The following is an 89,698-nucleotide window of genomic DNA, read 5'->3' as shown; positions in this document are numbered from 1 at the left end:
CTTTGTACAAAGATGGCCTTCCTTTGATGAAACGACTAATTCAAGCTCGTTGCTCTATTACTGCTCCTCCTACTCTTCCGATACCTCTCTAAACCTGACCAAACGTCTTTCCAAAAGAGCCACACCCAAATAAATTAGCGCTACCGTTTACTCCCAAGGTCCCGAGAATTTGAGAGAGGGTGCTACCGGTGACACGAGTCAAAATATTGGTAATGCCATCGGGATTAGCAAAATACACTCGCTGACCATTACCTACATTAAATTCCAGAAAACTGTGGAATAAGTTACTATCTCGAATCGCTCCCCCTTCGATTAAATCCGCTGCTGCACCACGGATAGTCTGATTGGGAGTAACTTGAGAATTTTCATTCCCCAAGGTACTATCTGGGGTAATTTGAGCAAGGGTGGGTGAGGCGAGTAATAAACATAGACTACTAACTTCGAGCAATCCCACTAAGCCTATTTGCATTAGTGAAATGGTATCTTTGGGTAGCCTTTCTGTGAGGAGATTAGTCCTGTAGTCGGAGCTAGATATCGGATGAGCTTTGTGGGCAAAGGGGAAGCTTACGCATTTCATGGAATTGTCTGGCCGATTACTCTCAGTCTTAGAGTTCCCGGCACTGTTGGTCAGAGTAACATCTGTTTATAGTGCTACGCGCAAGTCAGAAGTCACAAGTCACAAGTCAGGTATGACTAAGTTTCGGAGTTTAGGAATGTCAAACACCTTAATGCGTAGTGCTATTTTTTCAAAAAACAACCAAGTATATCTAATGTTTAAAAAAACTATAACTTATTATCTTTAAGCATTAGATATACTATTTTTAAGTAATTGTAAATAGTGCAAAATATCAGTATTACCTGTCCCCTATCTCCCCACACTCTTACCCCGATTCCCGATTCCCGATTCCCGATTCCCGATTCCCTGTTACCTGTTACCTGTTCCCTTTGGTATAAGTAGTGATTGATGTTCAAGCAAGCATGGAAGCCTTGACTGAGATGGTAGGAAATCAAGACCAGCAACATCCTCAGGAAAAACGCGATCGCGAAATAGTTAACCGTCTTTTACAACAACAACCCAATGAATACAACTTGGCGGAATTAGCCCGACTGCGGATTCGCTATGACAGCTTTCCCGGTGCTAGGGCCATTCAAAGAGACTTGGATTTATTGCTTCAGCGATGGCAACTGACAGAACAACAGCTTTTTGAGAAAACCCTTCAGATTCATCAAGCCGGTCTCGCGTATAGACGAGACAACAGTTGTGGGAGCCAGGATGACTGGACTTAAGACTTCTTTGCTGAAGTCGGGAATAGGGAGTAGGGAGTAGGGAGTAGGGAGTAGGGAGTGGGAAAAAATCATGTTGGTTTTTCAGTACCTTTTATGATAAATTTCCAGTTAAAAAACTCAGAAAGCTTACTGTAAAAACAAAATTAGGCTCTTCAACTAACAAAATTTACTGAATACGGCCTCTTACCACTGTTCCCTGCTCCCTGCTCCCTGCTCCCTTTACTAGATTAATTTCATTTAACCGATTTCCTAGGGGCTGGGGGTAAAAGCTTAAAGATCTGTTTTTCTTGATTCGGTTTAAGGTTCTGATCAGCGGGAGCTATTGGATCTATCTTAGGTAGATCGATCTTAGGGGGGGACTTAGGGATGGGAGGAGTTTTAGCCAGCTCATTAGACGAAGCTGTATCTATAGCAGTATTGAGAGCTTCCAGTTGTTGAGATATCAGAGCCTGCTGTTGCAGCTGCTCGGTAGAAGACACTAAGCCGCTGAGTCCATTAACTAAATCCTTGACATTGCGGCGAAACGCTGGATCCCCAGTCAGATCATCTAGGTCAGCGGTAATCTTTTGGGCATTTTCAAAGGTAACTCGTGCTGAGTCGAGGGTTTGTTGCAATACCAGTAAATTAGTGGGACTGTTGAGAGTATTGGAAACATTACGTAAGTTAGCAGATGCTTGGGCAGCATTAGCTGATAGGTTTTCTAAGTTCCGCAGCATTTGTGATACATCCGTTTGATAAACCGCTGAGTTAACCCGATTCGCGGTAACGGTTAAGTTGCTGGTCAGTATACGCAGATCTTCACTGGCCTGAGAGATGCTATCCAAGGTGGTGACCAAATTTCCCCGATTGCTGACCAATAGTTGATTGGCAGAGGTGATCAACTGATTGAGTTCCCTTGCCGTTTGGCTGTATTGCTCGGAGGTACTAGAAATGCTACTGGTTGCCAACCCGATTAGACTAGATGTTTGATTGGCCGCACTGGTCACAGCATTCGTTGCGTTGGACAAGCCTGCTACCTCTTGCCGCACGATGCGGGACAACTGGGTCATCTCTTTGCTAAGTTCTGAAACGTCTCTAGCTGCATTGGAGGCATTTTCCGCAAGGCTATTGATTTTGTCAAAAAAGGCTGGATCACCGAAGAGTTCAGCAATGCGATTTCCGTTCCGTAGAAGGTCAGCAAAGGTGGAACCCACATCACCATTAATCTGATCTTCTTCACAAATAACTAGGGCAGAATTACATTGTGCTCCGAAGGGTGTAAGACTTTGAGCAGTTGCAGGTAATTGTCCTAGGGGCATGATATCCACATTGGTAGCACCAATTAAACCCGATTGATTAGCTTCAACCTGGACTTTGCGGGGGATTAACAATCCAGGGTCATCAATTTCAACGGTGACATTGACCCCATTAGTACCGGGTTCAATCTTAGTGATTCTCCCAACTTGGACACCGCGATAGCTGACCGATGCCCCCACTTGCATCCCAGCAGCGTTCCCAAAATTGACAATGAATTTATAGCTCTTTCGACCTAAGCTAATGCCACTAATCCATACAACAAGTCCACCGAAAACAGCAAGTCCTGCTACTATTAATAAGCCAACGGAGCCTTCTCGAATCGTCCGCGATCGCATAGTTTAACCTTTTTTACCCTTTCCCCTCACATTTACCATCATGCCTCACCAACCACTGACATCCAAATTGGAACCCACTTGAGCAAGTTTCGAGTAGTCCATTGGGTCAGATAGATGAGGTAAAATCCCCAAAACCTTAACATTGGTTAGAGTCTCGATTAACCTAATCGGAGCCAACTGAGTTATTTCTTCGGAGGTACGAGGTTGGACGCAATTGAGGACAATGCCTTTGAGGTCAACTCGTGATGAGCGTGCCAGGGCAACATTAGCAACCACTTGTGCGATCGCTCCTAATTCTATCGGCGCAACCAATACCGTTGGCAATCGCCAATCCCTTGCCAAATCTGCCACAATCAGTTCATGAGTCACCGGTGAACCTAGTCCTCCCAAAGCTTCCACCAAGACCACATCCCGCTGACTGCGCAGAGTATTGAAGCCTTGCCAGACCTTTTCGAGGTCAACCTGTCTTCCTTCTAGATCTGCAGCAACTGGTGGTGCTGCAGGGGTTTTAAACTCCACGGGTGTGATCTCCTCCAGGGTTTGAGCCAAGTCAAATAGTTGCTGGTAAATTTCGCGATCGCCAATTCCGGTTTGAATCGGCTTGAATATCCCCAGACTCTCTTGAGGACGGTAAGTCTGCCAATAAGCAGCGATCACAGAAGTCAAAACCGTTTTGCCGATGCCTGTATTGGTGCCAGTAATTAGTAATACGTTCAAGATTGACTCACTTTAAGTCTGAAAGGCTAATATCTAAAGCAAACTTTCTTTCCTGTTTAGCAATTACATCTACTATATACTCACCAGAACTAGGCAGCTGACCTTGCCACCTTTGCACCCCTGAAGCCTGTTCCACTAACTTCCCATTGGGATAGCGGATAGTTAAAGCCACATCACTTTCAATCACCTCTAGCTTCAATTGCTTACCCTGTTTAGCCTTCACCAAGTAGCGCTGAATCTTCTGGGGGCTAGTGCGACCCAGTAGCTGCAAACCCTTGCTTCCCTGCAATAAATTGACCCTTTCTATGTTATAATCAGCAGTTGGTTTAGGTTTAGGTTTCGGCTTCGGTGCTTCTGTTAACCTTAATCCTAGCTGATAATCGCTATTCGGTAGACCCTTAACTGGACTTAGTTGAATCGTGTAGTTGCCAGTGAAAGGAAATTTCCCTTCCCATTGCCGTACCCGTTTAGCTCGATTGTCCACTGGTTTTCCGTCCGGGCCAAGCACTGTCATCAAGACCCCTTCGTCACTGAGATATGTCTTCAGGGTTTGGTATTGTTTACCCTGGATAATGTAGTTAATAGTGTGATTAGCCTTTAAATTCCTGGATTTTGAAAGGGTTTTACCAGCAGAAAGCTCTAGACGCTGACTGTAGATTTGAGGTTTACTCGGGGTTGGACTAGCGCTAGGGGTTGGACTAGCGCTAGGGCTCGGAGTGGGAGTCGGACTAGGACTAGGACTAGGACTCACTGACACCTTAGGACTTGGAGATTTGCCAGTGTCCTGCTGATTAAAATTGCTCACCCACACCCAAGAGCCTATTCCTGCCAGCACTGCTAGTCCTGTAGCTATCCCAAGCAGCGGCCAAGGACTATTCCAGATAGAGCGACCCGTGGCTTGAGACATCACCGGTTCACTCGGTTCTCCACCTCTAGCCTCCCTGGGTGTTCCACCTTGAGCTGATGCCACTGTCGTGCCGGGTATTGGCTTGGGTTTTGGAAGTTGGGGAGTTAACCCAGAAGCTTGAAAGGCATACAAGACTTCTCTAGCGGATTGGTAGCGATCGCTTGCTTGATAACTAAGCATCCGATTTAATATCTCAGCTAACTCATCGCTAACCCTAGCCCAGGGACGCCAGTTCCAAGTCAGATTAGTATTATCCACCAGTTCTTCTGGTTCTTTCCCAGTCAGTAGCACTATCGCAGTCACTGCTAGGGAATATAGGTCACTACTTGGATACACCTGACCGGTCTGAATTTGCTCCCTGGGAGCGTAACCGCTTTTGCCAATACTAGTTGTTGGTGTGGGAGTATCGGGCAATTGAAGACGAGTTGCCAGTTCCTGTACCACACCCAAATTAATCAACACCGGTATACTGTCCGTCTCCCGCATGATAATGTTATCCGGTATGATATCTCGGTGAATAATCCCTTGGCTGTGGATGTAGTCCAAAACTGGCAAAGATTGCTGCAATAGCTGACGCACTTCCGTTTCTGATACGACTCCCAACTTGGTCGGGCTAGCCATTGGGGGTGATTGGACTTCCCCATCGGGATTAGAAGATAGAGGTTCACTTTGATTCTGAAGGGCTTTCCGTTGTTCTAGTAGTTCACCATAGGTTTTTCCCTCTACGTAGTCTCGCACCAGAAACAGCCGTCCTTGCTCTTCAAAGGTAGCTCGGAACTGAGGAATTTGGGGGTGTTCAATTTTATACAGGATACCTGCTTCTTGTTGAAACAGTTGCCTTGACTTATCTAAATTATTAGTTTCTGTCTGAGGGGGAATAAATTCTTTGAGGGCACAAGGTTCATTGAAACGCCCTTGATCCTCTACCAGGTAAGTCCGATTGAATTCTCCTTGGTCAAGGACACGGAGCAGATGGTAGCGATTTTGCAGAATAGTTCCAGAGGCAATCGGTGGTTCCATCGGTGGTAGATCAGTTGTTACGGACAATGAGGCAGGAGGAGTATTCTTGAAGTTTAGACTTATTTCGGTTGCTTTGGAACTCCACCGATGGATTCCAACTGTTCCTTTGAGTAACAGTTGATAAGCATATAAATCAGCGCTTACCCAAGACTGGACTCCAAACCCGCTTATGGTGTAGAGTCAGAAGCTATACCCTACAAGTATAGTTATTGCGTAAGTCCTGTAGGGAATTTGGAATAGGAAATAGGGAATAGGGAAAAAATCCTGTGTAGTTAATCAATATCACAACTGCTAAGCACCTAAACAAAATTAATTACCTACTCTGGATCTCTGTAACCCTTACATTGCATGGCTTTGATTTTCGGTAAATGTGCAATTAATTTTGTGCACCTGCTTATATAGGTTTTTCTGGTTTATTATAACATCACGACATGTTCATTGCTATCTTATTTTCCTGTGGAATTATCTCAAATAACTACCTTAATTGAATAGATGTACAGTTGAACATCAAATTAGGGACAATAGTTTATTTTCGGATTTGACTAAGAAACTTAAAAAAAATTCTTGATTTATGACCTTAGTTTGATCACACTACACTATATAGCAATCCTAAATCATTTGTAAAATCACTGAAATTTTTAAAAACTCGATCCTTTTCCCTTACATTCTGCCATCTGCCTCCTGCCTCCTGCCTCCTGCCTCCTGCCTCCTGCCTCCTGCCTCCTGCCTTAAAGCAGCCCATTTCTTTCACGAATCAGATCGGATTGCAATATATTGTGTCTTGCGGAAAGTACTGTATGAGTTAAATGCTATAAAAATTAATAAAATATTAATCAAATTTAAATAAATAATTATAAAAATTATTATAAAAAGGATATTCTTAGAATGTTAAGATCGCGTTGAAATAAGCTTCGAGGGTTTGCTGTGAGCAGTTCAGTTACTTTAGAGCTTCAACCTATTCTGCCCCAGATAGCCGATAACAATCGTTTAAGACTATTTTCTGGTTCGGCAAATGTTTCCCTTTCTCAGGAAGTGGCACGCTATCTAGGCATCGACTTGGGACCGATGGTACGGAAACGATTTGCTGATGGGGAGCTCTATGTCCAAATTCAAGAATCCATCAGGGGGTGTGATGTTTACCTGATTCAACCGACTTGCTATCCGGTGAATGATTACCTGATGGAGTTACTCATTATGATCGATGCTTGCCGTCGAGCCTCAGCACGGCAAGTTACTGCTGTGATTCCTTACTATGGTTATGCTCGAGCAGACCGTAAAACGGCGGGGCGTGAGTCCATTACAGCGAAACTGGTGGCTAACCTGATTACTGAAGCTGGTGCTAATCGGATTTTGGCAATGGATTTGCACTCCGCTCAAATTCAAGGTTATTTCGATATCCCCTGCGACCATGTCTACGGTTTACCAGTATTACGACAATACCTGGCTTCTAAGGAACTAACCGATCTGGTAGTAGTTTCGCCGGACGTTGGTGGTGTGGCTAGAGCCAGAGCGTTTGCCAAAAAGCTATATGATGCCCCCCTTGCCATTATCGACAAGCGCAGGCAAGCTCACAATATCGCTCAAGTCATGAATGTGATTGGGGATGTGAAGGGTAAAACTGCGGTGTTGGTGGATGATATGATTGACACTGCTGGCACGATTTGTGAAGCGGCCAAAGTACTGCGTCAAGAGGGTGCTCGTCAAGTCTACGCTTGTGCAACCCATGCCGTGTTTTCGCCACCATCTGTAGAGCGCCTCTCTAGTGGGGTGTTTGAAGAAGTAATTGTTACCAATACTATTCCACTTCCGGAAGCGAAACAGTTTCCACAGTTGACAGTGCTTTCAGTGGCTAACTTATTGGGTGAAACCATCTGGCGTATTCATGAAGACTCTTCTGTCAGCAGTATGTTTCGTTGAAAATCCCCCCTGCTCCCGGGGGGATTTTAATTTTAAAAAGTTGTATTGAGTGTTGAGTGTTGACTAGATACAAGCAATGGTTAACAGTCAACCAATAACGCAACTGGGTATCAGCCAAGATTAAATTGGCCACTAAAAATTATTCGTTTGGATAGGAGGTGGAGAGAAACGGGAGATAGGGAGATAGCGGTGCTGAACGCGCACCGTGGGGTAATTTTTATTAATAAAAATGGGAACCGTGGCGAATTTAATTCTTAATGGATCAAGCGCACCTTAGGTATTTTTAACCTAAAAAAAACTCTCCCCAGCACCCCACCTCCCTTTTAACCCATTGACATACCTGCCCACTAAGGGGGTGATTATAAACGGTTTTCAGGTGTTATGAATTGAGATTCAAATCGTGAAAACCCCTTGAATAAAAGCTTTCAGGTTTATTTTTTGATTATGAGTTTTAAGGTTTATTTATCCCCACCTAAATGATATTATTATATATAAATTCAAAGAGGCATGATTTTTATGGGAAAACAAGAATCTTCTGATTTGGTGTCTGTGGACAATACATACACAGAACTCGCCAAGTATTATGATAACTTGATGACATCTGGCTATTATGACCATAAGGGTTATGCCACATCATTGCAGAAAATTTTGGGTGAAAGAAGAAAAATTCTGGATATGGGGGTGGGAAGCGGCTTATTAACGGAGCAGATGTTGTTATTGGAGAATTATAATATTACAGGTATTGATTTCTCGCCTGCGATGCTTACACAAGCAGAAAAAAGACTCAAGGATAATTCGGTGAGGCTCGTATGTGCAAGTATTGAAGATTATGAAACCAGCGAGACTTTTGAGGCTGTTATTTCGACTGGGGGAGTTTTCTGTTTCTCCTACAGAGAGCAAGAACAACAATATCGGCTGTATAGTTATTGCCCTAACAAAGATGTGCAGATGAAATCCCTGAACAAACTGTATGATATTTTAGATAAGGATGGTATTTTATGTATGTCGATTCAAGGGGATCATACCAATTCTGAAATGCCAATCAAAGATGGAATCGTGTATACGCAAAAAACCGACTTTGGAGAACAATCATTACAGAAGACTTATACATTTTCAGCAAATGGCAAGATCCTTTCTCAACAACAAATGCGATTAATATTTTTCGATGAAACAGAGTATCTTAGCTTGTTCGAAACCGCAGGGTTTTCCTTGGTTGGGCAAGAGCGGACGCAAAAATTCTGCATTTTTCGGAAAAACGAATTGAAAAAAGGGTAATAATTCAGGTGAGGGCCGGTTGAAAAAATCTTGAAATACGCTATTCTGACGGCATGAGCTTAAAACCGAAACCCGAAAAACTATAAAAACTAAAGCTATCAGCTATCAGCTAAGTGCGTTTGTATTTGAGATGTAAACCTGTATGGTCTTTTTTTTGGCAATAAAACTGAGGAGCTCTTTCCCCTCTTGGCTTTTACCTGCCCCCCTTCCGAGCCAGGGTTTAGGGGAGATTCCTTTGGCATTTTTTGGTAATTCGTGTGTTTACAATCGAGCTCCAAACGCTATATATTCTATTAATATAGCTTAACACCAATATCATTAATCTAGAATTGCCAAAAGAATAAGAAAAGGTAGTGTTTTTTGTTTGGTCTCCCTAACCCTACCTATTATAGGTGGGGTTAGGGAGAGATTTTGTTCAATTTGCCACAGTAAATTATTCGTTGCTCCTGTAGGGACTAACGTCTAACTCGCCATTATTTTTAAAGACTACTCGGAAATGAGCAAGGGGCTTCTGGGGTACTAACCCAGTCCCTTCGCTACCAATTCCAGCTGCTGCTGGCTTCATTAGGCGTTCTAAAGGAGTTTCTTGGGAGTAATCCCAAGACTCTTTATCAATTGCTTCATAATCAGCAATGATACCCTCTTCAGTCACAGCTACTCGATAAGTTAAATCTTGAGGATAGCTGGAGGTTTTATTCCAACTGTCACGAATTGGCTGAGACACTTTGTCTTTCAAATCATTAATGACAGCGATGTCAGTAATTTCTGGACCTAGGGTAATCTTACCCATATAACCATCCCAAGGACTGATTTCGAGAATCCCTTCGTTTTCCCCTGGTTTAAATAACACCTGGAACTGAGCAATAGGTTCTTGGGTAGCAATATTGTCTGTAGTCTTGGTGTAGAGCAATTCAGGCAGGGGGGTTTGCTCTGCCCCATCCAAGGGTGTGCCATTAACGGGTTTGTAGCCTAAAATCGCACCATCTCTGCCAACACTAACCTGGTATTTTAAATTCCCAGCAAACTGTTGCCGGTTCCCCCAAGCTCGAAAAATTCGCTTTTGCAGGCTTCTTTGTATATAGCGCAACTCTGTGGGATCAGTAATTTCTGGTGCAGTTGTGAGCACTTTTTCTAGCTCGTCGATGGAGAGTGGTGTTCCCTTTGGTGTTGGTGTTGGTGTTGCCTGAGGGTCACTCTCCCCAGTTGGGGTGGTGGTTTCATTAGTATTTTCCCCTGTTCGGGAAGGTTCGGGTTCCCGTACTTCTGGAATCGGTACAAAGAAAAATGCGATCGCAGCTAGAGCCAAACTTGCCATTCCCAGTGCAGCAGGTCCAGTACGCTCGGTTACTGGTTTTTCAGCTTGGCGATAGTGCTTAGAAACAGGCTGCAACGAAACACTAATATCTGGTAGGGTTCGTCCATCAGCCAAAAACTGGTCAATCGCCTCCACCAAGTCAAACAACTGCACTGTGTTCAAATCTACATGGAGAGGTTTGCCTGAGTTAGTCATTGCTCCTGACTCAGCAGTATTTAGCAGTATCAGTCGATGCAAATTCTTGTCCTCGACTTTCTGCAGATGCACCTTAGCTGGTTTCTCAGCATGGGGTTGGGGGTGAGGCACTTTAGACAAAAATTCCTGAGCATAGCGGCTTACACTATTTACCAAGTCCTCAAAAAAATCCCGCCCACCGCTGAGGGGTTTGTCCATAGCCCCTACATAGCATTCCGCATTACTTAGAGTTGTCAGCAATGGTCGGGCATCTGGCTGTAACCCATCCCCTGTGGTACTATTACTCCAACCCTCCAGGATTAGGGTACAGTTGGGAAGACTGTACTGGCGTCGAATTGTCATCGGCTGTTCCTGCTGAAAAATCCCCTTCAACCTCTTAGACTAGCATTGAGGGAATGGGTAATTGGTAATGGATAATGGGTAATCGATAATGGATAATTGATAATTGATAATGGGTAATTTGTCAATCAGCTGACTATACTTGATACTTGATGGCATGGCTATAGTCAGAAACGCCAACATTCAAGGCAATTCCCCATCAAACAGACTAGTCCATAATCTTTGCCTTCCAGAAGTGCCTGTACAGAACAGAAGCTGACTCAATAGAGAAATTGCGAGTTCATTCAACTTTTCTTGAGAGTTATAGGCAGCCACTTTAGAGCGACGGGGATTCATCCGGCTGCGAAAATGAGCCTGGAACCTTTCCAAATACTTAGATAAGCGAAAATGTTGTTCTAGAGGCACCTGCTTTTCCAGTAGTTGTTGATAAGCCGTCAACAACTGCCTAATCAGAACCGTCATTCGCCGTGCCATATGACTAGCAATCACCACTAAAGCCTTAGCTTCCTCTGGAGTTAGAGGACGTCGTGTGTAAGAGCGCCGCCAGGGATTGGTAGAGCGCATACGCCACAGGACAACACGATTTTTAATAATGTCCTGAAGTTCCAGCTCTCTAGCCGCCAATAGCATCGCCTCAGAACCTCCCAGTTCGAGAGCTTCAATGGCTAGTAAAATTAGGTCAATATGCAGCCGAGTTCGTGGTGGACAGCCCTGAGCTGGAATCCTGAAATCAGGTAGGCTATCTAAAATTATTGGCTTTGACTGGGAAGCAGGACTATTGGTCAGCATTACGGTCCGTCGAAAGATTCACTCTAATAGCGCTTATCCTACAGCGAAAACCTTTTGAATAGATTTGTTCCAAGGAATCACACAAGGTTCAGCTTTCTAGTGTACGCTTTTACAGAAAGGGAATGGCAAGCTATAGTTTGAGTCAAACCCCATTGATAACTAAGTTCACCTACTGATGGATTTAAAATCTCTGATTCGCGATATCCCTGACTTTCCCAAACCAGGGATTGTATTTCGGGATATCACTACCCTCCTGAGCAATCCAGAAGGACTACGCTACACTATCGATACCTTAGCTCAAAAATTTCAGGAAGCAGGAGTAAGGGCTGATTATGTCGTGGGTATGGAGTCTCGTGGTTTTATATTTGGACCACCTATAGCTTACCAACTCGGGGCTGGGTTTGTCCCAGTGCGCAAACCGGGTAAACTACCAGCAGCGGTATACTCGGCTGAGTATGACCTAGAATACGGCACAGACAAGTTGGAAGTCCATCAAGATGCTTTCACACCTAACTCCCAGGTTGTGATTATCGATGATTTAATTGCTACTGGAGGAACAGCAGCAGCTACAGTCAACCTGGTAGAACAAGCAGGCGGTCAAGTGGTAGCTCTTGGCTTTATCATCGAATTACGGGATTTAGGTGGACGTCAGCAACTGCCTGATGTACCAGTTATAACCCTGGTTGACTATTAGTTATTAGTTATTAGTTATTAGTCATTGGTCAAAAGAAAGTTTCCAATTAATAAAGGACTTTCAAGGAATGACAATTTTTGAATTCAAAATGACGTAAGCATTCAGCTATCAGCTATCAGCTATCAGCTATCAGCTATCAGCTATCAGCTATCAGCTATCAGCTATCAGCTATCAGCCATAGGCCAACGGCTGACGGCTGACGGCTGACGGCTGACGGCTGAATGCTTACAAAATGACTAGCTTTATAATTGGCAATTGTTTCCACCGGAAACAACCCCCTGAATTCAGGTATGGGATAATTTTGAATTTTTAATTGATAATTTTGAATTGGAGCGAAGCGATTGACTTCTTCTACTAGAGATTCTAGCATTATCAATCGGTTTGATGGGGCTTGGCATAGACTAAAACTTCTGGTCACCAGTGAGACCTTTCTGTACGTGGTAAAGCGACTGTTGCAAGGTCTTTTGACCTTGCTGTTGGCATCTGCTCTAAGTTTTGCCATTATTCAGTTTGCACCAGGAGATTTTCTGGATACCCTCAGGCAAAATCCCAAAATTTCCCCGGAACGAATCGAGGAACTCAAGGAGCAATTTGGTTTAGATCAGCCAGCAATTATTCAGTATTGGCGTTGGCTAGTACGAGTTGTAACCAAGTTTGACTTTGGTACCAGTTTCGCTTACTTCCGTCCGGTGTCGTCTTTGTTATTAGAACGGATACCAGCAACCTTACTCTTAGCCGTAGCCTCAATCTTTATTACTTGGACGATCGCAATTCCTCTTGGTATCCTGGCTGCTGTTAATCAGAATCGCACCACTGACCGATTCCTACAAGTCATTAGCTACACAGGTCAGGGTTTCCCCAGCCTAATCACTGCTCTGTTGCTGCTCATACTCGCCCAGAATCTTTCCCCCTTAGTTCCTGTCGGTAGTATGACCAGTATCAATCATGATGATTTATCCCCCATTGGTAAGGTTTTGGATATTGGCTGGCATATGATTTTGCCAACAATAGCTCTATCCATTACTAGTTTTGCAGGTCTACAACGAATTACTAGGGGTGAATTGCTGGATGTGCTACGGCAAGACTATATTCAGACAGCTCGTGCTAAGGGACTGCCAGAAAATCGAGTTATCTATGTCCATGCTTTGCGCAATGCTATTAATCCTCTAATTACCATCCTTGGCTTTGAGTTTGCTTCTCTACTCAGTGGCTCATTTATTGCTGAAATTTTCTTCAACTGGCCAGGTTTAGGTCGTTTGATTTTACAGGCGGTAACTGCTCAAGACCTCTATCTGGTAATGGGAAGCTTGATGATGGGGGCTACAATGCTGATTTTGGGGAATTTGTTAGCAGACTTGCTTCTAAAAGTAGTTGATCCTCGAATTCGTCTAGAAGATTTGAAATAGAGAATGTAAGCAATCAGCAATCAGCCATCAGCCATCAGCAATCAGACATCAGCAATCAGCAATCAGCCATCAGCCATCAGCCATCAGCCATCAGCCATCAGCCATCAGCCAAAAGCCTATGCTTCACAGCGTCGAAGTCTGTGCCACGCTACTTGAGGTGCGACAGTTTTTGAATAAAATAACCTGACCGCTGACCGCTGACTGCTGAATACTTACTGTCCTAAATGTACTTTTGACGTCAATTTTTGTTAACAACCTAAATAGGCGTTGCAGAATAACGGGATGATGTACCTATTTACTGAAGTTTGAACTGTAGACTATAAGCCACTTTCAGTTATGTGCAAAAAATGGTATCATCCCACAAATGTGCAACGCCCCTAAATAAAATAAAACCTTTTATTAAATCAGGAAAAAAACCTGAAACGATTGTCCATCCTGCCTTCAGCATAGCTGCCTTCAGCATAGCTGCCTTGCTGTAAAGACGCGCCTCAGGAATATTTTCAAGATGTTTACCCAAATTCATTATGTAATTCTTTCTAGAAGGAACGGTCGTTATCTGGTTGCCCAACCGAAAGCTGGTAGCCCAGAGGCTGGAGCTGGATATCTGTTGATGTTTCGCGAACACTTTGATGCCCTGAGTTATCTCAATACCCACGGTGCTGATTTAGCTGACCAATTTTCTGTAGAGTCGGTTTCTGGTAGTCAGTTGAAAAATTTGCTGGAACGGTGGGGGTTTGTTGGTGTGGGTGTTGTTCAAGACCCATTGGTACCTCAAATTGAGTTTTTTTCTTACAAATAAGGGCTATTAGGTGACACAACCAGACTATTCAACTAGTCCAAAAAATAGCGATCGCATTTTGTAAGCATTCAGCCGTCAGCCGTCAGCCGTCAGCTGACGTAACAGAGATTAAACCAATGCTTACTTGTTTTATTCAAAAGCTGATAGCTGATAGCTGATAGCTTACCGCATTTTCCCAAGCTCTCTGGCTTGACTGGGGATAATTGATACTCCTACTAACCGTCGTTCCCTGATTGATTTTTTTGAGCAGGCAATGATTGCGAGGACTGGTTATTCACGGAATTGATATTTCCTCTTGCTTGTCCATCACGACAACCATCACACCGCTGCTGGGCATATTGTTAATATGCATAGATTTTGTTTAAATTTTATTAAGGAGTAAATATAAGGAGTAACTATGAAAGACCTCACTGCTTATCGAAATATAGGTATCTTTGCTCATGTGGACGCAGGCAAGACAACTACAACAGAGAGGATACTAAAACTTACCGGGAAAATCCACAAAATTGGTGAGGTTCACGAAGGTGCAGCTACAACGGACTTTATGGAACAGGAACAAGAGCGCGGTATTACTATTCAGTCTGCCGCCACCAGTTGTTTCTGGAAAGACCACCAACTCAACATTATTGATACCCCAGGTCACGTAGACTTTACCATTGAGGTTTATCGTTCCCTCAAGGTTCTCGATGGTGGCGTTGGTGTTTTCTGTGGCTCAGGTGGTGTAGAACCCCAGTCAGAAACTAACTGGCGCTATGCCAATGACTCAAAAGTTGCTCGGATTATCTACGTAAACAAACTTGACCGTCTGGGGGCTGATTTCTACCGAGTTGTTAAGCAGGTAGAAGATGTACTTGGTGCTAAGCCTCTGGTAATGGTACTGCCGATCGGAACTGAGAACGATTTTGTGGGTGTAGTGGATTTGCTAACCCGTAAGGCATGGGTATGGGATGACTCTGGGGATCCGATGAACTATGAGATTCAAGACGTTCCCGCCAACATGGTTGATGATGTGGAAACCTACCGCGAGCAGTTAATTGAAATGGCTGTGGAGCAGGATGACGAGGTGATGGAACAGTATCTAGAAGGGGAAGAACCAGATCTCGAAAGCCTTAAGCGTTGCATTCGCAAGGGAACTCGTGAGCTGGCTTTCTTCCCTACCTACTGCGGTTCATCCTTCAAGAATAAGGGAGTGCAGTTGGTACTCGATGCTGTAGTTGACTACCTGCCGAATCCCACTGAAGTCAAACCCCAGCCAGAAATCGATCTAGAAGGTAACGAAACCGGTACACTTGCCTATGTTGACCCAGAAAAACCTTTGCGTGCCTTGGCATTTAAGATCATGGATGACCGCTTTGGCGCTCTGACCTTTACCCGTATCTACTCAGGAACCTTATCTAAGGGTGACACAGTACTTAATACCTTCACCGGTAAAACTGAGCGTATTGGTCGTTTGGTAGAGATGCATGCCGATTCTAGGGAAGAAATTAACTCTGCCCAGGCCGGTGATATTGTGGCCATCGTTGGGATGAAAAATGTCCAGACTGGGCATACCCTCTGTGACCCGAAAAATCCTGCTACTCTGGAGCCGATGGTCTTCCCAGACCCGGTGATTTCCATTGCGATCGCACCTAAGAAAAAAGGTTCCTCTGAGAAAATGGGCATTGCCCTGAGCAAGATGATTCAGGAAGACCCATCTTTCCACGTTGAAACTGACCAGGAAAGTGGCGAAACTATCATTAAGGGCATGGGTGAGCTGCACCTAGACATTAAGGTTGATATCCTGAAACGGACTCATGGCGTTGAGGTGGATGTAGGTAAGCCCCAGGTTGCATATCGTGAGTCCATTACCAAGCGCATCGAAGACAGCTATACCCACAAGAAGCAGTCCGGTGGTTCTGGTCAATATGGTAAAATCGATTACGTTATCGAGCCTGGTGAACCCGGTACTGGCTTCCAGTTTGAGTCCAAGGTGACTGGTGGTAATGTCCCCAGGGAATTTTGGCCTGCTGTGCAAAAGGGCTTTGAGAATAGCATTCAAAAGGGTCTGTTGGCTGGATTCCCTTGTGTGGACTTCAAGGTTACCTTGACTGATGGTGCCTACCACCCCGTAGACTCATCGGCTATTGCCTTTGAAATTGCGGCCAAGTCGGCTTATCGGCAATCCTTTGGTAAGGCTTCACCTCAATTGTTAGAGCCAATTATGAAAGTGGATGTATTCACACCAGAAGATTACATGGGGGATGTAATTGGTGACCTCAATCGCCGCCGTGGGATGATTAAGTCTCAGGAGAAAACTCTTACTGGTGCTCGCATTAAGGCAGATGCACCGTTGAGCGAGATGTTTGGCTATATTGGTGACCTGCGTACTATGACATCTGGTCGTGGTCAGTTCTCGATGGAGTTCTCCCACTACGCCCCTTGCCCAAGTAATGTGGCAGAAGAGGTAATTAAGGAAGTGAAGGAACGTGAGGAAGCTGCTAAATAATCTTTTGATTTAAGTAGAGTTCCTGGCTGGTTTTAGACTGGCCAGGAACATCGTGTGATCAATGATTAAGTCTGTGCCATCACCATCCCCATCAAGGCAATTACCGAAGCATTGTAATCAATAGCATATTCATTAGTAGCCCAAGACCGCTCATCATCTACATAACTCAACATTCCCAAGCCTTTAGGCGCAATCCCATCCTGGGCATCAGTATTAGGACCCCCTACCATCAGACCAGGGATGACAATTCCTTTAGCTCGGGAAATCCGGTGATGAACATGACGCACCGAGTTGCTACCAACACGGGTAATAAAACAAAGATTAAAATGATTGCGCCCCAGTAAATAATCTAACTGCTCAACAGCTGCCTTGTAGTAGCCTCGATTGCCAGTGATGCGGTAGGCATAGAGTAGAGTAATTCCTTCCTCAGCTATCTTATGATTAGATGCCCAATGGAATTTATCAATAGTTAAACGGTAGCCACTACGGTTAATCTTTTCCATCAGAGTATCCGCCCTTCGCATCAGCCTAGCTGTTATTTCTAATTTCAGTTTGTCTGACCCTTTCCTTTGTTTCTGCACCAAATAGTTAACCATTGCTAGAGGAGACGGATCTTTCCAACCAAACTCACCATAGTCAAAGGCCGTGATAGTTTTAGCTAAGTATTTCTCGTAGCTAGTATCCCCTGTAGTAATAAACAGTTCTACGGCTGCCCAGAAGCGGTCATCTTGATCTGTTTTTAAGGATTCTTGCTGATCCCACTCTCCAAAAAGATACTTACCTGAACCGGTGTCATCTCCTTCTTGCCAATCCACCTTCATAGATCGCTGTTTTCGGAGAAACCCCCAGGCTTTCTGAGCTGCTTGTAAGTAGGTTTGAGCCTGTTGCTTGTCAAAGGGACTATAAACTCTAGCAGCCATTGCCATTACTGCTGCAAACTTGCCAGTCTCAGGTGTCGAGATTCCAAAAGTGTACCGTGGCTGAGTATCTTGATTGGGTAGAATTTCCCCTGGCCATTTTTTTCCTGACAGCTTGCGGTAGACAGCACCATCCTCTCGCTGCATCTTCAGCAGCCAATCTAATCCTACTTTGACCTCATCGAGTAGGTCAGGTCTACCATTGCCGCTTTCTGGTATAGTTAATTGGTTGTCCCTAAATAATTTAGGATATTGCTCGTACAAGCTTAACAAGCGTCCGATGGTGACTGTCATTGGCGCAACATATTTACCAAAATCCCCAGCATCATGCCAGCCACCTTGGGCAGATTTGAAGTCTCCAGCTTTATTAATCTCATCGTTGTGGGCAATAATCCCATCTTTGAGATGGCAGGGGGGATGTTTGACTCCAGATACTGAATCATTTACAGCAACACCGCACCGTTGCAAATAGTAGGACCGGAGTAGCTTTGTAAAGGTATCCTTATAAATTTCCTTACCAATGCCAAACGGATAAGACTGACTATAGCCGTATTTGAGGTAATAGCTACCTGATTTATCGTATTTAGTAAAATCAATAACCGTAATTTTATCATTACTGGCTTTATCCTTTACAGAGTTTCCCAGGTTGGTCACAAAAACCGTTTTGTGAGTGATTAAATCAACAAGTTCAACCTGCTTGTTTTCCGAATTGGGGGAATTGATTAAGAACGCCAACTTAGGCCCAGTTGGGTAATAACCTATTTGATTGATAACAATTTTTCCTCTAGCTGCTGGATTATAGGGTTGAGCATTAAGCTTGGAAAAAAATCCATAAGCGATCGCACTAATCCAGCCGATAAAAAATCTTCTATCTATTTTCATCGTCAAGCTTTTACTTCCATGATATCTTGATTATGGGTCTTTTGGAAATTTTCCAGAACGAACCTCTGTAGTAAACTCCTGCACGGCTTGGGTTATTACCTGGCGCAAATTCACATAAGACTTAGCAAAGGGTGGCTGGTGCTCGGAAAGCCCTAGTAAATCCGCTGTCACTAACACCTGGCCATCACAGTGTGGTCCGGCTCCAATGCCAATGGTGGGAATAGTTAATTTTTGTGTAATTGACATTGCCAAATCGCTTGGAATATGCTCTAAAACGATAGCAAAGGCACCAGCTTGCTCCAATGCGATCGCATCCTGCAAAATCCGCTCCCCAGTTTCCGGTGTTTTTCCTTGTTGCCGTAAACCCAGCCGATGAATAGACTGCGGTGTTAAACCTACATGACCCATCACCGGAATTCCCACAGCGCTAAGCCTCCCCACCGTTTCAGCCATGGCAGGATATCCTCCCTCCAACTTCACTGCCACTGCCCCAGTTTCCTTCAACACTCGACCGGCAGAGTGGATTGCCTGCTGAGGACTTTCCTGATAACTCAAAAACGGCAAATCACAAACCACTAATGCCCGTTTAACACCCCGACACACCGCTTTGGCATGGTGAATCATGTCCTCAAGGGTCACTGGCAGCGTTGTGGAGTAACCCAGCGTAACCATTGCTAGAGAATCCCCGACCATGATTATGTCTACTCCCGCTTCATCCAACAGCTGAGCGATCGCATAATCTGCAGCGGTCAGGACCATAATCTGGCGCTCCTGTTGTTTCCATTGATTCAACTGCTTGATAGTAACTGCCATAACCAATAATAGTTTCGGTCAATCCGATTAATAATTCTCAAAGATGCTTATAAAAAAAGTAAACCGAACTATGGAAATCTTTGTAAAGAAGCGTGAACTACTGACTTCAGTGTAATGTGATCGTTAGCTATCAGCTCTCAGCTCTCAGCTATCAGCTCTCAGCTCTCAGCTCTCAGCTCTCACCCAAAGGCCTGTGGCCAAGCTACACCGAACAGTTTTTGAATAAAATAAGCTGACCACTGACGGCTGACCACTGACGGCTGACGGCTGACGGCTGACCACTGAATACTTACATCTCATCTGTGCAACTGATTTATGACCTATTAATACTATATGGGTTAATTACGGTAATCAAGAAGGTTGAAGAATACTGCTTGAGTAGGGAATACTAAAAATGAAGCTTCCTCGATCAGGTTCCCTATGTCAGAGCCTCTAATTTCTGCCATCATCTGCACCCACAATCGCGAACAATATTTGGGTGCCGCCATTGATAGCGTGCTACAGCAGGATTTTGCCGATTATGAAGTAATTGTGGTCGATAATGCGTCAAGCGATCGCACCCGTAACATTGTTGACCAACGCTTGGACAACTCTCGACTAAACTATGTTTATGAACCCGTACTTGGTTTATCGGTGGCTCGTAACACTGGGGCTGCCAGTGCCTGTGCTGGTATTTTAGCTTATCTGGATGATGATGCCGTTGCCAGTCCCCGTTGGCTTAAGACAATTTACGAAGCTTATCAAAGTAACGAAAAACTGGCAATTGCTGGTGGTAAAGTTACCCTATTGTGGCCAGATGGCATTACCTCTCCCTCCTGGTTGTCACCAGACCTAGCAGGAAATTTGGGAGCTTATGACCTAGGGGAAACCCTAATTCAGATCCAAAATCCTGGTTTGACTCCCAGAGGTTTAAATTACTCGATCAGGCGGACTTTCCTGGAGAAAATCGGTGGTTTTGATGTCAATTTAGGTCGTGTGGGGAAAAATTTATTATCTAATGAAGAGTTACATATGACAGAATTAGCTCTCCAGGATGGTTGGCAAGTTGCTTATCTACCTGATGCTCTAGTGGCTCACAATGTTGCCCCAGAACGAATCAATAAACGTTGGTTTTTGAATCGTGGTTGGTGGCAAGGTATTAGCGAGTGTTACCGTGAACAATTGGTTGGTCGTGCTGGTACTGCCCAATTGTTACGGGGAGGTGAACGAATGATGCGAGGAATCTACAAATCCTTCAAGCACTTCCGCAATCCAGCTCTTCGCTTTGATAATTTCGTTTATGCCTATGGTCAAATCGGTTATCTGAGTGCAGTAATTAAAGGAATGCTACCAAAACATCCGGGAACGTGAGATCCCCTCTCTTTTAAGGAGGAGATGAAACGGACGCGACGGGTTTTAACCCGCCGTGTCCCTCTGCTTAGGTTCATAAAATTTGGATATTAGACTTCTGACCAACTCAGATGGAGTCATCCCACGCCGTTCTGCTTCTTGCTTTAATTGCATTTTTTTTAATTTATTAATTCGGATCATCAATCGTTCGTCTTTCATTTTTGGAATACTATTTGCGCGCACGAATGTTACGATTCTAGTAGGAGGCAATCAAATGTACAAGACGATTCCAGTAAAAGCAAACTTGACAGAGGAAGAGCAAGCTTTTTGGGTATTTCAATGCCAACAAGCGAATAGTCTGGTAAATTGTGCTATCTATTACTCCAAACAAAAACATTACACCTGGTTAGAACAGCAAGAAGAAGCTTTTACGACTTACTGGCGAGAGGATGATCTTAGATATGGGTGGAAAACCTATAAATGCAGTGTCAAATATGCCGAACTCTGCAAGAATCTAAAAGAGAATCCTCACTATAAGGCGATGGCAGCTCAGTCGGCACAACAAACTCTCAAGACTGTAGCCGAATCAATCAATAGCTACAATCAGTTAGTCGGCCATTATTACAAGGGAAAAGTCGATAGACCAAAACTGCCAAGATACAGAAAGAAAGGCGGATTGGCAGCTGTAACTTTCCCTAGACAAGCTCTTGGTTATAAGTCAGGGTTGTTCTACCCTTCGATCAGCAAAGAAACAAAACCTGAGTTGATCACCGAGATTACCCTGGAGCCGCCGGACTTTATAGATCCGGACTGGGTAAAACAGATAACTGTTCGTCCGTACCTTGGGCAACTTTGGATCGACTGGGTAATTGATGACGAGAAGCAACCAATCTCTGATAACCCCAACCTCGACTATTCCCAAGCGTGGAGTTTTGATCACGGCGGGACGAACTGGCTGACTGGGCTTTCAACCCTTGGCAAGAGCCTGATAATTGACGGTCGAAAACTCAAGTCAATGAATCAGGGCTACTGCCGGTTAGTCGCCAAGTACAAACAGGGGAAACCAGAGTTTTACTGGGATTCCAAGCTAGATCGAGTGCAGCGGAAACGAAACAACCAGATACGGGATGCGATCAACAAAGCTGCTAGATTCATTATCAATCGGTGCTTAAATGATCGCATTGGAAACCTAATTATCGGCTGGAACGAAGAACAGAAAAGCCGTTCTAATATGGGCAAACGTGGCAATCAGAATTTCGTAGTCATCCCGACCAAGAGACTAATCGAACGGCTGAAACAACTTTGCCCTGAGTACGGCATTAAACTAACAATTACCGAGGAATCGTACACCAGCAAAGCGTCTTTCCTTGACGACGATCCATTACCAAAATATGGTGAAAAACCCAACGGGTGGAAACCGTCAGGATGTCGGGTAAGGCGTGGTTTGTATAAAACTTCTGAGGGATACCTGGTAAATGCCGACTGCAATGGTGCGGCCAACATTGCCAGGAAAGTAGCCACACAGCTAAATATAGACCTAGCTAAGGTGGGTAGAGGGAGCTTGACACTCCCACACCGGTATGAAATTTTCAAGTCACTGAATAGATCGTACCGCACAAGAAGTGAACAGGCGCGGTTTTAATCCGCCTCGTAACAACCTTGTAGAATCCTCCGTGCTTCAGCCGGGGGAGATGTCAAAAAGGAGCAACTCCTCTCTATCCCACAATCAGTCCAGTCATTAATGAGACTGGATAATAGGTTCCCTTTGCTATAGCACAGATAATTTTGGTTGATTGTTGACTGTTAACTGTTGACTGATAAGCCTTAATTTTAGTTAAGGCTTGCTGTTAGTTATTCTAGGCCAATAAACTTTTCATAAAACGTCCACAATTGCAGGTGTTTAATTATGAAATCCCCTAACACTAAACTTCCGGTATCAGTTCTAATTCCAGCCAAAAATGAAGAGGCTAATTTACCAGCTTGTCTTGAGAGTGTTAATAGAGCAGATGAAGTGTTTGTTGTCGATTCCCAAAGCAGCGATCGCTCCCTTGAAATTGTGGAAGAATATGGTGCAAACCTAGTTCAATTCTATTTTGATGGGTTTTGGCCCAAAAAGAAAAACTGGAGCTTAGACAATCTTGAATTCCGCAATCAATGGGTATTAATTGTTGATTGTGACGAACGCATTACTCCAGAACTTTGGGATGAAATTGCTGTGGCAATCGACAATGCTGATTATAACGGCTACTATATCAATCGTAGAGTATTCTTCCTAGGGAAATGGATTCGCTTTGGTGGCAAATATCCAGACTGGAATTTACGGTTATTTAAACACGAAAAAGGTCGCTACGAAAACTTAAAAACGGAAGGAATTCCCAATACTGGAGACAACGAAGTTCATGAACACGTTGTCCTACAAGGCAAAGCTGGCTATCTTCAAAATGATATGCTGCACATTGACTTTAAGGACATTTACCATTGGCTAGAACGGCACAATCGCTACTCCAATTGGGAAGCTCGTGTCTATCTAAATCTACTAACAGGTAAAGATGACTCTGGCACCATCGGGGGAAATCTGTTTGGAAGCGCCGTGCAGCGTAAGCGGTTTCTGAAAAAAATCTGGGTTAGACTACCGTTTAAACCAATACTGCGGTTTATTTTGTTTTACTTTATCCAGCTGGGCTTTTTAGATGGAAAAGCTGGGTACATTTATGGACGCCTGTTGAGTCAGTATGAGTATCAAATTGGTGTCAAACTCTATGAGTTACAAAAGTTTAGCGGTAAGCTGAATGTAGAAAAAACTGAACCAGCACAGACACCAGTAACGCCAAAGCCATCAGTTGTCTCTCCAAATCCCTGAGACTCGATTAAGAATTAAGAATGTAGAATTAAGAATTAAGAATGTAGAATTAAGAATTAAGAATGTAGAATTAAGAATTAAGAATTATCCATTCCGCATTCTCCATTCTACATTCTGCATTCTCCATTCTACATTCTACATTCTAGATTATGACTAATGACTTAAGTAAACTACCAGCGTTAGATTTACCACCCTTAGTGGATTTACGCCAGTACGACCAATCTTGGTTTGACCGAGGACGTCCGGGCTGGTTAATCTTACTCTGGTGGTTGGTGCAAGCGATCGCATTTCCCTTAAGTCCTCATAACTTCAATGGCTTCCGCCGATGGCTGCTACAACTATTTGGAGCCAAGATTGGTACTAATGTCATCATTCGACCCACTGCTCGTTTTACTTACCCGTGGAAAGTAGAAGTTGGTGACTACAGTTGGATTGGAGATGATGTGGTTTTCTACAGCTTGGATCGGATTCGGATTGGTAGTCATTGCGTTATTTCTCAAAAATGTTACCTCTGTACTGGTAGCCACGATATGAAAGACCCAGCCTTTGGTTTAATCACATCTGAGATTAGTGTTGGTAATGGAGCCTGGATTGCCGCCGATTGCTTTGTTGCCCCCGGTGTCCAAATTGGAGCCAATGCGGTTATTGGTGCTCGCAGCACTGTGTTTAGTAATATCCCAGAGCAGCAAGTATGCTGGGGGATACCAGCACGTCCTCGCTATCGACGGGAAATCGAGGAGGTAGGGAGTCGGGAATTTAGAATTTAGAATTTAGAATTGGGAGTCAGGAGTCGGGAGCGGTGCGACCCGTGGCGAATTTAATTCGCCAACGGAAAGCGCACCGAGGGAGTCGGGAGTCGGGAGTCGGGAGCGGTGCGACCCGTGGCGAATTTAATTCGCCAACGGAAAGCGCACCGAGGGAGTCGGGAGTCGGGTGGAAAGTGTGGCTATTCAACCGGAGTTGATAATACAAGGTTAAGCTGAGCAGATCCGGAAAAATTGCTGGATAAGTTTCCGGATTTTCATTTTGCCAAAAGAAAAAGATAGTGGACCACTTTAAGTCAGGATTCCATAGTCATGGTTCACAAATTCATTTTCCAAGGTTCAGCTTACCTGTTGTCAGCGTCCGTGATGTGGCAAGTGCTTCCCGCAACAGCCGGAATAGTACCTGGGAAGCATGACAATAGCAATGTTCGCACCTTCAAGATTGCTGGATTATTCGATGAGCTCCGCCAAATCCGTCGAGATGTCCAAGAAGTAACCAATACCATTCGTGAAGGCAGGCGTATAATCCAAGGCACACGCGGAGTGGTTGATGAGTTTGATCAACTTGGGGACGACCTCAACTCTGGACGAGTGGTACAGTCTTCTAACAATAATCCCTGTCGCAAAAATCGGTCTCGGAAATCGGTTGCTATCAATGAGCAGGTGATTTGCACCAAAGACGGAGCCTATGAGTTAAGTCAGGAATTGCGTAAGGTACTGATGATGACACAAACTCGAAACCTCTATATTGATGAGTTTTACGGCAAGTTTTTGGACAAAGTCTTTAATCGTCCTGTTGAGTTTATGTTCGAGAATAAGGAGGAGATGACCTTAGATAATCTTACGAAAGTGCTTGCTCTCTATGATCAAAAACGGTGGGATTATAGCAAAATCACACAGATTCTTTTCTCTCCCTCGACTAGTAAGGCTACCTTGATGTTTGGAAAACGCACCGAACCGGAAATTGTATCTGTCCCTGATTCTATTGGTGAGTTTTCAGATTCCGTATTTAAAATCAAATCTAAGTCTCCATTTTTGAATCAAGAATAAGTTAACACGTAAGCTATCAGCGGTCAGCGGTCAGTGGTCAGTGGTCAGTGGTCAGCCGTCAGCCGTCAGCCGTCAGCGGTCAGCCGTCAGCCGTCAGCCGTCAGCCGTCAGCCGTCAGCTTATTTTATTCAAAAGGTGTTCAGTGTAGCTTGGCCACAGACCTTTGGCTGATAACTGATAGCTGATAGCTGATAGCTGATGGCTGATAGCTGATAGCCAATAGCTGATAGCTGATGGCTGATAGCTGATAACTGATAGCTGATAACTGATCGCTAATAGCTGATAGCTGATAGCTTATGGCTGATAGCTTATGGCTGATAGCCTTAATCACTAAAACTAATTTGTGGTCCTTTTGGAACAATACCAGAGGGATTAATAAAGGGATGACTCCTATAATAATGCTGCTTAATGTGGTCAATATTACAGGTTTCCTTTACCCCTGGCTGATGATAAAGGTCTTTGAGATAATTCCACAAATTGGGATAATCCAGAATTCGTTGCCAATTACATTTGAAATGGAAATAGTAAACTGAATCAAAGCGTAGCAGAGTGGTAAACATACACCAATCGGCTTCAGTAATGCGATCGCCACAGAGATAACGGTGTTTACCTAACACCCCTTCCCAATAGTCAAGGGCATCAAAGAGGTCAGTTACTCCTTCTTCATAAGCTTGCTGACTAGTAGCGAATCCGGCTCGATACACACCATTATTAATAGGTTGGTAAATGGCATCAATCGTTTTATCAATCTCTTCCCGTAAATTCTCCGGATAAAAGCTGATATCCGACTTAGCAATCCCGTCGAACTCTAGGTCAAACATCCGAATAATCTCACGGGATTCATTGTTAACAATTGTGCCAGTTTCCTTATCCCAAAGTATTGGAACTGTCACCCGTCCGGTACAGTTAGGGTCAGCTTTGATATAAACTTCCCGCAAATAGCGAGCACCATTGACTGTATCAGGGATACAACCAGGCCCATCGGAAAATTCCCATCCATCTTTATCCATCAATGGGTCAACAATGGACAGGGTAATCGCTTCCTCCAATCCCTTTAAGGCTCGCATAATCAGAGTGCGATGCGCCCAGGGACAAGCATAGGAAATGTAGAGATGGTAGCGTCCAGAGGCTGGTTTATAGTCTGTGGAGCCATCAGCACGAATCCAATTACGGAACTTGGTGGGATTACGCATGAATCGCCCTTGGGGGTCTTGCTGATAGACTTCGTTAGTCCATTTTCCGTTAACGAGCATCCCTGTTGCCATAGTTTTCCTCTGTTCGTTTAGCGTGGCCAACGGCCATGGTATTTTTTTTATACTATCTATTGCTAAGGGAGTCGGGAGTCGGGAGTCGGGAGTCGGGAGTCGGGAGTAGGGACTGCATCCCTTAAAACCCTCTTTGCTTTTGGTTTTTAGCTTTCTCGGCATTGCTGAATCTTTGGATAAAACTGAATGGCTAGCTATGAACAGGCGCAGTTATCGTTATGGTAGGGAGCAGTGGAATGGGTGGTGAGGGGCGGTATTGGTTTTTAGCCAGCACCTGTGGTGATAACCCGTAATAATTCTTTACAAAACTCTGCGTCACGTTTCGCTTCCTGTGGTCTCTTATTTATAGAAACCAAGCTTTCCAAGAGCAAGCGCTTTTGAAAAGTAGATCAAGGAACGCCTATTAGATACCTGGAAGTTTGTCACTATGTTTAGTCAATGTGAAATTTTAGAAGATTCCAAAGAACAACTCAAAACAATAGTGCGAGAAGTCTGTGAGCCAGATAATCTTCCGGAACAGCCAGAGCTTTTTGAGTTGGTTCAAGAGTATTACCAGCTCGCGACTCAAAAAGAGCTTGCCCAAGAAGATGGTAAGAGAATGGCACAAATGTTTGAGCTGGCAGTATTAGATCTGCAGTTTGACCAGTGCATTGACAAGGTAGATCAGCTGATCAGCCAGTCCTTGCAGTCTTCTCCCTCTTCAGGTTGCTCTGGTCTCCTTTCCCTAGAAGAGTTTATCTATCAGGTAAATGCCATAGCGCCCCAAGAAATGAGTATGGAGAGGTTCAAAGACCTTGCGGTGAAGCTTAATTTGAGTAAAAAGCTAATCGAGCAATCTATTAGTTTTAAAAAGAGTGACTACCATACCCACTTAGTTTGTACGACCCCTTTTGGTAATATTTCTGTTATTTCTTGGGAGCCGGGTCAGTTTTCACAAATACATGTCCACGAAGATAAAATTACCATAATCCGTGTCTACAAAGGAACCCTTACCCACCGCTTTTATGATCCAGTGGAGCACTTGCACGGAAAACAGGGCTACCGAACAAAGGACGAGAAAAAGTTCATAGAAGGTCAGTTAGTCTGCGTTGGGTTTGATCAGACTCACCAGCTTGCTAACGAGTCCCAAGAGAGACTGGTTACTGTGCATGTTCGGTTCTTCAAACAAAGACTTATATCCTGTGAACCCGTAGAAAATTCTGAACCGGAGTCTTCTCCTGATTTAGTTGACAGGGAACTCCGGGGGTGACAAGAAAGCTGAAATCATTACTGAGTATCGTCAATCTTTTTGGTGGATTAATTGCCTATAGCTATTTAAGCACCTAAACAAAATTAATTTCCTACTACCAATCTCTGTAACCCTTACAGTGTAAGGCTTTGATTTTTTGAAAATGGGTAATTAATTTTGTACACCTGCTTATCCCCAAAGCCAAATCAAGATCTAGAACCATTTGGTTTACCTGCTTTACCCCCTGCTCTGTATTAACAACCCTTCCAACGGAACTTCCCTCATCCAAGTCAAAGTTTATCAGTCCCGATTTTGTTGGCCATAGCCATCCAGGCTGAAGGTCGGCATCCCTGCTCAGTCGGCGATCGCGATTCCATCAAACTCACGTTGAGTAATAATTTCAGCCCATAAGTTACAAAAATATACATGCTGTTTTGGGCGCAACTTTGGACGTAGTTATAAGGGTTTTAGCTTCCAGAAAATCATTCGTAGGGTCAATTTGGGACTGTATCTTCCCTGAGATAATTTGCATCAAATCCTTATATAGTAAGCTTTTCAGGGATAATGTCACCCCCTAAGGCTTACTGGTCACAATTTACACGGCAAACGCATCTAAATTCTAAAAGCCTTACTCAGAAGAGATTCATACGATCAGCATAAATACTTATCGTATGAATCTCATATCCAGTAGGCATTTCAAAATAAGATGCGTTTACCCTGTCACAATTTAGTCCAGCTTTGTCACTCTGTTATAGCACTACGCAATAGGCATGCTAGCAATAGGCATGCTAGCAATAGGCATGCTAGCAATAGGCAATAGTTTACTAGAACTGCTTTTGCTGCTTATATCAATGTTCTAACCTTAATTGGTAGTGCTATATGAGGCAGAGCAGAGACTATTTTTATACCCTGCCCTATCGACCGTGACAATCGTGACAACATAAGTGATTCGATTTATACCAGTTTGCATGATCAGGAGAAGAATTTAAATGGCCAAACCACAACCAGGTGAAAATTGCTTCTACCAGGAGGGAATGATGGAACAGGAAGAACTTGCCAACCTTTTAGATTCACTATCTACTCAAATAGAAGGTCGCTTAAGCCAATTTAATCTTAAGAGCAAGTATACCCATGAAGACATCAAAAGCGATGTATTTTTACTTGTCCAAAAACTAATCGCCTCCGAGAGACTAGAGTTGCATTTAGACGTTGATGAGGGACTTGACCTGGTTTTAATTAAGGGTGATTTAAGAGAGCCAATTATTAATCCAAGGGCTTGGCTGCGAACAGTTGCCTTGAATTACATAAGGGCACTGTGCCGTCAGCATAAGAGGTTTTTAGATATTAGTTCGGAAATGTGGGACAGTTTACCCTCGACTGAACAGAATAATGCGGTCTCTCCCCGTCATACTCACCCTATGCAGTATATAGAGAACTTGGAACTGCGGGAGAATATCAAACAACTTCCTGATCAAGACTCAGAAATTTTGGAGTTATTCTATTTTGAAAAGCTTTCCTGTGCTGAAATTTCAAGTCATTTAGAGCATAAGGGCTATCCCCGGTATACGGAAGAAAATATTCGGCAAAAAAAGTTTCGAGCACTCAATAAACTTCGCAAACTTTATTTATAAACGGGATTGGTGAGCAAAATAAAATTCTAGATAGGGAGCATCTCATCGGGTGCATCTCATTTTTGCTGTTTGACACGGTGGTGCGTTACGGGGCGGGCTATCCAAAGCCTGGCTACGAAGCGGAAAATGAGCCCCCCCTAACGCACCCTACACAACTTTTTTACAAATATGAGATGCACCCCATCTCATCTTTCTAAACAATAAAGTAAGTGTGGTTGTGAGGAGTGTGGTTGTGAGGAGTGTGATTATTGTAGGAATTTTATTATAATTTTTGCCTAATTTCAGGTATTGATATGCACCCTATAAATAACTAGTAATTGTAGTTAAATTACAAAGATGACTGTGAAACTGTTAGTACACAGGCACTTTTGTGCGTTTATTAGCTATGAAAAAAAAATGTTTGAGTTTGTCACGTTGGGCAATATTTTTACTCTCTTTAATAGAAACCTTTAACTAAAGTAAAATCGGGGTAAGGCGACATGAATAGCAAAGAACTCCAAGAAAGGTATGCAGCAGGGGAACGAGATTTTTGTGCTATCAACCTAGTTCAAGCTAATCTGAGTGGTATCAACCTTAGTGGTGTGAATCTGAGTCGAGCAGATTTAAGCGGGGCTAACCTGAGCCGAGCCGATTTGAGTGGGGCTAAGTTGCGTTGTGCGGGATTGGAAAAAGCTAATTTGACTGATGCCAAGCTTCACAGGGCAAATCTAGGTCGAGCGAAACTTGCTGGAACAAACCTAAGTGGAGCAGATTTGAGAGCTGCCAATTTCAAGGGTGGGGATCTCGCTGAAGTAGACTGGAAGGATGCAGAAGTATGGGGTACGGTTATGCCTGATGGTAGGGTTGTTTCCTGATTTACTCAAGATTTAGCTTCCTAGATGCCTACTGGCAATCATCTCCAGATAAAACGCCGTTGCTTAATCATTCCATGATTAAGCAACGGCGTTTTTGACCTAAGAAAGCTTAGTCAGGAATTCTAAAAATGTTTTAGTTCTTGGTGTTAAGAGGGTACGACGATAGGCATCTGCCGCTTTTTTAATGCCTTCTGCTTGAGTGGGATAGGGATGAATTACGCTGGAAAGCTTACTCAAACCAATCTTATGGACAATTGCTGTAGTCACTTCAGAAATCATTTCCCCTGCATGATTTGCCACAATAGTTGCTCCCAGGATTTGATCTGACCCCTTCTTGTGGTGAATTTTTACAAATCCCTCTTCTTCGCCATCTGCGATCGCTCGGTCTACAGTACTAAAGGGAATTTTAATCGTATTAACATTAAACCCTTTGGCTTGAGCTTCATGTTCATACATCCCCACATGGGCAATTTCTGGATCAGTATAGGTTGCCCAAGGCATCACCAAGTTACTCAGCTTATATTTACCGAAGCCAAAGGGAGAAAATAGAGTATTCTTAATCACAATCCGTGCTGCTGAATCCGCTGCATGGGTAAACTTCCAGTCCATGCAAATATCACCAGCAGCATAAATTTTGGGATTGGTAGTTTCAAGGTAATCATTCACCTTCACTCCTTTACGCTGGTCATACTCTACCCCTACCAGTTCCAAATTTAACCCTTCCACATTGGGCGCACGTCCAGCACCAATCAAAATTTCATCTACCGTGACCGACTCTTCCAAACCAGTGCAGCTATTGAAGTGTAAGGTTTTACCTGCCTCTGTCTTCTCGACCCGGTTCAATTGGGCACCCAGGACTAAACGGATACCTTCTTTTAAAAAGACTTTTTGAACAATATCGGCGGCGTCAGCATCCTCTTTATTTAAAATGTGAGAACCGCGATGGAACAGCACTACTTCACAACCTAAACGCCGGAAAGACTGAGCTAATTCACAACCAATTGGACCGCCACCAATAACAGCTAGTCGATTGGGACGTTCTGTCAGAGAAAATACCGTTTCATTGGTGAGATACCCCGCCTCTTCCATGCCCTCAACTCGGGGTCTTACTGCTCTTGCTCCTGTAGCAATTACGGCTTTCTTAAACTTGAGGGTAGTATCGTTTACTTCAATGGTATCATCACCGGTAAACCGACCATTGCCTAAAAATATATCAATACCATAGGTATCTTTGAAGCGTTGAGCAGAATCGTGATGGCTAATCCCTGCTCGTAGCCGACGCATCCGTTCCATCACTGCGGGGAAGTCTACTTCAATATTATCTGGAACTTTAACCCCAAAGGCTCCGGCATTGCGCATCTCAGCCACTACCCGAGATGACCGAATCAAACACTTGGAGGGGACACAACCTACATTTAAACAATCCCCACCCATCAAATGTCGTTCAATCAACGCCACCTTCAAACCAACACCGATACCTGCTGCACCTGCTGCTGTAACTAATCCAGCTGTACCAGCACCAATAACTACTAAGTCATAACAATCAACAGGTTTCGGATTAACCCAATCCCCTGGATGAACGTAGTTAACCAACCTCTGGTTATACTCATCCATGGGTGGGACAGTAACTCTTTGGTATTGAGAACTTGACATTTATAATAACTCCTTTGATAGTTCAAAATTAGATTATTTTTTTAGGGATTAGGGAGTAGGGAGTCGGGAGTCGGGAATCGGGAGTCGGGAATCGGGAGTCGGGAGTCGGAAATCGGGAATCGGGAATCGGGAATCGGGAACAAAAATTATTACAATTCCTAAACGGATCCCTATAACCTATAACCTTTAACTTTAACCTGCTAACCTTAAACTTCCTAACCTTAAACCTTGGCCAAAAGGCCACGCTACGCGAACAACCTTCAACCTTGGCCAAAAGGCCACGCTACGCGAACAACCTTCAACTTCCTAACCTATAACCTTCAACCTTGGCCAAAAGGCCACGCTACGCGAACAACCTTCAACCTCCTAACCTTAAACCTGCTAACCTTCAACTTGTTAACCTTCTAAACTGTTTCCTTAGAAACTCTTTTGTCTAAAGCCTTCTTAGCCAGATTAGTAATAAAAAGTGTTATTGCCACAGTGGCGATAAAACCAATAATCCGAATTGCCCACTGGACAGTGGGATTGGTGGGTGCGTCACCACTACCAAGAGTGGCCAGGTCTCCAGCCAGAGAACCGATGTAAACGTACATTAATGTTCCTGGAATCATGCCAAAGGAGCCTAAGACGTAGTCTTTCAGCGAAACCCCAGTTAGACCATAGGCATAGTTTAAGAGATTGAAGGGAAATACCGGAGATAGTCGAGTCAAGAACACAATTTTCAATCCTTCCTGACCTACTGCTTCATCAATGGCACTAAATTTATCATTTCCAGCAATTTTTTGAGCAATCCAGTCCCTAGCTAGATAACGTCCAACCAGAAAAGCAGCCGTGGCTCCGATAGTGGCTCCGATGAACACATAGATTGAGCCTAAGAAAACACCAAATACTACCCCAGCCCCTAGGGTTAGGATAGACCCAGGCAAAAATGCTACGGCAGCAATGATATAGATTGCGATAAATGCGATCGCTCCGATGGGTCCGAGACTATCAATCCACTGCAAAGCATTGCGCAATATTTCTTGGGGATTGAATCCTCCACTACTAGCGGATTCCTGTGCGAAACTCGGCTCAGCATGTACCACCAGTACCATCACCATTGCCAGTAATGTTAATGAAACTAACTTTAAACCCTTCATGACGTTTCGGGGACGAGATTGACTGCTTCTTCTTGTACTTATCATGAGTTGGGAGCGTTGCACTTGAACTTGAGACATAGTAATCAAATTATCTACAGATATGGTTATCTTAAATAGCTTGTTGGGTAATGAAATTAACAAAAGTTTATAAGTTTACAGGTAAGCTATCAGCTATCAGCTATCAGCTATCAGCTTATGCGCACGCTAAGCGCACAGCTTTTGAATAAAACAAGTAAGCATTGGTTTAATCTCTGTTACCTCAGTTTACGGCTGTTCGTTTAGGGTGACCTAAAAGCTGACGGCTAACGGCTGACGGCTGACGGCTGAAGGCAGTTAAGCATTTAGCCTTCAGCCTAGGGCGATCAGCTTTCTAGAGAGTGGCCAACAAACAATTGCAGTATCAATTGCTTGTTGATGATCATCATACAATAGTTTTTGGGAGCTAAAGCTAGTGAAACTAATTTAAATTTAATAAGAATACTTTTGCTTAATTTTAAGGCTAAATTTAGGTGATACTCAGCAAAAAATCAGGTTTATTTATATAGCTAATATTAACTATTAAAATCAGACGACAGATTAATTTTGTAACAAGGTAACAGCAGCTCTGATCACAGATTTTTTTTAGTTATAGCAAACAATTAACTAGTTCATCTAAATTAGAGCTGGATTTAAAGTTACATAGGGGGCGTTATACGTTAAAATTAATCAAGGATATTAGGTAACTATTGATTAACACTGCATCGACAGCTGGACTGACTTGCACAGAAGAAGCAGATAGAGGATCTTGGACTGGTTATGCTCGAAGTCTTGATTAGGAGCCAGAAGTCAGCAAAAAGCCGTTGAGGTAAAGGACTGACGCCAAACTAGAGACGAAACTCTATCAGTAGTAGGGTGGGTTAATCACACACTCTACAGGTAGATCTACTGGGTAAGTCTTGGGAAACTTGATACTCTCTTGTGACACATGAAACTTAAGTACAATAGAGCTATCCTCAAAGTCTTCTGGGTTCATAGTTTATTAATTAGTTATATATAAATAACTAAAAGTGATTGAGCGATCGCGTTTTAAGGTAGAGCGCAGCGCAGGCAAACAGGCAATCCTATTACATACTCATAAGAGTCAGGACTTCCCCAGCAACCCTACCTGTAGCGGTTTTTATTAATGCATCCTACTATTTATAGGATTTGTTGACCACTTTTACCTAAGTCCTGTAGCTGTTAAAGCCTTTGATGATCAGGATTATTACAGAAGGATACTAAGGGGTTGAGCAAAGTAAAAAATAGTTATTTTTACTGATGTTTAGCGATTGGCAAAACTAAAACAAGACTGCTATACTTTCCGTAAAAGCTTGATAAAAAAAAACATGCAGCTCACAACCATGAATCTTAAATCTGCTCAAGAAGACCATATCAATTGGATCAAAACTCGGCTAGAACAAACCCAGCAAGAACTTGCTGAAGCGGAAGCAAACCTTCTTAAAGTAAAGGATTTAGTGGAGCAAAAGCGGGCAAACGTTGCCTATTTTCAGGATAAGCTTGAAGCCGAAATATCCAGCAATGATATTGATATTGTAGCGGACATAGCGAGCGCATTGCAGGAAAAAGTTGAGGTCAATGGAAATCATTTGTCTGAATCAGTTACCACTGTAAATTCAAATGGCAATGTCGGCAAAGTCACTTTTTTTGATGATGAATCAGAGCAGGAATACTTTGAAAAAAACGAACGGAAAAACCAAGAGGATGAGGAGGGTGATAAGCGCAATCCCAGAGATATGTTATATCCAGAATTTAGAGCTAAAACATTCGGGGAAGCGGTAGAGATTATCTTAGATAACTTGGCTGCTCCGGTTAACCGAAAACAGATTGCCAGCAGACTCTTTGATGCCAAATCTGATCATGAACAACTCCGTGCTACAAACTCCTTAGCTAACCAATTGCATCAAGGTGTAAAAGAAGGGAGGTGGAAGAAAGTGGGACGAGGTCTTTTTGCTTCTAATTCTTTCAAGGAGGAAGTAACTGATGAAGTTAATAACTAAAAGTAATAACTAAGAGTTTTAGGTTCAGATCTCTTTTGCCTCGAAAATCCTCTCATATCAGGAGTGATCGAAATCGAAACAGTACTTAACCCAATTAACCCATCAAAAAAGCTGATTCCCTTTTTGCTAACCTATATGATAGACGTTTGTTAACACCTGTACCTATTTCCCCATGTCTGCTAAGGATCAATTCCATGATCTAGTTAAGGATGCTCTAATCAATGACGGTTGGAGCATTACCCACGATCCTTATCGCATTGATCTGGGTTTTACCGATCTCTACATTGATTTGGGGGCAGAACGCCTGATTGCTGCTGAACGCAATAATGAAAAAATAGCTATTGAAGTTAAAAGCTTTCTATCAACTTCAAGGATTTCAGAATTCCATGGTGCAATTGGGCAGTTTATTAACTATCGTCTTGCCTTAGAAGATGAGGAGCCTGATCGAACACTTTATCTTGCGGTTCCTAACACTATTTACAGTGCTTTTTTCAGTTATCCCTTCATACAAAAGTCGATCAAGCGTAATCAGGTTCCTATTGTAGTTTATGATATTTCGCAACCAAGGATTAGTCAATGGATAAATTAGAGGTGTATCGGCAGCATATTCAGGACTTGCTGAAAAAACGTGCCAGTATTAAGTCGGCGAATCTGGCTATGGAAACCCAGCTCATTTTTGATACGGAACGGGATCATTACCAGATGGTTCATACGGGTTGGAAAGATAACATCACCCGTATTTATGGATGTTCTGTACATGTGGATATTAAAGATGGCAAGATTTGGATACAGCATGATGGGTCGGAGATTGCGATCGCAGATCAGTTAGTTGAGTTGGGCGTACCAAAGCAGGATATTGTCTTGGCCTATCAGGCACCGATTATGAGGCAGTATACCGAGTTTGCGCTGGGGTGAGCGCATCAGCTGATAGCTGATAGCTTTGCTTGACCCCAGTATCTGAGGCTTTTGATATGGTTTTCCCGTTGCCAGATAAATACATTGACCTGCTCACGGATTTCGGTTTTAAGCGCGTCTTTGGCACTGAGCCAAACAAGGCACTGTTGATCGACTTCTTGAATACTCTGTTGCCTCCCCATCATCAGATTCAGGATGTCACCTTTAAGAATCCGGAGTTCTTGGGCAACACCTTAGTAGATCGAAGAGCTATCTTTGATATTTATTGTCAGAGCGAGACCGGTGAACGCTTCATTGTGGAAATGCAGAAGGCCAAGCAAAATTTCTTTAAAGATGGACGAAGTCCCGCTTTCAGCGATCGCAGTGTCTATTATTCTACTTTCCCTATCCAAGAACAGGCTCAACAGGGATATTGGAATTATGAGCTCACCGCAGTTTATACCGTTGGCATTTTAGATTTTCTCTTTGATGACCACAAGCACGAGTCGGAACTGTTGCATGTGGTGGAGCTAAAAAATCAGCGGTGTGAAGTGTTCTACGATAAGCTCAAATTTATCTACGTTGAACTACCCAAATTTACTAAGTCTGTTGATCAACTAGAAACCCATTTTGACAAGTGGTTATTTTTACTCAAACACCTAGCCCAGTTGAATGAACCCCCTGAACCGTTGCAAGAGGATGTATTTGCCCAGCTATTTGAGGTGGCCGAGATTGCCAATTTCTCATCTGCGGAGCAATTCCGTTACCAAGATAGCCTGAAGGTCTATCGGGATATGAATAGTATTGCCGAAACCTTGATTCAGGAAGGCAGACAACAAGAAAAACAGCAGATTGCTAAACAGATGAAGGCGGCAGGGTTACCCCTGAAGGATATTGCCCAATATACGGGGTTGAGCGTTGATGAGATTGATCGGTTGTAGCTTCAAACCGCTTCATCTAATATTCGGATATGCAGAACCTCATTTTTCATTAATGGCTCAATTTGTGACTCGGAAACCACTAAAACGGCGATCGTTTCCCCGATCCCATTGAAAACTTCCAGACTATAACCATCCTCTGCGTCTTCTACTGGATGGTGATCGACAATCGTTGCAATATCCCCTTGCTGCAACTTATGCTTGGGAAAATCTTCCCCCAGGGCCACCCGTGAAAATAACTCAAATGCCATTATCTAGCCTCCTGTATGAGGATATACCACTAGACCGGTGAACTATTTAAAAGTAAGGTTTGCTGGTGCGATCGCATGATCAATACATTCGATCTAGCATATAATCTTACCAGAAAAGCTTCCTGTTTATTGTAAAAGTTCATGGCAAAGGATCGTTTCCACAATGCAGTGAGAACTGCCCTAGAAAAAGAGAACTGGGTAATTACTGCCGATCCCTATCAACTGAGTGTTGGGGAAGTCGATTTTGAAATTGATCTTGCTGAAGAGCTAATCGCTGCGGAACGAGCAGGAGAAAAAATTGCTGTGGAAATCAAAAGCTTTATTGGTCGATCCCTTGTCTCCGATTTTCATACTGCCCTTGGGCAATGCATCAATTATCAATTTGCCCTAAATGAAGTTGATTCTCAACGTAATCTTTACCTTGCTATTCCTGAAACAATTTACCAATCTTTCTTCCAGCGACGCTTTGTAAGATCAGTAATTGAGAAGACTCAAATCAACTTACTGATCTATGACCAAACTCAGGAGGTTATTCAGGAATGGCTGTAGAAGAATCTGTAGAACAATATCGTCAGTGGATTCAGGAATTACTTCTAGAACGAGCCAATCGCAAGCGCACCTTCCCGGAAATCGAAGCCCAGGCGGTTTTGGACACAGAACGAGATCATTATCTGTTGCTGCACACTGGCTGGAAGGATAACCGTCGCACCCACGGATGTAGCCTCCACTTAGATATCAAAAATGTTGACACTCCCCGCCCTGGAAGGACGGGGATTCTTGCTTGGCCGTAGGCCACGCTACGCGAACAACGAGGTGACTTGTTTAACCAGGCCGGAGCCAGGCAAAATAGAGGTCTCCTCGACCCAAGCGTATTTGGTCTATGACCTAGGTTTCGGTGTGCCCCACCGTACCTTTTTTTTATATTATAGATAGATACTTTTTTAATCTAATTTTTTTCATAGACGTTGTCTTGATGCAGTCGCTCATGGGGGAAACCCCCAAGACCGCTTAGGTGCGCTTTCCGTTGGCGAATTAAATTCGCCACGGGTCGCACCTCTGCATCGCTTAAGTCGTTAGACCAAATTACGCAATATGTATCTGATACATATTTTTTACGTTGCCTACTTATTTTTAGATAGTATTTATCTACGTTTTTAGTTTATTGCTTAGATATTCATCCTAACACGCTCTGTGAAAACTGTCAAGTTTTAGCTGAAAAAGAAAGCCGTCGAACGAAGGACGGGGCTTTAGACCCATTATTTTTGGTAAAATCTGGATTGAGCATGATGGCACCGAAATTGGAATTGCTACCCAATTGCTTGAACTCGGTGTTCCAGCTGAGGATATTGTCCTTGGCTTCCACTCCCCCAACATGCGCCAATACACAGAGTTTGCCGTTGATTAACTAGACTTCGGGCGTTGCTGAATCTTTCAATCAATAGGAGTAGAGTGGGCATCCTGCCCGCCCCAAAACATCGCCGAACAGGCAAGATGCCTATTCCACCGGTAGAGTGGGCATCCTGCCCGCCCCAAAACATCGCCGAACAGGCAAGATGCCTATTCCACCGGTAGAGTGGGCATCCTGCCCGCCCCAAAACATCGCCGAACAGGCAAGATGCCTATTCTACAGGATTTTTTTCCTGTTCCCTGTTCCCTAAAACCCAGAAGTTTGTACTTCACCAATTGAAAACCGCTATATTGATAATCATAAAGAACAATAGGAATTAAAGCCATGAGTAGCTCAAATCAAAAACACTATAAAAGAATCGGGAGTATCTATGATGATTTGTGGAGTTACTCAGAAGACTACATTAGATTTATGGGGTTAAAAATTAGTGAATATTTACGCTTGACCTCAACAGATAGTCTTGTAGATTTAGGCTGTGGCACAGGGCTTTTTACCCAAGCAATTCCTAAGGAAATACAGTTAGACAATCCAATTATATGCGTGGATCCTTCTGAAGAGATGCTATCACAAATTCCCTTAAGCCCCCAATACCAAATTAGGGCAGTAGATGCGATTACTTTTGTATCTGAAACTTCAGGTTATAATAAGGTCTATATGAAGGAAGCAATTCATCATATAGATAATAAAGAATTACTATTTAGTAGTTTGTTCCAAAGGCTAAATAGTGGAGGAATGTTTTTGCTGATACTTCTGCCTCCAACTATTGAGTATCCTTTATTCAAGGCAGCTTTAGAGCGATATGAAAGAGGGCAGCCTAACTATAACGACCTCACTAGTTTACTAGAAAAAGTCGGCTTCAACGTTTCAGTTGATTTTGTTGAATATCTTCAGTCAATTCCTAAAGAGCAATACTTGAAAATGGTAGAGAATCGCTATATGTCCTTACTTTCATTCTTTGATGATCAACAGTTAGAGGAAGGTTTAGCAGAAATCTCAGAAAAATATGCTCAACAATCTATCCTTGAATTTCCTGACCGTTTTGTTTTTATTACAGCAAGTAAGTAGTTAAGCAGTCAGCTATCAGCTATCAGCTATCAGCTATAAGTTATCAGCTATAAGTTATCAGCTATAAGTTATCAGCTATCAGCTATCAGCTATAAGTTATCAGCTATCAGCTAATGCGCTACGGATGGTGCTACTTGAGGGGCTTTTGAATCAAACAGGTCAGCATTCGAATAATGCTGAGTTATGTCACAGCGTCGAAGGCTGTGGCACAAACTAGAAGCCTGTGCCACAAAGCTGACGGCTGACGGCTGACGGCTGACGGCTGAATGCTTACGTTAAACGTTATGGATTTACCTTTACTGCCAAAGATATAGGGATTTGCAACAGGTCTAGTTACCGGCCTAAACCAGTAGTTGCGATCGCATCCGCTCTAGCATTCAATCGCTTCAGTAAGGTTGTATGGGAGAGATTGGGATCATCCTCAATAGTGACCAAACCAAAACTAATCGGGGGTGTATGACCGGGCAAATCTACCCAACGATACCAGGTATAACCAACAAAAGCGGGATGAGTCAAAGCCCTGGCTAAGGACTTAGCGCCATTACGCATCATCCGTGACCTTTCGGAAAAGCCGTCTTCTGGTTCATCGGGTAAGGCTCGTTGAGTAAACCTGGTGTGTCCCCAACTAAACTCACTGTTGAGCACTGGCAATTTTGTAGCTTGGTAGTATAGGTCTATCCGCTCATACATGTTGTAGCGATAATTGTTAGCAGATACAACATCTACCCAAGGTCTTTTGATAGCGGAAAATACTGCATCAGAAGGAGGTGCCCCAAACCTACATCCCAGGATTAAATGGTTGTGGTCATAGCGGTGAATTGCTGCTGCAGTTTCCTGAAAATAGCGTCGAGCAAATTCTGCTTGAAACCCATTCTGATCGACTAAGTAGCCTTTAGAAACAATCCCTTGTTTTGTTTTAGTCCATGCTTTAATCGTGTCTCTAGATTCAATTGGGACCTGCCAATCTTTAGCTAACTGCTCTAGACTATTACCATGGCGCTTTAACACAAAATCCCAGGCAGCACTATAGGCAGGTTTTTCTGGATTGAGGCTAAGGCAAAATTGTAGTAAGGATGCCTTGGCGAGATTGGTGAGCAACAACTCTGGGTTAACCTTTCGGTCTGGTGTTTCGGCGTGTGCCCAATTAAGTTCATTGTCAGTAAAATATCCCACTAGCAGCTTACTAGTTGCCACCGGTGCTACGATTTCCTTAGCTTTAGCATCAATCCCTTCAATCCATTTTGGATCAAACACATCGGGTAACTTGAGCTTCTTATCATCAACCCTAAGTTCGCTGTCTGGAGCAGCTTTGACGAAATTTAGTATAACCGTGTAGGGCATACCCTGATCCCACAATTGAGGTGGTGTCCATGCTCCTAGGGCATTAAAATTCCAGCTCCGCAGCCGCTCAAAGGTAGCTTCCCGAAATGCAGCCGGGTCTTGACCATATTTATTCTCGACAACCGGAACATAGGGAGCAGGATAGCCAAAGTTGACGGAGGTGACACCCCGGTAAAGGAAGGGTTTGCCATCGGGGTCAATGAACCACCAACGACCTTTGTGGGATTTGCCAACTCGGAAAAAATCCTGCTGACCTACTACGGTTTCGGTCTTGATGCGTACTTGGGCAAGAGGACTAGCAGCTTGGGAGGCAAGAAGACTATTGGGTAGGGCAGAACTCAGCAGTACGATCACTGCTGAGAGGATGAACAGAATAAATCGGGATAATACTTTCCAATGTCGCATTTCAGTTTTGTTAATGCCTGATTGAGATCCCCCGTTGGTCCCCCTTAATAAGGGTAGGGCTGTTTCATCTCATTTATAAACCCTATATACGCCAAATGATTAAAGAGGGGGTACATTTTTGCAGAGATTGCGATCGCTCTCATCAACATTGGGGTTACTAAGATAGTCTCGCACCCAATCACAACCCTTTACTATTAGTTCATTTAATCCTCCTATACGCCATAACTTGGCAGTTCCGGATATGTCAAGAGTGGCTAATAAACTGCCATCAGCACTAAGACTTATACTTTTGACTCTACTTTTTTTGACTCTACTTTGATTAACGTTACTTTGATGCCCATCTTTAAAAGCAGTCAATAATTTTCCTGACATATCCCATACATAGGTATAATCCTTTTCTTCCGTATTAGAACCATTATACTCCAAATAAGGCCGCTCGGCACTAACGACTAAGCGACCCTGGGTACTAAAACCGATACTATCAAAGCTGAGATTAGCACCCTTAAACTTAACTAATTCCTTACCAGACTCCAATTCTTTTAAAAAGATATTACCTCTCTCTACATAGTGATCCTCGAAAGCATTCTGCGCCACTAACAGCTTGCCATCGGAGCTAAAAGCGATTTCACCCAAGAATAGCTCAGATTTTTTTTCCCAGCTTTTATTGTTCAAATTCAACCGATGGAGAGTTTTATTATAGTCATCAAACTCCTCAATAACAATTAAATCTTCACCATTATTGCTAAAAATAAGCTGGGTAATTGTTTTATTAAATTTTTTAGAAGATTTATACAACTCATTGCCATTCAAATCCAATAAGCGAATCCTATTATCTTTACCAACTCCAGCCAATTGTGTACCATCAGGGCTAAAACTGATTTGCCTTATTGTTGTTTTAAGATCGGGAAATCGCTTCAACTCCTTACCCTTCAAATCCAACAGACGAATAGTGTCATCACTTCCGACAACAGCTAGTTGCTTACCATCGGGGCTGATGCTGATACTTTCTAAGTTCGGAATTAGCTCTAACTCCTCTAATGGCTTCTGATCTAGTTTCCACCAGACCAGAGTATTGTCATCACCTAAACTAGCAAGTTGTCTGCCCTTAGACGAGCTAGAAATAACCTCACGAATACCACCTTGATGCCCTTTCAGTTCAAATTCCAAGGCGTCTGACAAAGAGTCATAACTCTTATATGGCTCATCATAAACACTAATAATACCCTCACCCTCTTGCCCAATAATCAGACGACCTTCGGTATCAAAAATGATACTGCCAGCTCTCCTTATGGGTTTAAACTCATTCCAATCTTCGCTATTTAAACTACCAAAGTAAGCAATTCTTTCATCTGGTCCAAACCATCCTGCTAAGTATTCACCATTAGGACTAATAGGACTAAAAACCAGATTTCCCGATAGTATCTGATGAAAATTTTTAAACTCTGCCAACTGATTACCACTCCTGTAGTCCGACAAGCTGAGGGTATTGCCAAATTGGTTAGCTACTACTAGCTGGTTCTTGGAGTTAAAGCTAATACTATGGAAATTGACTTCTTGTTTCAATAGCTTCGGTTTATCTCCCGTTTCCCACAGGCAGATAGTACTGGAATTGCCCTTCTTCGTTACCCTTTGTAAATAGGCTAGAAGCTTCTTGCTATCAGGACTGAAACTTATCCCTCTGTCAGATACACCGAAACCAGTAGGAAATAGACCTACATCAGTATCTGTAAACCCTGAAATACAGTCTGTAAGCTGACGTGGCTCTTCCTGTTTTCCTTCTAAGTTCCAGAGGCGAAAAGTCCCTTGCTTGTCAGTTGTTGCTAATAAGCGACTATCCGGACTAACATCAAGTTCTACTTGACCCTCATGTCCTGAAAATACTTTGGGTAGTGGTGTGCCTTTGAAGTCTTGTAAGCGGACAGTACCATCCTCTGCTGTAGCAATCATTAAGGTACCATCAGGCTTAAAAAACATCTTCTTAAAACCTTGAGGCATTTCTGTGCGCTTATATTCTCTAGTTAAATAGAATACCTTTCGCAAAGTTTGTAACACTTGAGGTTGAAGCTTACTGTCTGGCTTGAATAAGGATAAGTATCCCGGCCAATCTTGAAGAGATTTTGCTGCCCGTAAACTGGCAAGCAAAGCTTCTAAATCTTGACCTGATTCTAAGTTGGCTTCGGCGGCTTGCTGAGAAGCCTGAATTTGACCGATCAGGGCATCTTTCTGACCAATTAAGGAGAATACTAAACCTGTCCCTAACCCCAGCATGACTGCGATCGCAACACCCCAATTCCGACGAGTATTAAAGTTTTTTCGCCGGACGCTACGCCGCACAAACTCAGCTTCTACTTGGTTAAGCCAGTTATGCTCAGAATTGAGTACCTTTTTCAACAAATCTAGACGTGGGTTAGTATGCCAAAGAAACCTTGCCCTCTGCTGGCTTTCCCACTCCTGTGCCGCCGGAGTCAACCGCCGTTGCAGAAGTAGGCTTTCCTCCTCCTCTTGCTTCCATCCCAGCAATCTTTGCCATCCCCGCACTAAAGCATCATGGGCTGGTTCTACATAGGGATTCCCCTCAGCATCTTGTCCTTCTACTAATAACCGTGCTGTGCTAAAACGCTTAATTACTTCCTTAACTAAATCATTTTTCTGAGGCGGATATTCCAATTCCGATAAAGGTACTTGCCTACGGGCTAACTCACCCCCACCTAGTGCCAGCATCCGCAGCATCACATGACGGATCACTTGGTCATAAGCGGGATTTTCTTGAACTAGCTTCTGATACTCCTCATCCGCCCTTTGAGTTAGCGATCGCATTACTCCCCCCAATTCCATATAATCGGCTTGAGTCAATGCCCGGTCAATAGTAATACCCCCGTATTGTGCTTGCCGTTGTCGCCTTAAATACTTGAGATACAGTTCACTCAAGGCAAAAGACAGCAGGGGTAATGCTCCCGGCATATCCGCCACTTCATCAATTAATTTGTCTACTAATTCGTGGGGTTGAAAATACATCACCCGTGCTTGAGCCGGTTTTTCTATCGCTTCCCTTAGTTCCCCTCGTGTCATGGCTGGTACAATAAATCGTCCACTTTGCCAACGATTTTTCAGCACCGTGGTTCCCAATTGATTTAGTACTTCCGGTGCCAACGTTAAGCCCGCATCTCGGATTTGGGGTTCAAAATCAGAACGTAGGCTTAATACTACTCGTAATTGCTCCCGATAGCCATGAATGGCTGCCAGTATCTGTTGAAAAAATTCCTGCCGCTCCTGCTCATCTTGACAGAGTGTAATGATTTCTTCGCTTTGGTCAATAAAGATTAATAACTTGGATTTGGGATTGTTTTTAACCCAAACCGCAATACTTTCAGTGAGAGTTTTTTGTTTGTTCCCTAACTCGACTTTTGGTAATCCGGCCTCAACCAGGGCATTATTGAGAGCTTGGAAGGGGGTTTCTCCGGGACGAATTGGTGACACTATCGACCATTTATCGGTATTTTCCTGTTTCAACTGGGGAATTAATCCGGCTTTCACCAAACTCGATTTCCCCGAACCGGAAGCACCTAAGACCACAGTTAAGGGATGAGTCTTGACAAAATCCTGTAACTTTTCTACTAGTAATGTTCTACCAAAAAATAGTTGACTGTGTTCCTCGTCAAAGGAGTTTAAACCGCGATAGGGATTTTTCGACTCATCTAATGGTGGTGCGGGGGGTAAATTAAGTTCATGCCCTGGAGACAGAAAGATATACTCGCCTTTATCGTGCTTGTTTAAACACCAAATACCAGGGGTTTGCCGCAGACGGCATTTTTCTGTGGGAATTTCGACTCGATCCCGTAAATATAAATATAATTTTGTGGCTGTAATTACCCCATCTCCAGCCGGTTTGCCATTCGTGGCAGGAGGATAGATATCTCCTGCACCTTCTAGGGCTTCTAATAATGCACTAGCAAAAGGGGAATGATTGCCGATTTGACCGCGTTCGCTATCTAAATTAAAGTTATCTAAAGCCTTTTGATCCGAAGCTGAGGACGTAATGATTTGCCATGCCGGGTCAGTAATAAAACGGTCATAACGCTCTTGGTGAATGACTTCTGGCGATGTGAGTAAATCCCTGGTATTCGACCATTTAAAAGCACCAGCAAAACAGCAGTCTAGGATACCCAAGAAATGACGACAGGGTAATTGATGGAAAGCATCATGTAACTTGGTCATGGGCAGATAACTATTAGTATCCCCCAGTTTGGCATCTTGAGGAATTAGGTAACCAGCCGGGCCATCATCCCCATTGAGAGCTACTCCATGACCAGCAAAGTAAAATAATAAGCGGTCATTTTCAGTGACTTGTTCGGGTAGGGTTTGGTCTAAAAATTTGTTGAAGTTAGAGAGAGTGGCTACTTCGTCTAAGCATTCCCAGACTTCATAGCCATGCTTCTCGTGGAGAATTTCTATTAGTTTTTTGGCATCGTTTACGGCGGTGTTCAGGGGGGAAATGCCGTTTTGGTAGTTGTTGATGCCGATGATCAAGGCGAGATTGCGGGAAAACATACATATACCGTGGGATTTTATTAAGTACAGAATTATGGTTTTTTATGGAACAGGAATTATTAAGGGAGCAGGGAATATAGCAGTTGGCATTCAAACTATTTTTGGCGAGAATGAAACAGCCCTGCCTCCTGGCAGGGGTTAGGGGTGGCTACCCATCTATGTTTTTGCCAGAATGAAACAGCCCTGCCCTTAATAAGGGGGACTTTTGAATCTAATTCCACCCTTTGTTAAGGAAACCGACACCCTGTAAAATACTTTCGTATGTATAACTATCAGCTTACTATGTCTACCGAAAGTAATTCCCAGACTCAAACCACTACAGGTGCTGATGCGGTTGATGACGCGATCGCAAAGGGAATTGATTTAGATGGCTCCCCAATACCGAAAGCTAAGTTAGACCTTTACAACCAAGTCATGGGGTTGGAAGCTCAACGGCAACGGAGCGGTGTCAGCAATACCATGAGATCAAGAATTGTGCGGATTGGAGCGAAGCATATCTCTCAAGCAGAACTCAATCAAATGCTGCTCGATGCTGATTTTATCCCTCTTAAAGACAAAGAGATTGCTTTTTACTACGGGGGTAAGTAGGGAGTAGGGAATCGGGAATCGGGAATCGGGAGTCGGGAGTCGGGAGTCGGGATGCAGCGCTATTGCCTATTGCTAGCATGCCTATTGCCTATTGCCTTCAAAGGATATGCAATGTCGGTCAAACGTTGCTGAGAATTGCTATAAATATCAATAGGGTTGGCGAATTGTTACAGCTCTGAGCTAATTCACCAACCCTATTGTAAGTAACTTTAAACGTAAGTATTAAGCTATCAGCCCTTCCCTTAGGGGTCGAACAGGCTTCTAGCCTGTAAGGTAGCCATTAGCTGATCGCTGATCGCTTACCAGCCAACACCCTAAACTAAGTTAATACTTACCTGTTCCAAAACTGTAGAAATTGTTTGAATCAAAACTTGGGAATTCTCTGCCACAGTTGCAGTTATTTCCCTGGTCATGGGTAAGCTATCTACTACGATACCGGTACACAATAACATCATATAGAGAATTGAGTACTTAAACATAGACCGGGCAAGTTGATTGTCTTTAGGTTCCTTAAGCAGCAACCATGCTTTTTTGATAAAAATACTGCCCAAAAGAATAGCAACTATGCCATAAACCACTCCCGATTCTCCTAAAGGATAGATCAACAATAGGGAAGTGGGGACGACTAATAAGGTGTAATACCAGATTTGACGAACAGTAACCTCTTCACCGGCTACTACCGGTAACATGGGTATCCCAACTTTGGCGTAATCCTCGTGAATCATTAAGGCTAAAGCCCAGAAGTGAGGCGGTGTCCACAAGAACACGATGATAAAGAGTAACCAAGGGGCCCAACTCAATTCTCCTGTCACCGCAGCCCAACCCACTAGCGCTGGAATTGCTCCTGCTGCACCACCAATGACGATGTTTTGGGCAGTGTGGCGCTTGAGGATATGAGTGTATATGAGCATATAGAAGATAATGCCAGATAGCGCTAGCAAGGCACTAAGGAGGTTAGCGAAGACTGTTAGCAGGGTGAACGACAGGATTGCTAATGCGATCGCAAACAGCAAGGCATCACGAGGCTGCACTTTCCCAGAGGGAATGGGACGGTGGCGAGTGCGCAACATTTCATAGTCGATATCACGGTCATAGATGCAGTTAAGTACTTGGGCAGATGCTGCGGCCAAAGTCCCACCGACCAGGGTAACTAGCAATAAGATGGGATCGACTTGTCCATCGGATGCCAACCACATCCCCGCTGCTGTCGTAATTAATAGTAGTGGAATGATTCGAGGTTTTGTTAGTTGATAGTAACTTTGAATAACCTCTCTTAAGTTTTCATGTTGACGGGTTAAACTAGTCCCAAGCATTCAATTCACCGACAATTGTTAGCAAGGGGAGAGCTGGAAGCCCCTGTCGATTCACGCATGGGGAGGAAAGCTCTCCCCTTACATGACAGCAGCGCGACAGCGCATCCTTAGAATACGTAGGCATAGCCATCCCTCCCGTGTATAGTGCTGCAATACTTGTGATTGATTCCAGTGACTCTGCCAGATTTAGTCTGGATGTCGAAGCTACCGGACTTCCGACAGAGAACCCGACCTAAATGGGTTCCCGCTTTCTTGCCTTTGGGTACAACCGCCCTGACGATATCCCCACTTCTGAAACCGAAATGAACTTGCTGACGAGTACGGTGGCGGTATGGGAAGCCATACTTATCAACACCAGCCATCTGTCGGTTTCCATGTCCTGATGCTGTGATGGTTAAACATTGCTTAGTCTCAAGGGTGAGATGGACAACAACTCCTACACAGGCAGCATCAAGCCAGTGAGTTTTAGGAAGATCTAATCGGCAACGGTTATACTTAGTTTGTCCACCTGTCCCAAACTCAATAGGTAAGCCTGTAGCAATCAACTCCTCAGCAATCTTGTTCCGAGTTGAGTTGACCGCTGCCGCATCCAATAACGGTTGCTTAACTTGGCTGAGAATTCGATTGAGTAGGTCAGACTTACCAGAGAGGAAGTCTGTTATATTTCGGTTTCCTTTCGCCTGGTTACAGTCATGGCAAGCAACGGTCAGGTTAGATACTCGGTCAGATCCCCCTTTGGATTTGGGGTGAATATGATCGACTTCCAAACGGGTGTCTGTGGCTTTGCAGTATGCACATTGCCGATTCCATTTCTCTAACAGGTACTCTCGAACTTCATACCCCTGTAGTTCACCCTGCTGGTAGTCAACACCTGAAACTTCAGGGTTGATCATTTTCTGCATGTCAAATCTAACTCGCTCTAATGAGATTCCTGTAACGGGAACAAACTTGGTTAATCGTCTAACCCAGGTCATCGTAGTCAGAACCCGATGGAGCATCGATGGAGCAAGCCAACCTTCTGGACGAGTACGGTTTAAGAATCTAGGTTGACGATACCGGGTTTTACGGTTTCGCCTTCCTCTCCTCAATTTTCGTCTGTCCTCAAGATCAGCCTTAATTTGCTGCCCTCGGTGATAGAGTTCTGCTCCCCATAGAACCTTGTCATCTTGCACCAGAGCAAGCCCAGTTACTTTTGAGCCTGGGTCGATTTTGAGTTGGACTGGTTTGGGGGCATCATCAACTGCTTTGTTGAGGATAATGGTGAATGGATACTGCTTAAATACCGCTGCCTTGCCTGCTTTAAGTAGGCTACGAGCCATCCCAGGTTTGCAAGGGTTGAGCGGTTTTCGGTTGGTATCTAAAACTAGAACGTAGTTTGTAGACATGGTTTCGTCTCTTCTACTTGCGTGTTACTTTTGCCTCGACAAGGTTAGATAGGTTTGTCCTGTTTCAGACACTTCCTTAATCCCTCTACAGATGTTTAATCTGAAACCTCAGAGCCTAGAGCTGGCAAGCACCCTAGGGTGCGATAGCCTATCTAACGTAGCCAGTCGAACTGGCTTAGTCTGGTCAACTACAGGATCTCTTGCCCGTCGATTGATCGGTGGGTTGGAATCCCAGTCGGGATTGTTGACCAATTCCTTCGCTAAAAAGTCTCAAGTATGAAGGATATTTGCCCTTAGGTTTCCCGTAGGATAGACCAATAAAACACTTAATCCTTCATACTTAATCCTTCATATTTCATTCCTTCTCGCTTTGCTTCTACTGACTTTGACACTCCACACTTGTTCGGTCACGTAAGGCGAAGACTGTAAACCCTACCAGTACTCCTAATAATGCTGCTCCCACTGCTTGATGGCAGATAGTTAGTAGTTCCACTTGTAGCCTTAACCGGAAGGTAGCAACACCGAGGAGTATCTGTAAAACTACCAAGCTAGCAGCGAGATTAGCTAACTTTCGCAGTACTGGATGTAGGGCTGGTGTCCGGGATGCTATCACCACGACGGCGACAGTTGCTACGGTCGCTGGCACCACACCAGCAATATGGCTATTCATCACGGTACACAGCTGAGATCCGCCAAAACACTGATGCACTGCCCAGCGGGAAGCGACTAGTCCACCTAATAGACTTTGTAGATAAACAAAAATCACTGCGCTTAAGCTCAGCCAAGGTAACTTCCCAACAGAACCTGTTCCTTGATAGGGGGTCAGCAGTGTACCAATCACGATTAGAGTTGAGAAAAATAGCAGTGCTGTTCCTAGATGAGCAGTGACGATATCAAACCGGAGCAGTTCTGTAACCGTCAGTCCGCCGAGGACTCCTTGGAAAATAATTAGCCCTAGAGCAAATGTGGATATCCAGGGCAGCCAGTTCGGTAAATCCCGCCGATGCCACCAAGATAAGCTAGCGAGAGCGATCGCACTAATACCAATCAAGGAAGCATCAAGGCGGTGAAACCACTCTAAAAATACTTGCAAATTCATCTGCTGGCTTGGCACGAGCTGACCATAGCATAAGGGCCAGTCTGGGCAAGCCAGACCAGCATTCATCACCCTGGTGGCACTGCCTACTGCCATCAACAGTAGGGTAGCGATCGCAATTTTCCACACCAAGCTCCGAATCCTTGCCTGGGGCTGGCTAAGGTTGTTGGAGGTTACATCATTCTGATTCTGATCAAGAGCCGATTGAGCTATAGCCATCTGCAATAGGAAAATGCAAACTAAGTTAATCAAATCCTGAGTAGTGGCTCATTTTCGTTGGTAGAAGATTGCCAATCTCAAAGATCATCTCTATTCCTATACCACTGTAACCAGCCTTTTCCTTAATTTCTGAAGCTTTAGAGATTTTTCAGATTGCCATTCCCCTGCCCTAAAGGGTCACAGTTACTTAGACTCAATGATTTACTATTGATTTACTTTTTTATATTTTTTTTAGCTATGTTAAGTTTTTTTGAAAAAAATCTTAAGTTTTATGAAAATTTTATTGGTGCTGTGCTAGTGATCCTAAAAAAAAGTCTAAAAATCTCAAGGTTTGACCCAATCAATTGTTTAACTGCTTTACCTTAGTTAATAGAGCAAGCCAAGCTAGCTCTATATCCTCTACTCACGCCCCTCACTGCTAGCAGAGCATCAGAATTGTTGTCTTTGTTGTCTCTAATGTGGGAACTATGGGGGGGAGTAGCTCACCAGAAGGCTGATTTTCCTTAAAAATATAGCCATGCCCTGACATTTTAGGACACTAAGTATGTTGGTGCCTCGCCTGCCTTGATAATCCCTGTTAGTTTTGTTGATATAAGTATTCAACCCTAACCTCGTGAACATTCCAAGCCAAATTTCAACCCTTATTGCTGGCATTTTCATAACCCTGATTAGTCTCTGGTACGGTCAGAATCATGGACTTATGCCAGTAGCCGCCTCCTCAGAAGCCGGTGATGTAGATGGTCTGTTCAACCTGATGATGACCATTTCCACTGGTCTATTTATCCTCATCCAAGGGGCACTTATCCTAATAGTCATCAAATTTCGTAGACAAAAAAATGACCAAACCGATGGGCCATCGACCCATGGCAACATCCCCCTAGAGATGCTTTGGACCGCAATCCCGACGGTGATTGTCTTTGTCTTAGCTGTCTATAGCTTTGAGGTATACAACGCGATGGGAGGTCTCGATCCCATGGCTTCTCATGACCACCACCACCAGGAAATTGCCCACAATCATCAGATGTCACCATCTGGGCAAGAGGGGAATGAAAGTCTGATTGCCATGGCTCCGGGTCAAGGAACAGTTGCCCTAGGTATTGGAACGCCTCCAGGGCAAGAAGGTCAAGGTGAACCCCTAGAGGTTAATGTGGCCGGTATGCAGTATGCCTGGATTTTCACCTACCCTCAAACCGGTGTTATCTCTGGGGAAATGCATGTCCCAGTGGGACAACTGGTTAAGCTGAATATCGAAGCTAACGATGTGATCCACGCCTTTTGGTTGCCAGAGTTTCGGATTAAGCAAGATGCTATCCCAGGTCGGACTAGTCAACTAGGGTTTACAGCCACTAGAGTGGGTGATTACCCGATCATCTGTGCTGAACTCTGCGGGTCCTACCATGGAGGAATGAAAACCCGGTTGATCGTTGAAACACCCGAAGAGTATCAAGCCTGGGTTCAGGAAAATCAATTCGCTAGTGCAGACACCATGGAAAAAGCCGTGGCTGTTAATCCTACTACCATGTCAGAGGGTGAGTTCTTGGCTCCCTATGCCTCTGAAATGGGTATTGATTCCCAAACTCTCCAACACCTAGACCACTCTCACCATCATCCTGGAATTATCCAATAAGTTCATTTAAGAATGAAGAATGAAGAATGAAGAATGAAGAATGAAGAATGAAGAATGAAGAATGAAGAATGAAGAATGAAGAATGAAGAATGAAGAATGAAGAATGAAGAATGAAGAATGAAGAATGAAGAATGAAGAATGANCGTGGCGAATTTAATTCGCCAACGGAAAGCGCACCATTACGGTCTTGGGGGTTTCCCCCATGAGCGACTGCATCAAGAAGCGCAAGAGTTTGACTTCTGACAAAGGACTTCTGACAAAGGACTTCTGACTTCTGCTATAGCACCATCTGTAGCCCATAAGCTGATACGCGACACGCTGATAGCTGATAGCTGACGGCTGAATGCTTACCCCTATTCTCTGTTGCCTGTTGCCTGTTGCCTGTTGCCTGTTTCCAAAAATTATGTACTTCACCCCATTTAAAACCGCTATATCTCGATTATTTATACATAGCTAAATTATTGAATTTAAATTATTTACATTCCTATTTATAGCGTTCCTCGCAATTATGATGTACAGTCTTCTTTGACGTTGATTCCCTGTTAGGTGCGCTTTCCGCATCTAATTATTAAATTCGCCACGGGTCGCACCTCTTGATGCAGCGCATCGCTATTCCCTATTCCCTATTCCCTATTCCCTATTCCCTATTCCCTATTCCCTGATCCGCTGTTCCCTATTCCCTATTCCCTATTCCCTATTCCCTATTCCCTAAAATCCCGAAATTGTGTACCTCATAGCTATGATAATTGCTATATAGAATATTTTTTGACGTAATAAATTATCAAAAAGTACCCTTAAGGGTACTGTTGAACCATAACTAAGCCTCCCATCATAGAAACAAGCTGATTGACTGACAAAATTATCCTGAGCAAAGGATAAAGTCATGAAAGATTGAATGGGTAACCTTATGATGGTGAATCCCTAGTAAAGACTGAAAAGCAGACTAGGTAAGATTATCCTGACTTTTGTCAGTCAACCAGTATAACTAGTCAAAAGCGACAGAGTATTATTTTTAAGTAAAGAAAAATTATGGTAAAAATTCAAGCTGAAAGCTTTCCCAATCTAACGAATTTTGTAATTGCTAATAATAGCGATGCTGAGGGTAATTCAGTCATCAGCCTATTTGACGCTGGAAGTGATACTAGTTTCCCCTCTGGTACTGCTACCAGAACCTTTGACCTAGCTACTGGTAACTACGAAGTAAGGCTGGGCTACTTTGATGAGACTGATGGGGATAGCACCATAGATATCACTATTGGCGATACCGAATTGCCAACCTTAACTCTCAATGACCCCCCTGATGGTGCTGGTATTGCCGCTAATGCTGCTGCTTTCGTCAATCAACAGATTAGCAATAGCATATTCATCGAAAATGGAGACCTGATCACAATTAACGGTACTTCTGATGGCGACGAATTTACCCGAATTGACTTCATTGAATTCAATGCACTCAATGTCCCTTCTGCGGATATTTTTTGGCGTAATTCCGAGACTGGAGACAATCGTGCCTGGATCATGGATGGCACCAACTTGGATCAGTCAAATCCGATTCAATCGGAACCAGCTGACAGTCCCTGGGAGATGCGTGGTGCTGGAGACTTTGACGGCGATGAGCAAAAGGATATTATCTGGCGTAATACCGATACCGGAGATGTTGGCTTCTGGTTAATGGAAGGCTTTGAGTTCAAAAGCGGAGCATCTAGCACCCAGGTATCAGACCTCAACTGGGAAATCCGTGGCACGGGAGATTTCGACAGTGATGGAGAAGAAGATATTCTCTGGCGTAATACCAATACCGGAGAAAATGCGGTTTGGTTGATGAATGGCACGGAGCTGGATCAGGGAGTGTTGATTACCAGGCAGAGTAATGGTGAGAATTTGCTGCTACCAGAAGACGGTCTATGGGAGATGCAAGGTGCTGGAGATTTAGATAATGATGGTGACGCGGATATTCTGTGGCGCAATACTCAAAACCAAGAGATCTACTACTGGCGGATGGATGGTACTGAGTATGTAGAGTCAGTGTTCATTGACTCAGCACCAATCAGCGGTGATTGGGAAATTCGTGGTACTATGGACTTTGACGATAATGGTTTTGACGATATCCTGTTGCGTAATGGCTCTGACGGACAAAATGGGATCTGGCTAATGAATGAAACGGGGCTACAGCAGGCAGTTGCCACCGAGTCCTTAACAGGGGACGAGTGGCAAAGCTATGTTTAATATGCCAGTCTGGTTAATTATTCATTAGTGATTCAATAAGCAATTAGCATTCAGCAGACAGCTGAATGCTAATGTGATTCAAAGCCCGATAATTAAAGGGATTAACTGAACTTGATATTAATCGTTTCAACTACTACTTAACTACTACTTACCAGTGGGAAAAGCACCAGGTCGCACGGTCAATTTAGTATCTCGTTGATTGCGGCGCAACTCTAGGATTAAATCACTGCCTACTTTCGTTTTAGCCACAGACTTCTGAACTTCTGTTGCATCTTTGACCGGCTGATCATTGATTTTGCGGATCACATCACCCGCACGCAATCCTGCTTTGGCAGCTGGGGAATTAGCTATTACTTTGGCAATCAATACCCCTTTTTCTTCATCAACCATCAATCCAGCATTGGGATTACTGTTGATCTGTTGTTTAACTTCTGGGGTTAAGGTTACCATCTGGATGCCCAAGTAAGGATGTTCTACTTTACCCTCAACAATCAGTTGCTCAGCAATTCCTTCCACCGTATTAATGGGAACGGCAAATCCTAATCCTTGAGCACCCCGAATAATGGCTGTGTTCATGCCAATCACTTCACCGGAGGCATTGAGCAGGGGTCCGCCAGAATTACCGGGGTTAATGGCAGCATCGGTTTGGATAAATTCCACTCGCTTATCGGGAACACCGACTTGAGAGCTAGAACGACCGGTAGCACTAATGATGCCAGTGGTTACAGTACTATCTAAACCAAGGGGATTACCAATTGCGATCGCCCATTCTCCTGGGGTGAGTTGATCAGAATCACCGAGAGCAACGGTAGGTAAGTTTTCTGCCTCAATCTGGATCACGGCTACATCTGTCAAGGGATCGCTTCCCACTACCGTCCCTTTAAATTGGCGACCATCTTTGAGGATTACATTAACAGTATCCGCACTATCGACTACATGGGCATTGGTGAGAATATAACCATCGGTATCGATAATGAAACCTGAACCGGTACCCTGTTCAACTCGCTCTTGGGGTACATCGGGAAATGGTAACCTAAAAAATTCCCGGAACATCGGGTTTCTAAAAGTATCTGGGACTCTACTGGTGACGGTTCTAGAAGCGTTAATCCGCACCACTGCTGGTCCAACTTGTTCTACCACATTGGTGATAAAGTTGGGATTTTGAGTAACTACAGGTTTAGTGCCTGGAAGCCTAGCTGTTTTGTTCTGAGGGACAATTGCTTGAGGGGATGTGGATTCTGGAACAGAGTTACGTAATGCTACATAACCGCCGGAAAAGCCTAACCCTGCTCCCAGTAACAACAGTGACACATAAGTTCCTGCTTTTTTTAACGGATTACGGGTGGTGTGATTAGATTTGGGGGTTTGATGGTCTAATAGCATAAGATTCTGTTGACAAAAGGGTAGATCGACTGGTATTTCGACTGGGAGGCAGTGGGCTTGATATTGGTTTTGAATCAGTGTCAGCAATAACTGGGCTTTGATTAATTGATGATTTACGCACCAAGATTATTATTAATCAAAGGCTGAAATCGTTGTAATTAGGTTAATAAAGTGGGTTAGCGGTGTAAGTCCTATAATTTAATCTAGACATGTTCTGTTAATTTTCTGTGAGAGCAGTGTTTAACTTAGATTAAAATTATTGAGGGTCGGGACCTGAATACAATTGGCAATACAATTAGCAAGGGAAGCCACCCTTCGCTTCGGGGGCTATACCATAGGGGCAACGAGGCAGAAATAGTCCCTATCCAATATGATTATTAGTCTAGCGCATTCCCCTAGTCATGGAGGTTGACAATACTACCAATCTGTGATGGGTTAACCGAACATCTATACACTTCTAAGATGAAATAGTGTCAGAAATGCTACCTTAGCGTGATTTGGTAATGGATAATGGGTGATTGGTGATTCGCTAACTATTACTGAAACTATTACTGATTACCGATTACTGATTACCTAGGAATTGTGGTCAAGGGTAACTTCGGAGCATTAAAATTCGGAGCATGTAAACGAAAGTTGTTGGATTTTTACCAACATTTCACTATTGAATAGTAGGTTGAATAAGGGTTAAAAATAGTTTGTAAATTGCTCAAGCAATCCATAATACTAAAAATTTAGTAGGTAAGGTATAATATACCTAGCATCTGTTGTTGCTCAAAAAATAAAAACTATAAAGTGTAAGTTAAACACATGTAAATTAAACACATGTAAATTAAACACATGTAAATTAAACAGATGGTGTTAAACTATTATTATGCAGATTCATCGACTTCCAGCCCTTTCTGACAACTATATCTTCTTATTACACGACCCCAAGCAGAATATTGCTGCTGTTGTTGATCCAGCCGAGGCTAAACCGGTGATACAGTGTCTGAAAGAAATGGATGCGGACTTAGTGGCTATTTTCAACACTCACCATCACATGGATCATGTGGGGGGAAATCGACAGTTGATCCAGCAGTTTCCCGATGTCTGTGTATATGGGGGAGCTGAAGACCGGGGTCGGATTCCTGGTCAACAGGTGTTTTTAGAAGAATGCGATCGCGTCGAGTTTGGTGATCGCCTTGGTGAAGTCTTGTTCGTTCCTGGACACACCAGAGGACATATTGCCTACTACTTTCCCCCAGTAGTCTCTGGTGAAACCGGTGAACTCTTCTGTGGCGACACCCTATTTGCGGGGGGTTGTGGCAGACTATTTGAAGGAACAGCAAGCCAAATGGTAGAATCCCTAGGCAAGCTAAGGGATTTACCAGATAATACACGAGTATGGTGTGCTCATGAGTACACCTTAAAAAATCTCCAATTTGCCCTGAGTGTCGATGGTGAAAACCCGGACTTACAAGGGAGATTTGCCCAAGTCCAAGAGGCGCGTCATCGTAAAGAGGCAACGGTACCCTCCCAGTTAGGGGTTGAAAAGCACACCAATCCATTTTTACGTTGGGAAGAGCCTGCCCTACAGTCGGCTGTTCAAGCAAAAGAACCCGTTAAGACATTTGCACGGTTACGGGGGATGAAAGACCGATTCTAAGATTATTGATAAAGCCTTGATCAAGGGACATATTTCCTTGAGGATATGCTCCTTTATTAGTTGGACTATAATCAAGGTTGAGTTAATAAATTTAGTTAATCCAATTGAGCAATAGAAAAAAACCATGCTTAGCGAATTGCAGCAAAGAAAATTGACCCAGTTGTTTAACGTGTACGATCAGCAAACAAACGGTTTTTTAACCCAAGCCGATTTTGAACGGATTACTGATAACCTTGCTGCCATCAGGGGTTGGACACCGGGCTCGCCAGACTATGACAATCTTCTTGCTATTTACATGAGGATTTGGAATGGCGTGCAAAAATTTACCGACGAAAATCAAGACCAGCAAGTGACCTTGGATGAGTGGTTGACTTATCACGAAAATGTACTGAGTGACACCGATGGTAACGAAGCAGTAGTCAATGCTAAAGCGGCAGGGATTATTTACCTATTGGATTCTGATAAAGACGATAAAGTTACTCTGGAAGAATACCGACAGTTTTTTAAGGCTTACGGTATTGACGACAGTCAAATTGAAGAAATTTTTGGACGCTTCGATCAGAACAATGATGGTTACATTGACAAACAAGAGATATTAGATCTAGTTACCGAATTCTATTACAGTCAGGATCCAGAGGCTCCGGGAAACTGGATTTTCGGTTCCTACTGATGATTTAGGTTTGCCTATTGGCGGATATGTCATCCCCGAAATGGTTTAATAAGTGTTTTAATTGACACGGAGCCCTCAGTATTCAGCCCTCAGCCCTCAGCAATCAGCAATCCGCAATCAGCACTAAGTTGCGATCGCTTACAAATTGTCGTAGTATGGAATGTTTGTCGAAGCATTATCATTCACGCTAAACTATAACCGAAACTAAACACTATGGCACAACGTGTACAAGTCGTTTTAAGCAAAGACGTTCACAAACTTGGAAAAGACGGTGATCTGGTAGAGGTAGCTCCGGGCTATGCTCGCAATTATCTCATTCCCCAAGGAATTGCAGTTAGGGCCACCTCTGGTGTTCTCAAGCAAGTTGAGCGGCGCAGAGAGCAAGAACGGCAGCGTATCCTCGAAATCAAGCAACAAGCTGAGTCGATGAAGACTGCTCTACAAACTATTAACCGCTTTACTATCTCGAAGCAGTTGGGTGAAGATAATGCTATCTTCGGTACTGTTACTAGCCAAGACTTGGCAGATGCAATCCAAGAGTCTACGGGCAAAGAAATAGACCGCCGAGGTATTACCCTACCTGAGATTAGTCAACTTGGTTTCTATAATGCAGAAATTAAGCTTCATCCAGAAGTTACAGCTACTGTAGAAATTCATGTTGTTCCCAAATAAGTTAATTAATAGTTTGTTTAGTTTGTTGACACTTGACTGTTGATTGTATCATCCTGTCAACTGTAAATTAAACAACAGGTGCTTAATTTGTTCAGGTTGTATTAGTTGCGCGTAGGGCATAAGCTAATAGCACCTCAAATAGCGTGGCACAGGCTTCTAGCCTGTGACATAGCGCATTAGCATTAAGCTGATAGCTGATAGCTGATAGCTTAATGCTAATAGCTGATAGCTAATAGCTGACCTTTACCCTGAACTCAATAGACGACTAGTTTACTATGACTCAAAAACAAGATTTTTCAGCGTTTGGGAACTCTATACCACCCCAAAATATTGATGCCGAAGAGTCTATTATCGGAGGCATTTTATTAGACCCGGAAGCCATGGGTCGAATTGCTGATTTCCTGAATTCAAAAGCTTTCTACGTCCGGATTAACCAAACCATTTACGAAGCTGCTTTATTACTTTATAGCCAGGGTAAACCGACGGATTTGATGAGTGTTACTACCTGGCTTTATGACAATGACTTATTAGAGAAAGTTGGGGGTCAAGCTAAGTTAGCTCAGCTAGTTGAACAAACGGTTTCAGCGGTCAATATTGACAGGTTCGCTAAGTTAGTGATGGACAAGTATCTGCGCCGTCAGCTAATCGAAGCCGGTAACGAGATTTTTAAGTTGGGTTATGAGACATCCTTGGAATTGGAAACAGTCCTTGACCAAGCGGAACAGAAAATTTTCAGCCTCACCCAATTGCGTCCTCAGCAAGGTCTAATCGCGATTTCTGAAACCCTAGTCCAGACCTTCCAAGATATAGAAAATCGGAATCAGGGTATTGATTTGCCTGGTATTCCATCAGACTTCTATGATTTGGATGCCCAAATTGGGGGGTTAAGTCCGTCTGACTTAATTATCATTGCTGGTAGACCATCCATGGGAAAAACTAGCTTAGCGTTAGGAATTGCTCGTAACGTAGCTGAAAAAATGCCAGTGGCGATTTTTAGCTTGGAAATGTCAAGAGAACAACTAGTGCAGCGGTTGTTAGCTAGTGAAGCGAAAATTGACAGTAACTTTTTGAGAGCTGGGCGCATTGCTCAAAATCAGTGGGCACCCTTGAGCGAAGCAATCGGTGTGTTATCAGAGTTGCCTATTTATATTGATGATACCGCTAACCAGACTGTGATGCAAATGCGATCGCATGCTCGTCGTCTTCAAGCAGCCCAAGGGAGCCAGTTGGGATTAATTTTAATCGATTACTTACAGTTAATGGAAGGCAGTGGTAGTGAAAATCGAGTTCAGGAGTTGTCTCGGATTACTCGCTCTCTCAAAGGATTAGCTCGGGAACTGAAAGTCCCAGTGGTTGCTCTGTCTCAGTTAAGTCGAGCTGTGGAGTCTCGCACCAACAAACGACCAATGATGTCGGATTTGAGAGAATCGGGTTCCATTGAGCAGGACTCGGATTTAATCATGATGCTTTATAGAGATTCCTATTATAATCCAGATTCACCCGATGGAGATACGGCAGAAGTCATCATTGTTAAAAATCGTAATGGTCCGACAGGAACGGTGAAACTTATCTTTAAACCTGGGTTAACCAAGTTCCTGAATATGGCAAATCAAAGAGTGTAACCTACCACAACTGAGGCGTAAGCATTCAGCTATCAGCCATCAGCCATCAGCTAATGCGCTAATTGAGGTGCTACTTGATGTGCTTATGGGCGATTAGGAAGCTACGGAACTTTTGAATCAAACAAGTAAGCAAAAGTTTAATCTGAGTTATGAAAAGCTGACTGCTGACCGCTGTTCGCGTAGCGTGAGCCAAAGCTCACGGCTGAATGCTTACACTGAGGGTTATTTTGGAATTATTATAGGTCAAAAATTAACTTTATTTTATCTAACGTTATTTACAGGACATAGATTTAATCAAATACTATTTAATCGAATGATTGAGTTCTGAACTTTAGTTTTGTACCCAGGTTTTATTAATATTTTGTAACAAAAAGGCGATGCTATTTCTAGTGTTATTCTGTTTACTAAAACTCCCAATCAGCGAGAATTCACCAACTGGGAGCAAGTATTCAGTTCATCGCTGAATTAGCTAATTTATTGCTAATTTACTAGTTAATTTTCAACAATTCCACATCAAAATTCAGCGTAGCATTAGGCGGAATCACCCCACCGGCACCACGGGTACCATAACCTAATTCTGGGGGAATGATCAGCTCACGACGACCACCAACCTTCATAGAACCAACCCCTTCATCCCAGCCTTTAATAACCTGTCCTACACCGATTTTGAAGGAAAAAGGACGATTGCGATCGCGAGAACTATCAAACTTACTACCATCCTCCAGGGTACCAGTGTAGTGAACCACTACCGTCTGTCCCTTCTCAGGCATTGCTCCCTCACCCTCAACCACGTCGATGTACTTCAAGCCCGACGGTGTTGTAACCGTCTCAGCCTCAGTATTGGTTTCGCTTTCTGAACTAGAATCCATAGCTATATCTCGTTTATCATTAACATCTGGGTTAGCACTGTTAGCTGTTGTCACTACTTCCGGCTGAGTGTTGGTAATTTCTCCAGCAGTGGTAGATTTTTTACCCATACCTACTTGAGCCACAACCAAAAGCAACCCAAAGGCTACTATAACGCCTATGCTGATCAGAATTTGTTTCAAAGTCTGTCCTCCTAATTGATTATCAACGCCAGAGCTTATTTTCTAAATCCCGCACCTGACGCTCCAGACGGTCAATACGACCTCGCAATTCATCCATTTCTGATTGGCGAGGAACCCCTAAATCCTGCAACATATTGCGCAACTGCCGTTCCATGTTGCTCTCAAAGTTACCCTGCTCTGACTTGATCTGATTCATCAGATCATCCACAAAAGCGGTGGCTTGGTCGGAGTTTATTTTACCATCTTTGACCCATTCATCACTTACCTCTCGCAGTTTTTCGGCAACCATTGAGGTTGTGCCAACCCCAACCAACAATAACTGCTTGAGCCAGTCGTTATTATCCATAATTGTTATCCTGTTATCCTGTTATCCTGTTATCCTGTCACTCGGCACTTGATGGGGCTGGGATCAACTAGGCTTTCCTATGATTGGAGAAGTTTCATTGATTCCCAGCCTACAGTTCTATTCTGTGACATCTTTCCTAGAACAGGAGAAGAGGGAGAACAGCGGGAGGAGAACGGAGGAGGTGCAAGAAGGTGCTATGTATCAAGCAACCTAATAAAATGCTCTGGTGAATCAGTGGTGATGGTGATGATGGTGCTGTGATGCCTGCACAGCTGCCAACTGGGGATTGATAGATAGAGCATTTTCTGATACAAGTACCTCAATTTGAGGATTAGCCCACTCCGCTGCCATCTCTAAGAATTCTGGATGATCATTAACACAGGGCATCTCTAGGTAGGTAACCTCTGAGTTACGACGTTTTAGACCGTGGACAATGTGATGCACATCTAAGAGGGTTTCGTGATTCTCTGTGGCAAAGCCAATAGGCATAAACACAATCGCCTTAGCCCCTAAGTTAATCAGGTTCTGGGCTGCTAACTCCGCGTGAGGCTGAGTCCACTTAATTAAGGGAGTTTGGTGGTTAAGCCAGCCCACAGAGATTAGGGGATACTTATACATCAACTTTTCCCTTACTGCCTCATACAATGCCTGACTTTCGTCAATCCCAGACACAAATCCTTTAGCTTCGTGGGGACAGCCATGGTTCATCAGGACAATGCCAATTTGGGAGGGGAGATAGGCTTGAGCTAAATCGGTAGTAATTTTCTCTTCCACCAATCGAGCAGTTAGATTAATGTACTCTGGTTCGTTATAGAAAGACGGGATGTAACGCAATCCCTGAACCCAGTGTTGATCTCCATCCTCTAATTTCCCTAGGGCTTTATTGACCTGTTCCACCGCAATGCCGCTAGTAAAGATGGAATCCACCACTAGCAGGGGATAGATCAGCAGTTTTTGGAACCCTTGCTCCTTAATTTCACAGAGGACTTGTTCTGGCAGAAAGGGAGCGCAGAAGTTAAAGGCTTTGAATACCTTGACCTGATCGCCCCATTTAGCTTGCAGGTGTTTTTCAATACCTGCCCGTTGCTGTTCAAAAATATTGTTGTGGGGTGAAATAAAGTTGTCATGCTGGTGCCCCCACTCGTGGAAGTCAAACATTGCCAAAATTTTGGCTAAGGGTGGATAGATCCAGTTGGGGACTGGGGCAAATTTGGCGGTAAGCAAGTTTAAGGCTTGTTCGTTGTAGTTGGCGAAGTCTTCGTAGCTTTCGACTTCTCCATAACCCATGAGTAAAACCGCAACTCGTTCGTGACCATGGGTTGGGGAAGGTTTTACTGATTGAGATTTTTCTGGAGTGGCAACCACTTGGTATTCCTACTGGCTAAACGTCTATTCCTGGGGTATCCCTGCTTTGTCTTGGGTGCAGAATGTACCCCTGGCATTTATTAGGCTAACATCCCCCATGGGGGGATATAGGACATACCACAATAGCCTGGAAAGTTCGGTAAAGATACTAATAACAAAATCTCGATTAGGTTATAATAGGATGTCTGGTCTTAATTAAATCTTATTAAATGAGCTGATCAGTTCGAGATTAGCCCACTAGCCTCTACCAAACGCGCAAGCGTCGTCCTTTGGGCGAAGGGAGTGGGGTATTTTTCGACGGAAAGCTCAGTTCAGGTTTTGTCTAATAAATTATAATGGACATAAATTGGGGTGAATTTATGTCTATTTGATAACCAAAGCCGAAAATGCCCTTGGTTATTGACAGTGGACCAAAAGCCTGATTGGAATAGAGCAATTAAAATCAGATAAAATCAGAAACTTGGCGGTGGGGCATCCCGTCAATAGTAAAGCTTGTCGAGTACCCGAATGCGGATCGGTTTTCGTAAGGAAATGGCGATAGCTGGGGTTGGCGAGAAGCCCACACCTACCCCCGATCCCCAACAGGTGTGGGAGATGTCACAAGTAGGACAACGCAATGTCGGTGTAAGCAGCACAATGCTGACGTGCTTGTACATCAACAGGAGGCATAGTCATTAAAACCAAATCAAACTAGGACAAACAACGCACATGCTCAGTCAGAAAACAAAAACTACAGATATAGGATTCACTCACGAAGATTTTGCTGCCCTTCTGGATAAGTATGATTATCATTTTAGCCCAGGGGATATAGTTCCGGGTACGGTATTCAGTCTAGAGCCGAGGGGCGCTCTGATTGACATTGGTGCGAAAACCGCCGCCTATATTCCGATTCAGGAAATGTCAATAAATCGAGTTGATAATCCTGATGAGGTTTTACAATCCAACGAAACACGGGAATTTTTCATCCTGACCGATGAAAATGAAGATGGACAGTTGACTCTCTCTATCCGTCGCATTGAGTATATGCGAGCCTGGGAGCGAGTGCGCCAACTACAAGCAGAGGATGCTACGGTGCGTTCTCTGGTATTCGCCACTAACCGTGGTGGAGCGTTGGTACGTATTGAAGGGTTGCGCGGTTTTATTCCTGGTTCTCATATTAGCACTCGGGCAGCCAAGGAAGATTTGGTGGCCCAAGAACTGCCCCTAAAATTTCTGGAGGTAGATGAAGACCGTAATCGTCTGGTACTATCCCACCGTCGTGCGCTAGTTGAGCGCAAGATGAACCGCCTAGAAGTCGGAGAGGTGGTGATTGGCTCAGTACGAGGAATCAAACCTTACGGTGCATTCATTGATATTGGCGGGGTCAGCGGATTGCTGCACATTTCCGAAATTTCCCATGATCATATCGATACGCCTCATAGTGTGTTTAATGTCAATGATGAACTGAAAGTGATGATCATTGACTTGGATGCTGACCGAGGTCGGATTTCTCTGTCAACAAAGCAGTTAGAGCCAGAACCGGGAGATATGATTAACAACCGGGAAGTGGTATTCGAGAAGGCAGAAGAAATGGCTCAGAAGTACCGGGAGAAGATGCTAGCACAAAAGCAAGGTATAACTCCAGAAAGTATGACTCCAGAAGCGGTTGAAACCCAAGAGCCCCAAGAGTCCCAAGAGCCCCAAGAGCCTCAACAAGTCCAAGAGCCCCAAGAGCCTCAAGAGCCTCAACAGGTTCAAGAGCCCCAAGAGCCTCAAGAGCCTCAACAGGTTCAAGAGCCTCAAGAGCCTCAAGAGCCTCAACAGATCCAAGAGCCCCAAGAGTCCCAAGAGCCTCAAGAAGACCCAGTGCCAGAGGGAGAGTTTGTAGCAGCTGCCATCGACGAGTAACAACCAGGTGCGGTAACAAGAATTAGCCGTTAGCTGAGGCTAATGGCTAATTTGTGTTTATGGCTGTGTTCCGGAACAAGAGCAAAGAACTTGGCAGGTGCGAATCTTGATCAACTAGCTAGTAGAATGAAGTTGATTACAATAAACAGCGGCATAAACCCTTGGTAACCATTCGTTGTGGGAAGGTGACTTTCCCCAATATTGAAGCAGTCATATTTGATAAAGACGGTACCTTAGAGGATTCACAAGTTTATTTAAGAGAACTAGCCTATAAGCGATCGCGTTTAATCGATGCCCAAATTCCTGGTATTGGAGAACCCCTCCTGATGGCCTTTGGTGTCCAAGATGACACCCTTGACCCTACCGGGTTAATGGCAGTGGGTAGTCGTCGGGAAAATGAAATTGCTGCTGCGGCTTATATTGCTGAGACTGGTCGGGGTTGGCTAGAGTCATTGGAAATCGCTGGGAGTGCCTTTGTTGAAGCCGAGAAGTACTTGCAAAATGCGGCTGGAACTTCCCCAATGTTTGCCGGTAGCCTCGAAGTCCTTAAATTCCTCTCGGAAGCTGGTTTAAAGCTGGGTATTCTATCGGCAGACTCTACGGCTGGCGTACAAGCCTTTGTCCATCGACACCAGCTAGACCCCTATATCCAATTACAGCAGGGTGTGGATTCTGAAATCAGTAAGCCTGATCCCAGGTTGTTCCTACAAGGGTGCCAATCTTTAGAGGTAAAACCTGCTTCCGCCCTAATGGTAGGAGATTCAGCCGGTGATATTGAGATGGCAAAGCGTGCTGGTGCAGCGGGTTGCATTGGTATTTGCTGGGGCAAGCCAGAAGCTTCCCATTTAGAGGGAGCTGATCTAGCGATCGCGAGCCTGGATGAGATTGAAATTATTTAAAGTCAACTATATTGAATCGGCAAGGGGTGAGAGAAGTGTTATTTTCAATTTTCAAGTTTCAATAAGCACAACTCCCGCAGCCTTGGTGCGATCGCACCAATTGGTAAAACCTGTTTGACCTTGACCCCAGACAGAATTTTAATCTTATTGATCAACTCCTGCTGGAGCAACTGATTATCCGTTGTCATTCCTGCCGACGGCTTAGGAAAAATATCCACTGCTCCTGCATCTAAAAGCTGAAAAATCTGATCAGTATCCTCTTGCTGCACCGAAACACTAATCACCAGAATCGGTCTAGGATAGAGCGCCATAACTTCAGATGTCAACTCCAGACCATTCATCTGGGGCATATGGAGGTCTGTACAAATGACATCTGGTTGAACTTTGGGAATTAAGTTCAAAGCTTCTAAACCAGTTCCAGCTTCTCCCACCACTTCAATTTGCTCTGATGAATTCAGAATCCTTTTCAGTACTACTAGAGCAATCGGTGAATCTTCAACTAATAAAACTCGAATAGTCATTGATTATTTAATAATTTTAAATTTTTCATTTTTAATTACCAATTTAACCTTAAAGCTTCACAATTTAAACTTAAATATTAACCTTGTATATTAACTATCACACAAGTATTTGCAACGTTTCGATGAGAAAATCTTGATTAAATTTTCCTTTTGTTATATAGGCATTAGCCCCCGCTTCCATCCCTTTTTTATTATGTTCATCGGAAGCCAAAGATGTTACCAAAATTATTGGTAATTCGTTATACTATTGATGCTGACGAATTATGGCAGTTAGGGAAAATCAGTCTAGATTTGGCATTTCCACATCAGATATTACGGCATCAAAGTAACGGCTGTTTAGTTTGTTATAGCCATCTAATCCATCTACAGCTGTCACTACTTCATACCCAGCCCTTTCTAGTATCCGTTTTTCTTGGGTGCGAACGGTAATCGAGTCATCTACTAGGAGAATTACTGGCGTCCTTTTAACGATTTGCCTTAGTTTGGTTGAGACTGTGGATGTGTTTGACTGATAGGATTGTAATGATGTGAGCAAATCTGGAGGGTTAAGAATCATACAAACTTCCCCTGTACCGATAATAGTTGCTCCACTGACATTACGCACCCGCTTTAATAACTTACTTTGAGGTTTGATCCTGGGGGGGGCGACATGAGAGCTAAAAAGTAGACTGTATAAGCGACCTAGCTCTCATACCTCGTAAATAATTATTGAGCTTATGACGACTTAAGCGCATCAAATCATCAACTAATTACCAACATTTATCCATAAAATTAATCCAATTTTGAGCATATAGTCCAATATAAAAACTGGACGGTGCGCGCCTCCTAGGCCGGGTTCCCCGGCCTTGGGTCGCACCGCTATGTCTTTTAGTTGAACGCCCATATTGTTTGACTCTAGCCACATATTTATGAACTCCTTGTCTTGATGCAGTCGCTCATGGTTTGAAGTTACCGTAAGACAGGCTCGCCTTAATCAATGGAGGCGCGCTTTCCTATGGCGAATTAAATTACGGGGTCGCGCCTCAAGTTTTAACCCTTTTCTGCATAGCCTAACAACCATAAAGGCGAGCCTGTCTAAGGTTTCGTCTCCGGGGGGAACCCCCAAGACCGCGCTGCATCGCTTTTATTAATTATTTATCCTTGTATTGTGGAAATCAGATAAGCGAAAGATATTATAACAACTAAAGAAATAAAGCGTTTTCCAACCACATTGCTGCCTGACATATTATATCCACCGCTCTTATAATCTCGGAACATTTGTTCAATATTAAAACGTTGTCTTGGTGCAGTCGCTCATGGTTTGTTTGCGACTGCACCAAGACATGACTCTGCGATTTTTTCAAGTTTAACATTTTTGGTGTCTTGTCTAATAATTACTACAAGGTTAAGGAATAATAATTGAGATTCGGAAAGGAGATTTTTTAGATGTTTTTGATATAATTATGGTAGCATTTTCAATCTTATTGGTCGTCTTGACAATTTCTGACCTATCTTTTTTTACCATAATTCGCTCAATTTAATATCTATCAAGGGTTACAGGCCGCTTGTCGCCCCCCCCAGGAATCTTTGACTAAATTAACCGTTTTAAACGTGACCATTTTTTGGATACGATTATCGATGTGATAGGAATTGTTAATGAGCCCAAAATAGTCACGCTTTATGTCTGGATTAATACTTCTAAATGACCAAGAACTGTAAATTCCTTTTCTTGCGGTTTCTAAGGCATAGTTATTAATGTCTATCCCAAAAATTTTAACCTTCCATTTTTATAATTCAGGAAGTATTTTATGGAATAAAATAGCAATAGAATAGGGTTATTATCCAGTTGAACATCCTGCAATACAAATCTGAATTATTTTGTGGTTATTTTGTCGTTTAATTATATCTGGAATAATGTGATTTTGTCAGGTTTTAAAATGACATTTATAGCAGTCGCCAGGGTAATTATGACATGACAAAAGTCTCAAACTACAGTATGGCAAGAGTTTAACTTCTGACTTCTGACTTCTGACTTCTGCTATATCTCGCCAAAAGTAACTTTAATTATTAGTCATCATGGCAACTAATTTTTGCCATTATATATTACTTTATATAGTCTTATATAAGAGTTTAGAGTAACTTTATGGTGAACCAAATTTGATAAATTTCATTCTCACAAGGATGGTTTAAATTAAATTGTCTTGGTCTGCTTCTTTAATAACTAATCCTGTCTGCTGGGCAATTAATCGAAGAAAAGCTTGTTTTAGCTCAACACTTAAAGATTCTGTGTTTGACACGTTAATCCCGATTGACTGACAAATCCAATGTGGTTACAGTTATATAGTTCCCAGTCAATCTGCCCAAGTAACACTAATTTAAAAACCTATTGGTACCTATTAATTTAATTCCTTATGTTCGGTTGTTCGCCTTTGGGGGTTGTAGGTTATTCGGCTGAAGGTTAGCAAGTTAGCAGGTTGAAGGTTGAACGCGACGCGCGTGCCTATTGGCCAAGGTTAGCAGGTTGAAGGTTGAACGCGACGCGCGTGCCTATTGGCCAAGGTTAGCAGGTTGAAGGTTGAACGCGACGCGCGTGCCTATTGGCCAAGGTTAGCAGGTTGAAGGTTGTTAGCTTGAAGGTTGAACGCGACGCGCGTGCCTATTGGCCAAGGTTGAAGGTTCAGAAGATAATTTTTAACCAGCTAACCAGCTAACCAGCTAACCTTCAACCAAATAACCAGCTAACCTTCAACCAAATAACCAGCTAACCTTCAACCAAATAACCTTCAACCTTCAACCTTCAACCTGTAACCTGCAACCAGCTAACCAGCTAACCTTCAACCTGCAACCTGCTAACCTTCAACCTGCTAACCTTCAACCTGATCGAGTGATTAGTTCAATCCTGGTAAGTCCAAATTTGCCACGACTTTTGTAATGGCATCCCGACTGGCTTCGGCACCAAACCCCCAAGCCAGGAGGACGCCATAGTCACCCCAGAGGTTAGCGCCAAAGGTGGATTTATAGGTGTATAGCTCAATGAAGCCACTACCAGCAAGCAGGACAATTGCGATCGCATAACTGATCGCAGAGAAAATCCAGAGGCGAAACTCTGCTAGTCTTGGCTCTTGGATAACTATCCGTGGTGTATCGATCCCTGGTGCTTTCTGCAATAATTCAGGTTGGGTGATGAGGAAGCCTAACTTAGTAGAGTTAGCTGGTATTTGTTTGGCTAGTAGAGTGATCGCTTTTTCGATTTGACCATTCAACTCCTGACCAGCTTTTTTATCCGTAGGTTCGAGATTATTCAACTTATTGCGCAAATTCTTTTGCTGACGTTGCCAACTCTGTAACTCTTGTGTTGATATGGTAGTTTCTACCAGCAGGTTGTCCAAGTCCCTGAGTTTAGCATCCAGTTGCAGGTATTTATTAATCTGTTTTGCCAAGTCATCTAACTGCTGATACAAGTCTTGAGGATTTTGGTCAGGTGCCTCTCGGATTGCCAGTTGCAAATTACGGCGTACTGACTGTAGATAAGGGGGGTCAATATCCGGAGTGGCGGGTATTTTTTCTTCCAGGGTCTGACCATAGTTCAGGAGTGCTAGCCAGTCCTCACGACCTTTGCGCCATTTCAGCCACACTGACTCAGCTTGGGTAATTGCCTGATTACCATCGTTCCAACGTTCCCCCTGCAAAGCCATCTCGACATCTAGCAGATGGCCTTCAATTCGGGTCTTGAAGGGATTTGGTATTGAGTTGAATTGATCGGTGAGTGATGTTTCAGCTAACTGGGGGTCACTGCGCAGTTGGATACGCAATTGACCAACCCGCACCAGAATTTTGTCCCGTAGTTTCCCTCGGCTACGGTAGCTGGACACAGCTATGCTCAATATCACCCCAATGGATATGATTCCCAGAGGTATGGGAAAGGGGTCTTTAATTCGGACTGTTAATGGTACGCTTAGTTCAGTTTCTGAGAACTTAATCAGTAATTCACCACTAAATTCTCCACTTTTGGGGGCATCGTCTAATTGAAACTGGATCGGGATAGATAGTAGACTATTGGCCTCAATCTCCTCGTCTGGTAAAGTAGGCTGAATCAATTTGGCGGGGAAAATTTCTTGGCCATCCTGAGTATTGAGGTCTAGGGAGATGATTTGTAAATCGTTGACGGTGTTAGTCGTGCGCAAGAGTAAGCTGCGGCTTGTGCTAGAACCCCTGGTACCTGCTACAGTCATACTTTTAGGGGTGATGGTGAGATCAGGTTGGGCAAGGGCTGGTGGAGCCGATAGAAATATTAAAATTGGGAGTATTAAAGCAATTAGAGCGCGTTGAGCGCATTTTAGCTGTTTAATCATACCTGTCTTAGTCAAGTGTGACCTCCGATTTTTGATCTGGTACTAAAGCTTAATTTGACATCTCCGCGCTTTAAAAAACGGGGATTCTACAAGGTTGTTACGTGGCGGGTTGAAACCGTGCCACTTCACTTCTTGTGCGATATGATTTACTCAGTGAGGTGAACAGATCATATCGGTTTGGGAGTGCCAAAGCTCCCCTACCCACCTTGGTCAGGTTTAGACCTAACTGTGTGGCTACTTTTCGGGCTATGTTTGCAGCGCCGTTACAGTCTGCATTGATCAGCCATCCTTCAGAAGTTTTATACAGTCCACGCTTAACCCGTTTGCCCGACGGTATCCATCCTTTGGGTTTTTCACCATGTTTTGGGAGGCTGTCGTCGTCAAGGTAAGACGCTTTACTCGTGTACGCTTCCTCGGTAATTGTTAATTTAATCCCGTACTCATAACAAAGTTGTTTTAACCGTTCGATCAATCTTCCGGTGGGGATAACTGCGAAGTTCTGATTACCACGCTTGCCCATATTGGAACGATTCTTCTGCCCTTCGTTCCAACCAATTACCAGATTCCCAATGCAATCATTCAAACAGCGATTAATAATCAACCTAGCTGCTTTATTGATCGCATCTCTGATTTGGTTGTTGCGTTTCCGTTGTACCCGGTCAAGGTTAGAATTCCAGTAAAACTCTGGCTTGCCCTGTTTGTACTTGGCTACCAGACGACAATAACCTTGGTTCATTGACTTAAGCTTACGACCATCAATAATCAAGCTTTTCCCACAGGTTGAAACTCCAGTCAACCAGTTGGTTCCACCGTGATCAAAGCTCCAGGCTTGAGTGTAGTCAAGGTTTGGGTTGCTAGCAATCGCTTCTTTCCCGTTGTCGATCACCCAATCAATCCATAGCTCTCCTAAATACGGGCGAACAGTAACTTCTTTCACCCAGTCCGGATCTATAAAATCTGGTGGTTCTAATGCGATTTCAGTTATTAAATGAGGCTTAGTTTCTTTGCTTATTGACGGATCAAACAAGCCTTTTTTGTAGTTGAGTGCTTGTCGGGGAAAAGTTACAGCAGCCAATCCCCCTTTCTTTCTGTACCTAAGCAGTCTTGGTCTGTCAACTTGGCCCTTGTAATAAAGACCTACTAATTGGTTGTAACTGGCAATGGACTCACCTACTGTCTTTAGGGTCTGTTGAGCCGACTGGGCAGCCATTGCTTTGTAATTGGGAGTTAACTTTAAAGTTTTATCTAGTTCTGGGTACTTTGTACTGCACTTATAGGTCTTCCAGCCATACCTAAGCTCATCATCCTTCCAGTAAGTAGTGAATGATTCTTCTTGCTGTTCAAGCCAACTGTAGTGTTTTTGTTTGGTGTAATAAATTGCACAATTAATCAAGCTATTTGCTTGCTCACACTGAAAGACCCAAAAAGCTTTATCTTCATCAGTAAATGACGCTTTAACTGGAATTGTTCTATACAACTTTCTATCTCCTCCTATCCTTTATTATAGACACGGCGGGTTAAAACCCGTCGTGTCCGTTTCATCCCGGAGACGAAACCTTAGAAGAGTGGAGCCTTATTTCATGAGTTTTAACCCTTTTTTGCATAGTCTGTCGCCTATAAAGGCTCCACTCTTCTTACGGTAACTTCTGACCCTCCTTAAAAGAGAGGGGTTCTCACGTTCCCGGATATTTGGATAGACCCAGCATTGAGAGGAAAATTGGTCATGGTAGGTGACAACAGGCAATAGGCAACAGGCAATAGGCATGCTAGCAATAGCCAATAGGGGATAGGGGATTTGACCCATGATTAATCATTAATTATTAATCCATTATATAGCGTTTATCTTCCGGTTCAGGTAGATTCAATACCTTGAAAGCCCCGTGGAAAAAGCCTTTGGCAGCACTACATCCCGACTCCCGACTCCCGACTCCCGACTCCCGACTCCCGACTCCCGACTCCCGACTCCCGACTCCCGACTCCGATTAACCCAAGACGAAAGTCCCTAAACCCATTGATAACTGCTATAATTGTAAGGTTGTGTTCTGCGATATGGGAATTGATTGAGCGCTACACCCTACCCGAGATGGGGGAATTGTGGACGGATACCTACAAGCTCAAAACCTGGCTTCAGGTGGAAATAGCTGTTTGTGAAGCACAAGCGGAACTGGGTAAGATTCCCGGTGAAGCAGTAGAGGAAATTAAGGCAAAGGCGGATTTTGACCTCAAGCGGGTGCAAGAGATTGAGCAAGAAGTCCGCCATGACATGATTGCCTTTCTGACTAATGTGAATGAGTATGTAGGGGATGTGGGACGCTACATACACTTAGGCTTGACTAGTTCCGATGTTTTAGACACTGCCTTGGCACTGCAACTGGTTGCTAGTCTAAATATTATCCTCGAACAGATCGAGAAGCTTGCTCAAGCGATTCGCTACCAGGCACAACAACATCGCTACACGGTGATGATTGGTCGTTCTCACGGAATTCATGCTGAACCAATTACCTTTGGTTTTAAGCTGGCCGGTTGGTTAGCAGAAGTTTGCCGCCATCGCGATCGCTTAGTGGCTCTGCGTCAAAACATATCTGTGGGCAAGATTTCTGGTGCTGTGGGAACCTATGCCAATATTGACCCTCAAGTGGAAGCGATCGCATGTCGAAACCTGTCACTGCAACCTGATACTGCCTCCACCCAAATTATTTCCCGCGATCGCCATGGTGAGTTTGTCCAACAGTTAGCTCTGTTAGGGGCAACCATTGAACGGTTTGCTGTGGAAATTCGCAATCTCCAAAAAACTGATGTCTTAGAAGTAGAGGAATTCTTTTCTAAAGGACAGAAAGGTTCTTCTGCTATGCCACACAAACGTAATCCAATTCGTTCTGAACGGCTAAGCGGGATGGCACGAATTCTGCGGAGTCATGCGGTGGCTGCTTTAGAAAATGTTGCCCTATGGCATGAGCGGGATATTTCTCATTCTTCTGTAGAACGAGTCATTCTGCCAGATGTGTGTATTTTAACTCACTTCATGTTAGTGGAAATCACAGATTTAGTGAAACACTTGTTGGTTTATCCAGAAAACATGAAGCGGAATATGAATGTTTATGGGGGTGTGGTCTTTAGCCAAAAGGTGTTGTTAGCGTTAGTAGAAAAGGGGATGAATCGGGAAGATGCCTACAGTATTGTTCAGTCTTGTGCCCATCAAGCCTGGAATCAACCTGAGGGAGACTTCTACAATTTGATTACTAAGGATCCTGAGGTTACTAGTAAGCTAACTCCTTCAGAAATAGAGGAATGTTTTAATCCCCAGCATCATTTTCAACATTTGGACGAGGTTTATCAACGGTTGGGAATCTAGGCCACTGATTGTAAGCATATGCGCTACGCGCACGCTACTTGAGGTGCCGTCAGCTGTCAGCCGTCAGCTTAAAATAAACCTCGTTTCCCGTAGGGTGACCCAAAGGTCAAGGCCAAGGCTGATAGCTAAATGCTTACTACTTATTTTAGCAGTTCTTGGGTATTTAGAACTGCTAAAATAAGTAGTAAGTATACCTAAATCATTGTAAGTATTCAGCTATCAGCTATCAGCTAAAGGCTGACCGCTGACGGCTATCAGCTAAAGGCTGACCGCTGACGGCTGACCGCTGACGGCTGACCGCTGTTCGCGTAGCGTGCGCGTAGCGCATATGCTTACAAATCATTTCCCAAGATGAGGTTGTCATGACCCAGAGCTTAGAGCGCACAGGTCTAACTATTTCGTTACCGGATCATACTCAACTACCAGAATCCAATGGCGAATTTGTGAAGAACTTCCATGAGCATCCCCAAAGCATTATTTTAACTGATTCTATTGAACCGGTTCTCCAGAAAATTCATCCGGACAGACAATACGCTATTGGTCAAGACTCAGGTATCTATTGGCGGATCACAGAACCTTTAGAAAGAGGAGCAGAAGCTCCGGATTGGTTTTATGTACCGGGAGTACCTCCTCTGTTAGATGGTAAAATTCGTCGTTCCTATGTACTTTGGCAAGAACACCTAGCACCTCTGATTGCTCTGGAATTTGCTAGTGGCAATGGAGACGAGGAAAGGGATTCTACTCCTTTATCTGCTACTGGGGAAGAAAAAACTAAACCAGGTAAATTCTGGGTTTATGAACAAATTATTCGCATTCCCTACTACGGAATCTATATATTTGATACTGGGGAGTTAGAAGTCTATCATCTAGTTAATGGTAAATATCACCAGATGAAGACTAATCAAAGGGGACATTATCCTATTGAACAGTTAGGGGTAGAATTAGGTGTATGGGAAGGCTCATATCAGAATCTTAATCAGAATCACTTGTGGCTAAGGTGGTGGGATAGCGAAGGTAATCTACTGCTGATGGGCAGTGAACGAGCTGAGCAAGAAAAACAACGAGCTGAGCAAGAAAAACAACGGGCTGAGCAAGCTGAACGTTCACAACGAGAGGCTATTCCTAAGCTATTGGCAATGGGACTAACTGTGGAGCAAGTGAGTTCAGCGTTAGGTTTATCTATTGAGGAAGTAGAGAATGAAGAATGAAGAATTTAGAATTTAGAATTTAGAATTTAGAATTTAGAATTTAGAATTTAGAATTTGGAATTTAGAATTTGGAATTTAGAATTTAGTTGGGACAGTCCGTCCCGTAAGGCACCACCGGGTCAAACAGCAAATATGAGATGCACCCGATTGCTGTAGCAATAGTAGAGTGGGTAAAGCTTTTCCTTACCCACTCTATCAGCTCTCCATGGCACGGCTTTTGAGTGCGACACCTAACGGGATTTTACTTATCCGTTAACTGGTTTAACCAATTGGTCAAATCCACTTCAGTTTCAAAATCTAACAACGCTTCTCCTAAATCCTCCAACTGCTCAAAGGATAACTGCTCAATTTGATTTTGTAATTGGGGATTTATCTTACCTAAGCGACGGTTAATTTGACGGATAATCAAATTAAGCTCATTTCTTGATGCAGTCGCTCATGGGGGAAACCCCCAAGACCGCGCTGCATCGCTGCGCTTTCCTTGTTCTAATCCCTGTTCTAATCCTTGTTCTAATCCTTGTTTTAATCCTTGTTTTAATCCTTGTTCTAATCCTTGTTCTAATCCTTGGCGAATAATTCGTTGATAAACTACTGACTCCTGCATCATATCCTCCCGAAAATAAGCTTGAATTAAATGAAGAATTTAGAATTTAGAATTTAGAATTTAGAATTTAAAATTTATAGAACCGAAGTATAGTTTAGAACAGATAATTTTGGTTGAAAGGGAGCAGGGAGTAGAGAGCAGGGAGCAGAAATATCTCTTAAGCTTTACTGCGACTGCTATACCTTCTATCTTCTAAATTCTATCTTGTTAATTCTAAATTCTATCTTGTTAATTCTAAATTCTACCTTGTTCATTCTAAATTCTTAATTCTACATTCTAAATTCTTCATTAGTCATTCACTTAGGAAAAGCAAGACCAAGCCAGTATATAGTATTTCTAACTAATTAATGAATAATATTGCTGATTTACCATAACATTAAAAACTATTCGGATATCGTTTATTCTGTTCCCTGTTCCCTTTTTATATCGCGCAAACTTTCTAGATTCTTACGGATGCTTACAGTGTTAGGATGATTTGACCCTAACTTCTGTTCTGCAATCTCCAAAGCCTGGACAAATAGGGCTTCGGCCTGATCATAGCGCCCCATTGAGTCGTAGAGTAATGCCAGGTTGTTGAGACTAGTGGCTACATCGGGATGGTCGTCACCCAGCAGCTTATATAGCTCCAAAGCCTGTTGATAGAGCTGTTCTGCCTCACCATAGCTCCCCATTGACCAGTAGAGTAATGCCAGGTTGTTGAGACTGGTGGCTACATGGGGATGTTCGTGACCCAGCAGCTGCTTATACAGCTCCAAAGCCTGTTGAATGAGGGGTTCGGCTTGCTCATAGCGCCCCATTGATTTGTAAAGTAATGCCAGGTTGTTGAGACTGGTGGCCACATCGGGATGGTGGTGACCCAGCAGCTGCTTATACAGCTCCAAAGCCTGTTGTAAGAGGGGTTCGGCCTGGTCATAGCGCCCCATTGAGTCGTAGAGTGCAGCCAGGTTGTTGAGACTGGTGGCCACATGGGGATGGTCTTGACCGAGCCCTTGCTTTGTTATCTCCAAAGCCTGTTGAATGAGGGGTTCGGCCTGGTCATAGCGCCCCATTGACTTATAGAGTAAACCCAGGTTGTTGAGACTGATGGCCACCAAAGGATGGTGGTGACCCAGCAGCTGCTTAAAGAGCTCCAAAGCCTGTTGAATGAGGGGTTCGGCTTGATCATAGCGCCCCATTGACCAGTAGAGTAATGCCAGGTTGTTGAGACTGCGGGCCACATCGGGATGGTCTTGACCCAGCAGCTGCTTATACAGCTCCAAAACCTTTTGATATAGGGGTTCGGCAAGATCATAGCGCCCCATTGAGTAGTAGAGTAATGCCAGGTTGTTGAGACTGGTGGCCACATCGGGATAGTGGTGACCCAGCAGCTGCTTATACAGCTCCAAAGCCTGTTTATATAGGGGTTCGGCAAGATCATAGCGCCCCATTGACCAGTAGAGTAATGCCAGGTTATTGAGACTGCTAGCCACATCGGGATGGTTCTCACCCAAGCGGGTTCTAGTTATCTCTAAACATTGCTTCCACCACAGTTCAGCCTGGTCATAGGTACCTTGACCGTAATAGAATTTTCCTAACCCAGTCAAAGGCCAGATTAAATCTTCATCCCTGAGGCAGTCAGTTAGGACTGTGGCAGTTTCAACTAAATGAGGGATGGCCGGGTTAACTGCTGCAATGATTTCCAGAGTTGCTGTAAAAGGAATTTCTTTTGCTACAGCCACCATTGTCTTACAAAAGCTTTGCTTGTAGCCATCGGCCTCTGGTAATTGAGCCAGCTTGCTCTGGAAAAATTCTCGAATTAGTTGATGCAGCCGATAAGTTTGCTGTTCGGTCAGTTGCAATAGATTACGATTAACTAGGAAACTATCCCGTAATTCTTCCAACTCTTCTTGTTCTTCTTCCCATTCCTCCTCATCTTCAGTTTCGATAACACAAGACTCTACTAGGGACCAATCAAAAGGAGCAGGAGCAAACAAACTCAAACGACATCCCAACTGTTGGGCTTCTGGAGACTCTTCCAAATCTTCCCAGGATAACTCAAAGGCTGCTGCTACTCCCAACTGGGCTGTGATCTCCCCTTGTTCTGTTTGATAAAGTAATGCCTTAGCTGCTAATTTCTTTTTCTCTAAACGTTTCTGAACTTTAGCAATGGTTAAATTCGGATGTATATCTAAATATCGTCCGACTAACTCCAAACCTAAAGGCAAATAACCCAACCATTCACATAAGGCTTCTGCTTCGTTTGGTTCTTTCTCAATGCGCTCTTTTCCAACAAGCGATTGGCCGTAGGCCACGCTACGCGAACGCAATAATTCCAATGCTGCCTCTGGGGATAGCACATCCAAATCAATTCGTCGGTAAGAAGCCCCTGGACGCTGACGGCTGGTGACCAGTACTTTGAAGCGGGATTGGGCTGGAGGTAAGTAGGGCTGAATTCTCTGTTTGTAGTCGTTGCTGAAAGAAGGCACATCATCCAGCACGATCAATGCTGTTCCTTCTGGCCAATGCCCCCAGCAGTATTCTACTTGTTGGTTGAACTCTAGTTCTTCTGGAATGGTTAATCCTAATTTAGTACGGGCAAAATTGACAACTTGAGTCCCGAGATCCAAGCCTCGCACTGGGAACCAGCACAACCCACCAGGGTAGTTGTGCTGATTTTTCAGAGCATATTGTAGAGCTAACTCGGTTTTGCCCACACCGCCCATTCCGGCAATGGCACAAATTGCTAATTGATTGGTCTGTTGAAATTCCTGATGGAGCTGCTCAAGTTGAGCATCCCTACCGACAAAGTGGGGAGTGCCACGATTGATAATGTTACTGGGGGGATTTAATTTTGTCCGTTCCCGGTCGGACGAGTTCAGCTAATGCTCATGAATAGGAATCTCGCCAACATAAACTGTTCCGTTGCTGTCATCTTTTAGCCGTACAGTAGTTTTGAGGCATTCCTCAATAAATTTCTTGACACCACGATAGACCAAACTGTTTTGAGACTCTGGTTTAGATAGGTCAATGTGGTTCTTTGGTATGGCAACCGGCTTAACTTTTTCAATGCCTGGGTTAGCACTATCTTCGTCTACCACCAAAATCCCTTTGAAAGGCTGGGTTTCGTAATAGACCTTTGTAGCAATTCCTAAACTCCGAACGTTTTCTCGATACCACTCATTTAATTTCCGTAACTGAGGGTGATGAGCTTTTAGTTCTTTGACACTTACTGTGGTTTGTGCAAAAGCGCCAATATTATCAATTAATTTAGCTAGATGAGCACCAGTGTGGGGAGTAGCTAGAAATACAATCCCTTTAGTCTGTTTAAGAATACCTTGGTTTTCAAAAGTTTGAGCACTGTTAAGCATCTCTTTAACTACAAGCCCGCCCATACTGTGAGTAATAAATACTAGTGGACGCTTGCCGAGATCGCAGCTGTCTAACCAATCTAATAAATTACTGGCTTGATCGAAGAGCGGCATACTGCTGTTGCTTTTCCAGTTTGTCGCTTCAGCGTTATACCCAAAAGACCAGATGTTAAGACCTAGCTGATCGTTTTCTAACCAAACTGGCCAGAAGTCATCATCATCCCGTTTTTCCTTAGGATGCCACGTGCTTCTAGCATCCCCTCCCAGCCCGTGAACAAACACGATATCCGCACTGGGCAATGAGTCCTGGTGGCTTGAGATTTTCATCAAGCCCGTCAATTTACTCAAGGATTAGCCTCCAGTTAACTATATAGCATTAACCAGTAGATGCATGAAACCCAATCTCGATTTAGTTTAACACAGGGAAATATAGGGAGTAGGGAGTAGGGAGTAGGGAATAGGGAGCAGGGAACAGGGAACAAAAGTTATAACAATTCATTTTATATACCTATCACATTTTCTATTATATATTTCATTTTTTTTTCTTACTGTTGCCGATGATATCAGTAAATTAACTTCCAATAAAAATGCGATTGATCTGCATGTCACGCTAAGCGAAGGCATTCCCGATTCCCGATTCCCGATTCCCGATTCCCGATTCCCGATTCCCGATTCCCGATTCCCGATTATGATTGGGTATTGGTGGGCATTGCCCATTTCATTAATCGCCGTTCAATCATGATATTTATCGGCAATGCCCACCCTACGATTCTTTTGCTGTTTGACCTGGTGGTGCGTTACGGGGCGGACTATACCAAGGCTGGCGCTTGAGCAAACAATTAGGGCAAGTCCGCCCCTAACGCACCCTACGCAACTGTTCCCGATTCCCAATTCCCAATTCCCAATTCTAAATTCTAAATTCTAAATTCTATTTCTTTTCCGTACATTTTCTTTCAATACCCCTTCAGAAAAAAAATTCTAAAATTCCTTGACAATTTTAACTATAATCGTTATGATTATATTTGTAAACTTCAAACACGAGTTTAATTATGACTGAAGACTTTGTACCAAACGAAAACAACAATCCTGAAGAGACTACTCCCGGTAATACTCCTCAGGAACCTTCTCCAAAAAAATACCCAGTTAAGCACATTTTGAAAGGGTCACGTAAGGCAATACTCAATACCATGTATGCCCTTTATGCACTGCGTTACGCGGAAATCTCGGAGTGGAGCCCCCTTCAGCCCACTGGGATCCCAGGGGAATTCATTACGATAATGACGAAGTACTTAATTATCGGTTAAACTAACTTATGGGGGGTTTTACCCCCTTGGCAAAAAAATCGGGTCTGAAGTCAGTAGTCAGCGGTCAGCGGTCAGCGGTCAGCAGTCAGCGGTCAGCAGTCAGCGGTCAGCAGACATAACTCAGATTAAACAAATAGTTACCTGTTTTATTCAAAAGCTGTTGGCGTAGCGCATAAGCTGATAACTGATAGCTGATAACTGAAAGCTGATAACTGATAGCTGTTCCCGTAGCGTGCGCGTAGCGCATATGCTTACGGTCTAATCATATCGGATTATGTTGTCTGGTTTGGTTTACAAAGTTGAGTCATAAAGATAAATTCTAGCCGTGGAAAGTATTTCTGCGGCTATTTTTTTGGGGGTTGAAAGTTGTTCGGTTGAAGGTTGTTCGGTTGAAGGTTGAAGGTTGTTCGGTTGAAGGTTGAAGGTTGAAGGTTGTTCGGTTGAAGGTTGTTCGGTTTAAGGTTGAAGGTTGTTCGGTTGAAAGTTGCGTAGGGTGCGTGATAAGACGGGCTCACCCTCATTTTCTGCCTCGTCCTCAGCATTGCTACAGCCGGTCGGTGTAACGCACCACCGGGTCAAACAAGAATCAAACCGGTTAGTATGATTAGTGAAATTGTTAAATGCGTTCGCATAGGGTCGGCGAAGCCGAATCCCATTGAGTATCAGTTAACAACAATTGTTCGATTGTAATTAATTCTTGGTGGGCAGTGCATACCTACGCAAAATCCAAGCCAGATCAATCGGTCTGTTGCACTGCCCACCCTACATCTACTCTTGCCTATTGCTAGCATGCCTATTGCCTATTCAAAAGGGTGACAAACATCATTAACCTCCGAGTTAGTGTTCAAATAATCTTGTATCCAATTGCAACCATAGATTAGTAACTGATCTAAATCGAGGACTTGATCTAAATCCCATATAATAACAGTGTTGTCTCCACTAGCGGAGGCGAGCATCTCACCATTTGGGCTGAAAACTACGGCTAAGACGCCATCGCTATGTCCTTTCAGGGTAGTTAAAAGGGTTCCATCCTGCTTCCAGAGTTTGACGGTTTTGTCATAACTAGCGCTAGCAATTCTGTTACCGTCAGGGCTAAACACTACTGCTAATACCCCTGCTTGATGACCGTTGAGGGTAGTAATCAAGGTACCATCGCGCTTCCAGAGTTTAATGGTTTTGTCCCAACTCGCTGACGCAATGGTTTCACCGTCGGGACTGATGGCAACGCTGTAAACCCGGTCATGGTGTCCTTTCAGGGTAGTAATCAAGGTTCCGTCTGGCTTCCAAAGCTTGACAGTTTTATCCCAACTGGCGGAAGCAATTAGAGTCCCGTCTTTCTTGATGCAGTCGCTCATGGGGGAAACCCCCAAGACCGCGCTGCATCGCTTGCTGAAGGCTACTCCATCAATGCGATCGCTATGGCCCTTGAGGGTATTAATTAAGGTACCGTCCTGTTTCCAGAGCTTAATGGTGTTATCGGCACTAGCAGAGGCAATCATCTCACCGTCGGAGCTGAAGACTACTGCTAAAACGGCGCTGGTATGATTTGTTAAAGTTTTTAGCAAGCTACCGTTTCTGTGCCAGAGCTTGATGGTGTTATCGGCACTAGCGGAGGCAATCATCTCACCATCTGGGCTAATCGCTATTCCGGAAACTCTAGCACTATGGCCAGTTAGGGTTGTTTGTAGGCTACCGTCTTTATTCCACAGTTTGACTGTGTGATCCCAACTCGCCGATGCAATGGTTTTTCCGTCTGGGCTAATGGCCACTGCCCAAACTAAATCACTATGCCCCCTGAGCCTGGTGAGGATGATGCCATCGGGTTTCCAGAGCCTGACCGTTCCATCCCAACTCGCGGATGCAATAGTTTTTTCGTCTGGGCTAATGGCCACACCGTACACTAAATCTTGATGTCCTCTGAGGGTAGTGAGTAATGTGCCTTCCCAACTCCACTGGTTAACGGTTCCGTCCCAACTCGCGGACGCAATGGTTTTACCATCTGGGCTGATCGCAAGGTTGTAAACGCGATCGCTATGGCCCTGAAGGGTGTTTAGTAAAGTGCCATCAGTACCCCAAAGTCTAACGGTTTTATCCCCTGACGCTGACGCAATGGTTTGACCATCTGGGCTGATGGCAACGTTGTAAACGCGGTCATTATGCCCCTGAAACGTCCTTAGTAATTTCCCATTATAGCCCCAAAGTTTAACGGTTTTGTCCCCTGACGCTGACGCAATGGTTTGACCATCTGGGCTAATGGCCACTCCATAAACAGTAGCGCTATGGTCTTTAAGAGTAGTAATCAAGGTACCGTCAGCTTTCCAGAGCTTAACGGTTTTGTCTCCAGACCCTGAAGCAATCATCTGGCTGTCGGGGCTAATGGCAACACCATAAACGCCAGCTTGATGGCCGTTGAGGGTTTTATAGGGTCGGGGTTGAAACGTTCCCTGACTATCGCGTTTCCAGAGTTTGACGGTTTTGTCGTCACTAGCGGAAGCAATCAGATTGCCGTCTAGGCTAATGGCAATGTCGTAAACCCCAGCTTGATGACCGTTTAGGGTAGATATTAGTTTACCATCCAGTGTCCAGAGTTTGATGGTTTTATCATAACTAGCAGTAGCGATTAGATTAACAGCCTGGTTAATGGCAACTGCCCAAACCTGATTACTATGCTTTACTAAGCGGTTATATTCAACAGTGCCATAAACTGCCTGTCTTAACACCGATTCTACTTGAGTTTCCGTAGCCTGGTCTGCGTTACCAAAGCTTTTCAAGCGTTGCTTGGCTCTGATCGCTTCTACTAGGGCGTCCAATTGTTGATTGGAGGCAAAGAGGGCTGCTGAGGATTTTGCGATCGCATTCATTTCGCTAATAGCTGAGCGTCTATATCCCAGGTAAGTGGTCACCCCTAACCCCGTGGAAACCATCAATGCTGTGCCAACTGCCATTAGCAAGAACTTGAGTCGTCTGGCACTTTTTTTCTGTTCTGCTAATCTTGCTTCTGCTTCCTTAGCCCGTTCTGCTTCTAAATACCGTTGCTGTTCAACCCAGCTTAATTCTTGACAAGCAGCTAAGAATTCATCATCTACTACACTCAAGCGTTTGCCCACTTTCCAGTTTAAGGCTTCTGCTAAAGCTTGTCCTCGCAACAGCCGAGAATTATCTTCACGGTTGGAGGCTAACCAAGCGTTTAGGGCTTGATTATAAGGTCGCAGATTCCCTAATTTTTGCTCAACCCAATCCTGATTAAAAATAGACTGGTAGATGGGATTATACACCCTTAGCACTGGAGACGTTTTATTATCCTGACCGGGCTCCTTGACAACTAACCCACTTAGCCGTAATTCTATTTGTTCAGGAGTATCATCTGCAGCAATTTCTCCCTGTTGTAAGATTTCCTGATAAAGGGCTAATAACCGACTAGAGCCTTGTTCATTTCTGAGAATGCGTTCCCGTAGGGTTCGTAAATGCTCCGGTTGATCATTGGCTTCCCAGTTTTCAATAATTTCCTTACGCACAAGCTGCTCTAACCAAAATCCTTCCGTACCAGGGGGAATCGTCAGAGAGCCACTAATTGCCTTTTGATTCGATATCTGCACCAGATAGCACAGCTTTTGAGTCAGAAATGGTTGTCCTCCTGTCCAAGCCAATATCTCTTTGAGAATAGTTTGATGATTCTCTACTAATCCTACTAATCCTGATGCTAATGGTTGAGCTTCTTCTAGGGTAAAACCATGCAAATCAATAGCGTTACCAATATTAAAGGGAGTTCGTTTTCTCTGGGAAATTAAATCCGAAGGGGTGGCGACTCCAAATAAAGCAAAGGTGAGGCGATTGTAGTCTGGATTTTCTGCTCGCTGGTTATAGCAGGATCGAATCAGAGCAAAAAAATCATCGGTCGGGAAATTGAGGCTAATCACGCTATCGATTTCATCGATAAAAATAAAAATCTTTTCGCTTTTGAGGTTAACTAACAAAATCTCTTCGATCACCTGACTCAATCGCTGGATTTCCGATAAATCATCGTGCTCACGCCACCAAGTTTTTAAATTAACCTTCCGGTAAAGTTTGAAATTCCTTAATAACTCAACTACTAATCCCTTATACCACTGCTGGGGAGTAATAGTTTCGCTACCAATGCGCGTCATATCAATAGAAGCGCAGCTAAAACCAGCCTGTTGCAGTCGATGCTTGATCCGTAAGCGCAAGCTAGACTTACCCATCTGTCGGGAGTTGAACACATAACAAAACTCACCCCTAATTAAGGCATTATAAAGTTCAGCATCAGCTCGACGCTCTACATAACTAGGGGCATTTAATTTTAAACTACCACCGACTTGATATTCGTAGGTGTCCATGTGTAGCAGTTTTGAATTGGGTGAGCTATTTTTATTCTGGGTTTTAGGGAGTAGGGAGCTAAGCTATCAGCTATCAGCTATCAGCTTTCAGCTTTCAGCTATCAGCTTTCAGCTATCAGCTATCAGCTTTCAGCTTTCAGCTATTAGCTATTAGCTATCAGCTTTCAGCTATTAGCTATCAGCTTATGGGTTAGGTCACAGCGTCGAAGCCTGTGCCACCCTACTGTTCGCGCAGCTTGCGCGTAGCGCAATCGGTGCTTTTGAATAAAATAAGCTGACCGCTGACCGCTGACTGCTGACTGCTGACTGCTGACTGCTGAATGCTTACAAAATCTTGAACTATTAAATTCTCCCGTCAAGGTTTATCTTAAGCACCTCAAGTAGCGTGAGCTTTTAGCTGACGGCTGACAGCTGACGGCACCTCAAGTAGCACCTCAAGTAGCGCATATGCTTACTGGGAATCAAAATTTGGGATACGTAACAATAAAGTTATCCTCCGCTTGAGCATTGTAATTCAGTCCAGATTCAAAACAGGTTACCGGAAATCCCATGGGAATACGGAATCCCTGACATATTGAGTAGTGGGGTTTTTGTCGTTGTTGGTTCATTGTTTCCTTAGGGAGTAGGGAGTAGGGAATCGGAACCCACCCCTAACCCCTCCCAGGAGGGGAACGGGAATCGGGAATCGGGAGCGGTGCGACCCGTGGCGAATTTAATTCGCCTACGGAAAGCGCACCGAGGGAGTCGGGGGAAGAAAATTGACTGTACCTCATCTAGCAATTATCAGACTCATTCGGAGTTTTTTTAGGGTTATGTTATATCAGCAATACTTTTGATTATATACACAACATACTATAGCATTAAATTTAAATTATAGGTCATAAATTTGCAGTTTTATTGTTAATATAAATAACCATAATGAATGAATTAGTATACTTCTCAATATTGTTGAGATATAATCGAAAATTGGATGGCTGATAAAACGCTGATGAATTACTAATTATTGGGTAAATAATTTATAATTACTCCTGAGGCGATACTCCTGAAGTGATATTACTGACGCGATACTCCAAATTCTTAACTTATGGATAACGTTGGTTATATAGAACTAAGGTAAATCCGTTTAATCACATTATTTATAGTAATATTGTTTGTTGTCCTTTGTGTTTTATACAAAATTAATTAAAAATTCACTATATAGCGTTTATCATACTTATGAGGTACAATTTTTTCCCGATTCCCGATTCCCGATTCCCGATTCCCGATTCCCGATTCCCAATTCCCGATTCCCGATTCCCGATTCCCTGAAATGATTATTCAAACCCTACCTAAAAACGTAGTTCATCTAATTGCTGCTGGGGAAGTCATTGATTCAATAGCGGCAGTGGTGCGAGAACTGATCGAAAATTCCCTTGATGCTGGGGCAACTCGGATTACTGTTTCCCTGTGGACTGAGCAATGGCGGGTACGAGTGGCAGATAATGGCACAGGGATGGAGGTGAAGAATTTGCAAAAAGCGGCTTTTGCCCACAGTACTAGCAAAATCTGTAGTAGTGATGATCTGTGGAAGATTACTAGTTTGGGATTTCGTGGGGAAGCGTTGCATAGTTTGGCGGCTGTGGCAGAGTTAGAAGTTTTGAGCCGATGTCCAGGAAATAGTCAGGGGTGGCGAGTTATCTATAATTCCCAAGGTCAACTGCGTCAGATTGAATCTGCTGCGATCGCACCCGGTACGATTGTGATAGTGTCTAATTTATTTGGTAAATTGCCCGTGCGTCGCCAGGGTTTACCGCCGATGGCACAACAGTTGCGTGCTGTCCAAACCATTATTCATCAACATGCTCTGTGTCATCCTAGGGTTAGCTGGCAAGTGGAGCAAAATGGACGTCCATGGTTTAATCTTTGTCCTGGTCATACTGCCCAACAGATTCTGCCTCAAATTATCAAGCAGTTAAAGGAAAGTGATTTGCAGCCGTTAACGGTAGAAGTGCCCATACCGGATTCGGCAACAGAACAACAACAGGATAAAAGCACCAAGGGAAATGTCGGAAATGGTTTGATGGAGCTAGTGTTAGGATTACCCGATCGATGCCATCGCAGACGTCCAGACTGGGTAAAGGTAGCGACTAATGGACGAATTGTGCGATCGCATGAATTGGAACAAACCATGATCACAGGATTAGCTCGAACCTTGCCTCGCGATCGCTATCCCATTTGTTTCCTGCACCTGCGGATTTGTCCGAGTCAAATCGACTGGAATCGTCATCCAGCAAAGACCGAAATTTACTTACACTCCGTATCTTACTGGCAAGAGCAAGTTGCTGAAGCTATCGAGCACGCTTTGCGAATCACCCCAGCCAATCTCCCAGAAAGCATTCACTCCAACAGGGTAAAACAGTTACTCAAAACATCAGAAGCTAGAGGAGGTTACACCACTAGTCGTTCAATTGAACTGATACCAGACACTCAAGAAATTACTGACAAAACTGATAGCAAAATTGATAGCAAAATTGATAACAAAACTGATGATATTGGGCTAATCCAACTGCGAGCCATGGCTCAGCTTCATAATATGTATATTGTAGCCGAGCATCCTACTGGTATTTGGTTAATTGAACAGCACATTGCCCATGAACGGGTGTTGTATGAAGAATTATGCGATCGCTGGCAGTTAGTCCCCTTAGAACCTCCGATCATTCTCCAGCAGTTATCTCCTAAGCAGGTTGAACAACTACAGCGCATTGGTTTAGAAGTTGACCCCTTTGGAGAGGAGCTGTGGGCAGTACGGAATGCTCCAGAACTGTTGCGTCAACGAGATGATTGTGCCAAAGCCCTATTAGAGCTGAGTTTAGGAGGAGACTTACAAACCGCTCAAGTAGCAACTGCCTGCCGCAGTGCAATTCGCAATGGTATCCCCCTGAGCTTGTCACAAATGCAGCAGTTATTAGATCAGTGGAAAAAGACTAGAAACCCTCGCACTTGTCCCCACGGGCGTCCCATTTATTTATCCTTAAAAGAGTCTGCTCTTTCCCGTTTTTTCCGCCGTCATTGGGTAATTGGAAAAAGTCATGGGATATAAGGAAGAGTTGGCAGGTTGAAGGTTAGAAAGTTGAAGGTTAGCAGGTTGGTAAGTTGTTCGCCCAAGGCGTTCGGTGTAGGGTAGGTTAGCAAGTTGTTCGCCCAAGGCGTTCGGTGTAGGGTAGGTTAGCAGGTTATCAAGTTGTTCGCCCAAGGCGTTCGGTGTAGGGTAGGTTAGGCAGTTGTTCGCCCAAGGCGATTCGGTGTAGGGAGTGACTGAATAGAAAATATCTATAGCGTTTATAAATGAGATGTAAACCTAGGAGGTATTTTTTTATTGGACAATACACTTCAGATCTCTTTACCCTCTTGCCTTTAGCCTTTTGCCTCTTGCTTCTTGGCGTTTGGGAGTATGTTCACAACTCAAATATAAACCCTATATATAATGACTGCTAGACATTGTGTCTTTAGTCATGGTGCTAGAGGGTAGACAATTAATTCTATAATCAGGATGAATAAAAAATGGCAATAGTTGTCAGGGTTTAAACACTATGTCGTCTACTAAAAAACAAGCCAGAGGTTTTCCACAACAACTTAAGTTGAGCAAGCCTCGCCATAGATTATCGATTTGGCTCAAAACTCAGCAACCTAGTAGTTTAGGTCGTTCTAAAAATGATTGGAACTTTAGCAATCAGGAACAAGGCTTCACACTGCTTGAGTTGCTTGTAGCAATTATTATCATAGGAATTTTGTCTGCCATTGCACTTCCTACATTGCTTAGACAAGCTAATAAAGCAAAAGAAGTTGAAGCTATTACTAGGGTGCGGAATCTACTACAACTTCAGCATGAATACTATATCACTAATGGAGAATTTGCTAATTCCCTAGAAGAATTAGGATTTTCACTTTCTTATGAGACTGAACAATACCAGTACATAGTATTATCTTCTCAGCCATTATTAGATGGTTCAGTTTTGTTAGGTTTATCTAAACAGCCTGAGCTGAAATCTTATGCAGGAGTAGTGTTTTTACAAGATGGTCAGACTAAGACCTGTCCTAAGATTCCTATAGATATCAACACGGATAATTTGAATAAGTTAATCATCCCACTTATTTTTAAGATTCTTGCTAATCCCAAAGAATACTGTTCATAACTCCTCTAGAAGATGCCGTGAACTCAAAGTGTCCATAAACAGGGTAGTGATCACAAAGATCCCGTCGGAGGGTTTCTGTTGCTTGATTCCATGGTTGGTCTGCACGAATGAGACGAACCTGATAGAATGCTTCTACTAGACGTAAATGGTTGTTTGAGTAAAAAATAGGAGATAGTTTTCGGTGTGTTGTAAGCATTCAACTGTGAGGCTATCAACTATCAGCTGTCAGCGTCACAGCGTCGAAGCCTGTGCCACTAAGCTGTTGCGCATTTAAACTGTGATAACAGCATTGCCTTTGTTTTTTATTTTTCGTACCCATTTTATAATTAACCCTCCTTCATTTAAAAGATGATTTAACAAACATTCTAATTCTTCAATTGATTTGAAAACTCGATTGGCAATATATTCTTTTGCTGAATGCCAAACCAATTCAATTAAGTTATAATCAGGACTATACTCGGGAAGATA

Annotated in this window: 83 protein-coding genes and 6 pseudogenes; 43 read left to right on the top strand and 46 right to left on the bottom strand. The window is 43.6% G+C overall.

The window, feature by feature from the left end; translation table 11 throughout:
• Positions 1–88: 88 nt before the first annotated feature.
• A complete protein-coding gene (locus F6K64_RS16815; RefSeq protein ID WP_353814403.1) occupies positions 89–577 on the bottom strand; it encodes a two-partner secretion domain-containing protein in 489 nt (162 codons plus the stop codon).
• Between the two features lie 401 nt (positions 578–978).
• Between F6K64_RS16815 and F6K64_RS16810 the strand changes: the two genes are divergently transcribed.
• Complete coding sequence (locus tag F6K64_RS16810) at positions 979–1,287, top strand: DUF3288 family protein (RefSeq protein ID WP_008186955.1); 309 nt, start codon at positions 979–981, stop codon at positions 1,285–1,287.
• Between the two features lie 233 nt (positions 1,288–1,520).
• On the opposite strand, the gene F6K64_RS16805 is transcribed toward F6K64_RS16810, so the two are convergent.
• From F6K64_RS16805 to F6K64_RS16795, 3 genes are read right to left on the bottom strand one after another with little or no spacing between them, the layout of a single operon-like run.
• The gene (locus F6K64_RS16805) at positions 1,521–2,918 is read right to left on the bottom strand and encodes an MlaD family protein (protein WP_008186953.1); all 1,398 of its coding nucleotides are present in this window, start codon (positions 2,916–2,918) and stop codon (positions 1,521–1,523) included.
• A 45-nt stretch (positions 2,919–2,963) separates the two neighbouring features.
• Positions 2,964–3,635, bottom strand: a complete 672-nt coding sequence (bioD, locus tag F6K64_RS16800) for a dethiobiotin synthase (RefSeq protein WP_287265875.1) — start codon at positions 3,633–3,635, stop codon at positions 2,964–2,966.
• A gap of 7 nt (positions 3,636–3,642) precedes the next feature.
• Positions 3,643–5,562 (bottom strand): serine/threonine-protein kinase, encoded by a 1,920-nt coding sequence (locus F6K64_RS16795; RefSeq protein ID WP_008186949.1) that lies wholly within the window; start codon positions 5,560–5,562, stop codon positions 3,643–3,645.
• 924 nt (positions 5,563–6,486) lie between these two features.
• On the opposite strand from F6K64_RS16795, the gene F6K64_RS16790 reads away from it, so the two are divergent.
• Complete coding sequence (locus tag F6K64_RS16790) at positions 6,487–7,479, top strand: ribose-phosphate pyrophosphokinase (RefSeq protein WP_008186946.1); 993 nt, start codon at positions 6,487–6,489, stop codon at positions 7,477–7,479.
• Between the two features lie 516 nt (positions 7,480–7,995).
• A complete protein-coding gene (locus tag F6K64_RS16785; protein WP_287265873.1) occupies positions 7,996–8,754 on the top strand; it encodes a class I SAM-dependent methyltransferase in 759 nt (252 codons plus the stop codon).
• A gap of 433 nt (positions 8,755–9,187) precedes the next feature.
• Here the strand turns inward: F6K64_RS16785 and F6K64_RS16780 are convergent, their stop codons facing one another.
• Both F6K64_RS16780 and F6K64_RS16775 read right to left on the bottom strand, forming a co-directional pair.
• Positions 9,188–10,606: a DUF4335 domain-containing protein gene (locus F6K64_RS16780; protein ID WP_287265872.1), complete on the bottom strand. Its 1,419-nt coding sequence runs from the start codon at positions 10,604–10,606 to the stop codon at positions 9,188–9,190.
• Positions 10,607–10,786: 180 nt separating this feature from the next.
• Positions 10,787–11,392, bottom strand: a complete 606-nt coding sequence (locus F6K64_RS16775; protein ID WP_008186940.1) for a DUF3038 domain-containing protein — start codon at positions 11,390–11,392, stop codon at positions 10,787–10,789.
• Positions 11,393–11,567: 175 nt separating this feature from the next.
• Between F6K64_RS16775 and F6K64_RS16770 the strand changes: the two genes are divergently transcribed.
• Entirely contained in the window at positions 11,568–12,086 is a 519-nt protein-coding gene (locus tag F6K64_RS16770) for an adenine phosphoribosyltransferase (RefSeq protein ID WP_008186938.1), read from the top strand.
• Positions 12,087–12,243: 157 nt separating this feature from the next.
• Here F6K64_RS16770 and F6K64_RS16765 read toward each other — a convergent pair whose 3' ends face one another.
• Positions 12,244–12,456: a hypothetical protein gene (locus tag F6K64_RS16765; RefSeq protein ID WP_008183240.1), complete on the bottom strand. Its 213-nt coding sequence runs from the start codon at positions 12,454–12,456 to the stop codon at positions 12,244–12,246.
• Between F6K64_RS16765 and F6K64_RS16760 the strand changes: the two genes are divergently transcribed.
• Positions 12,428–13,492, top strand: coding sequence for an ABC transporter permease (locus F6K64_RS16760; RefSeq protein ID WP_502708041.1), 1,065 nt, complete (start codon positions 12,428–12,430; stop codon positions 13,490–13,492). The two genes, F6K64_RS16765 and F6K64_RS16760, sit on opposite strands and share 29 nt — an antisense overlap.
• A 334-nt stretch (positions 13,493–13,826) precedes the next feature.
• Here F6K64_RS16760 and F6K64_RS16755 read toward each other — a convergent pair whose 3' ends face one another.
• Complete coding sequence (locus F6K64_RS16755) at positions 13,827–14,009, bottom strand: hypothetical protein (RefSeq protein ID WP_075873658.1); 183 nt, start codon at positions 14,007–14,009, stop codon at positions 13,827–13,829.
• Here F6K64_RS16755 and F6K64_RS16750 point away from each other — a divergent pair.
• Both F6K64_RS16750 and fusA read left to right on the top strand, forming a co-directional pair.
• Positions 13,998–14,291 carry a hypothetical protein gene (locus F6K64_RS16750; protein WP_008186930.1) on the top strand — a complete coding sequence of 98 codons (294 nt, stop codon included), beginning with the start codon at positions 13,998–14,000 and terminating at the stop codon, positions 14,289–14,291. The genes F6K64_RS16755 and F6K64_RS16750 overlap by 12 nt on opposite strands.
• A gap of 397 nt (positions 14,292–14,688) precedes the next feature.
• Positions 14,689–16,776, top strand: a complete 2,088-nt coding sequence (gene fusA, locus F6K64_RS16745; RefSeq protein ID WP_008186928.1) for an elongation factor G — start codon at positions 14,689–14,691, stop codon at positions 16,774–16,776.
• Positions 16,777–16,841: 65 nt separating this feature from the next.
• Here fusA and F6K64_RS16740 read toward each other — a convergent pair whose 3' ends face one another.
• The 3 genes from F6K64_RS16740 to F6K64_RS16730 all read right to left on the bottom strand — a co-directional run bounded on the left by F6K64_RS16740 (position 16,842) and on the right by F6K64_RS16730 (position 19,688).
• Positions 16,842–18,575 (bottom strand): glycoside hydrolase family 9 protein, encoded by a 1,734-nt coding sequence (locus tag F6K64_RS16740; protein WP_287265870.1) that lies wholly within the window; start codon positions 18,573–18,575, stop codon positions 16,842–16,844.
• 30 nt (positions 18,576–18,605) lie between these two features.
• Entirely contained in the window at positions 18,606–19,388 is a 783-nt protein-coding gene (gene panB / locus F6K64_RS16735) for a 3-methyl-2-oxobutanoate hydroxymethyltransferase (protein ID WP_008186926.1), read from the bottom strand.
• Positions 19,389–19,553: 165 nt separating this feature from the next.
• Entirely contained in the window at positions 19,554–19,688 is a 135-nt protein-coding gene (locus F6K64_RS16730) for a hypothetical protein (RefSeq protein ID WP_267872064.1), read from the bottom strand.
• A 120-nt stretch (positions 19,689–19,808) separates the two neighbouring features.
• Between F6K64_RS16730 and F6K64_RS16725 the strand changes: the two genes are divergently transcribed.
• Positions 19,809–20,738 (top strand): glycosyltransferase family 2 protein, encoded by a 930-nt coding sequence (locus F6K64_RS16725; RefSeq protein ID WP_008186925.1) that lies wholly within the window; start codon positions 19,809–19,811, stop codon positions 20,736–20,738.
• Positions 20,739–20,783: 45 nt separating this feature from the next.
• On the opposite strand, the gene F6K64_RS16720 is transcribed toward F6K64_RS16725, so the two are convergent.
• On the bottom strand, positions 20,784–20,936 hold the full coding sequence (locus F6K64_RS16720; protein WP_008186924.1) for a hypothetical protein: 153 nt from the start codon (positions 20,934–20,936) through the stop codon (positions 20,784–20,786).
• A gap of 55 nt (positions 20,937–20,991) precedes the next feature.
• Between F6K64_RS16720 and F6K64_RS16715 the strand changes: the two genes are divergently transcribed.
• The 6 genes from F6K64_RS16715 (at position 20,992) to F6K64_RS16690 (ending at position 25,562) form a co-directional block, all read left to right on the top strand.
• Positions 20,992–22,359 carry an RNA-guided endonuclease InsQ/TnpB family protein gene (locus F6K64_RS16715; protein WP_008186923.1) on the top strand — a complete coding sequence of 456 codons (1,368 nt, stop codon included), beginning with the start codon at positions 20,992–20,994 and terminating at the stop codon, positions 22,357–22,359.
• A 264-nt stretch (positions 22,360–22,623) separates the two neighbouring features.
• Positions 22,624–23,577, top strand: a complete 954-nt coding sequence (locus F6K64_RS16710; RefSeq protein WP_287265869.1) for a glycosyltransferase family 2 protein — start codon at positions 22,624–22,626, stop codon at positions 23,575–23,577.
• 149 nt (positions 23,578–23,726) lie between these two features.
• Positions 23,727–24,344, top strand: a complete 618-nt coding sequence (hpsU, locus tag F6K64_RS16705) for a hormogonium polysaccharide biosynthesis acetyltransferase HpsU (RefSeq protein WP_287265867.1) — start codon at positions 23,727–23,729, stop codon at positions 24,342–24,344.
• Between the two features lie 41 nt (positions 24,345–24,385).
• Positions 24,386–24,541, top strand: coding sequence for a hypothetical protein (locus tag F6K64_RS16700; protein WP_287265866.1), 156 nt, complete (start codon positions 24,386–24,388; stop codon positions 24,539–24,541).
• Positions 24,542–24,653: 112 nt separating this feature from the next.
• The gene (locus F6K64_RS16695) at positions 24,654–25,391 is read left to right on the top strand and encodes a hypothetical protein (protein WP_287247744.1); all 738 of its coding nucleotides are present in this window, start codon (positions 24,654–24,656) and stop codon (positions 25,389–25,391) included.
• 33 nt (positions 25,392–25,424) lie between these two features.
• Positions 25,425–25,562 carry a hypothetical protein gene (locus F6K64_RS16690; protein ID WP_165691867.1) on the top strand — a complete coding sequence of 46 codons (138 nt, stop codon included), beginning with the start codon at positions 25,425–25,427 and terminating at the stop codon, positions 25,560–25,562.
• Here F6K64_RS16690 and F6K64_RS16685 read toward each other — a convergent pair.
• On the bottom strand, positions 25,531–25,722 hold the full coding sequence (locus F6K64_RS16685) for a hypothetical protein (RefSeq protein ID WP_008186919.1): 192 nt from the start codon (positions 25,720–25,722) through the stop codon (positions 25,531–25,533). The genes F6K64_RS16690 and F6K64_RS16685 overlap by 32 nt on opposite strands.
• Complete coding sequence (locus F6K64_RS16680) at positions 25,715–26,656, bottom strand: glutathione S-transferase family protein (RefSeq protein ID WP_287265879.1); 942 nt, start codon at positions 26,654–26,656, stop codon at positions 25,715–25,717. Before F6K64_RS16680 ends, F6K64_RS16685 begins: the two co-directional genes overlap by 8 nt.
• A 427-nt stretch (positions 26,657–27,083) precedes the next feature.
• On the opposite strand from F6K64_RS16680, the gene F6K64_RS16675 reads away from it, so the two are divergent.
• The 3 genes from F6K64_RS16675 to F6K64_RS16665 all read left to right on the top strand — a co-directional run bounded on the left by F6K64_RS16675 (position 27,084) and on the right by F6K64_RS16665 (position 30,369).
• On the top strand, positions 27,084–27,905 hold the full coding sequence (locus tag F6K64_RS16675) for a cysteine dioxygenase (protein ID WP_287265864.1): 822 nt from the start codon (positions 27,084–27,086) through the stop codon (positions 27,903–27,905).
• Positions 27,906–28,873: 968 nt separating this feature from the next.
• Positions 28,874–29,515: a sigma-70 family RNA polymerase sigma factor gene (locus tag F6K64_RS16670; RefSeq protein WP_287265862.1), complete on the top strand. Its 642-nt coding sequence runs from the start codon at positions 28,874–28,876 to the stop codon at positions 29,513–29,515.
• 479 nt (positions 29,516–29,994) lie between these two features.
• Positions 29,995–30,369: a pentapeptide repeat-containing protein gene (locus F6K64_RS16665; protein WP_287265861.1), complete on the top strand. Its 375-nt coding sequence runs from the start codon at positions 29,995–29,997 to the stop codon at positions 30,367–30,369.
• Between the two features lie 99 nt (positions 30,370–30,468).
• Here F6K64_RS16665 and F6K64_RS16660 read toward each other — a convergent pair whose 3' ends face one another.
• Positions 30,469–32,022, bottom strand: a complete 1,554-nt coding sequence (locus tag F6K64_RS16660) for a mercuric reductase (protein WP_287265859.1) — start codon at positions 32,020–32,022, stop codon at positions 30,469–30,471.
• Between the two features lie 228 nt (positions 32,023–32,250).
• Here F6K64_RS16660 and F6K64_RS16655 point away from each other — a divergent pair, with 228 nt between their 5' ends.
• A complete protein-coding gene (locus tag F6K64_RS16655) occupies positions 32,251–32,430 on the top strand; it encodes a hypothetical protein (protein WP_131827262.1) in 180 nt (59 codons plus the stop codon).
• On the opposite strand, the gene F6K64_RS16650 is transcribed toward F6K64_RS16655, so the two are convergent.
• Together F6K64_RS16650 and F6K64_RS16645 are read right to left on the bottom strand one after the other, a co-directional pair.
• On the bottom strand, positions 32,427–33,161 hold the full coding sequence (locus F6K64_RS16650; RefSeq protein WP_008186908.1) for a TVP38/TMEM64 family protein: 735 nt from the start codon (positions 33,159–33,161) through the stop codon (positions 32,427–32,429). The genes F6K64_RS16655 and F6K64_RS16650 overlap by 4 nt on opposite strands.
• 880 nt (positions 33,162–34,041) lie before the next feature.
• Positions 34,042–34,173, bottom strand: coding sequence for a hypothetical protein (locus F6K64_RS16645; protein WP_008186906.1), 132 nt, complete (start codon positions 34,171–34,173; stop codon positions 34,042–34,044).
• A gap of 295 nt (positions 34,174–34,468) precedes the next feature.
• Here F6K64_RS16645 and F6K64_RS16640 point away from each other — a divergent pair, with 295 nt between their 5' ends.
• From F6K64_RS16640 to F6K64_RS16625, 4 genes are all read left to right on the top strand, one after another.
• Positions 34,469–35,197 (top strand): hypothetical protein, encoded by a 729-nt coding sequence (locus F6K64_RS16640; RefSeq protein ID WP_287265857.1) that lies wholly within the window; start codon positions 34,469–34,471, stop codon positions 35,195–35,197.
• 172 nt (positions 35,198–35,369) lie between these two features.
• Positions 35,370–35,786 (top strand): element excision factor XisH family protein, encoded by a 417-nt coding sequence (locus F6K64_RS16635; RefSeq protein WP_008186901.1) that lies wholly within the window; start codon positions 35,370–35,372, stop codon positions 35,784–35,786.
• Positions 35,774–36,112: a XisI protein gene (locus tag F6K64_RS16630; RefSeq protein ID WP_287265856.1), complete on the top strand. Its 339-nt coding sequence runs from the start codon at positions 35,774–35,776 to the stop codon at positions 36,110–36,112. Before F6K64_RS16635 ends, F6K64_RS16630 begins: the two co-directional genes overlap by 13 nt.
• Positions 36,113–36,168: 56 nt before the next feature.
• Positions 36,169–37,032, top strand: coding sequence for an Rpn family recombination-promoting nuclease/putative transposase (locus tag F6K64_RS16625; protein ID WP_044493997.1), 864 nt, complete (start codon positions 36,169–36,171; stop codon positions 37,030–37,032).
• Positions 37,033–37,034: 2 nt separating this feature from the next.
• Here F6K64_RS16625 and F6K64_RS16620 read toward each other — a convergent pair whose 3' ends face one another.
• Positions 37,035–37,280, bottom strand: coding sequence for a DUF4926 domain-containing protein (locus tag F6K64_RS16620; protein ID WP_008186894.1), 246 nt, complete (start codon positions 37,278–37,280; stop codon positions 37,035–37,037).
• A gap of 141 nt (positions 37,281–37,421) precedes the next feature.
• On the opposite strand from F6K64_RS16620, the gene F6K64_RS16615 reads away from it, so the two are divergent.
• The 3 genes and pseudogenes from F6K64_RS16615 to F6K64_RS16605 all read left to right on the top strand — a co-directional run.
• Entirely contained in the window at positions 37,422–37,829 is a 408-nt protein-coding gene (locus F6K64_RS16615; protein ID WP_008186893.1) for a XisH family protein, read from the top strand.
• A complete protein-coding gene (locus tag F6K64_RS16610; RefSeq protein ID WP_083374009.1) occupies positions 37,820–38,071 on the top strand; it encodes an element excision factor XisI family protein in 252 nt (83 codons plus the stop codon). Before F6K64_RS16615 ends, F6K64_RS16610 begins: the two co-directional genes overlap by 10 nt.
• 473 nt (positions 38,072–38,544) lie before the next feature.
• Positions 38,545–38,685 (top strand): annotated as a pseudogene (locus F6K64_RS16605) (element excision factor XisI family protein); the annotation flags it as partial.
• A 152-nt stretch (positions 38,686–38,837) separates the two neighbouring features.
• On the opposite strand, the gene F6K64_RS16600 reads toward F6K64_RS16605, so the two are convergent.
• Positions 38,838–39,014: a hypothetical protein gene (locus F6K64_RS16600; RefSeq protein ID WP_287265854.1), complete on the bottom strand. Its 177-nt coding sequence runs from the start codon at positions 39,012–39,014 to the stop codon at positions 38,838–38,840.
• Here F6K64_RS16600 and F6K64_RS16595 point away from each other — a divergent pair.
• Positions 39,013–39,753 (top strand): class I SAM-dependent methyltransferase, encoded by a 741-nt coding sequence (locus F6K64_RS16595; RefSeq protein ID WP_287265853.1) that lies wholly within the window; start codon positions 39,013–39,015, stop codon positions 39,751–39,753. The two genes, F6K64_RS16600 and F6K64_RS16595, sit on opposite strands and share 2 nt — an antisense overlap.
• A gap of 333 nt (positions 39,754–40,086) precedes the next feature.
• Here F6K64_RS16595 and F6K64_RS16590 read toward each other — a convergent pair whose 3' ends face one another.
• Positions 40,087–41,499: a hypothetical protein gene (locus tag F6K64_RS16590; RefSeq protein ID WP_287253442.1), complete on the bottom strand. Its 1,413-nt coding sequence runs from the start codon at positions 41,497–41,499 to the stop codon at positions 40,087–40,089.
• A 99-nt stretch (positions 41,500–41,598) separates the two neighbouring features.
• Complete coding sequence (locus F6K64_RS16585) at positions 41,599–46,047, bottom strand: nSTAND1 domain-containing NTPase (RefSeq protein WP_287265852.1); 4,449 nt, start codon at positions 46,045–46,047, stop codon at positions 41,599–41,601.
• A gap of 282 nt (positions 46,048–46,329) precedes the next feature.
• Between F6K64_RS16585 and F6K64_RS16580 the strand changes: the two genes are divergently transcribed.
• Positions 46,330–46,635, top strand: a complete 306-nt coding sequence (locus tag F6K64_RS16580; protein WP_287265851.1) for a small RNA NsiR4-regulated ssr1528 family protein — start codon at positions 46,330–46,332, stop codon at positions 46,633–46,635.
• Positions 46,636–46,949: 314 nt separating this feature from the next.
• On the opposite strand, the gene F6K64_RS16575 is transcribed toward F6K64_RS16580, so the two are convergent.
• Positions 46,950–47,948, bottom strand: coding sequence for a heme o synthase (locus tag F6K64_RS16575; RefSeq protein WP_287265849.1), 999 nt, complete (start codon positions 47,946–47,948; stop codon positions 46,950–46,952).
• Positions 47,949–48,055: 107 nt separating this feature from the next.
• Positions 48,056–49,333, bottom strand: coding sequence for an RNA-guided endonuclease IscB (gene iscB, locus F6K64_RS16570; RefSeq protein WP_287265848.1), 1,278 nt, complete (start codon positions 49,331–49,333; stop codon positions 48,056–48,058).
• Between the two features lie 91 nt (positions 49,334–49,424).
• On the opposite strand from iscB, the gene F6K64_RS16565 reads away from it, so the two are divergent.
• Entirely contained in the window at positions 49,425–49,613 is a 189-nt protein-coding gene (locus F6K64_RS16565; protein ID WP_008186866.1) for a hypothetical protein, read from the top strand.
• Between the two features lie 96 nt (positions 49,614–49,709).
• Here F6K64_RS16565 and F6K64_RS16560 read toward each other — a convergent pair whose 3' ends face one another.
• Complete coding sequence (locus tag F6K64_RS16560) at positions 49,710–50,648, bottom strand: COX15/CtaA family protein (RefSeq protein ID WP_287265846.1); 939 nt, start codon at positions 50,646–50,648, stop codon at positions 49,710–49,712.
• Positions 50,649–51,261: 613 nt separating this feature from the next.
• Between F6K64_RS16560 and F6K64_RS16555 the strand changes: the two genes are divergently transcribed.
• A complete protein-coding gene (locus F6K64_RS16555) occupies positions 51,262–52,275 on the top strand; it encodes a cytochrome c oxidase subunit II (protein WP_287265844.1) in 1,014 nt (337 codons plus the stop codon).
• 1,029 nt (positions 52,276–53,304) lie between these two features.
• Positions 53,305–54,498 carry an FG-GAP repeat domain-containing protein gene (locus F6K64_RS16550; protein ID WP_008180010.1) on the top strand — a complete coding sequence of 398 codons (1,194 nt, stop codon included), beginning with the start codon at positions 53,305–53,307 and terminating at the stop codon, positions 54,496–54,498.
• Between the two features lie 144 nt (positions 54,499–54,642).
• On the opposite strand, the gene F6K64_RS16545 is transcribed toward F6K64_RS16550, so the two are convergent.
• On the bottom strand, positions 54,643–55,881 hold the full coding sequence (locus tag F6K64_RS16545) for an HhoA/HhoB/HtrA family serine endopeptidase (protein ID WP_008180013.1): 1,239 nt from the start codon (positions 55,879–55,881) through the stop codon (positions 54,643–54,645).
• 871 nt (positions 55,882–56,752) lie between these two features.
• Here F6K64_RS16545 and gloB point away from each other — a divergent pair.
• From gloB to dnaB, 4 genes are all read left to right on the top strand, one after another.
• Positions 56,753–57,526, top strand: a complete 774-nt coding sequence (gloB, locus tag F6K64_RS16540) for a hydroxyacylglutathione hydrolase (RefSeq protein WP_008180016.1) — start codon at positions 56,753–56,755, stop codon at positions 57,524–57,526.
• Between the two features lie 124 nt (positions 57,527–57,650).
• Positions 57,651–58,196: an EF-hand domain-containing protein gene (locus F6K64_RS16535; protein WP_008180019.1), complete on the top strand. Its 546-nt coding sequence runs from the start codon at positions 57,651–57,653 to the stop codon at positions 58,194–58,196.
• 213 nt (positions 58,197–58,409) lie between these two features.
• Positions 58,410–58,868 carry a 50S ribosomal protein L9 gene (gene rplI, locus F6K64_RS16530; protein WP_008180021.1) on the top strand — a complete coding sequence of 153 codons (459 nt, stop codon included), beginning with the start codon at positions 58,410–58,412 and terminating at the stop codon, positions 58,866–58,868.
• 275 nt (positions 58,869–59,143) lie between these two features.
• Positions 59,144–60,490 carry a replicative DNA helicase gene (dnaB, locus tag F6K64_RS16525; protein WP_008180022.1) on the top strand — a complete coding sequence of 449 codons (1,347 nt, stop codon included), beginning with the start codon at positions 59,144–59,146 and terminating at the stop codon, positions 60,488–60,490.
• A 488-nt stretch (positions 60,491–60,978) separates the two neighbouring features.
• Here the strand turns inward: dnaB and F6K64_RS16520 are convergent, their stop codons facing one another.
• A complete protein-coding gene (locus F6K64_RS16520; RefSeq protein ID WP_008180023.1) occupies positions 60,979–61,539 on the bottom strand; it encodes an FKBP-type peptidyl-prolyl cis-trans isomerase in 561 nt (186 codons plus the stop codon).
• Between the two features lie 22 nt (positions 61,540–61,561).
• Entirely contained in the window at positions 61,562–61,885 is a 324-nt protein-coding gene (locus F6K64_RS16515) for a phasin family protein (protein WP_008180024.1), read from the bottom strand.
• A gap of 79 nt (positions 61,886–61,964) precedes the next feature.
• On the opposite strand from F6K64_RS16515, the gene F6K64_RS16510 reads away from it, so the two are divergent.
• A complete protein-coding gene (locus F6K64_RS16510) occupies positions 61,965–62,099 on the top strand; it encodes a hypothetical protein (RefSeq protein ID WP_008180025.1) in 135 nt (44 codons plus the stop codon).
• 17 nt (positions 62,100–62,116) lie between these two features.
• Here the strand turns inward: F6K64_RS16510 and F6K64_RS16505 are convergent, their stop codons facing one another.
• Entirely contained in the window at positions 62,117–63,250 is a 1,134-nt protein-coding gene (locus tag F6K64_RS16505; protein WP_044492316.1) for a ferrochelatase, read from the bottom strand.
• Between the two features lie 708 nt (positions 63,251–63,958).
• Between F6K64_RS16505 and F6K64_RS16500 the strand changes: the two genes are divergently transcribed.
• Both F6K64_RS16500 and F6K64_RS16495 read left to right on the top strand, forming a co-directional pair.
• Positions 63,959–65,137: a 30S ribosomal protein S1 gene (locus tag F6K64_RS16500; RefSeq protein ID WP_008180027.1), complete on the top strand. Its 1,179-nt coding sequence runs from the start codon at positions 63,959–63,961 to the stop codon at positions 65,135–65,137.
• A gap of 161 nt (positions 65,138–65,298) precedes the next feature.
• Positions 65,299–66,036, top strand: a complete 738-nt coding sequence (locus F6K64_RS16495) for an HAD family hydrolase (protein WP_044492317.1) — start codon at positions 65,299–65,301, stop codon at positions 66,034–66,036.
• A gap of 116 nt (positions 66,037–66,152) precedes the next feature.
• On the opposite strand, the pseudogene F6K64_RS16490 reads toward F6K64_RS16495, so the two are convergent.
• From F6K64_RS16490 to F6K64_RS16465, 7 genes and pseudogenes are all read right to left on the bottom strand, one after another.
• A pseudogene (locus F6K64_RS16490) lies at positions 66,153–66,557 on the bottom strand (response regulator); the annotation flags it as partial.
• Between the two features lie 97 nt (positions 66,558–66,654).
• Positions 66,655–67,191 (bottom strand): annotated as a pseudogene (locus tag F6K64_RS16485) (response regulator); the annotation flags it as partial.
• Positions 67,167–67,477 (bottom strand): annotated as a pseudogene (locus F6K64_RS16480) (hypothetical protein); the annotation flags it as partial. The pseudogenes F6K64_RS16480 and F6K64_RS16485, both read right to left, overlap by 25 nt.
• A 217-nt stretch (positions 67,478–67,694) precedes the next feature.
• Positions 67,695–67,844, bottom strand: a pseudogene (locus F6K64_RS16475) (IS4 family transposase); the annotation flags it as partial.
• Between the two features lie 239 nt (positions 67,845–68,083).
• Positions 68,084–68,311 (bottom strand): annotated as a pseudogene (locus tag F6K64_RS38250) (CheR family methyltransferase); the annotation flags it as partial.
• Between the two features lie 1,113 nt (positions 68,312–69,424).
• Positions 69,425–70,903 (bottom strand): hypothetical protein, encoded by a 1,479-nt coding sequence (locus tag F6K64_RS16470; protein ID WP_287265843.1) that lies wholly within the window; start codon positions 70,901–70,903, stop codon positions 69,425–69,427.
• 82 nt (positions 70,904–70,985) lie between these two features.
• Complete coding sequence (locus F6K64_RS16465; RefSeq protein WP_287265841.1) at positions 70,986–72,365, bottom strand: RNA-guided endonuclease InsQ/TnpB family protein; 1,380 nt, start codon at positions 72,363–72,365, stop codon at positions 70,986–70,988.
• Between the two features lie 403 nt (positions 72,366–72,768).
• Between F6K64_RS16465 and F6K64_RS16460 the strand changes: the two genes are divergently transcribed.
• Positions 72,769–72,894 (top strand): hypothetical protein, encoded by a 126-nt coding sequence (locus tag F6K64_RS16460; RefSeq protein ID WP_267871988.1) that lies wholly within the window; start codon positions 72,769–72,771, stop codon positions 72,892–72,894.
• A gap of 50 nt (positions 72,895–72,944) precedes the next feature.
• Complete coding sequence (gene purB, locus F6K64_RS16455; RefSeq protein ID WP_287265878.1) at positions 72,945–74,240, top strand: adenylosuccinate lyase; 1,296 nt, start codon at positions 72,945–72,947, stop codon at positions 74,238–74,240.
• A 226-nt stretch (positions 74,241–74,466) separates the two neighbouring features.
• Here the strand turns inward: purB and F6K64_RS16450 are convergent, their stop codons facing one another.
• Positions 74,467–74,604, bottom strand: a complete 138-nt coding sequence (locus F6K64_RS16450; RefSeq protein WP_287265840.1) for a hypothetical protein — start codon at positions 74,602–74,604, stop codon at positions 74,467–74,469.
• On the opposite strand from F6K64_RS16450, the gene F6K64_RS16445 reads away from it, so the two are divergent.
• A complete protein-coding gene (locus F6K64_RS16445) occupies positions 74,603–75,448 on the top strand; it encodes a Uma2 family endonuclease (protein WP_287265839.1) in 846 nt (281 codons plus the stop codon). The two genes, F6K64_RS16450 and F6K64_RS16445, sit on opposite strands and share 2 nt — an antisense overlap.
• A 241-nt stretch (positions 75,449–75,689) precedes the next feature.
• Here the strand turns inward: F6K64_RS16445 and F6K64_RS16440 are convergent, their stop codons facing one another.
• From F6K64_RS16440 to F6K64_RS16420, 5 genes are all read right to left on the bottom strand, one after another.
• A complete protein-coding gene (locus tag F6K64_RS16440; RefSeq protein ID WP_008180046.1) occupies positions 75,690–75,857 on the bottom strand; it encodes a DUF4351 domain-containing protein in 168 nt (55 codons plus the stop codon).
• 27 nt (positions 75,858–75,884) lie between these two features.
• Entirely contained in the window at positions 75,885–76,055 is a 171-nt protein-coding gene (locus tag F6K64_RS16435; RefSeq protein WP_287265838.1) for a hypothetical protein, read from the bottom strand.
• Between the two features lie 395 nt (positions 76,056–76,450).
• The gene (locus tag F6K64_RS16430; RefSeq protein WP_287265877.1) at positions 76,451–78,859 is read right to left on the bottom strand and encodes a tetratricopeptide repeat protein; all 2,409 of its coding nucleotides are present in this window, start codon (positions 78,857–78,859) and stop codon (positions 76,451–76,453) included.
• A gap of 51 nt (positions 78,860–78,910) precedes the next feature.
• Positions 78,911–79,747, bottom strand: coding sequence for an esterase/lipase family protein (locus F6K64_RS16425; protein WP_229414322.1), 837 nt, complete (start codon positions 79,745–79,747; stop codon positions 78,911–78,913).
• Between the two features lie 147 nt (positions 79,748–79,894).
• The gene (locus tag F6K64_RS16420) at positions 79,895–80,116 is read right to left on the bottom strand and encodes a hypothetical protein (RefSeq protein ID WP_287265837.1); all 222 of its coding nucleotides are present in this window, start codon (positions 80,114–80,116) and stop codon (positions 79,895–79,897) included.
• Between the two features lie 332 nt (positions 80,117–80,448).
• Here F6K64_RS16420 and F6K64_RS16415 point away from each other — a divergent pair, with 332 nt between their 5' ends.
• A complete protein-coding gene (locus F6K64_RS16415; RefSeq protein ID WP_008184674.1) occupies positions 80,449–80,703 on the top strand; it encodes a hypothetical protein in 255 nt (84 codons plus the stop codon).
• 106 nt (positions 80,704–80,809) lie between these two features.
• On the opposite strand, the gene F6K64_RS16410 is transcribed toward F6K64_RS16415, so the two are convergent.
• The 4 genes from F6K64_RS16410 to F6K64_RS16395 form a co-directional block, all read right to left on the bottom strand.
• Positions 80,810–80,950, bottom strand: coding sequence for a hypothetical protein (locus F6K64_RS16410; RefSeq protein WP_287250290.1), 141 nt, complete (start codon positions 80,948–80,950; stop codon positions 80,810–80,812).
• 97 nt (positions 80,951–81,047) lie between these two features.
• Positions 81,048–81,218: a hypothetical protein gene (locus tag F6K64_RS16405; protein ID WP_154659799.1), complete on the bottom strand. Its 171-nt coding sequence runs from the start codon at positions 81,216–81,218 to the stop codon at positions 81,048–81,050.
• Positions 81,219–81,503: 285 nt separating this feature from the next.
• A complete protein-coding gene (locus F6K64_RS16400) occupies positions 81,504–85,058 on the bottom strand; it encodes an AAA-like domain-containing protein (RefSeq protein ID WP_287265835.1) in 3,555 nt (1,184 codons plus the stop codon).
• A 615-nt stretch (positions 85,059–85,673) separates the two neighbouring features.
• Entirely contained in the window at positions 85,674–85,838 is a 165-nt protein-coding gene (locus tag F6K64_RS16395; RefSeq protein ID WP_154659798.1) for a hypothetical protein, read from the bottom strand.
• A gap of 529 nt (positions 85,839–86,367) precedes the next feature.
• Between F6K64_RS16395 and mutL the strand changes: the two genes are divergently transcribed.
• Positions 86,368–88,137 carry a DNA mismatch repair endonuclease MutL gene (gene mutL / locus F6K64_RS16390; RefSeq protein WP_287265834.1) on the top strand — a complete coding sequence of 590 codons (1,770 nt, stop codon included), beginning with the start codon at positions 86,368–86,370 and terminating at the stop codon, positions 88,135–88,137.
• Positions 88,138–88,627: 490 nt separating this feature from the next.
• Complete coding sequence (locus F6K64_RS16385; protein ID WP_008184668.1) at positions 88,628–89,230, top strand: type IV pilin-like G/H family protein; 603 nt, start codon at positions 88,628–88,630, stop codon at positions 89,228–89,230.
• A 270-nt stretch (positions 89,231–89,500) separates the two neighbouring features.
• Here the strand turns inward: F6K64_RS16385 and F6K64_RS16380 are convergent.
• Positions 89,501–89,698, bottom strand: a 198-nt coding sequence (locus F6K64_RS16380) for a transposase (protein WP_287265468.1), incomplete at its 5' end; no start/stop codon positions are given.

It is taken from the genome of Moorena sp. SIO3A2 (assembly GCF_010672265.1).
In the GTDB taxonomy this organism is placed as follows: Bacteria; Cyanobacteriota; Cyanobacteriia; order Cyanobacteriales; family Coleofasciculaceae; genus Moorena; species Moorena producens.
The sequence above is the reverse complement of the archived record's forward strand: the minus strand, read 5'-3'. Positions and strand labels throughout refer to the sequence as shown.

Coding starts and splice junctions, on each gene's coding strand:
- F6K64_RS16815 (WP_353814403.1), bottom strand. CDS start 577: ATGAAATGCGTAAGCTTCCCCTTTGCCCACAAAGCTCATCCGATATCT.
- F6K64_RS16810 (WP_008186955.1), top strand. CDS start 979: ATGGAAGCCTTGACTGAGATGGTAGGAAATCAAGACCAGCAACATCCT.
- F6K64_RS16805 (WP_008186953.1), bottom strand. CDS start 2,918: ATGCGATCGCGGACGATTCGAGAAGGCTCCGTTGGCTTATTAATAGTA.
- F6K64_RS16795 (WP_008186949.1), bottom strand. CDS start 5,562: ATGGAACCACCGATTGCCTCTGGAACTATTCTGCAAAATCGCTACCAT.
- F6K64_RS16785 (WP_287265873.1), top strand. CDS start 7,996: ATGGGAAAACAAGAATCTTCTGATTTGGTGTCTGTGGACAATACATAC.
- F6K64_RS16780 (WP_287265872.1), bottom strand. CDS start 10,606: ATGACAATTCGACGCCAGTACAGTCTTCCCAACTGTACCCTAATCCTG.
- F6K64_RS16775 (WP_008186940.1), bottom strand. CDS start 11,392: ATGCTGACCAATAGTCCTGCTTCCCAGTCAAAGCCAATAATTTTAGAT.
- F6K64_RS16770 (WP_008186938.1), top strand. CDS start 11,568: ATGGATTTAAAATCTCTGATTCGCGATATCCCTGACTTTCCCAAACCA.
- F6K64_RS16765 (WP_008183240.1), bottom strand. CDS start 12,456: ATGCTAGAATCTCTAGTAGAAGAAGTCAATCGCTTCGCTCCAATTCAA.
- F6K64_RS16750 (WP_008186930.1), top strand. CDS start 13,998: ATGTTTACCCAAATTCATTATGTAATTCTTTCTAGAAGGAACGGTCGT.
- fusA (WP_008186928.1), top strand. CDS start 14,689: ATGAAAGACCTCACTGCTTATCGAAATATAGGTATCTTTGCTCATGTG.
- F6K64_RS16740 (WP_287265870.1), bottom strand. CDS start 18,575: ATGAAAATAGATAGAAGATTTTTTATCGGCTGGATTAGTGCGATCGCT.
- panB (WP_008186926.1), bottom strand. CDS start 19,388: ATGGCAGTTACTATCAAGCAGTTGAATCAATGGAAACAACAGGAGCGC.
- F6K64_RS16730 (WP_267872064.1), bottom strand. CDS start 19,688: ATGAGATGTAAGTATTCAGTGGTCAGCCGTCAGCCGTCAGCCGTCAGT.
- F6K64_RS16725 (WP_008186925.1), top strand. CDS start 19,809: ATGTCAGAGCCTCTAATTTCTGCCATCATCTGCACCCACAATCGCGAA.
- F6K64_RS16720 (WP_008186924.1), bottom strand. CDS start 20,936: ATGAAAGACGAACGATTGATGATCCGAATTAATAAATTAAAAAAAATG.
- F6K64_RS16715 (WP_008186923.1), top strand. CDS start 20,992: ATGTACAAGACGATTCCAGTAAAAGCAAACTTGACAGAGGAAGAGCAA.
- F6K64_RS16710 (WP_287265869.1), top strand. CDS start 22,624: ATGAAATCCCCTAACACTAAACTTCCGGTATCAGTTCTAATTCCAGCC.
- hpsU (WP_287265867.1), top strand. CDS start 23,727: ATGACTAATGACTTAAGTAAACTACCAGCGTTAGATTTACCACCCTTA.
- F6K64_RS16695 (WP_287247744.1), top strand. CDS start 24,654: ATGGTTCACAAATTCATTTTCCAAGGTTCAGCTTACCTGTTGTCAGCG.
- F6K64_RS16680 (WP_287265879.1), bottom strand. CDS start 26,656: ATGGCAACAGGGATGCTCGTTAACGGAAAATGGACTAACGAAGTCTAT.
- F6K64_RS16675 (WP_287265864.1), top strand. CDS start 27,084: ATGTTTAGTCAATGTGAAATTTTAGAAGATTCCAAAGAACAACTCAAA.
- F6K64_RS16670 (WP_287265862.1), top strand. CDS start 28,874: ATGGCCAAACCACAACCAGGTGAAAATTGCTTCTACCAGGAGGGAATG.
- F6K64_RS16665 (WP_287265861.1), top strand. CDS start 29,995: ATGAATAGCAAAGAACTCCAAGAAAGGTATGCAGCAGGGGAACGAGAT.
- F6K64_RS16660 (WP_287265859.1), bottom strand. CDS start 32,022: ATGTCAAGTTCTCAATACCAAAGAGTTACTGTCCCACCCATGGATGAG.
- F6K64_RS16650 (WP_008186908.1), bottom strand. CDS start 33,161: ATGAAGGGTTTAAAGTTAGTTTCATTAACATTACTGGCAATGGTGATG.
- F6K64_RS16645 (WP_008186906.1), bottom strand. CDS start 34,173: ATGAACCCAGAAGACTTTGAGGATAGCTCTATTGTACTTAAGTTTCAT.
- F6K64_RS16635 (WP_008186901.1), top strand. CDS start 35,370: ATGTCTGCTAAGGATCAATTCCATGATCTAGTTAAGGATGCTCTAATC.
- F6K64_RS16630 (WP_287265856.1), top strand. CDS start 35,774: ATGGATAAATTAGAGGTGTATCGGCAGCATATTCAGGACTTGCTGAAA.
- F6K64_RS16625 (WP_044493997.1), top strand. CDS start 36,169: ATGGTTTTCCCGTTGCCAGATAAATACATTGACCTGCTCACGGATTTC.
- F6K64_RS16620 (WP_008186894.1), bottom strand. CDS start 37,280: ATGGCATTTGAGTTATTTTCACGGGTGGCCCTGGGGGAAGATTTTCCC.
- F6K64_RS16615 (WP_008186893.1), top strand. CDS start 37,422: ATGGCAAAGGATCGTTTCCACAATGCAGTGAGAACTGCCCTAGAAAAA.
- F6K64_RS16610 (WP_083374009.1), top strand. CDS start 37,820: ATGGCTGTAGAAGAATCTGTAGAACAATATCGTCAGTGGATTCAGGAA.
- F6K64_RS16595 (WP_287265853.1), top strand. CDS start 39,013: ATGAGTAGCTCAAATCAAAAACACTATAAAAGAATCGGGAGTATCTAT.
- F6K64_RS16600 (WP_287265854.1), bottom strand. CDS start 39,014: ATGGCTTTAATTCCTATTGTTCTTTATGATTATCAATATAGCGGTTTT.
- F6K64_RS16590 (WP_287253442.1), bottom strand. CDS start 41,499: ATGCGACATTGGAAAGTATTATCCCGATTTATTCTGTTCATCCTCTCA.
- F6K64_RS16585 (WP_287265852.1), bottom strand. CDS start 46,047: ATGTTTTCCCGCAATCTCGCCTTGATCATCGGCATCAACAACTACCAA.
- F6K64_RS16580 (WP_287265851.1), top strand. CDS start 46,330: ATGTCTACCGAAAGTAATTCCCAGACTCAAACCACTACAGGTGCTGAT.
- F6K64_RS16575 (WP_287265849.1), bottom strand. CDS start 47,948: ATGCTTGGGACTAGTTTAACCCGTCAACATGAAAACTTAAGAGAGGTT.
- iscB (WP_287265848.1), bottom strand. CDS start 49,333: ATGTCTACAAACTACGTTCTAGTTTTAGATACCAACCGAAAACCGCTC.
- F6K64_RS16565 (WP_008186866.1), top strand. CDS start 49,425: ATGTTTAATCTGAAACCTCAGAGCCTAGAGCTGGCAAGCACCCTAGGG.
- F6K64_RS16560 (WP_287265846.1), bottom strand. CDS start 50,648: ATGGCTATAGCTCAATCGGCTCTTGATCAGAATCAGAATGATGTAACC.
- F6K64_RS16550 (WP_008180010.1), top strand. CDS start 53,305: ATGGTAAAAATTCAAGCTGAAAGCTTTCCCAATCTAACGAATTTTGTA.
- F6K64_RS16545 (WP_008180013.1), bottom strand. CDS start 55,881: ATGCTATTAGACCATCAAACCCCCAAATCTAATCACACCACCCGTAAT.
- gloB (WP_008180016.1), top strand. CDS start 56,753: ATGCAGATTCATCGACTTCCAGCCCTTTCTGACAACTATATCTTCTTA.
- F6K64_RS16535 (WP_008180019.1), top strand. CDS start 57,651: ATGCTTAGCGAATTGCAGCAAAGAAAATTGACCCAGTTGTTTAACGTG.
- rplI (WP_008180021.1), top strand. CDS start 58,410: ATGGCACAACGTGTACAAGTCGTTTTAAGCAAAGACGTTCACAAACTT.
- dnaB (WP_008180022.1), top strand. CDS start 59,144: ATGACTCAAAAACAAGATTTTTCAGCGTTTGGGAACTCTATACCACCC.
- F6K64_RS16515 (WP_008180024.1), bottom strand. CDS start 61,885: ATGGATAATAACGACTGGCTCAAGCAGTTATTGTTGGTTGGGGTTGGC.
- F6K64_RS16510 (WP_008180025.1), top strand. CDS start 61,965: ATGATTGGAGAAGTTTCATTGATTCCCAGCCTACAGTTCTATTCTGTG.
- F6K64_RS16500 (WP_008180027.1), top strand. CDS start 63,959: ATGCTCAGTCAGAAAACAAAAACTACAGATATAGGATTCACTCACGAA.
- F6K64_RS16445 (WP_287265839.1), top strand. CDS start 74,603: ATGACCCAGAGCTTAGAGCGCACAGGTCTAACTATTTCGTTACCGGAT.
- F6K64_RS16450 (WP_287265840.1), bottom strand. CDS start 74,604: ATGACAACCTCATCTTGGGAAATGATTTGTAAGCATATGCGCTACGCG.
- F6K64_RS16435 (WP_287265838.1), bottom strand. CDS start 76,055: ATGATGCAGGAGTCAGTAGTTTATCAACGAATTATTCGCCAAGGATTA.
- F6K64_RS16420 (WP_287265837.1), bottom strand. CDS start 80,116: ATGGGCAATGCCCACCAATACCCAATCATAATCGGGAATCGGGAATCG.
- F6K64_RS16415 (WP_008184674.1), top strand. CDS start 80,449: ATGACTGAAGACTTTGTACCAAACGAAAACAACAATCCTGAAGAGACT.
- F6K64_RS16410 (WP_287250290.1), bottom strand. CDS start 80,950: ATGCGCTACGCGCACGCTACGGGAACAGCTATCAGTTATCAGCTTTCA.
- F6K64_RS16400 (WP_287265835.1), bottom strand. CDS start 85,058: ATGGACACCTACGAATATCAAGTCGGTGGTAGTTTAAAATTAAATGCC.
- mutL (WP_287265834.1), top strand. CDS start 86,368: ATGATTATTCAAACCCTACCTAAAAACGTAGTTCATCTAATTGCTGCT.
- F6K64_RS16385 (WP_008184668.1), top strand. CDS start 88,628: ATGTCGTCTACTAAAAAACAAGCCAGAGGTTTTCCACAACAACTTAAG.